The organism is Gordonia aurantiaca (assembly GCF_039939235.1).
GTDB lineage: Bacteria > Actinomycetota > Actinomycetes > Mycobacteriales > Mycobacteriaceae > Gordonia.
Window position 1 is genome coordinate 171,075 of the sequence record NZ_JBDUUF010000008.1, and the last position, 113,830, is coordinate 284,904.

A 113,830-nucleotide genomic window follows, 5' to 3' on the forward strand; every position below is an offset into this window, starting at 1 on the left:
CGGCAGCATGCGCGAGTTGCTCACCACCTGTGAACAACTCGCGATGACCGCGCTCGACGCCGCCCGCCCGCCGTGGGAGGGATACCTGATCGAGGGTCTTCCCGACGGGAAGGCCGCGTATTTCCTCAAGGCGCATCACGCCCTGACCGATGGCCTGGGCGCGATCATCGGGCTGGCGCAGCTGCATTCGCCGACCCGGGAGCACAACCCGAAGAAGCCTCAGCCGCCGAGCCCCGACCCGGTGAACATCACGCCGATCGACCTGCTGCGCCGCCAGATCGGGGAGGAGATCCGGCAGGTGCCACATCGCGTCGATCTCACCCTGAAAGGAATTCGCTCACTGCGGAACCCGCGGGAGGCGCTGAGCAGTGCCCTGCGCTACGGCCGATCGGTGCCCCGCGTGGCCGGGCTGGTCAGCCCACCCGGTTCTCCCCTGCTCGCGAACCGCAGCGTGTCGTGGCGGTTCTCCGCTTTCGAGGTCCCGTTCCCGGACCTGAAGGCGGCCGCGACCGCGGCCCGGTCGTCGGTGAACGACGTCTATCTCGCCGGATTGATCGGCGGATTCCGGTACTACCACGAGAAGATGAACTGTCCGGTCGAAGCGATCCCGGTGGCCATCCCCATCTCGGTGCGCCGTCCCGAGGACCCGGCCGGGGGCAACCGCATCGCCGTCGGGCGGCTGGCCGGCCCGGTCGGCATCGCCGACCCCTTCGAGCGGGTGCTCACCATCCGCGAACAGGTTCGGCAGGCACGGCACGAGCCCGCCGTCGACATCTTCAACACCCTCGGCTCGGTGATGGCGTGGCTGCCCGGCTCGGTGCTGATGCGGTTCAGCGGCGCGACGAGCATGAACGATCTCCAGGCGTCCAACGTCCCCGGCATCCCCTGGGACACCTACGTCGCCGGGGCGAAGGTGGAACGGATGTTCCCGTTCGGCCCGCTGCCCGGCTGCGCGATGATGGCGACGATGATCACCCACAACGGGATCGCCTGTCTCGGGATCAATTCCGACGGAGCAGCGGTGACCGAGCAGGAATTGTGGGCCGAATGCCTCATCGCCGGTTTCAACGAGGTGCTCGCGCTGGCGGCCGACGAGGATCGCCCGCCGGGACAGCTCACCCAGGTGATGTGAGGGTTCTGGGCATCCACCGGCGGACGTCGCTTCGACGCGGTGGCCCCGATCGAGGTCGCCGCGCCGACGTGACACGTGAGACCCGGGGCGGCCGGCGATCATGGTGAACGCGGTGATGCTCACCCTGATGTCGGGCTGCGGCATCATCGCGTCGCTCTGCGCGATCTCCGCCGCGTGGTTCTACCTGCGGCGCGGACGCGAACCGGCCGACGCCGATCGGCTGGCCCGACGATGGCTGATCGCGACGGCGGTATTCGGCTTCGGCCCGATCGGAGTGCGGTTCGTGTGGTTCCTGCTGCTCTGACGCGAATCGTCGGCGCGCGGAACCGACCGCGCCGGTGCCGGACCGGCACCAGTTGGCCGCCCGACGCGCCCGACGTGTCGCCCCTACCGGGGGCGAGCCGACCCTACCGGAAGTACGGTTCCTCCTGAATCCAGTGGAATCCCCTGCTGCGCAGTGTCATCGCGTCGTGGTCGAGGCGGTGGGCGGTCATCGCGGTCGCTGCCCCGTCCACGACACCCGTGAAGACGAGGGTGTCGGGGTCGATCCGCTCCACCCGGAGGTCTGCATCCGGGCAGAGGATGGTCATCCTGTCATCGCCGAGCCGGGCCTCCACGGGAATCAGCTCACCATTCATCATCTGGAGCGTGACGGCCCCGTTCGTATCGAACACCACGCGCTGCCAACGCTGTTCATCGGTCGTCAGTGGTGGAAGCGAGCGCCCGTCCACGCGATGGTCCCCGACCGACCAGATCCCGTACAGTGCCGGCTTCGGTGCACCATCGCCGTAGTCGTGGTAATCGGTCCAACTCCCGTATGCGGCACCGAACGCGACCCAGAGTCCCACGGCCGGCACCACCCACCTCGCGCGTCGATTCAGATCGGCGCGGACGAACAGCGGCGGCATGCGGAGCGGACGAGATGCGCGCCCGAAGACGAAGAGGTCCAACAGCCCTCTCGCGTACGGCGCGAGCAGGATCGCCGCGAAGATCACCAGATGCAGTGACAGGATCTTCACCGGAATGTCGAAGGTCAGGTTGAGGATCAGCACCTGGGTCATCGCGGCGAAACCGACGAGCGCCCCGAGAACCGCCGTCCGCGAGCAGAACAACAAGATCCCGCCGAGGACCTCGACGCCTCCGAGGACCATCTCGTAGACCGGGGAGGACCCGACCTGCATCCACAGCACCGACGCCGGGCTGAACTCGCCAAACGGTTCCAGGAGGGTGGCCAGAGGAGGCTGCGCCATCTGCACCGGGATGACCTTGGCGAAACCGTAGGCCAGCATCTGCCCGCCCAGCGCGAACCGCAGTCCCAGTAGGGTCCAGGCCCACAGCCGTGTGTGGTCGCGGCGGCGTCGGTCCACCGCCGACCAGACGACCGTCACGATCAGCGCCACCGTCACGATGAGGAACCAGAGCACCCAGAACGCGGTCTGGTCCCCGCTACCGGTGTTCCGCAGAACCGCGTCGACGCCGAAGACGGCCCGCCCGACCCACTCGATGACCGGGGAGAGCAACCCCAACTGCCACAGGGCCATCCGCTCCGGTAGCACGCTCGCCACCACACCGGCGTAGACGAAGGTGATCTGCGACAGGACCAGGCAGAACAGGGCCGAGTAGACGAACAGGAGGCGAAAGGCGATCCTGCGAAATGTATTCCATTCCCTCGGCGCGTCGTCCGTGGCGGTGGCCGGGGTGGAGACCGTCTCACTCGGCCCGGTGTCGATCGTAGTCATACCTCGACGCTAGGGAGAGGTCGCGCATCGTCACATCGGGGAGGAAACCGAGATCAACCCCCTTCCGCGGCTCCGCCCCTCAGGGATCGACTCGGGGTTACCACCGATGTCCGAGCGCCTCGTCCTCCACCAGTACCTCGGATGCGTGCAACGCCTGCCCGCACTCACTGCAGATCAGCCGCGGCTCGAAGCGCTGTCCACACTCCCGATGCGTGAACACGATGGCGGGGCCCTCCGGTGCGCGGAACCATCGTTGCCCCCAGGCGATCATGAGCACGACGACCGGGAAGAACGCCTCGCCCTTGTCGGTGAGCCGGTAGGCCACCCAGTCGGGTCGGGTCCGTACCGGCTCGGTGGTGATCACGCCGAGTTCGGTGAACCGGCGGAGCCGGTCGGCCACCATCGCCGGCGGGGCCCCGGTCCGTTCGGCGAGTTCACCGAATCTGGTGGCACCCAACAGCAATGCACCGAGCATCGCCGCCGACCACCGGTTGCCGAGCAACTCCATCGTGTGCGGCAGGAGTTGCGACGGTTTCACCACGCTCGACGACCTGCGGCGACCGATCGACGCGGGCACGCTGCGTGACCAGTCACCACTGGGGCCCAGACAGGCGGCTACGTCGCGCCGTGTGATCTCGCCGCCGCACGATCCGCAGACGAGGACAGGAGAGAAGTACCTCCCACATCCGCTGTGTCGCATACCCGGGAGCGGGGCGTCGGAAACGGGCGCCCAGGACGCCTCCCACGCCCACATGCCCAGCAGGATCGGCCAGACGGAGACACCGCGCCGGGTGAGCACGTATTCATGGCGCACGGGCCGCTCGGAGTATCGGACCTTCTCGAACAGACCCAGGTCGGTGAGCCGGGCGAGCCTGCCCGACAGCACCGAGTTGGAGATCGGGCCCTGTTCCATCCAGTCCCCGTAGCGGCGGCAGCCCGCGATCGCGTAGCGCAGAATCCACAGATTCCACTCGTCTCCGAGCGCGCCCAGCGTGACCGCGATCGCGTTGTCGCCTCCCGGCTCCAGCTCGGTGTACGTCGCGCGATGTGCCACGTCGGATCACTCTATCGGTGCCCCGCGGCGTCAACGCGTCACGCGGCTCCGACGACAAGACTCACGGTCGTGGTGGTGCTGCCGCCGATGTTCAGTGTCGCGGCACGGCGTGCGCCCTCGACCTGATATCCGCCCGCGGTCCCGGTGACCTGTTTGTGGCAGTCGAGCAGCATCCGGATTCCGGTGGCCCCCACCGGATGTCCGCCACCGAGGAGGCCGCCGCTGGGATTGACCGGGATGCGCCCGCCGATCTCCAGTTCTCCCGACTCGATCGCGCGCCAGCTCTCGCCGGGCGGGGTGATCCCGAAGTGGTCGATCGCCATGTACTCGCTCGCCGTGAAACAGTCGTGCGTCTCGATCAGGTCGAGATCGTCGACGTCGCCGACGCCGGCCCGGGCGAACGCGTCCTGAATCGCCCTGGTGACGTGGGGAAACATCAGGGCTTCGCCGGTGCTGCGCTCCAGCTTCTCCTCCAGGAGGAGCCCCGCCGTGCGATGGCCCCACCCCTCGATGCGTGAGATCGGCCGCTGTCGCAGCTCCGGATGCTCGGACAGGAACCGATCCGACACCAGCACCACGCCGGCACCGCCGTCGGTGAGGAGCCCGCAGTCGGCCTTGTGCAGACGACCCTCGACGATCGGGTTCGCCACCGGGTCGTCGGTGAACGACTCCGGACCGAAGTCCCACATGCGCGTCTGGGCGTTCGGATTGTTGCGTGCGTTCCGGATGTTCAGCTCGGCGATGCTCCAGAGATGGCGCGGATCGACGCCGTAGCGCTTGTCGTACTCCTCCGCGATCCGGCTGAACATGTAGGGCCAGATGTACTTCGCGTCCTGCCCTTCACGGCCGATCCAGGCCGCGCCCAACATGTTCTGGGTGCCGACGTCGCCGGGGACGTTCTTCTCCAGCTCGACGCCGAGGACGAGTGCGCAGCCGTATCGGCCCGACTCGAGGTCGGCCATGGCGGCGAGGACTGCCAGCGATCCCGACGCGCAGGCGCCTTCGTGGCGACCGGCCGGGACGCCCCACAGCTCGGGGACGGTCGACGCGGGCATCGCGCCGAGATGGCCCTGGCCGGTGTACACCTGCCCGAACGCATTGGCGACGTGGACGACACCGACCTCATCCGCCGAGACGCCGGCGGCCGCGAGTGTCGACGACGTGACCTCGGCGGTCAGGGTGCTCAGATCCCCGCCCTCCTTGGTGAGGTTTCGCGCGAAATCCGACTGATATCCGCCGATGATCCACACGGGTCCGGAATCCATGAGGCACCACTTTCCACAGCATCGTGACCGTTCTGGGTCCAACTACAGTTAACGGAGCATAGACGTCACGAGGGGTCGAATCCAGATCCCGCGATCCCTTGACAGGACGCGACCGAGGTAGTCACTCTGTTAATTGTAGATTCACGCAGTCGCGGCCGGACCCTGTTCGGGCGTGATCGCGGAAACCCGAGGAGAGGTGCACGAAGATCATGGATGTCGAGATCGTTGGCCGACTTCTGTCGACGCTGCCCGCCGACGACGACCATCCCTACCGCACCGGGCCGTGGCGTCCGCAGACCACCGAGTGGAAGGCCGACGACCTGACCGTCGTCGCGGGGGAGATACCCACCGACCTCGACGGTGTCTACCTGCGCAACACCGAGAACCCGCTGCATCCGGCGATCAAGAACTACCACCCGTTCGACGGCGACAGCATGATCCACGTCGTCGGCTTCCGCGACGGAAAAGCGTTCTACCGCAACCGGTTCGTGCGCACCGACGGCCTCCTCGCCGAGAACGAGGCCGGCCACGCCCTGTGGGCCGGGATGATGGAGATGCCCGACTGGGCGATCCGCGAGGACGGATGGGGCTCCCGGCGCCGGATGAAGGACGCATCGAGCACCGATGTCATCGTGCACCGCGGCACCGCCCTCACCAGTTTCTGGCAGTGCGGCGACCTCTACCGCCTCAACCCCTACACGGCCGAGACGCTGGGCAAGGAAGACTGGAACGGCAGGTTTCCGTATCACTGGGGCGTATCGGCGCACACCAAGGTCGACGAGGCGACCGGGGAGCTGCTGTTCTTCAACTACAGCAAGGAGGCGCCGTACATGAAGTACGGCGTCGTGGACGAGAACAACGACCTCGCCCACTACGTCGACATCCCGTTGCCCGGTCCGCGTCTTCCGCACGACATGGCGTTCACCGAGAACTACGCCATCCTCAACGACCTGCCGATGTTCTGGGATCCGACCGGCCTCGAGCACGGCATCCACGCACCTCGCTTCTTCCGCGACATCCCCTCGCGATTCGCGGTGATCCCCCGGCGCGGGCAGACGTCAGAGATCAAGTGGTTCGAGGCCGACCCGACCTACGTCCTGCACTTCGTCAACGCCTACGAGGACGGCGAAGAGATCGTCATGGACGGCTTCTATCAGGGCGAACCCGAACCGCAGCGCAAGGCGAAGACGTTCGAGGAGAAGGTGTTCTCCTACCTCGCGCTCGACAACCTGCAGACCCGGCTGCACCGTTGGCGCTTCAACCTGAGCACCGGTGTAGTGAAGGAAGAGCCGCTGAGCGAGCAGATCACCGAGTTCGGCATGATCAACGGCTCGCTGGGCGGCCGCCGCCACCGCTACGTCTACGCCGCGACGGGCAAGCCGGGCTGGTTCCTGTTCGACGGCCTGGTCAAGCACGATCTCGAGACCGGGCGTGAAGAGCAGGTCTCCTTCGGCGAGGGCGTGTACGGCAGCGAGACCTCGATGGCACCTCGCGTCGGCAGCACCTCGGAGGACGACGGATACCTGGTCACCCTGACCACGGACATGAACGAGGACGCGTCGTACTGCCTCGTCTTCGACGCCGCTCGCGTGTCCGACGGCCCGGTGTGCAAACTGCAGCTGCCGGAACGCATCTCGAGCGGCACCCACTCGACGTGGGCATCGGGTGAGGAGTTGCGCCGCTGGCGCGACGCCGAGGACCCGGCCGCCGCGGTCGGCCTCTGACCCGAGGCGTATCCCCTTGTCTCAGTTCACCTCAGACGTTCTGATCTACGACGCCGTACGCACACCCAAGGGCCGAGTACGACGCACCGGCGGCACCCTCGCCGACGTCCCCGCGTACGAGTTGTTGGCCACCCTCCTGCGTGCCCTCCGGGACCGCGGGATCGATCCCCGCCGTGTCGAGGACATGATCATCGGCACGAGCACGGCGGCCGGCGAACAGGGCGGTGACGTCGCGCGTGCGGCCGCGCTGTGGGCCGGGTGGCCGGACACCGTACCCGGCGGGGTGGTCTCCCGGTTGTGCTGCTCGGGTCTCGATGCGATCGGCACTGCCGCGGCGAAGATCGCGTCGGGGATGCACGACCTGGTCATCGCCGGTGGCGTCGAGTCGATGTCGCGGGTGCCGATGCTGTTCGACAAACCCGCCTTCGCGTTCGAAGGCGAACTGCAGAGGGCGACCGGGTACGTGACGATCGGCGTCGCAGCCGATCTCACCGCGGCGGATGCCGGTTTGACACGCACCGATCTCGACGCCTACGCGGTCCGCTCGCACCAGCGTTCTGCCGCCACACCGGCATCGTCATCGATCATCCCGATCACCTCCGGCGACGAGGTGTTGCTCCACCGCGACGAAGGTGCTCGCCCCACTGCCACGATGGATGACTTCGCCGGGCTGACAACGCTGTTCGCCGACGACCCGTCGTGGGAGCTGGTCGCCCGCCAGATCCCGGACTCGCGACGCCCCGAGGGCGGTCTCCACACGATCGGCACCGCACCCCAGATCGCCGACGGCGCATCGGCCGCCGTCCTCGGATCGGCGGCCGTGGCGGCGACCGTCGGGAAACGCCCGATCGGCCGCATTCTCTCCGCCACCCAGGCAGCCGTCCGTTCACCCCGACTGACGGCAGGCGTGGATGCCGCCCGGGATGCGCTCGAGCGAGCCGGCATCACCTCCGCCGAACTCGACGTCGTCGAGGCCAACGAATCGTTCGCGGTGTCACCGCTGCTGGTGGAACGAGAACTCGGGCTCGACCCCGAGCGCGTCAACCCGTGTGGCGGATCGGTGGCCACCGGACACCCGTTGGGTGCCGCCGGCGGCACGATCCTGGTGAATGCGCTCGACCACCTCGCGAGGATCGACGGAGAATTCGCACTGCTTGTCATCCCCGGCGGGTTGGGGTTGGGCGCTGCGGTTGTCGTGCAACGGGTCTGAGGGACCTACTCGTCTAGCGCAGTCGTTGCGGCAGCCGGGAGACCGGCGCGAAGAAGGTGTACTTGTCGTCGCCCGACGACAGGATCCCGACCACTCGGCCGTCGGCGTCGCGGACACCTGCACCACTGTCACCGCCCTGGGATCGCAGCGTGGTCTTCACCGAGTGGGTGGCCTGTTCCAGGAAGAAGTGCGGCGCGAGGGAGAAGCCGTGCGAGGTGATCAGCTCGGGCCGGGGATCGACGATCTGCCCGGTGCCGCGACCGGTCGTGATCCCGTACTTCGAGATCGGTTGTCCGGCTTGGAGAACAGCGTCGAAGTCCACCACATCCGGCTTCGTCGAGACACGCGGTGCGAGGGTGATGACGGCGATGTCGAGCTTGCGGGCGCTCTCGTTGGCGGTGATCTTTCCGATCGGAACCCCGGCCCGGTCGTACACCACCTGTCCGACCTTGCCGCAGTGGCCTGCGGTGAGCGCCTTCCTCTGGGAGACAACGGCTCCCAATGTGCAACTCGACGCGGTGATCAGCGTCTCCTCGACATTGATCTCCATGCCGGCCCGTACCTTCGGCACGGCGGCATCAGCGGTCACGGCAGGCGACGCGACCAGACCGGCGGTCGCAGTCAGGACTGCCAAGAGTCTCCAGCGCTTCATCGTGTATTCCCCCCGACAGATGAATGGTGAGTCGAACCGGTCAGTACTGCGGGCTCACCGGACCGCAGTTGGCCGGGAGCACAGCTGCCGTCCCGTGCGGCGGGACGACGGCGATCGACGGATAGGTCAAGCCGTTGGGGCACCGATGATTCCCGTACCCGATGCCCCAGGTGTCTCCGTGGTTGGTGCAGATCGCGCCCGCACAGGTGATCAACGGCGTGGCGGACGCGGTTCCGGCCCCGGCCACCGATGCGCCCGTCCCGATGGCGGCGGCGACCCCGACAGCGGCCAGGACGTGGATTGCCTTCTTGTGCATGTGTTCACCCGTTGAACGTGCAACCGACCCGGAATCACGGATTCGGATCAGTCGAGAGCCGCAGGATCGACCGTGACCGTCGGCGGAGTCATGGTGGGTCGCTTGCCACAGGTCGGCACGGATGGCTCCGAGGAACCGTTGCCCGCGGCGGCGAGGTCCGTGGCGCTCCATGCGTCGGCCCACGCCTTTCCGGCCGCGATCGCCGGTGGCGAGCACAACAGAGATCCCTCGGTGCCCGCACCGGCGGACGGTGCCGCCGCTGCCATCACGACCGCGACCCCGGCAGTGATCACACCGCTCACCGCGGCACTTCCACACAGAGCGCGCCTCGACACGATTCATCCCCCCGAACGATCAGCGCCGACGCCTCGCGTCGACGGTGATCACTTCAGCACAGGGTGAAGAATATTTGCAATCTTAAACCATCGATCTGTGACCGGAGACACAGATCGTTCGTCCGAACGGATCAACCCCGCGCCATGTCCACGAACCGGCTGAGATGCAGCTGGTGCGCGACGGTGATCGTCGCCGTGGGGCCGTTACGGTGCTTACCGACGATGATGTCGGCCTCGCCGGCACGTGGGTCGTCGCGCTCGATGGAGTCGGGACGGTGCAGCAGGATGACCATGTCGGCGTCTTGCTCCAGCGAACCCGACTCACGGAGATCCGACACCTGCGGCTTCTTGTCGGTGCGCTGCTCGGGCCCACGGTTCAGCTGGCTGATCGCGATCACCGGGATCTCGAGCTCCTTGGCCAGCAGCTTGAGCTGACGCGAGAACTCCGAGACCTCTTGCTGACGGGACTCGACCTTCTTGCCCGACGTCATCAGCTGCATGTAGTCCACCGCAAGGACTCTCAGGTCGTGCTTCTGCTTGAGGCGACGCGCCTTGGCGCGGATCTCCATCATCGTCAGGTTCGGCGAGTCGTCGATGAAGAACGGCGCGTCGGAGATCTCGCCCATGCGTCGGGCGAGTCGAGTCCAGTCGTCGTCGCTCATGGTGCCGGCACGCATGTCGGCGAGCTTGACCTTCGCCTCCGCCGACAGCAGGCGCATGACGATCTCGGTCTTGCTCATCTCGAGCGAGAACATGGCGGCGGTGAGGCCGTGGTGGATGGCCGCCGACCGCAGGAAGTCCATGGCCAGCGTCGAGTTGTGGGTGGGGACCATGGCCTCGCCGGCGAGGTACATGTGCTCGGGGTTGTCGACCTGCACGCACCGCACCGGCACCGAGTCGACCGGCCGCACCGCGACCACTCGGCGGACCCCGGCCTTGCGGCGGAGTTCCTTGTGCCGCACCGCTTTGTGATGGACGGTGAAGACGTCTTCGTCGGCGTCGACGCGCAGCCAGCCGGTCGCGGACCGCTTGTAGTTGAACCCGAGACCGGCGACCAGATCGGCGATCACGGCCGTCATGTGGCGGGTCGCGGCGGGAACGGTGATCCAACCGTCGTCGTCGACGGTGGCGCGGGCGTCGAGGATGCCGGCGAGCAGCGCGCGCCGCTGCGCGACCGAACCGCGCAGGTACTCGTACGGGATGCGGCCGCCGAGGTCGGCCATCAGCGTCATGACGTCGACAGGCCCTTCGGCGTCGATGCGCATCCCGATCTCGGGATCGTCGAATGCCATCCCGGCGAGTGCCGCCACGGTGTACGGGCCGTAGGCGAATCGCTTTCGGGGCAGGTCGAGTGGCTTGGTGTTGCGGATGACCGCGCAGCCCACGTGGGCGCGCAGGCCCCCGGTGGTGACGAGCTGACGCTCACCGTCGATCTCGGCGACCCACTGGTGCTCCTCGTCGGCGACGAGGACCGCGCCGTCGTTGAACTCGACCTCGTAGCACGGCCGGTCGGTCATCACCTCGGTGGCGGCGACCACCTTGGTGGGCCGGCCGTGCGCGTCGAGCAGTTCGTCTCCGACGGCGACCTTGCCCATGGTGGTCCAGCCGGTCGGAGTGGGCAGCGGTGTGTCGAGTGCGAGCGCCTTGCCGACGCCGGGTCGCGCGGCCACGATGATCATCTGGCCGGGATGCAGGCCGTTGGTCAGCTTGTCGAAGTCGGCGAAGCCGGTGGGCACACCGAGCGAGATGCCGCCGCGCGAGGCGATGGAGTCGATCTCGTCCATCGTCGGCTGCAGGAGTTCCTCGAGGGGCACGTAGTCCTCTGCCTGCCGGCGTTCGGTCACCTCGTAGACCTCGGCCTGGGCACGGTCGACGACCTCGGCGACGTCCTGACCGTCGCTGCCGGCGTAACCGTACTGGACGATGCGGGTGCCGGCCTCCACGAGGCGGCGCAGGATCGCCTTCTCGGCGACGATCTCGGCGTAGAAGCCGGCGTTGGCGGCGGTCGGCACCGTCGAGATGAGGGTGTGCAGGTACGGCGCGCCACCGACGCGCTTGAGCTCCCCGGCGCGTTCGAGTTCGGCGGCGACGGTCACCGCGTCGGCGGGTTCGCCCTTGCTGTACAGGTTGAGGATCGCCTCGAAGATGGCCTGGTGCGCAGGACGGTAGAAGTCCTGCGTGCGGATCTTCTCCACCACGTCGGCGATGGCGTCCTTGGACAGGAGCATGCCGCCGAGCACGGACTGTTCGGCGGCGAGATCCTGTGGGGGCTGGCGCCCGAAGTCCTCGGTGGGGAGGGCCTCGTCGCCTCGTCCTCGGCCCCTCTTGTCCCGGTCTCCGGCGGCGGGGCCGCGCCCGCGGTCATCCACAACAGCCACGCGTGTCTAACCTCTCGCAACGCTCGATCCATCCCCGGCCAAGGGATGGAGACGACCTCTGTGGTGTCGGCCCCGGCTGGCCGCCTCGCGAGTCCCCGGTGTCGACGTCATGCATGTCTGTCTCTTTCCTATCGGGGCGCACCGACAATCCCTGGGGAGTCGCGTGCGCCGAGACGGACGGAGACGCTGAGCCGTGACACTAGGGCGTCGGCCCCGACGACTCAAACCAACCTGTTGATGAATCTGGGGAAGACTTGTGGACGGGGTGTGAGTGAGCGGGGGAACGTTTGTGCAGCCCTTGTGGAAAACCTTGGGAATTCGGGTGTGACATGACCCGTTTTCCCAGTTCAGAAGCCTGAGGGATTTCCACAATCGACAAACTGAAAAGTCTTTGATGCGCATCGGCGCGTCGCGCCATCGGCGTGTTGCACCCTCCTGCGCAACCAGCTGTGGTGGATCATTGGGTGAACTCTTTGAGTGATTCGCATTACGGCTGGTCGAGGCGGCGCGACGCACTCTCGGGTCGCCCGACTTGTCGCCGGATCGCCGACGGGCGCCGCATCGGTGTGGTGCAATGTCGAACGTGTCGAGGTTGGGGTTGCAAAGCAGGGTCATCCGTCGGGCCGTCGGCGTGTTCGCCGCACTCGTGACGGCGGGAGGCATCGCCGTGGCAGCACCTGCCGCCGAGGCCACCCCGCCCGGACCGACGCTGCCCGTCGAGTTCGACCTGTCGCGGTATCAGCCGGTCGAGCCCACGATCTTCCGTTCACTGGCCTACGGCGACAACGGCCGGTCGTTCTTCACCACCGGCCGGTGGATGTGCCAGATCGGCCAGGCCTACCGTTACGTCGGCTGTAAGGGCCATCCCGCGACCGCTCCGCGCGGGGCGTCGGGCGCGGCCATCGCGGGCGACCAGCAGGGCCCGTGGTGGGTGATGCCGGACCAGACATACCACTGGGGATCCCGGACGGGTTTCCGGCCGCCGGTGCTCGGCGTCGGCAAGCGCGTCACGATCGCCGGGGTCACCTGTACCGTCCCGCGCCGCGACACGGTGGCCTGCCGCACCGGCGAACGGGCGCTGATCTTCACACCGGCGTGGCACAAGTTCTTCTTCCCGTCGTGGGACACGCTCGGCCCGGGCAACAACGCCGTCGCACACAGCCCGAACCCGGCGCCGCGATATCTTCCGCCGCGGTTGCAGTACTGGAACCAGCTCCCCGCCAATCCACCGGCGCCGAAGTAGGTGTGGGCTCTCAGAAGCCCGGGGTCGTAGGCGCAGCGGCCGGATGGCGCCGAACTGCGCGAGGCGCCGAGCGCGTACGCGGCCACACGAGTCGCATCCCCGTGTCGGACGACGGAAGATGCACTGCTGCAACGGGAGAAGAGTGCACGTCACCCCGACGGGATGGTTCCGAGGCCGTACCGGGCCGTGGCGAGCGGGAACATCTCACGACCCGACCAGACCCACCGGGCCGGCCGAACATAGTCGTCCGTCACCGTATCTCGCGGTGATGGACCGGACCGGGAATCCGCGCTTCGGATACAGCGTCTCGGATACGACGCTTCGGATACGACAGGGCCGGGTGGAATCTCTTCCACCCGGCCCTGATTCGTCTGATGCGGTGCGTCAGCTCGCGGCGACGACGTCCAGCTGCACGGTCGCGGAGACCTGCGGGTGCAGGTTCACGACAACCGGGTAGCTGCCGGTGGACTTGATGTGTCCCTTCGGCAGAACGACGTTGCGCTTGTCGACGACCGGGCCACCGGCCGACTTGATGGCACCGGCGACGTCCGCCGCGGTCACCGAGCCGAACAGCTTGCCCGAGTCGTGGGTCTTGACGTCCAGCGAGACCTTCTCCAGGCCCTCGATGGCCTGCTTGAGCTCGTTGGCGTGCTCGAGACCGCGGACCTCGCGGGCCTCCTGCGCACGGCGGATGCCCTCGACCTGCTTCTCGGCGCCGCGGGTGGCCTTGATGGCCAGGCCGCGGGGCAGCAGGTAGTTGCGGCCGTAGCCGTCCTTGACCACGACGATGTCGCCGGCCTCGCCGAGGTTCTCCACGGCGGCGGTGAGGATGAGCTTCATGTCAACTGATCCTTTCCGCTTATCGGCTGGTCGAGGTGAAGGGCAGCAGGGCCACCTCACGCGAGTTCTTCACGGCCACCGCGATGTCACGCTGGTGCTGCACGCAGTTGCCGGTGACGCGGCGCGAACGGATCTTGCCGCGGTCGGACAGGAAGCGACGCAGAAGCGCGGTGTCCTTGTAGTCGATGACGGCCTTCTTGTCCTTGCAGAAGCTGCACGCCTTGGTCTTGGTGACCTTCTCGACGCGAGGCTTCCGGCTGGCCTTTGCCTTTGCCATGTGTGTATTGCTCCAGTCTTGCTTTCGGGGTCAGCCACGTCCGTGCCCGAGCCCGGGAGTTTTCAGAATGGTGGTTCGTCGTCCCCGCCACCGAACGATCCGCCGGTGCTGGCAGGTGCGCTGCCCCACGGATCGTCGGCCACCGGCTGGCCGGAACCGGCACGGCCACCGCCGCCGCCCGCTCCGAATCCGCCGCCGCCACCGCCGCGCGAGGCCCGATTGACCTTGGCGGTGGCATAACGCAACGAGGGACCGATCTCGTCGACCTCGAGTTCCACGACCGTGCGACGTTCGCCTTCTTTGGTCTCGTAGGACCGCTGCTTGAGCCGTCCCTGCACGATGACCCGGGTTCCCTTGGTCAGGCTCTCGGTCACGTTCTCCGCGGCGTCGCGCCAGATGTTGCAGCGGAGGAACAGCGCTTCGCCGTCCTTCCACTCATTGGTCTGACGATCGAACGTACGCGGAGTGGAAGCCACCGTGAAGTTGGCAACCGCAGCTCCGGACGGCGTGAACCGGAGTTCCGGATCGGCGGTCAGATTGCCGATGACGGTGATGACCGTGTCGCCTGCCATGTGTGTTTCCCCTCGGGTCGTTGGTGGGCACTCGCTGATCGACATGCACCGGATTCGAGGTCAACCCTAGAACCCGGCACCGACGTCTTCAGACGTTCAAGAATCCCTGTGGACTACTTCCGCAGGACCTTGGTGCGCAGCACCGACTCGTTCAGCTTCAGCTGACGGTCGAGCTCGGTGACCGTGGCGGGCTCGGCGCTGATGTCGATGACCGCGTAGATGCCCTCGCTGTGCTTGGCGATCTCGTAAGCAAGGCGGCGCTTGCCCCAGATGTCGACGCCATCCACCTTGCCGCCATCCTGGCGAACAACGTTGAGGAAGGTATCGAGAGAGGGTGCGACGGTGCGCTCGTCCAGATTCGGATCGAGAATGACCATCAGTTCGTAGTGACGCATAAGACCACATCACCTCCTATGGGCTAGGTCGGCCACGGACTGTCCGTGGCAGGAGGGTCGCCTGCGTCGGCAACCTGTCAAAGATACATGACCAGGGCGTTTTCTCCGAAACGCCAGGTCACCGGCCCACACTCAGCGGTTGGTCACGACCTCGATCCGATAGTTGAGCTCCAGGGTCTCCACCCCGTGGCCGTGGAGGTGCATCTGCGTCTGCAGCCATCGGCCGTCCCCGCCGCGCGGATCCGGTACGACGGCGGTGGTCGCCCAGGTCGGTCCGATGCCGACCGCACCGACGTTCGCGCTGCTCACGTAGTGCCGGATGCCGACCTCCGTGTGCACCGACCGCGGCTCCTCGCGGTGGTCGAGGCTGTCGGGGACGAAGAAGGTCACCGGGGTGACGTCGGTGAGCCGGACCAGCCCGCGGAACGTCCGGTTGCGCTCGAGGGTGACGATCCCCTGGTAGTGGTGCACACGCACCGGCCGTTCGTGCCCGGCGACGGGCCCATGCGCGCCACCGGCGACGGGCCCATGCGCGCCACCGGCGACGACGGTCGCGTCGACGCTGTGCCGCGGCCCCGGCACGATGCCGGCCACGGTGAGCACGTTCATCGGCCCAGCGTAGTTCGGGGAACCGGAACCGACCACGGTTCTCGTGACGGGCACCGCTGCGACGACGCGCGGCGACGACCTACGCTGTTGGCCATGTCGGAGCCGCTGACCACCACGTCCCGGCGCATCAGTGTCCTGTCGGGCCGCGGCGAAACAGCGGTGATCGTGCTGGTGACGCTGCTGGCGACCGCCGTCACGATGTTCCTGGGCTATCAGGCGAAGGCGGCCTGTGGCGGCGCCCCGTTCGACGACCGGGGTCGCAGCGGCAACTGGCCGGCCGGTGACGGCGGCCTCATCCCCTGCTACTCGGACGTCATGTACCTGTGGCTGGGCCGCGACATCAACAACCACGTCTTCCCGTACATCCACGGCGGGATAGCCCCGGACGGCACGCTCTTCGGCGGTGTCGTCGAATACCCGGTGCTGTCCGGGCTGTTCATGTACCTCGGTGCGATCGGCGCGCACACCGACACCGAGTTCTTCACCCGGTCCGCACTGTTGCTGGCGCCGTTCGGATTCGCGATCACGGTCATGCTCGCGCTGCTGGTGCGATGGTGGGCGTTGCTGTGGGCGGCCACTCCCCCGCTGGTGCTGTACTCCTTCCACAACTGGGAGCTGCCGGTGGTCGCGACCGCGGTCGGCGCGATCGCGGTGATGGTGTGGGGAGGATCGGTGGATCCCGTCACCGGACGGCCACGACTCCCGCTGCGGAGCGCCGCGGTGATCGCCGCCGTCCTGCTCGCGATCGGGTTCTGTCTCAAGCTCTATCCGGGGATCTTCGTGCTGCCGTTGGCCGCCTACGTGCTGACCGGCGGCGTCGGAGGTGTTCGGAACGTCGCGCGACGCGGTCTGGACTGGGTCGGCGCGGCATGGGTGGCGGGCGCCGCCGTGGTCACCGTCGTCGCGATCCAGCTGCCGTTCATGGCGCTCGGCTTCGAGGGATGGAAAGCCGCGCTGTCGTTCCAGGGCCGCCGCAAGGCCGACGTCGACACCAACTCGATCTGGTACTGGGGGCTGCGGTATCTCACCGGGACCACCGACACCTACCACTCGGTGGTGGGGGTCCTCTCCCCGCTGCTGATCCTGGCGTCGTTCGCGGTCGCGATGTACCTCGGGTGGCGGCTGTATCAGCGCGACGGTGTCTTTCCCTGGATCGGTGTCAGCGGCGCGATGCTCGCGGGCTTCATGCTCTTCCACAAGGTGCACTCGCCGCAGTACACGTTGTGGCTGCTCCCCTTCTTCGTACTCATGCGGGTCCGCTGGCAGGTGATCGTGGCGTATCTGGTCACCGACGTCGCCCTGGACCTGACGATCTTCCGGCTCTTCCCGATCCGTGACGCCGGTGATCCGCTCCCCTGGTGGATTCTCACCGGTGTCGCGGGGTCGGTCTGGGTGCACGCCGCACTGCTGGCGTACCTGATCGCGACGTTCGCCAGTACCCCGCTGCGCGAACCGCCGGCATCGAGACCGCCGCGCGAGGACGGCACCCGTCCGGGTTCTGCGTCGCCCTCCGAACCGCACCTGTCGACCGCCGAGAGGGCCTGACATGAGCTCCTGGCTGGGCACCGGACCTCTGGTCGGGGAGCGGGTGACGTTGCGTCCCCTCGACCTCGACGACGCGCCGGCACTGGCCCGGGTGGTCGAGGACCCGGCGCGGTTCCGGTGGACGTCGGGCACACCCACCGACCTCGGGGCGGCCGAGCGCTTCATCACAACGGCCCTCGCCGACCCGGAGTCCCGGGTGGCGTTCGCGGTCGTCGACAACACCGACGGGCACCTCGTCGGGTCGACCAGTTTCTACGAGATCGACCGGGCCAACCTCAGCGCGTGCATCGGGTACACGTTCTACGCCGAACGCGTTCAGGGCACCACCGTCAATCCCACCGCCAAGTTCCTGCTCATGCGACACGCCTTCGAGGAGTGCGGGGCCGTCCGGCTGACCTGGCACACCCACGAACTCAACGCGCAGTCGCGGGCCGCGATCGAGAAGCTCGGCGCACGGTTCGAAGGGCTCCTGCGCAAGCACCGCCGCTTCGGCGACGGCTGGCGCACCACCGCCCTCTATGCCATGACCGATGACGAGTGGCCGGCCGCGAAAACAAAACTGCTACAGCGGATGTCCGCCTGATCCACCTTCTTTGCCCGGTGGTTCCGCAGTGTGATCCGGGTGGCCGTGGGTGCGTCGTTCCTCTTTCATCCGCGCCTCGTGCAGATGACGGATGCCCGCGGTGAGTTCATTGCGCACCCGGTCGGTGTGCACCCGGAACGGATGCCAATAGGTGTCGTCGAACTCCTCCATGACCTGGAAGGTCCACCGCCCGTCGAGCACGTTGCGCCCGACCATCTCGGTCTCGAGCGCGTCGGCGATCCCGGCGTGTCCGTCTTCACGCAGGGCGTCGACGGCCTCACCCAGCAGCAGGTCCGCGTGACCGATGAGCTGATGGAAGCTGTAGAGATGCCCGCGGGCACGTTCGACGTACTCGAGCGCCTCGCCCACCTTGCCGACCGCCTCGGCGGTGCTGTCCGGAATGTTCTCGCCAGGCTCACCCATGAACCGGCGATACCCACGGATGGGGTGGCCAAACCTCGATATGGCCGAGATCGCGCCGGCGGACCAGCACCTCGTCGGACCCGGGACCTATCCCGCCGGCCTCGCCCCTCGAGGGTCTGAGGTCTTCGGGAACGGGAAGGCGGATGGGGTTCATGGTCCTTTGGGCGCAGCAGGACACCGTCCGGTTCGGTCCGGTCCGCGACAGCACCGTGGGCTCGGGTTCGACGGTGCGGATCAGACCCCGAGGCCAGGTCCCGGACCGGCGGCCGGAACCGTCCCGGGGGCGTCGTGCGCCCGGTCGTCGAGCCTGCTGCGCCGCAACGAGATCCGGAGTCTGTCCGGGGCTCCGTCGAGCACACCGCCGGCGGGATCGTCGTACCGGCGGCCGTGATTGCCGCGCCGCACCGGATCGTCCTGCGGGTGCCAGACCTCCCAGATGATCACCGCGCAGAGCAGGATGACCAGGAGGCCACGGATCACCACCGCGGCGGTGAACCACTGCTCCGGAAGCCATCGACGATCCGCATCGAGGAACAGGCTCATGCGCGGGATCCAGATCAGGGCGTCGATCGTCATCCACGTCAGCAGCAGCCGGGTGTGCGGGACGGCGAGCACGGCCAGGGGAACCAGCCACAGCGAGTACTGCGGACTCCACACCTTGTTCACGAGGAGGAAGCCGGCCACTGCGAGGAACGCCAGCTGCGCCACCCGCGGCCGGTGCGGGGCACACACGCCGACGGCTGCGACACCCGCGAGGACCAGGACCGTCAGTCCCACCGACAGCGCGTTCAGGTGATTGATGTTCCATGTGAAACCGAGCGTGTCGGCGAGGATGCGATAGATCGTGTCGGCGTCGGCGGAGCGGTCGGCGTTGAAGCGGAAGAACTCCCACCAGCCGCTCGGGTACGGGATGAGGATCGGCAGGTTGACCAGCAGCCAGGCGATGACGGCCGCGGCGGCGGTCGCCCCGAACTCGCGGACCCGGCCGCTGCGCAGACACAGCGCACCGAGGACGATCAGCAGCAACGCCGGATACAGCTTGGCCGCTGCCCCGATGCCGATGCAGACCCCTGCGACCCAGGGACGCTGACGCGACCAGGCGAGCAATGCAACGGCCACCGCGGCGGTTGCGATGGCGTCGAAGTTGGTGAACGCGTGCACGAAGACCAACGGGGACAGCGCCGCAAGCCACACCGTCCAGATCCGGGTCCGCGCCGTCAGCGCCGTCGCCCAGATCGTGACGAGCCAGAACAACGTCAGGCCGAGCGCGACGACGGTGAAGAAGAGCACCACGTCGAGGGCGCCGGGCACGCCCCAGTTCTCGGTGGCCCACACCCACCCGCGGGTGATCTGTGCGGCGCCGTACATGAACATGCCGGTGAGCACCGGATACTCCATGTAACGCTTGATGGTCTCCCCGTTCGCATCCTCCTGGAACCAGAAGTCGCGGTACGGGAGGGCGCCGATGTTGAGCCGTTCGGCGCCGTACAGGCTGATGACGTCGCTGTAGCAGAGGTTGGTGAACTGCCGCTGGTCGTCCCAGTCGAGGCGTAGCGACGGCCCCGCGGGATCGGGGTTCGTGACCGGGGTCTGTTGCAGGCACCCCGCCTTGCCGAACCAGCCGAGCGCGAGCCCACACAGGGCGAGGGCGAACAGCACCCGCAGGGGTGTCAGGTGACGGCCACGACCGATGACGGCGTGCCGGCCGACGGGTCCACCCACGATCGAACTCGCCTCGCGCACGACGGGATCGGTACGCGTCGGCAGGACGCGTTCGACGTCGACGCGGTCGTCGGCCGCCGGCGAGGTGGGGCTGTCCCAGGCGGGATCGGCGTCGGCCGGAGTCGCGTGGTCAGCGGAACGGCGGTTCAGGGACGCCTCCGCCGCCGCCCTCGGCACCGGCACCGGTGCCTCCTGTGCCGCCACCGGCTCCACCGCCGGCGCCGCCGCCTGCACCACCGCCGCCGTTTCCGCCGCCACCGTTGTTTCCGGGGCCGTTTCCGCCGCCACCGTTTCCGCCGCCACCGTTGTTGCCGCCACCGTTGTTGCCGCCGCGCGGGGCACCCGGAATCGGGATGGTGACGCCCGGCGCGAGCGTCAGGTTGCCGTCGTTGCCCTGATCGGGGATGTCGAAGGTCGGCAACGACGGGGTCCGGTTCTGGGTCGACGGTGCATAGGTGGTCACCGGCGCCTCGTACGGGACACCGGCCTGGCCGCCGATCGCCTCGGGCTCGGGGAACTCTTTGATCTCCTTGCCCTCCAGGGCGGCGTCCATGGCCGCCTTCCAGATCGAAGCGGGCAGACCGGAGCCGTAGATCGAGGCTCCGTTGTAGTTCTTCAGCGCAGTGCCGTCATTGGTGCCGACCCAGACCGCGGTGGACAGCTGCGGCGTGTAACCGACCATCCAGGCGTCCTTGTTCTGGCCGGTGTCACCGAGCTGGACGGTGCCGGTCTTGGCGGCCGACGGCCGTGCCCCGAGATTCGGGTCGTACAGCGAATTGCCGTTGGAGTACGCCGCGATCGGCTCGAGCGCGGCGGTCACGTTGTCGGCGACCTTGGCCGGGAAGACCCGCTTGCCCTCGGGCTTGCGCTCGAAGAGCACCTGGCCCTCGGCGTCGACGACCTTCTGCACGAAGTAGGGCTCGTGGTAGACACCCGACGCGGCGAGCGTCGCGTAGGCCGAGGCCATGTCGATGACCCGGGACTGGTACTGGCCCAGGACGACACCGCCCTCGGGTTCGCCGTTCGGCTCCTGCAGGGTCTTCTCGATGTTGCCGAAGGACTCGGCCACACCCGCCCGGTGCGCCGCGTCGGCGACGTCGCGGGCGCCGTGCTCGAGATCCATCATCAGGCGGTAGTACACGGTGTTCAGCGACATCTTCATGGCCGTCGCGAGGTTGCACGACCCGCAGCTCTCGCCGTCGGAGTTCTCGACGGTGAGGCCGCCGGTCGCCTCGAACGGCGCCGAGCTGTACACCTTCGACAACGGGATGTCCTGCTCGAGGGCCGCGACGAGCGCGAACACCTTGAACGACGAACCGGTCTGCAGGCCGGCCTGCGCGAGATCCCAGCCCTCGGCGTCGTCTCCGCCGTAGTAGCCGCGCACCCCGCCGGTCTGCGGGTCGATGGACACCACCGACGCGATCAGGTCCTCCGGCTCGCCGTTGAGCTTGCCGTTGGGGCACTTGTAGATCTTGTTCTTCCGGCAGGCCGCCTGGACGACGGCGTTCTGCACCTGCGGATCGATCGTGGTGGTGATCTTGAGACCGCCGGTCTGGATCTGCCGCTCGGTGATGCCGATCGAGTTGAGCTCCTCGAGGACCCGGCGCTTGATCAGACCGTTGGGTCCGGGCGTGAAGCCGCTGTTCGACTCGCGCGGCTTGATGGTCTTGGGGAATGTCGCCTCGGCCGCCTGCTGCTTGGTGATGGCACCGGTCGCGACCATGCCGTCGAGCACGTACCGCCAGCGGGCCTCGGTGGCCTCGCGGTTGGTCTCGGGGTCGTAGTACGACGGCGCACGGATGACACCGGCGAGCAACGCGGCCTCTTCGAAGGTCAGCGGGTTCTTCTTGGCGCGCGCAGGATCGGTGATCGACTTGTTGAAGTACTTCTGCGTGGCCACCGCGATGCCGTAGGCGCCACGACCGAAGTAGATGGTGTTGAGATATGCCTCGAGGATCTTCTCCTTGGTCCAGCCGTGCCGCTCGTTCATCTTCGCGGCGATCGCGAGTTCCTTGAACTTGCGGGTGAAGCTGCGTTCGTCACCGACGATCGCGTTCTTCACGTACTGCTGGGTGATCGTCGAACCGCCGCCGGCGGAGGAGTTGCCGGTGATCTGGCCTATCACCGCGCGCGACAGGCCGCGCGGCGAGAAGCCGTTGTTGGTCCAGAACTCGCGGTCCTCGGCGGCGACGATCGCCTGGATCATCACCTCGGGGATCTCGTCGTAGGGCACCACCTGCCGGTTGCCATCGGGCTGCGCGACCTCGGCGATCGTCCGTCCCGAGGTGTCGACGATGGTCGCCTTTTGGGTGACCTCCGGTTCGGGGATGTCGGCGGTCATGTAGGTCCAGGCGAACGCGACGATCAGCACCAGCACGATCGCCGGCACGATGGCCCCGACAGCGCCCAGCGCCCAGGCGAACCGCTTCTGCCGCTGCGCCGACTCGGCGGCCGCCGAGTTCCGGCCGCGTCCGTTGCTTCTACCACCGCCGGGGCGTGCACCCGTCCCGCGCGGCGTGGGCGAAGAACCGCGTACCTCGCTCATCGTCCACCTTTCCTACCGCGCCCCCGATGCGTCGCACCGGGAGGCCGCGGCCACCTTCTCCAAAGCCTCTTGGCCGTTCCACTCTGACAGCACGCGCGGCACCGGCGGGAAAACCGCAGGTGGGCGCACTGCTACTTGGCCACTCGCCGCGAACGCCGAGTGGACCGCGGCGGCAGTCCGGCAACGTATGACTGCACCAGATGGTTCCAACTGCACGTACGGCACACCTCGACGACGTGCACCGAGAACTCCTCGGCAGTGGTCGCCAGCCGGGCGATCTCCTCGTTGGTGCGGGCCGAGCCGCTCACCTGGCCGAGACGTTCGCCGAACACCCAGGAGACGAGCGTGACCTGCTCCTTGCGGCAGATCGGGCACATCGTGTCGCTGGGCCGGCCATGGAATTTCGCCGCACGCAGAAGGTACGGACTCGCATCGCAGACGTCGGCGACGGCTGTCCGGCCGGAATGGACCGCGGACAACCGAGCACGCCGCTGGAGGGCGTAGTCGACGATCTGGCGTTGCACGGTTTCAAGCGTACGTGGTCACGGCTTTGTCGTCGGCGCGACGGGTCGGTCGGGCCGGGAGATCCGGGGTCGTGCCCGACCGCCGCATCGGGGCGGTACCTTCTCCGGCCGACCCTTCGTGGACACGGTTATATCGGTGCGATACATTGGCGAACACATCGGAGCGAGATGTCGAACCGTCAGAACGCCCCGAGACACCATCAGGACACGGACCGGAGGGGGTGACGCATGCTCGAGTTGGCGATTCTCGGCCTGCTCCTCGAATCCCCCATGCACGGATACGAGCTGCGCAAGCGGCTCACCGGTCTCCTCGGGGCCTTCCGTGCCTTCTCCTACGGTTCGCTGTATCCGACCCTGCGCCGGATGCAGGCCGACGGTCTGATCGTCGAAGCGGACGCCCCGTCGGGCGCCAAGGTTCGACGCGGTCGTCGCGTGTACCAACTCACCGATGCCGGTCGCGAGCGGTTCGCCGAACTCGTGGCCGACACCGGTCCGCAGAACTACACCGACGACGGATTCGGTGTTCATCTGGCGTTCTTCAGCCGAACCCCCGCGGTCGCGCGCATGCGCATCCTCGAGGGACGCCGTCGGCAGGTCGAGGAACGCCGAGAGGGGTTGCGGGAGATCCTGCGACGGTCCAACCGTTCGGTCGACCGCTACACCCGTCAGCTGCATCAGCTCAGCCTCGAGTCCAGTGAACGGGAGGTCCGCTGGCTCAACGAACTGATCGCAGCGGAGAGCTCCCGGCAGGAGAAGGGGACTTTCAGCCCGTTCGACTCCGACGACCTCACCCTTGACAGCACCGAGGGCGAGAACGTCGGAACCGAACTGTCACACGACGATCCGGCGTCGGACACCGACACCGGATCAGCCGATGACGATTTCGAAGAACCGAGCTCGACGCCGAGCCGGAATGGAAACGGCTCGGAACTGCCGAGCAAGTGAAAACACCGGTGGCGCAGCGAACGACTGCGATGCCGCGACAAGAAGGAGAGCCCGACCATGGGTGAGCCCAATAAGGTGCGCGTTGCCATTGTGGGCGTAGGAAACTGCGCTTCATCCTTGGTGCAAGGCGTGCAGTACTACAAGGACGCCGACGAGAACTCCACCGTGCCGGGTCTGATGCATGTGAAGTTCGGCCCGTACCACGTTCGCGACGTCGAGTTCGTCGCCGCGTTCGACGTCGACGCCAAGAAGGTCGGCTTCGATCTGTCCGACGCGATCTTCGCGAGCGAGAACAACACCATCAAGATCGCCGACGTGCCGCCGACCGGTGTCACCGTTCAGCGTGGCCACACCCTCGACGGTCTCGGCAAGTACTACCTCGAGACCATCACCGAGGCCGACGGCCAGGGTGTCGACGTCGTCCAGGCCCTGAAGGACGCCGAGGTCGACGTCCTCGTCAGCTACCTGCCGGTGGGCTCGGAGCAGGCCGACAAGTTCTACGCGCAGTGCGCGATCGACGCGGGCGTCGCCTTCGTCAACGCCCTGCCGGTCTTCATCGCCTCCGACCCCGAGTGGGCCCAGAAGTTCGTCGACGCCGGTGTCCCGATCGTCGGCGACGACATCAAGAGCCAGGTCGGCGCGACCATCACCCACCGCGTCATGGCCAAGCTGTTCGAGGATCGCGGTGTCACCCTGGACCGCACCTACCAGCTGAACGTCGGCGGCAACATGGACTTCAAGAACATGCTCGAGCGTGAGCGCCTGGAGTCCAAGAAGATCTCCAAGACCCAGGCCGTGACCTCGAACCTGACCGGCGCGCTCGCCGGCAAGGTCGAGGACAAGAACGTCCACATCGGCCCGTCGGACCACGTCGCGTGGCTCGACGACCGCAAGTGGGCCTACGTCCGCCTCGAGGGTCGCGCCTTCGGCGACGTGCCGCTGAACCTGGAGTACAAGCTCGAGGTCTGGGACTCCCCGAACTCGGCCGGCATCATCATCGACGCCATCCGCGCGGCGAAGATCGCCAAGGACCGCGGCATCGGCGGCCCGATCATCCCGGCGTCGGCCTACCTGATGAAGTCCCCGCCGAAGCAGCTCGCCGACGACGTCGCGCGCGCTCAGCTCGAGGAGTTCATCATCGGGGCCTGATCCTCGACATGACTGCCTGAACAGCATTCGAAACCCCGTCCGGTCGTACGACCGGGCGGGGTTTCGTCGTCTTCTCCCCCGTCATTTCCCGAATCCGCCGCCATCACCGGGATCTGTGGCCGAGAATGCTTGATCGACGAGGGTTTCTGCACGTCCGATCCCGTTCGAGAGCACATCGGAGGCGACATGCGCCGGAACAGCCACCGAATCCTCCTGTCCGCGGCGATCGCGGCCGTGCTGACCCTGCTGGGCACGAGCGGCGTCGGAACCGCCGCCGCCGCTCCGGAACCGACCCCGGCGGTGACCTTCGTCGCCGGGTGCGACGGCTCGAAGCACGTCCAACCACGGACACTCTCCTCGATCTTCTGCGCCGACGCCGGCGTCATCGTGAAGGACATCCGGTGGGTCGCCTGGACCGACGCCTTCGCCGCGGGCTACGGCACCGAGCACCGCAACCTCTGCATCCCGGACTGCGCCGCGGGCAGATACGCCGTCTATCCGGTGGCAATCTGGCTGTTCGCGCCGAAGAAGGGGGCGTTCACGCGGGTGTCGTTGTACTCGTCGGTGGTCAAGCCGCCGGAGACGTATCAGCTCACCGGGATGGTGCGCTGAGGACCGCCGGCGTCATCGAGAACCCGTGCGCCGCACCCGAGGTGTCCAGATGCCCGAGGTGTTCAGATGAAGGCCCTCGTAGCTGTTGAAGTGCGCATCGACCAGAGCCCTGAACCGAGTGAGGACCCGGGCGCCGTAGGCGATGTAGGCCTCGGTCCGCGCGATGGCCGCCGGGTCGTCGGACGGCATGGACACCGAGGTCAGGTAAAGGCCCACCCGATGATCGTCGGCGCCGCCCCAGCTGTGCGACCAGAGGACGAAACGGTTGTCGGGGTCGATCCGCGGCCGTAGGGCGCACCGCGGAGCCCTGGGATCGGGCTGGATTGCGTGGAGGTGGCCGGTGACGGTGTTGTCGTACTCGACCACGCGCACCACTCGGCGCAGCAGGTCGAAGTAGAACAGCGCCCGGTACTCATCCTCGGAGAGCAGGTGCACCGCCGCCTGCGGGTCGTAGCGGTTCTCCAGCCAGATGCCGAAGACCGCGTCGAGCGGGATCAGGTCGCCGAGCGGGTGAGCGGGGCAGGTGTGCAGGAGTTCCGTCAGATGCGTCCAGACGGCGACCTGCCATGGTGGCGGACATGATCGACGAGTGCGCTTTCTGTTGCCGGCTGTGATGCCGGATCCCGGCAGCGATCGGGGCGTTCGGTCTCCGAGGTGACACCCGGTCAGCTCACAGGCTTGCACACTCGCGGCGGATTCGGATCCGCCGACCGACCGACGAACCACGGACGCCCACACCGGCCCCCTCGACGCCCGCAGCCCGATGCCCACGGCCCATGCCCACAGACCGATGCCCACAGACCGGTGCCCACAGCCGGATCCACCTCGGCCGGATCCACCTCGGCCGGATCCACCTCGGCCGGATCCACCTCGGCCGGCCGGGACCCGACAGCGGGGTCTGCAGCGCGCTCCGCGCGGTTCCGGCGCGCAGAAATGTCGCCGCCGATCGCAGCCCCCGAACCCGAACCCGCAGGTCATCCGTCTGAAGCAGTGACCGTGACACCCCCGTCACATAGAGTGTTGTCGATCGCTGTCGAACGCGCGGTAATCCCGGCGAATCGGACGGCATCGCAGACCACGTACCAACAGAAAGGCGCAAAACCATGGGCGTGAGCCTGAGCAAGGGCGGAAATGTCTCGCTGACCAAGGAGGCACCGGGACTCACCGCCATCGCGGTCGGCCTCGGCTGGGACGTTCGCACGACCACCGGCGCGGACTTCGACCTCGATGCCAGCGCCATCGCGCTCGGGGCCAACAAGAAGGTCCTGTCCGACCAGCATTTCGTCTTCTTCAACAACCTGCGTTCGCCGGACGGCTCGATCGAGCACACCGGCGACAACCTGACCGGCGAGGGCGAGGGCGACGACGAGGTCATCAACGTCGACCTGGCGTCGGTTCCGCCGGAGATCGACACCATCGTCTTCCCGGTCTCGATCTACGACGCCGACGCCCGTGGCCAGTCGTTCGGCCAGGTGCGCAACGCGTTCATCCGCGTCGTGAACCGCGCCAACGGCTCGGAGATCGCACGCTACGACTTGTCCGAGGACGCCTCCACCGAGACCGCGATGGTCTTCGGAGAGGTCTACCGCCATGGCGCCGAGTGGAAGTTCCGCGCCGTCGGCCAGGGATATGCCTCCGGGCTCGCGGGTATCGCCCGTGACTTCGGCGTGAACGTCTGACACTCGCCGACACTGACTGAACGACAGCACGCTGCACGGATGCCGCACCCGTCGTCACGACGGGTGCGGCATCCGCGTGTCATCGATCTTCCCGACGACGCTGTCGGCCGGTCCATCTGCTCCTCCAGAAAGGCCACAATCACGTGGTAGCAAGAATTTTCGGCCTCTCGTTCGTCGTGACGATCGCGGCGCTCGTCGTCGCCTTCCTCTATGGCGGCGTCGAGGCGCTGATCCTCACCGCCATCCTCGGCGTCTTCGAGGTCACCCTGTCCTTCGACAACGCGGTCATCAACGCCACGGTCCTCCGCCGGATGAGTGACTTCTGGCAGAAGATCTTCCTGACGGTCGGCATCGTGATCGCCGTCTTCGGCATGCGCCTGGTCTTCCCCCTCGTCATCGTTTGGCTCGCATCGGGTCTCAACCCGGTGGAGGCGCTCGACCTCGCACTCAACCCGCCTCCGGGCGATGCCGCGTACTTCGCCGACGGCTCGCCGAGCTACGAGACGATCATCACCGACGCGCATCCGCAGATCGCGGCATTCGGCGGCATGTTCCTGCTGATGCTGTTCCTCGGCTTCCTCTTCGAGGAGAAGGAACTCACCTGGCTGACGTGGATCGAGCGGCCGCTCGAGCGCATCGGCAAGGTCGAGATGCTCGAGGTCGTCATCGCCATCGGTCTGCTGGTGCTCACCGCGACGTTCATCGCTCCGGACCACGAGCGGTCCACCGTGATGATCGCCGGTTCGCTCGGCATGATCACCTACATTCTGGTCAACGGCCTCGGCGAGTTCTTCAACGTCGAGATCGAAGACGAGGTCGAGGAACTCGAACACGCCTCCGAGAGCGAGCAGGCGGTCGAGAAGTCCAATGGTCGTTCCGGTCCGAGCGACCTGGTGAAGGCCACCGGCAAGGCGGGCTTCTTCCTGTTCCTCTACCTCGAGGTCCTCGACGCGTCGTTCTCCTTCGACGGCGTCATCGGCGCGTTCGCCATCACCGCGGACCCGATCCTCATCGCGCTGGGCCTCGGCCTGATCGGCGCGATGTTCGTCCGCTCGCTCACCGTGTACCTGGTACGCAAGGGCACGCTGTCGGAGTACGAATACCTCGAGCACGGCGCCCACTGGGCCATCGGCGCTCTCGCGCTGATCCTGCTGTACTCGATCGGCACCCACGTCCCCGAGATCATCACCGGCCTCATCGGCCTGGTGCTCATCGTCGCGGCGTTGCTGTCGAGCATCGTGCGGCGCAAGCGCCAAGCGGCGGCCGAGACCGCGAAGGTCTGACGGTTCGCGAGGTCTCGAAGGGCCGGCGGGTTTCCACCCGCCGGCCCTTTCTCGTGTGGTGCGAGCGAAGCGAGCCCTCCCGAAGCAGATGCTCCCGCAGGAGTGTTTCCCTCCCGCTTGTCTGCCGGCGCACACGGAAAGGAAACAGCCCCGCGGGAACGCACGACAGCTGCACCTGTGGCCCTAGCCCTGATGCTGCGTCAGTTGCTGGGTGATCTGCTGGTTGATCTGCTGCAGACCCGACGTCGACAGACCGGGCAGCTGCCCCTGGATGGTGCGAACCACCGTCGAGTCGTCGCGGACCTTCTCGCTCGACTGGACGAGAACGGTTCCGGAGCCGGTGAAGTCGAACTGGCGTTCCTCACCGGAGTTGATGCCCAGCCGCATCCCGGCCGCGGCGATGAAACTGTTCACCCATGCCTGGTCGTAGTGGTGGCTCGGCGACGGGCAGTCGGCCCACCCGACGAGGGCTTCGGGGTCCACCCGCACCGGCGGTTCGACGAACATCACGGGCCCGTTCGACGACGCCAGGAACTTGCCGGTTCCGATGATGGTGAGGAAGCCCGGCACGATGGACTGGTTGAGCGACAACTGCGGCTGGAACGCAAGGAGGTTCGCGGCCCGAATGGTGAGGTTGCCGTCCTCGAGGTCGTAGGCGTTGATGTCGTAGCCGCGGTCGCCGATGATCAGCTTTCCCTGGCCTTCGGCGACGACGTAGTCCCCGAGGTACAGCGGCGCCGAGAACTGCTGGGCCACCATCTGCAGCAGCTGTCCTTGCAGACCGTGCGTCAGCGCGGTGAACTGCATCTGCCCGTAGTAGGCGATCATCGCGCCCTTGGACATGAACCACGGCTGCGCGGGATTCAGGTCGATGCAGAACGAGTAGTTGTTGTCGGGAACGTTGTCGTCCGACGGCAGATTCATCGGACTCCACACGGTGTTGAGTTGGCTCACAGCTTCTCCTCCGATGCCTGCACGTACACGACTCCCAGGCCGGCGCATTCCAATTGCATTGCCTCGCCGCCGGTTCGGCCGACGTTGCGCCAGCTGACGGTCGATCTCAGAGTGGTGGTGACCTGGCCGGACGCGCCGACGAAGGCCTGCGGATCGACGGTCACCGGCGGCTTCTGCGGCGACACCTCGAGCTCGAAGACCCCACCGTGTCCGAGGATCACGACCTGTCCGGGACCGGAGAGTTGGGTGGTGAACATGCCCTGTCCGGTGACGACGCCCGCCGCCGCGGAACGCAGCGCGCCGAACAGGCCACCGCCGCCTCCGCCTCCGCCGCCTCCCTGCGAGGCCACCGAGACCACCGATGCCTGCAGGTTCGCGCCGTAGGCGAGGAGCCGCGAGGCCTCCACGCGGATGGTGCCGCCGACCTGGCCGAGATCGACGATGTGGACCTCGATACCGCGGTAGCCGTAGTGCACCTCGCCGTTGCCTTGCGCGATCATCGTCGACTCGTGTTCGCCGGCGAGCATGCGGCCGGCCATGCCTCCGATCGCCCCCATGCCCGGCATTCCGCCGCCCATCCCGCCGCCGGCGATCTGATGCGGCTGGAAGAGGACCTCGCCCTTGTAGAAGAGCATCGCGCCCTTGCGGGCGACCACGGGGCCGGTGCGGCCGATGTCGACGGAGACGACCTTGCTGTTGACCTTGGTGAACATCGATCTACCTCGCCCTCACCGCTCGGCCGGCTGGATCGACACGACGCCGGTACCGTCCCAGCGCAGCGAGAATGCCTCGCCGCTGCCCTGGCCGATCACCGACCGCCAGGACACGTCGGTCACGAACGACTGGCTCAATTGCCCACGCGCACAGACGAAGGCGTCCGGATCGACCACGAGCGGGTACTGCGGTGACACCTCGAGGTGGATGAGCGGCCCACCGTTGGAGATGAGCGCCACCTGTCCGTGCCCGGTGACCGTCGTCGTGAACAACCCCTGACCCGACGACGCACCGCGCAGGCCTGCGAAGGTGACGTTGGTCTGCAGGTTCCCGTTGAGCACCATCAGCTGCTCGGACTCGACCTGCAGCGTCTCGTTGTTCAGTTCGATGATCGTGGTCTCCGCGGCGTCGTGCGCGAAGTAGACGACACCGGTGCCCGACGCCTCCATGAGCGACAGGCCCTCACCGGTCGCCCGCTGTTTCAGGCCGGCGAGCACCCCGTCGCCTCCACCGAAGCCGGCCGACTTGAACGCGACCTGCCCCTCGTAGGCGACCATCGATCCGCTCAACGCACGAACCGCGGTGTTGTTCAGCCTCGCCTCGACCACACGTTTGGAGCGTTGTACCAATTGCATTCGACGTGCCTCTCTCGCCGGGGAGGTCGCCTCTCGACCGCCCCTCGTACGCCCGACGACGCACGTCCGCACACCCAACGTCCCGGCCTCCCCACCGCCACGAGGCGGCGGATGCGGCCACGGACGCGGATGAAATCAGCCGATAGCATCGGAGCGTGCCCGGAAACTTCGTACGTCGTTGGTTCGGCAACGATTCACGCACGAATTCCGCGCCGCCTGCATCCTCGGAACAAATGACATCGGCCTTCCTCGAGTCCGAGTCCGTCATCGCCGACATCGATCCGGCCGTCGGCGCCGCCGCCGCCCTCGACCCGCAGACCCCGTTGCGCGGGGCGTGGTCGACGCTGCGGGAGGAGCATGCGCGGGTGACCGCCGACTATCTCCGGCTGGCGTCGCCGACCGAGGGCGCGCGCATCCGTGAGCAGGACTTCGAGCGTGTCACGCAGGCGCTGCGCGGCGTCACCGCGTCGATGCGCCGCTTCGCCGACACCCACGACGACGCCCTCCGGCGCGCCCGCCGCGCGGTGCAGGCCGCTGCGGCCCAGGAGTACGAGGCCAGGGTCGCGGCGAACCGGGCGATGACCGCCCTCGAGAACGCCGGGCCGTCATTCGGTCGACTGCGGACGGTGACAGAGGCCACCGATGCGCTGAGCCGGGCGCTGCATCACTTCGAGCAGGCCACCGGGATCGGCGAGCGGCGTTCCGCATCGGCCGCGGTGATCACGGCGGCGACGGCCCTCGAGCGGGTGCTCGCCGAGGCCCCGAACTACGCCGAACGAGCCCGTCAGGTCATCCGGTCGGTGGATACTCGACGCAGCGCGATATCGACCCGCCGCGCCCAGGTGCCAGAGTTGCTCTCGGTCCTCCGACGCGAGTTCAGCGCGGACTGTTCGGCCGATCTCGAGCGCACCGAGGCGGTCGTCGACGAGCGACTCGCCCACGCCGACGACGCACTCGCGGCGGCGCGCGCGATGCTGGCCGACGCCCCCGACCAGGCGATCGAACGGGCCGACGCGGCTCGCGACGACCTCTCGGTGGCCGAGGATGCGGTCAACGCGGTGTTCGAGCGAGTGCGGGTGCTCCGCGAGGTGCGCTCGGACCCGCAGGAGGCCGAACGACAGGTCCGTTTCCGGCTGCGCGACGCGCAACTGTTCGCGGTGAACCACTCTCTGGTTGACGAATGGGGCTCTGTCCTCGATGCTCAGGCCGACCGGATCGAGCGTGCAAGGGGGGACCTCGATCGCGTCCACCCCGACTACTGGGGTTACCTCACCCAGTTGCGCGCAGTTGACGACCGGATCGCTGAGATCATCTCCCGGATGAGAGGACAGGTGACGGCACGATGACGATCACCGCACGAGACGACACCGGACTCGAACCCGGAACAATCCGACATTTCGACCACCTGGGACCCGGCGTCGTGGAGTCCCTGTTCTGCCGGGCACCGGAACCGATCGATCGGGCGTGGCCCGCACAGCGTTTGGCGATCGCCCTGGGCGCAACTCTCTACGTCCCCGCCACGCGTCCCGATCTCGCCGCCGTGATCCGCAAGCGGCGCGCCGAGGGCGTGATCTCGATGGTGATCGATCTCGAGGACGCCGTGGCCGACCACGAGGAGGCCGACGCCATCGGTCATGCGGTCGACGCACTCCGCGACATCGCCGCCGACCCCGGCCACCCGATGCTGCTGTTCGTCCGGCCGCGTTCGGCCGATCGCATCCTCACGATCGCCTCGGCACTCGACGACCCACGGGCTCTCACCGGTTTCGTGATCCCGAAGTTCAACTCCGCCAACGCCCACGACGCCCTCGACGCGGTGAGGCGGGCCAGCGCGCTGCTCGGACAACACCTCTGGGTGATGCCGGTGCTCGAGTCCGCGTCGGTGGTCCATCGCGAGACCCGCGACGAGGAACTCGCGGCGATCACCGCACATCTGGCCGCGTACCGCTCGAACGTGCTCGCCGTGCGGATCGGCGCGACCGACATCTGCGGGTTCTTCGGTATCCGTCGTGACCGCGATCTCACCATCTACGACGTCCGGGTCGCCGCCGACGTCATCGCCGGCATCGTCAACCATCTCGGCCGCTGCGACGAGTCGGGGTTCATCGTGACCGGCCCGGTGTGGGAGTACTTCGCCGACCATGAGCGGCTCTTCCAGCCGACGTTGCGCCACACTCCTTTCCGCGAGAACGACGCGGCGTACTTCCGCCAGCAACTGGTCAGCCGGGACATGGACGGGCTGTTGCGCGAGATCACCCTCGACCGCGCCAACGGGATCCACGGCAAGACCGTCATCCACCCGGCCCACGTCGCAGCGGTCCACGCGCTGTCGGCGGTCACCCACGAGGAGTATCACGATGCGCTCGACATTCTCGCCGCCGAGACGGGTGGGGTGCGGGCATCGTCGTATCGCAACAAGATGAACGAGTTGAAGCCACATCGCAACTGGGCGCTTCGCGTCATGGATCGCGCCGCCGCGTTCGGCGTCACCCGGCAGGGGGTCACCTTCGTCGACCTGCTGACCGCGCTCGCCGCCCCGGGCCCGGTGGCCCGGTGACCGACACCACCACCCCGGCCGAACGTGAACTCGACTGGGTCACCGAGCGTTTCGGTGTCGAGGTGACCCCCGACGGCGACGGGTACGCCGGCCACTCGCTGCGCGACCTCGTCGTGCTCGGGTTGCGCCGCAACCGCCGCCGCGCACACCTGCTCGTGTCGACGGTGCTCGGTAAGCACATCCCGACACCTCCGCGCCGGGTGCGCGGGGCCGCCGACGACCTGGGGACCGCGATCGTGGACCGCATCGGCGCCGCGGCCGCCCGTGACGCGGTCGTATTCGGGTTCGCCGAGACCGCCACCGGCCTCGGACACTGCGTGGCCGAGGCGATCTCCGCATCGCGCTATCTCCACTCCACCCGCCGGCACCTGCCCGGCGTGGTCGTATCGGGCACCTTCGAGGAAGGCCACTCGCACGCCACCACGCATCTGCTGCAGCCGAGCGATCCCGCATTCCTCGACGCCCGCACACCCGAGGAGACGCTGATCCTGGTCGACGACGAGATCTCCACCGGTATCACCGCACTCGGCGCTATCGAGACCATCGTCGCCACTCGACCCCGCACCCGCTTCGTCGTGGCGTCCCTGGTGGACATGCGCACCGCCGACCAACGGGCACACTGCGACAAGATCGCGGCCGAACTCGGCGTCGAGGTGGACCACGTCTCACTGGCCCAGGGATCGGTGTCCCTGCCGCCCGCGCTGCTCGACGACGTGTGGGAACTGCGGTCCGCCGATCTCAACCCGGTCGCCCCGGAACGCGGTGGGGTGACGACGATCGCGGTCGACTGGCCGATCTCCGTCCCCGACGGCGGGCGACACGGATTCCTCCGCGAGGACTCGGAGTCCTTCCACCGCGCGACCGACGCCGCGGCCGAGCTCGTCGCCGCGCGCCTCGACCCGGCCCGGCCCGTCGTCGTGATCGGTCACGAGGAACTCATGTACGCGCCGCTGTGCATCGCCGAGGCCATCGAGCGGCGCGGATTCACCACCGGGTATCAGACCACCACCCGGTCACCGGCCCAGGTCCACGACGTGCCCGGGTACCCGCTGCGCCGCGGATTCCGGTTCCGTTCACCCGAATCCGATCCCGACACGCCGCGCTATATCTACAACGTGGCGTCGGATGCCCTGCCGGATCCCCAGGTGGTGCTCGTCGTCGACACCCCGGCCGACACCGATGACCTGCGCGCGCAGGGCGGGCTGCTCGACGTCCTGACCGCCGCCGGGCACCCGGTCACCCTGGCGATCCTGCCCGCGACCCCGCAGCGGGTCATACCGGAACCCGATGGACAACAGGAGGTCTCGCGATGACCGGCCGCACCGAGGCACTGACCCCGCCGCTGCGGGGCCCCGGGTTCGGATCGTATGCACCCGATGAGGTCACGTGGTTGCTGAAGGACCTTTCCGACGTCGCCCTCGAAGGCGATCTCCGCGAGCGCGAGCGTCGAATCCAGTCCGGGCAGGCGCATTACGCCGAGTCGCTGCCGATCGAGTACCAGCCGGGCACCGAGTATCAGCGGCTGTTCCACGACACGCTGCGCTCATCGGCTCGGCGGCTCGCCGAGGCAGTCGGAGTCGTCGCGGAACTCATTCTCGCGGAACGTCATTCCTCGCCGACACTGGTGTCGCTCGCCCGCGCCGGCACGCCGGTGGGCATCCTCATCCGGCGCTGGATGGAGACGATGCACGGCATCGCTCCCCGGCATTACACGATCTCGATCGTGCGTGACCGCGGAATCGACACGGTCGCACTCGATCACATCGTCGACCGGCATCCCGCCGAGTCGATCGTCTTCGTCGACGGCTGGACCGGCAAGGGCGCCATCCAGCGCGAGCTCACCGCCGCCCTCACCGAATACGCACGACTCCCCGATCGCCCCCGCCTCGCCGACGAGCTCGCCGTGCTCGCCGACCCGGGATCGTGCACCACGCTGTACGGCACCCGCGACGACTTCCTCATCGCGTCCGCGTGCCTGAACTCCACCGTCTCGGGGCTGGTGTCGCGGACGGTCCTCAACGCCGACCACATCGGCCCGGGCGAGTTCCACGGCGCCAAGTGCTATCGGCACCTCGCCGGGTTCGACGTCTCCGGGGAGTTGCTCGACACGGTGAGCGCCGAATTCTCCGTCGTCGCCGACCGCGTCCGGGCGGCGCTGGCCGCGATGACGCCGGCGAGCCGGACCCCGACGTGGGCGGGCTGGAGGTCGGTGGAACAGATCCGGCTCGAGTACGGACTGTCGTCGGTCAACCTCGTCAAGCCCGGCGTCGGCGAGACCACGCGCGTCCTGCTGCGGCGGGTGCCGTGGCGGGTCCTGGTGCGCGCCGACGATCTGCCCGAGCATCGTCACATCCGACTCCTCGCGGCCGAACGCGACGTCCCGGTGGAGGTGTCACCCGGTCTCGCGTACTCATGCGTCGGGTTGATCAAGGAGGACGCATGAGCGACGGCGCCCCGGTCTCGCCCCACGGGAGCGGGGCGTCCACCGAGCGCGGGAGCGCCCAGATCACCACCGAGCGCGGGAGCGCCCAGATCACCACCGAGCGCGGGAGCGCCCTGATCGCCACCGACCTCGACCGCACGCTGATCTTCTCCGAGGCGGCGATGGGCGCCGAGCAGTTCGCGGACCTCGACGTCGTGTGCGTCGAGATCTACCGCGGTGGGCCGTTGTCGTACATGACGACCACCGGCGTCGAACTCCTCACCCGGCTCGCCGACGAGGTGCCGGTGGTTCCGACGACCACGCGAACGCCCGAGCAGTACCGGCGGATCGCGCTGCCCGCGCGGTTCCGGTACGCGGTCGCCAGCAACGGCGGACGCATCCTCGTCGACGGTGAGGACGACCCCGACTGGCGACGCGGCGTCGAACGCGAGGTGCGGGCGTCGGGAGCGGATCTCGACGAGGTGCTCTCGGCACTCCGCGGCCGCGTGGACGATTCGTGGGTGCGGTCGCTGCGGACCGCCGACGACCTGTTCTGCTACCTGGTCGTCGAACCGGATGGGCAGCCGGCGTCGTTCCTGTCCGACTGGCAGGAGTGGTGTTCCGCCCGCGGCTGGACCGCGTCGCAGCAGGGCCGCAAGATCTACGCGACCCCACGGTCGCTCACGAAGTCGTCGGCGGTGGCGGAGGTGCGTCGACGACTGATCGACGACGAGGTCCTCGCGGCGGACGCAGAGCTCTACGCCGCCGGCGACGGCCGGCTGGACGCCGACCTGCTGCGGTACGCCGACCACGCGATCAGGCCCCGCCACGGCGAACTCGAGGCCCTCGGCTGGACAGCGCCCGGACTAACGGTCACCGAGCAGACCGGCGCGCGTGCCGGTGTCGAGATCCTCGAGTGGTTCCGCGACCGGTGCCCGGTTCCGATCGCGCAGACCTGAGGCGCCGCGACGGTCAGGGCATCGGCGCCAGGACGTCGGTATGCCCGTGCCGCCTGCACCAGCTGACCAGGTAGCGCGCATGGAGTCCGCACCACCGGTAGACCGCTGCCTGCGTCATCGGCGAATCGATGGGCTGCTCGCCGCGCGCCTCGATGAGCGGTCCCAGGTAGTGGCTGGTGACCTTGTTGGCCGTGTTGGGCGAGACCTTCGCCGCCCGCGCCAGACTTGCACCGTCGGAGGCGTTGCCGGACGCGATCGCCCCGGCCAGTCGGCCCGCGGTGTGTCCGCGCTGTCCGGTCAGCAGCTTGTAGAGCGGCATGCGACGCGGCGCCGGGGCCCTGTCGGCGATCGTCTGTCCGAGGGCGGCGGCCCGCACCGCGTTCACCAGGGCGGTGAACCCCTCGGACTTCGAGATGACGCCGACCACCTCGTCGCGCAACCGCGCTTCGTCGAGGTGATCCTGCTCCATGCCGTGACCCTGGGTGGCGAGGATGACGGGGGCATGTCGGTCGTGCTTGTCGAGGACGTCGATCGCATCGAGGCCGTCGAACCGCCATTCCATCTCGGGCTTGTTCCAGATGAGGTCGGCGACGACCACGTCGAACCGGAAGTTGCCGGCGACATTGTGGATGAATTCGTCCTCGTCGGTGGCGACGGCGACGAGCGCGGGTTCGAGGGCGGACTGCAGCGGTGCTTGCACGACGTGGCCGAGCGGCGACGCGACCAGCACCCGTAGACGGTTCGGCACGAGCATGATTTTGCCTGAGTTGAGCCTTTCGTGCGCGATCGCGCACGCAATTCGGTCAAACAGGCGTAATAGAGGTCAATTCCTTATCAATCAGGTCGTAAAAATCGTGACTTGGCGGGACAAGTTCGCAACCCTAGAGAAAGCAGGTGTTTTGCAGGAGGCAACTCCGCCGGAAACGTCTGTTCTGATCGCGAGAAAGGTCGATCACGGCTTCGGGGCATGAGTCGATCGGCCCCATGGCGATGTCCGAGGCCGGTTTCATGACGAACCGTGTCGACAGGAGGACCGTATCGATGTCAGCGCCCCTCGATGAACTCCAACGCCCACATGAACCACCCGGCAGAACGGTACCGCCGCGTCTGACCTCGCTCACGCGGGCGGCCTCGACCGTGCCGACCACCGCGGCGTCGGCGCGGCGACTCGTTGCCATCGTGGCCGAAGGCGATCTCTACGACGCCGCGCTCGTGGCCCTCGTCGAGGGTTGCGGTTACAGCGCCGCCCTGGCCGAACCTGCGCAGCTCCCCTCTCTGCGCAACCCGGCCGTTCTGATCGTCCGGTCCACGGGAGTCCTCAACCTGGTCAGACGAGCGCCGCTGCTGCGGAGCACCCGCGTCATCTTCCTCGGCGACGGCCTCGTCGGGCGGGATCACATCCGGATCTCGCCTCGCGGGCACGGCGCCGAGGCCGCGCTCAAACAAACGCTGGCGAAGATCGCCGGCCCGCCCGAGCACGCGACCGCGGTCGCGCCCGCCAACCGGGTTCGGGTGACCGAGCGGGAACGCGAGATCCTGCAGACGTACACACTCGGTGCCACTCTCCGGGAGACCTCGCAGATCCATCGGATCGCGGAGAGCACGGTGCGGGAGCACTACCGGCGCGTGGTCCGACGCTACGAGGAGGCCGGTCGCCCGATCGGGAACAAGGCACAGTTGCTCCTCGAGTTCATGGCGGACGGGTGGGTGCGGCCCTGACCTATTGACACGTCCGCAAGGCTCCGGTCCCAGAGCCCGGTGGTGACCCGATACCCACGACTCGGCGTCGTGAACGGCGAAGACCAAGGTCATGCCGTCACCTCCCGCCTCCGGCGCCCGATCACCACCGCTGACGACAGCGGACGCACCCAGTCGGCCGCAGCTCTCGTCGTCGATCTGCTCATCGCCTACCAGGCCGTCGACGGTGGCCCGGCGCTTCACGACGACCATCGGCGATTGCCCGGGAGGTTGCAGCACACGCCCTTCGACCCGTGGACGGTCCGGGGATGCTCTTGATCCTCCTGATCGGCGTCCCGCCGTCGCCGGCCGCGCTCGCGGTCACGCTCTGCCGGTTCCTCCGCGGCGGGGCGTTCTCGGCAGGGTGCTCGGCGGAGCCTCGCTCGTCACGTGGATCGCCGTACAGTTGGCGGTGTTGCAGGTCTTCCTGCAGCCGTGATCGCGGTGCCCGGGGGCGGTCGAGATCTCGGCGCCCCTGCCCCGGCTCTGGCGTCGGGCAGTGTGGCACCGGAGCACGCAGCCCGTGTCACCGAGCCCTCTGACCCCTGCGACCGACCGGAGCATCGAATGGAGCACCGCTCGCTGACCCTCGCCGCCGGCCTGGCCGTCGTGGCGGCCGCCGCCGAGACGTACCGGTCGTTCGTACGGCCGTGGGTGATGACCTGGGGCGCCACGGTCGACGAGGTGACCGCGACGCTGCCCGGCGACGAGCACCTGCCCGACGCCGACGGCATCGCCACGCGGGCGATCACCATCGGCGCGCCGCCCGAGGCGATCTACCCGTGGATCGTGCAGATCGGTCCGTCGCCACGAGGCGGCGCGTACACCTACGACTGGGTGGAGGATCTCCTCGGGCTCGACATGCACAGCACTGACCGCATACTCGAGGACTTCCGGCAGCCGGAGGTCGGCGACACGATCGGCGATGCCCCGGACGCGCCGAAGATCGTGGTCGCAGAACCCAACCGGGCATTCGCCACCCTCAGCGGCGACGGCGACTGGCTGTGGTCGTTCACCTTGGTGCCCCACGGCGCCGACACCCGGCTCATCAGCCGCAACCGATTTCGGTTGCGGAGCCTCGGCAAGCGGCTGGGCATGATCCCGATGGAACCGGGTTCGCTGGTCATGGAACGCAAGATGCTCCGCGGGATCAAAGAGCGCGCAGAGCATCTCGCGCACAACCGCTGAGGAGCGCGCCGGAGACCACCCTCCACGGCAGACCGCCCGGTTCGTGGCACTCTGGGAGAGTGCTGTTGCCGACGTTGACCCCCACAGCCCCGGATGACCCCGAAGTCGTCCGCATCGGCGACGACCACCTGTCACGCGAGGATCTCGTTGGAGCCGCGACCGCCGTCGCCGAACGGATCGCGGGCGCCCGAACCGTCGCGGTGCTGGCACAACCCACGGTCGAGACGGTCCTCGCGGTCGTCGGCGGACTGATCGCCGGTGTGCCCGTCGTCCCGGTACCGCCCGATTCCGGTCCCCGCGAACTCGGACACATCCTGTCCGACTCCGGCGCCCAGGCCTGGCTGGGGCAGGCACCCTCGGAACCGACGCTGCCCGTCGTGCCGGTCCGGCGCTATGCGAAGTCGTGGCACCGTCACCCGGAAGCGCAGGCCGACTCGACCGCCCTGATCCTGTACACGTCGGGCACCACCGGACTCCCCAAGGGCGTGCCGATCAGCCGACAGGCGATCGCCGAGGGACTCGACGCCCTCGCCGACGCCTGGCTGTGGACCGCCGACGACACGCTCGCGCACGGCCTTCCGCTGTTCCACGTGCACGGTCTCATCCTCGGCGTGCTCGGGCCGCTGCGCCGCGGCGGCCGGTTGATCCACACCGTGAAGCCGACCGCACCCGGGTACGCCGCAGCCGCCGAGGCCGGTGCGTCGATGTACTTCGGGGTGCCGACCGTGTGGAGCCGCGTCGCCGACGATCCCGACGCGGCACGGGCGCTCTCGTCCGCCCGCATGCTGGTATCGGGCAGCGCACCGCTGCCCGTGCCGGTCTTCGCGCGGATCCGCGACCTGACCGGCCACGAGATCGTCGAGCGCTACGGCATGACCGAGACGCTCATCACCGTCAGCACCCGCGTCGACGGCGAACGTCGCCCCGGTTGGGTCGGATTGCCGCTGGCCGGCGTCGAGACCCGGCTCCGGGAGGGCGACGAGGACGTCCCCCACGACGGGGAGAGCGTCGGCGACCTCCACGTGCGGGGTCCGATGATGTCGTCGGGCTACCTCAACCGGCCCGAGGCCACCGCCGAATCCTGGCTCGAGGACGGCTTCTTCGCCACCGGCGACGTCGCGGTGATCGACCCGTCCGGCATGCACCGCATCGTCGGCCGACGCGCCACCGACCTCATCAAGTCCGGCGGATTCCGTATCGGTGCGGGCGAGATCGAGACGGTGCTGCTCGCCCACCCGGCGGTACGAGAGGTCGCGGTCATCGGTGTGCCCGACGACTACCTCGGCCAGCGGATCGTCGCATACGTGGTCGGTGACCGGGTCGCCGACACCGAGCTCATCGAGTTCGTCGCGGGTGAGCTGTCGAACCACAAGCGCCCGCGCGAGATCCGGTTCGTCGACGAGCTGCCGCGGAACGCGATGGGGAAGGTGCAGAAGAAGCTGCTGGGCTAGGCATCCGCGCCGCCGCCCGCGCCGAACAGCACCCCTGGGATCGATCCTCCCTCGACAGCCTCGCGATCGACACCGTGTCGCCGGCTTCGCTGATGAGGGTCGTTCTCAGGGGCGCTTTTTCAGGGGCGTGTCTCAGGGGCGCCGTCCGGCCGGGCTCAGTTCGCCCAGCCGCGCTCGCCGAGCCATTCGGTGATGATCCCGACCGCCTCCTTGAGCTTGGGGATCTGGTCGCGGCCCGAGTAGTAGTGCGTCGCACCGACGATCGTGTGCATCGTCTTGTCCGGATGGCCCACCGCGTCGTACAGCCGCTTGGTGTGGCTGGGTGTGCACGCGTTATCGGCCGAGTTGCCGATGACGAGCGTCGGTACCTCGAGATCCGCTGCGCAGCGCGGTCCGTCGCCGTTGGCGTCGTCATAGCTCCACTGCGACAACCAACTCCGCAGCGTCGAGAACCGGGCGAGACCGACCGGGCCCATGTTGACGATGCGCGGATCGCCGAGGTAACACCCGAGTTCGCGATCGCTGGGATCGACGGAGAGGTCCAGCCACCGTGGATCGGCCATGGTCCCGTGCACGATGAAGCCACGCTCCATCAGCGGTTCACCGCGACCGCGGAGGTCGGCCAGCTGCTCCTTCACCCACGCGGTGATGCGCCGGTTGCGGTCGATCTGCGCGGCGCGGTACCGCTCCAGGAACTCCGCGGTGTACGGGGGCTGATTCGGGTTCGCCGGGTTGTAGAGGTCGAGTTCGGGATCGCGCTTGTCCGGGTCGTTCTCGTCGAGGATCGACGGATCCATCCACTCGGTGAGCGTTCCGTGCCGCGACACGTGCGCGGCGAGCAGCATCATTCCGTCGGCGGCGGGCAGGTCGAGCCGGGTGAGGTCCGGCGGCTCCCCCGCCGGGGTCTCGGTGATCGTCGCGTGCTGCGCCTGCTGCTGATAGAACAACGACAACGCTCCGCCGCCGCTCCAGCCGGCCAGGATCACCTTCTCGTAGCCGAGCCGTTCCTTGGCGTCCTTCACGCACGCGCCGAGATCCTGGACGACCTTCTCCATGATCAACGCGCTGTCGACGCCGCGATACCGGCTGTTGCAGTAGATGACATGGTGGCCCGCCCGCGCGAGCGCGTTCGTCATCGGCAGATAGGCGCCGCCACCGATCGGGTGCATGAAGATGATGACGTTCTTCGACGGCACGCCGACGGGTTTGAGCAGGTAGCTCTCGAGCACGACGCTCTCGGTGACCCCGCCGTAGGTGTCCTTGTAGGCCGACGTGTCGTCGAAGACGACGAGGTATGGGATGCGTTCGTACTCGTGACGCGGCAGCGTGGCCGTCATGCGCGGGCTCCTTCCGGGACCTCGGCGGCCGCGGACCCCGCGCCGGAGGTCATGACGGGGGTCGGGATGAGACGACGACGGGTGTCGATCGCGATGACCTTCCATTCGACGCGGTCGAACTCGTCGAACTTGCGCCGCGACCGTTCGCGGGCCCGCTCGGGGATCCCGTGATGCAGACCCTGCGGCGCATGGGAGATGAAGCCGGGCGGCATGTCGACGCCGAACAGCTTGCCGCCGTGGAAGAACGCGATCTCGTCGAAATCGGTGTTGCGGTGGTACCACGGCAACCGCTCGGCGCCCTTGCGGCTCTCGGCCGGACGCGGCAGGAAATTCATCACGTAGACACCCGTCGCCTGCATGAACAGGTGCACGGTCGGTGGGAGGTGCACCGACTCGGACGTGATGACGTCGTAGTCGTCGAGGTTGAAGGTGAACGGGAACAGGTCACCTCGCCACCCCTCGACGTCGAGCGGATGGAACGGGTAGTACAGCGTGGTCTGTCCGTCGCGCTGCCGGAACCGGACCTCGTACTCGTCGCGCCCGTCGCCCTCGAAGACCTCGGCCTCCGGCACGACGACCAGCGAGGAGTCGAACGGGAAGAACCGTCCGAGGACACCCGCCTCGGGCACCCGGAACTCCTCCACCGCCTCGATGATCAGCAGCAGCGACCGGTTGTCGGGCACCTGACGGTAGGTACACCCCTTCGGGATGTAGAGGTAGTCGCCCGGGCGATAGGGCAGCCGGCCGAACTCGGTCTCGAAGTATCCGGTGCCCTCGTGCACGAAGAACAGCTCGTCGCCGTCGACGGGCCGGAACCAGAACGGTGCCGCCTCACCCCGCCGGCTCAGCGAGATGCGGCAGTCGTCGTTGTAGAACATCAGCAGCGGCTCACCCGCGGGGTCGATCTGGTCGGTCGGGGTGAGCTCGGTGACGAACTTGTCGACGCCGGTGTGGGTCCCGACGGCGCGGAACCGGGTCGGATCGTTGCGCCGGTAGAGGTGCGCGGTGCGTCCGGTGAATCCGTACCGGCCGAGCTCGTCGTCCTTGAGGTCCTCGACGTCTCGGTGGACCTGCCGCGGCGTGCGGCCCTTCCGGTGCTGGATGAACGATTCCATGGTTCCACTCCTGGCATGTGGTCGGGGAGGACGAACAGGCGATTCCCTGCGCGGACACCCTCCCCCCGGCGATTCCCGCGCGACTTTTCTGATGCTAGATTCAGGTTCAGATTATGACAAGGGCCACAATTGTCGGCATGCCTCACGCCCACCGGGTGCAGCAGCGTGATTCGATGAAGTGAACCGTCCCGCGGAAGGAGAGTGCGCGGTGCCGCCGACGAACAAGGGACGTCAAACGGAGGCCGCATTCCTCGAGGCAGCCCGACGCTGCTTCGCCGAGAAGGGCTATCTGAACACCAAGATCTCCGACATCGCCGCGGCCGCGGGCCGGTCGACCGGGTCGTTCTACAACTATTACGACAACAAGGATCAGCTGCTCGAGGCGCTTCTCGACCAGTTCAGCAACGAGGTCGTCGAGGCGTCGTTCGCGAGCCGGAACGCCGATCCCGAAGACGGTGTCCGGCAGGCCGTCACCGCGTACTGGACGACCTACAAGAAGTACCTGCCGGAGATCATCGGCCTGTTCCAGATGTCGATGCTCGACGACGACTTCCGGGAGCGCTGGCACGCCCAGCGCGCCGCCGGGATCAAGCAGGTGCTGGCCGGACTCCATGGCGCCGAGCGCGCCGGGCACGCGGTCGGCCTTCCCCTCGAACCGCTCGCGACGGTACTGGTGAACATGCTCGAATCCTCGTGCTGGTCGTGGCTCGCCGTCCGGGGCGGCGTCGCCGGGTCGATTCCCGACGACGAAACGGCCATCGAGATCCTCACCGCCGTCTGGTATCGCACGGTGTACGGATCGGGGACGAACCGCTGAACGCGGACCGGTTCTGGCCCTTGCAACTCCGGAGGCGGCTCGCGACAGTGGGTGCATGACGATCGACGTCCGTCCCGCCACCGTCTTCGAGGACATCGCGACGATGGTCGGCCCCAAGAAGCCGACCTCCAACGTCTGCTGGTGTCTCAGCTATCGGATACCGAGCAAGCAGAACCGGCAGCTGCAGCGCGAGCAGCGCGGCGAGTTCGTCAAACAGTTGTGCGACAGCGGGATCCCGCTCGGAGTTCTCGCGTACGACACAAGTGGGGAGACCGATGAGGTCGTGGGCTGGGCGGCGGTGTCACCCCGTGCAGACACGACGTTCGCCCGCAACCGCAAGATCCTGCACGTCGACGATCTCCCGGTGTGGTGCGTGTGGTGCATCCGGGTCCGGCCCGGTCACCGCAAGAAGGGCATCTCACATGCGCTGGTGGAGGGCGCGGTCGAGTTCGCACGGTCGAAGGGCGCGCCTGTCCTGGAGGCCTACCCCGTCGACAACCGTGGGCAGAAGGTCGATCTCACCATGGCGTATGTCGGAACCCGGGCGCTGTTCGAGAAGCACGGATTCGTCAAGGCCGCGGACACGACGTCGGTGCTGGACGGTTTCCCGCGGGTGCTGATGCGGAAGTCGCTGGGGTGAGCGCGGTTCTCACCGGTCACCCAGCAGCAGGCCCAACTCGCAACCCGGGACGTGAATCCAGCCCTCCCGCAGGGCCGTTTCCCGCTCTGGCGATGACGGCAGCATCGTCTGCCCCAACTCCGCGGCCCGCGCGATCAGCGCCGTGATGACAGCATCGAAGGCATCGTCGTCGGACCGCACCAGTTCTTCGCGCTCGCCGAGGACCAGCCAGGGCGCGGCCGAACCCAGGGCATCGACGAGGCCCGCGAGCACGGCCCGGTTCGCCGAGCGCTTGTAACCGCGCGAGGTCAACCCCCAACGTTTCAGTGCGCCCGCCGGGTACGCCTCCACCGCCCAGCCGTCGACGCGATCGTCGACGCCGAGGTCGGCGAGGAGACCGGCGCAGCGGAACGCGACGTGTGCGATCTGATCGGCCGACACACTGAGCGGACGGCCGAAGCCGTGCTCGGCGATCCACAGGTCGGTGCGCCGCAGCGCGAGAGGACGCCGACGGCTGATCTCGTCGAGACCACGACCCGCCGGCAATCCACCACGCTGATGGGCGACAACGAAATCCACGAAGTCGTCAGGCCAACCGAAGGGTGAGTCGATACCGATGCGCGTCGCGCCGACGACGAGGCGCCGGATCGTGGCGTCGTCGGCGCCGACGACCAGTTGGACGAGCTCGGCGCGGTCGTCCGACCAGTCGAGGACCGCGACCGCGGTCTTGTCCGGCGATGCGGACAGGTCGACACCGACCGTCCGCATCGCCGGGGACATCAGAGCTTGCCGTCGAGGAACTCGGCGTAGGCCGGCAGGTCGAGCTGGCCGTGGCCCGACAGACCGATGACGACGACCTGCTCCTTGTCGCTGTCGGCGACGTGTGCGGCACACGCGGCGATGGCGTGGGTCGACTCCGGCGCCGGGACTATGCCCTGGGTGCGGGCGAACGTCACGCCGGCGGCGAACGCGTCCTTCTGCGTGATCGCGGTCGCCTCAACCAGCCCCAGCTCCACGGTGTGGCTCAGCGCCGGCGCCATGCCGTGGTAGCGCAGGCCACCGGCGTGGATCGGGTCGGGAACGAAATCCATTCCGAGCGTGTGCATCTTGAGCAGCGGCGTCAGACCCGCGACATCACCGTGGTCGTAGCGGTACTCACCCTGGGTGATCGACGGGCAGGCGGCCGGCTCGGCGGCGACGATGCGCGGGTTGGAGCGGCCGCAGATCTTCTCGCGCAGGAACGGGAACGAGAGTCCCGCGAGGTTCGAACCTCCGCCGGCGCAACCGAAGACGACGTCCGCACCACCGGGTTCGACGGCGTTGAGCTGCTCGACGGCCTCCTGTCCGATGACGCTCTGGTGCAGCACCACGTGGTTGAGCACACTTCCGAGCGCGTAGCGGGTGTCCGGGTCGGAGGCCGCGACCTCGACCGCCTCGCTGACCGCCATGCCGAGGCTGCCCGTGGTGTTCGGGTCCTTGGCGAGCATCGCGCGGCCCGACTCGGTCAGGTCGGACGGACTCGGATGGATCGTGCCGCCGTAGGTGCGGATCAGGTGGCCGCGGTAGGGCTTCGAATCGTACGACGCGCGGACCTGCCACACCTCGACGTCGATGCCGAACTGTGCACCGGCGAAGGCGAGCGCACTACCCCACTGGCCCGCGCCGGTCTCGGTCGTCAGCTTGGTGACCCCGTCGACGCTGTTGTAGTACGCCTGCGCGACAGCCGAATTCGTCTTGTGGCTGCCCACGGGGCTGACGCCCTCGTACTTGACGTAGATGCGCGCCTTGGTGTTCAGCGCCTGCTCGAATTTGCGAGCGCGGATCAGCGGCGACGGCCGCCAGATCTTGTAGATCTCCCGGACCGGCTCCGGGATCTCGATGTACGGCTCGGCCGACACCTCCTGCGCGATGAGGCCGCTGGGGAACAGCGCGGCCAGATCGTCGGGACCCACCGGCTCCTTGGTGCCGGGATGCAGATGGGGCGGGATCGGGGTGTCGAGCTCGGCCGCGAGGTTGTACCAGTGCGTCGGCACCCCGACGGTCACCAGGTCGGGATTGGTGGCGTCTACTTGCGTCATGGGTTGACACTCTAATGCGCGACAGCCGGCACGTACCGCGCCCGCGGGATTCTCGGGTCGCGATTCGCCGAAGCCGGTACTCCTGCCGAGGGCGCCCGGTGGTCCCGTACTGCAGCGACATGCGCAGCCGGCCCGCGGCGACGAGATTGGCCAGATGGCGCCGGGCCGTCGGTGCCGCGTTCCCCACCTCCCGGGAGCTCGTTTCTGCTGGGGATGTGAGGACGACCACACTCCAGTGGTCACACCAGCAGTGTCGGGGCAGCCGGTCACGCTCGAGCGCATAAGAATCGTTTTGCGCTTTTCGCTCGCCCGGCGATCCGTAGCAAACAAGGGGATATGGCACCGCTTTTCGCTACGAAATCCCTAGTCGGGGAGCATCGGGGCGTCGTCGCCGTGGTCACGGCCGATGAGGACCGCACGGGTGACCGAATCACGTCCGAACCGGTCCCGCAGCCGGTCCATCGCGGCGTCGAGTTGTTCGGCCGCGATCTCCGTCCCGCTCGCCATGCGCCCCGCGCCGGTGCCGCTGTCGGTGTCGGTATCGAGCGGAAGCGTCAGCTGGACGCTGTGGTGGTCGTCGAGGTTGGTCAGCGACAACCCGATGAGCGTGCAGCCGCGTTCCCGGATGATCGGCATGGCGTCGGCGAGCAGACCCCGTGCCGACGCCATGACGACGTCGGTCCGGTCGGTCGATTCGGGCAGCGTGCGGGACCTGGTCGCGTGGGTGAAGTCGTCGAACCGGAGCCGGAGAACCACTGTGCGGCAGACCCTCTCCGCTCCTCGCAGGCGTTTGCCGAGACGTTCGGCGATGGCCACGACGGTCGCCTCGAGGTCGGCCTCCGACTTGGGCCGGCGCCCCAGGGCGCGTTGCGAACCGATGGAGCTGCGCCGCTTGCCGGTCTCGACGCGACGCGGGTCCTGCGCCAGCGACAGCGCGAACAGGTGCCGCCCCGCGCCGGAACCCACGATGGAGCACAGCGCCCGCTGACCGAGGGCGGCGAGGTCTCCCACGGTCTCGACCCCGGCGTCGTGGAGTCTGGACTCGGTGACGGGTCCGACGCCCCACAGACGGCGCACCGGAAGCGGATGCAGGAAGGACAGTTCGGCGCCCGGGGCGACGATCAGCAATCCGTCCGGTTTGCCCACCGCGCTGGCGACCTTGGCGAGGAACTTGCTGCGGGCGCCGCCGACGGTGATCGGCAGGCCGACCTCGTCGCGCACGCGGCGGCGGATCATCGCCGCGATGTCGTGCGGGGAGCCGCTGAGGCGCCCGAGGCCGCCCACGTCGAGGAACGCCTCGTCGACGGAGATCCCCTCGACCACGGGCGTCGTGTCGTGAAAGATGTCGAAGACCTCGCGGCTGGCCTCCATGTAGGCGTCGAATCGCGGCCGGACCACCACGGCGTCGGGACAGAGACGTCGTGCCTCGTGACCGGGCATCGGCGAGCGCACTCCCCTGGCCTTCGCCTCGTAGCTGGCCGCGAGCACGATGCCGCCGCCGACGAGGACCGGACGTCCCCGCAGTGTGGGATCGTCGCGCTGCTCGACGGAGGCGTAGAAGGAGTCGAGGTCGGCGTGCAGGATGGTCGCATCCTGACGTTCCCGCCGCTCGATCTTCATAGAACATATGTTCGCACGACTGCCCGACACCCAGAAACTGACAAAGATGCTTGACTTCAAGTGAACTTTAACTTGAACCCTGGTGTCCATGACCGAACAACCACCGCACATCGTCGTCATCATCGCCAGCGTTCGCGAGGGCCGCATCGGACCGGTCGTCGCCGACTGGTTCCTCGGCCGAGTCGGGGCGTCGGCCGACTTCGAGGTCCTCGACGTGGCCCGGCTCCCCGACCCGGACACGGCCGAGACGCTCTCCCGCGCCGACGGATTCGTCGTCGTGACGCCCGAGTACAACCACTCCTACCCCGGGCACCTCAAGGTTTTGATCGACGACCACGGGCCACAGTGGCGCCACAAGCCGGTCATGTTCGTCTCGTACGGAGGCGTCTCCGGCGGCCTTCGGGCCGTCGAGCACCTGCGGGCGGTGTTTGCCGAGCTCTCGGCGGTGGGAACGCGAAACGGTGTCGTCCTCCACGGTCCGTGGGATCGCATCGTCGACGGCCGACTCGTGCTCGACGAGGCCACCGCCGACTCGGCCCGCCTCGCGATGGACGAACTGCTGTGGTGGGCCGGGGTGCTGACCCCCGCCCGCGGCGCCGCAGATCGAGGAGTCGCCTGACATGGACACACTCGCGAAGAAGGTCGCCACCGTCCTCGCCCTCGGCACGCTGATGTCGATGCTGGACGTCACGGTCACGATCGTCGCCATCCCTCGCCTGGCGTCGACCTTCGACACCCCGCTCTCCACGGTCCAGTGGGTCACCACCGCGTACACGCTGGCCCTGGTCGCGGTCATGCCGACCTCGGCCTGGATGATCCGGCGATTCGGCGCGAAGCGCGTCTACATCACCGCGCTCGCCCTGTTCGTCGCAGGCTCGGCGCTCGCGGGTCTCGCATGGAACATCGAGAGCCTCATCGTCTTTCGCGGGGTGCAGGGCCTCGGCGCCGGATTCCTGCAGCCGGTGGGCATGACGATCGCGCTGAGCCTGGTCGACGAACGGAATCGCGGTCAGCTGATGGCGTGGTTGGGTCTGCCGTTGCTCATCGGCCCGGTGCTCGGCCCGACCGTCGGCGGGCTGCTCGTCGACAACGTCGGTTGGCGCTCGCTGTTCCTGATCAACGTGCCGATCGGCGCGGTCGCGATCACCGCGGCGACCAGGCTGTTCCCGTCGTCGGAGGGCACGCGGGCCGAGACCTTGGACTGGGTCTCGCTCGCCTGCCTGGCGCCGGGCGGCGCGTTGCTGGTCTACGGACTCTCGCAGGCCGGGGACGCGGGCGATCCGTTCGCCCCGAAGGTCCTCGTCCCCGCGGGCGTCGGACTCGTCCTGCTGGTCGCGTTCATCATCCGCACCCTGCGGTCGTCGCAGCCGCTACTCGACCTGCGATTGCTCCGAAAGCGTTCACTTGCAACCGGATCGGGTGCCATGCTGCTGATCGCGGGCGCGTACTTCGGGTCGATGATGGTCGGTCCGATCTACATTCAGGCCGTGCGCGGTGACAGCGCCACGACCGCCGGGACGATCATGATCGCCCAGGCGCTGACCACCGGCCTGGTGACTCAGGTCGCGAGCCGACTCGTCGACCGGACCGATCCGCGGCGCGTCGTCTGGTTCGGCGTCACGGCAACCATCGTCGCGATGTCGTCGATGACGCTCGTCCTCGACCACGACACCCCGTACGGCGTGCTGATCGCGATCGGCGTGGTCATGGGCATCGGGATCGGTTCGACCTTCATGCCACTGATGACCGCGGCACTGCGCGGCGTCGACGGCCCGGTCACCGGCTCGGCATCGACGATCCTCACGACCGGCAACCAGTTCGCGAGCGCGATCGGCGCGGCCCTGATCGCCGCGATCCTCACCGCACTCTTCAACTCCCGGTCGGCGGTGCTCGGCGGCCAGGGCATGACCGCCGCGCAGCGGCTCACGCCGGAGGAACGGGTCGCGGCGGCCCCCGACCTCGCGAGCGCGGTCGCCGACACCTATCTGGTGACCGTGAGCCTGCTGGTCGCGGGGATGCTCGTCGCGTTGTGGCTACCCCGGGTGGTGACGCCGGCGAAGGCACAGCAACCCGGCCGAGATGAAGACACGGGGGATGCCAGCGAGACTCCTCATATAGGCACTGCTCGATGAGAAACGCAGTTTGACAAGTGATAGGTATGCTGCCGTCATCTCCTTAGGAGCGCGACACCTGATGCGAGCACGCGCTTGTGGCGTTACACGTGCAGTAGTCACACTCACGTCGACGTCAGGTCGAAGTCATGGTTGGAGCGTGGCGTGCTGAACGCCGGCAAGTACGCCGTGGCGACTGCGATCTCGGATGCCAATGCAAGATAGGCCTGATCGATCAGTATTCTCGCCGCGACTTCAAACCCGCCCAGAAGACTCTGCCACCGCGTCCGGTCGCCGCCAGACGATCACGAGCTAGCTGAACACGGGAGAGCACCTCGTGCGCCACAGTCAGCTTCGGTGTACCGCCGACCTTCCACCGGAACTCATCCAGCTGGGCAGCGATATGGGGTCAAGTCCCAGGTAGTGGTGTAGCGCTCGGTGATCCTTCTCGGAGGTGAGTCCCCGATTGTGGTCTAACGCGGTCGCCGGCCTCGTCGTCGTAGGCGTGGAGCGGCCACCGCGTGATCCTTCGAGTGAACCTTCCACAGCACTCCCGAACGGAGCATCATGCGACAAGAAGGTAGGTATCTCCTACATCCCACCAGGCACTCCGTGGAACAACGGGCACATCGCGTCGTTCAACAACCGGCTACGGAAGGAATGCCTGAACCGCAACCACTGGACCAACCTGCTCGAAGCCCGCGTGGTCATCGAGGACTTCAAAGACGACCACAACCACCGACACCGGCACTCGGCGCTGGGCTACAAGACACCAGCCGAGTATGCTGCCCAATGCACCCACAAGCATCACCCCGTGGACGTGCTTCGTAACTGACACAATTGAGCAGGGCCTGTCTGCATACTGGGGGCCGACAGTGGTCAATGAGGCCTCTCCGGTGGCAGCTGCGGTTGCCTGTAGTGCTGTGGTGTCGGAGCCGAGCACGCGGGATGTCGTTCTGCTTGCCTGCTGGTCGCACGGATCGCTTCTCTTCGTCGTTTTCCGCTCACGAGTTCTGGCGAACCCCGACCAGCCCGTGGGCATTGTTTGCGACCTCAGACAGTTGCCGACTGAGGATGTGGAGGCTGCTGCCTATCACGTGCTGGCATTCGAAATGGTCGAACCGCACCACTACCCACTCGTCTTTTCGGAAAAGTCAGGTGCCATACGATGGCGTGCCGCACTCGAGACGGAGCTGGGCAGGGAGACGGTCGGCTTCTTAGAAACTGTTGGATCCGTGAGAGATCTAGGGGAGTTCATGAGTAAGTCGACTGTCATGAAAACGTCGATAGCAGTTTCCTTCGTTGCCTCCACAGTCTTGGCTGGGTGCGGCGGCTCGACAGATGCTGGCGAGGTCACTAACGGCGCCGCATCGCCTTCGTCGTCGCTACCGGCTCCGACGAAGTATGAGTATGTGGCCTCCGCGGTCGATGCCATGGTGGACGGTGCGCCGGTCCAGCTAAGGCCATTCCCGTTTTCTATCGGTGCCAAAGCGGTTGATGTACGGCTGTCTACGGCACTAGGTGACGGGTGCACCGAGAACGGCTCAGACGTCAAGGGCCAGTGGGTTGTCGTGCCGCGCGGTGGCTGCACCTTCGAGCGAAAGTACGAAACCGCTCGGCGTGCCGGTGCATCCGGCCTCGTAATCACCTCATCTGACCCGCTCCCAGATGGGCGCTGGCAGACTCCGCCGATCGATCTGACAACCATCCCCATGCTGGTGACCGACGACCAAGACTCCGTGCGGCGACTCGTGGACGGAGCTTCTGTAACCGTGAGTTTCGACGCTTCGGTCAAACAGACACCTGCTGAATGATGGGTAAATCCTCGCCGAGCACTACGGTTCAAAACCAGGTCATCGCTGCGGTAGAGCGGCATGAGGCAGCGCAATCAACGGGACGCGTCAGGACATCCTCGACACTCTGACCCCGGACTCGCCGCAACGGCAGAGCAATGAAGGTACCGACGAAGACCTCAACCTCAGTCGAGAGGCGATCAGCGCCGCCAGCTACCGGGTCGAGGCGACGAACATCCGCGATGTCAAGGTGTCCGACGGAGCGGCGTCGCCGTTCGCGGACCGGAAAACGACCCGAAACGACGACGGAAGACCGGCCACGATCATGGCGGACGAACTGCACTACGACCTGCGGCTCGTTGACGGGCAGTGGCTGGTGCACGACGTCGGCAGCAACGTCGCACGTCCGACACCCCCGCAGCGGTAGGAATACAAGCGATGGACTGGCACGCTCCGTGGCTGGGTGCCGTTGTCTCTGAAGACGGAGAACACTCAACCGTGGACGCGCTGGTCTCCGCGGCGCGGACGGTGGTGGCGTGTCCCCAGTAGATGAGGCCACCAGGTTCTAGAGTCTTTGTTGCCCCGACCTGGGGTTTGGAAGGACGGTGAACATCATGTCTGGACGGAAACGGCACTCCGCGGAGGGTCAAGTCCCAGGTAGTGGTGTAGCGCTCGGTGATCCTTCTCGATGGGTTAGGCGCTGAGTTCGAGGACGGGGTCGGTGCTCACCTCCGTCGCTGGATTGGTCACGGTGGTGAGTCGGCATCGGGCCAGGACTTCGAGGCCGAGGTAGCGGCGGCCTTCGGCCCATTCGTCGGTCTGCTCGGCCAGTACGGCGCCGACGAGGCGCACGATGGCCTGGTGGTTGGGGAAGATGCCGACGGCGTCGGTGCGGCGGCGGATCTCCTTGTTCAGCCGTTCGGAGGGGTTGTTGGACCAGATCTGGGTCCACACGTCCTTCGGGAAGGCGGTGAAGGCCAGGATGTCGGCGCGGGCGGTGTCGAGGTGTTCGGCCACCGCTGGGAGCTTGGCGGCCACGTAGTCCAGCAGGCGGTCGAACTGGGCGTGCACCGCGTTCGCGTCGGGCTGGTCGTAGACGCTGTGGAGCATGGCCTTGACCGCCGGCCACATGCTCTTGGGCGTGGTGCTCATGAGGTTCGCGGCGTAGTGGGTGCGGCACCGCTGCCAGGTCGCGCCGGGCAGGTTCGCCGCGATCGCCTCGACCAGGCCGGTGTGCGCGTCGGAGGTGACGAGCCGGACCCCGGCCAGGCCGCGGGCCACGAGGTCGGCGAAGAACTCGTTCCATGCCGCCCCGGTCTCGCTGGTGGCCACGCGCATGCCTAGGACTTCGCGGTGCCCGTCGCCGTTGACGCCCGTCGCGATCAGGACCACGGCGTTGACGACGCGCCCGTGCTCGCGGACCTTCATCGTCAGGGCGTCGGCGGCGACGAACGTGAAGGGTCTGGCCTCGTCGAGCGGGCGGTGGCGGAAGGCCTCGACCTGCTCGTCAAGGTCAGTCGCCATCCGGCTCACCTGCGACTTCGGCAGGGCGTTGATGCCCAACTGCTTGACCAGCTTGTCCATCCGCCGGGTGCTGACGCCGGCGAGGTAGCAGAAGGCGACCACGGTGATCAGCGCGGACTCGGCCCGCTTTGCGCCGCTCGAGCAGCCACTCCGGGAAGTACGTGCCGGGTGCGCAGCTTCGGGATCGCGACGTCGATCGTGCCGACCCGGGTGTCCAGGTCACGGTGCCGGTACCCGTTGCGCTGCGCAGTGCGGGACGTCGAGCGCTGGCCCCACTCGGCGCCCACGACGGCGTCGGCGTCGGCGGACAGCAGGGCGTTGATCACCGTCTGCAGCAGGCTGCGCATCAGGTCCGGAGACGCCTCGGCCAGGGCCTCGCCAAGCAGGCCGGCAGGGTCGACAATGTGAGGTGCGGTCATCGTGATGCTCCGTTCGAGAGTGCTGTGGAAGGTTCACTCGAAGGATCACGCGGTGGCCGCTCCACGTCTACGACGACGAGGCCGGCGACCGCGTTACACCACTATCGGGGACTCAACTCGATATGGACCGGATCAGCGGCAGATATCAGCTCACAGTACGATCAATTGCCCCATCGCGACCCAAGATGTCGTTATGCGTAGGACATCGATATGCGGCGCACGAAGCGCGGTATGGCTGACGAGTGAGCGCCTATTGCGCGCCGTCGAGAGGAAGGACTGATCATGCAAGGCTCGGGTCCTGGCAATCAGCACCGGAATCAGCCAACTCCGGCCAGCCGACACAGCATGGGCCCTACGACGTTCCCTCTCTGGGCACTCCACCCGTCATCCCTCAGTCTTCGCCCGGACGCACAAACGCCATCGTTCTGTCTATACTCGCGAGCGTCGCGTTGGTGTCGGTTTGCTTGGTCGTGGTCGTAGTCTTTGCGACCGACGGTAGAAGCGACAGCTCCGCACCCCAATATGGGTTCTCCGAGCAGGAGACTGGCTACCTTGAATACGTTCGCCGCAGTTCGAACCCGCAGTGGGGGACGTCCGTCGACGGGGCGGATGAAGAACTCCTCGCTGCAGGGTTCAAAGCATGTGACCAGTACAGCCAAGTCGATAACTCGAGGAGCGGCCTGGCCTTGTACCTGAGCGACGTGTACGAAATCGACTACCTTCAGGCTTTGCGTATCGCGAACGGCGCGAGGTTCTTCCTGTGCAGGGACCTCATCACGCGGCCATAACTCGTCGGGCCCGCCTTGGTGGTACCGGTGCGCCCGAGGGGCCACCGTTCGCCTCGGAGCAAGCCCGACTTTCACTTCGATTTCCCAGCACACCCCGTCGCTCACATCGGTTTCGTGTCGTGAGCAATGGGTGCGTTTCGTCGTCGGCGGGGCAACAGTCATCCTGGAGATGTGATGACCCCCACCTCGAACACCGTCGACGGAGTGCTGCGCCGCACTGCCGCGAGAGTCCCGAACCGCATCGCCCTCCACTTCGGCGATGAGGCCCTCACCTATCGGGAGCTCGACGACGCCGTGACCCGTGCCGCCGCGTATCTGTTGTCCCTCGGTCTCACCAAGGGCGACCGGGTGGCCGGCTACGGGACCAACTCCCACGCGTACGTCATCGGGTACCTCGCCGCGGCACGCGCCGGCCTCGTCCATGTGCCGATCAACTACGCCCTGCGCGCCGGCGAACTGAGCTACCTGCTCGAACAGTCCGGGGCCCGCGCCGTGCTCGTCGATCCCGCCCTCGCCGCGAACCTCGACGAGGTCATCGACGTCGTGCCGGCCGAGGTCGTGATCCCGCTGCGCGACGCCGACGACTCGCTGGTCGCCGTCGCCGGCACCGGCGACGTCCCGGAGCTCGCGACCGACGTCGACGACACCGACCTCGTACAGCTGCTCTACACCTCGGGCACGACCTCGAAACCCAAGGGCGCCATGATGACCCACCGCGCCCTGATCCACGAGTACACCTCGTCGATCATCGCGCTCGACCTCGACGCCGACGACAATCCGCTGATTTGCATGCCGCTGTACCACTCGGCGGGCATGCACGTGTTCATGCTCCCCCACCTCGCGGTCGGGGCCACGGTGCGGCTCATGCCGGCGCCGGACATCCCCGAGATCCTGCGCCTCGTCGAGGAGTTCCGGATCGGGTCGTTGTTCCTGGCGCCGACCGTGTGGGTGCCGCTGTCCACGCACCCCGATCTCGAGACGCGGGACCTGTCGTCGCTGCGCAAGGCCCAATACGGTGCGTCGATCATGCCGGTCACCGTCCTGCAGCGCCTGCGCGAGCGCTACCCGGACCTCGGTTTCTACAACTGCTTCGGCCAGTCCGAGATCGGACCGCTCGCGGCCGTCCTCCGACCCGAGGAGCACGACGCCCGCCCGGCATCGTGTGGACGTCCGGTGTTCTTCGTGGAGGCCCGGGTCGTCGACGCCGAGGGCAACGACGTCCCGGCGGGCGAGCCGGGCGAGATCCTGTACCGCTCACCGCAGTTGTGCCAGGGTTACTGGCAGAACCCGGAGGCCACCGAGGAGGCGTTCCGCGGCGGCTGGTTCCACTCCGGCGACCTGGTGACCCGCGACGAGGAGGGGTACATCACCGTCGTCGACCGCATCAAGGACGTCATCAACACCGGCGGCATCCTGGTCGCGTCGCGCGAGGTCGAGGATGCGATCTACACCCATGAGGCCGTCGCCGAGGTCGCCGTCATCGGCACCCCGGACGAGAAGTGGATCGAGGCGATCACCGCGGTGGTCGTGCTGCGTGACGGGGCGCAGGCCGACGAGGCCGAGATCATCGACCACGTCAAGCAGCGCCTGGCGCCGTTCAAGGTGCCCAAGCTGGTGAAATTCGTCGACGAGCTGCCCCGCAATCAGAGCGGCAAGCTGCTCAAGCGCGAACTGCGCGCATGACCCTCCGGCGAGATCGGGTTGCGTTTCCGCCGATGTGCGAGCGCAACCTGATCTCGTCCGGGTCGATCACCGCCGGAGGACCACTACCGTGGGGCCCATGACGGAGCGCACCAGCCCAGCAGACGACACCGCGACCGGCGGGGTCGACATGAAACCACGCAGTCGTGACGTCACCGACGGACTGGAACGGGCCGCCGCGCGCGGCATGCTCCGCGCGGTCGGCATGGGAGACGACGACTGGACGAAACCGCAGATCGGGGTCGGGTCGTCGTGGAACGAGATCACCCCCTGCAACCTGTCGCTGGATCGCCTCGCGAAGGCCGTCAAGGACGGCGTCCACGAGGCCGCCGGCTACCCGCTCGAGTTCGGCACGATCTCGGTGTCCGACGGCATCTCGATGGGCCATGAGGGCATGCACTTCTCGCTGGTCTCGCGCGAGGTGATCGCCGACAGCGTCGAGACCGTGATGAGCGCCGAACGGCTCGACGGTTCGGTCCTGCTGGCCGGGTGCGACAAGTCGCTGCCCGGGATGCTGATGGCCGCGGCCCGCCTCGACCTCGCGTCGGTGTTCCTCTACGCGGGCTCGACGCTGCCGGGATACGCGACCCTGTCGGACGGTTCGGAGCGGCAGGTCACCATCATCGATGCCTTCGAGGCGGTGGGTGCGTGTGCCCGTGGACTGATGAGCCGGGAAGACGTCGACACCATCGAGCGCGCCATCTGCCCCGGTGAGGGCGCCTGCGGCGGCATGTACACGGCGAACACGATGGCCAGCGCCGCCGAGGCGCTCGGGATGTCCCTGCCCGGCAGCGCCGCTCCCCCGGCCCCGGACAAGCGCCGCGACGGGTTCGCGCGGCGCAGCGGCATCGCCGTCGTCGAACTGCTGCGACGTGGGATCACCGCGCGCGACATCATGACCCGCGAGGCCTTCGAGAACGCGATCGCGGTGGTCATGGCGTTCGGCGGCTCCACCAACGCCGTGCTGCATCTCCTCGCGATCGCCAACGAGGCGGAGGTGGAACTGACGCTCGACGACTTCACCGAAGGGAAGTCTCGCGCCCGAGGGTGCGGTGGTGAAGTCGGCCGGCTTCGACTCGGATGTGTTCGAGGGTGTGGCACGGGTTTTCGACCGCGAGCGGGCAGCAATGGACGCCCTCGAGGACGGCACCATCGCCGCGGGCGACGTGGTGGTCATCCGTTACGAGGGCCCGAAGGGTGGGCCGGGGATGCGGGAGATGCTGGCCATCACCGGCGCCATCAAGGGTGCGGGCCTCGGCAAGGATGTGCTGCTGATGACCGATGGCCGGTTCTCCGGCGGCACCACCGGACTGTGTGTCGGACACATCGCGCCCGAAGCGGTCGACGGTGGACCGATCGCCTTGGTGCGCAACGGCGATCGCATCCGGCTCGACGTCGCGAACGGGCGATTGGACCTCCTCGTCGACGACGACGAACTGGCCGCACGGGCGCAGGAGTTCACGCCGCTGCCGCCGAGGTATACCCGCGGGGTTCTGGCCAAGTACGCGAAGCTGGTCACCTCGGCGTCACAGGGCGCGGTATGCCGATGACGCGGTGCCGCGTCGGAGTGCGGCCTTAGAGCCCCGGCAACCCGAGGTCGAGAGAACCGAAGTCCAGCGAGCCGTTCGACGTCCGGCATCCGGTGACGACCAGCTGCTGCGGATTCGGCAGCCGGTCGGCGGTCTGCGGGCCGGTCTTGATCCGGAAGAAGATCGTCTTGGTCCCGTTTTCCGACGGTGCCGGCGCCCCGGACACCGTGTTCAGATCGATCGTTCTCTCGGTGACGAAACCGTCGGGCTGCGCGTTCCGGTTGTACGCAACGCCGTTGCCCCAGCTCGGGACGCCGGGGGCGAGACCCGAGCTCAGCGGAGGGTCACCCACCCACCGGGCGATCGGCCACGGGACGCCCGCCACCTCGCGCCACGGCGGTTCCATGGTCGGCGGGATGCTCGTCGCGTCGACCATCTCCGGGTCGTTCTCCTGTTCGAACCACCAATCCGGTTGGAAATACGTGGAGTTCGTGTGATTGGTGACCTTGATGGTGGCGGTGCAGTCGCCGTTGGACACACCTTCGAGTTTCAGTCCACCGGTGTCGGCGAACGCCGCTCCCGCACCGGTCATCCCACCGGCGACGACGCCACCGGCAATCAGCGCCGCACCGAATGCGCGCATCGAATTCTTCGCCATGAGACCCCCGTCCGAGCGTGGAGACGTGATCGGGCGAATGCTCCGACCTGCGCCAACGTCACGGTAAGGCATGGACCCACCCCTTCGCGACGAGTTTCGGCGAATACATCGTGTGCGTTCGAGGATTCGGCTCCTCCTGGTGTCGAGGTCGTCTCGGTTCACTCACGACTGGGTCACCCGGAGTTCACTCTCGTTCACACGCGGTCACTCTCGTCCCATGCCCATCCCCCGCCACATAGCCCGACTTACGCTCGCCGTCGCCCTGTCGGCCACCGTGCTCACGGCGACCGGGACCGTCGCGGTCTCCGCCGCCGACGCACCGGCGGAATACGTGGCCCTCGGCGCATCCTTTTCCGCGGGAGTGGGAATCACGCCGACGTCGGCCGACTCACCGACGGGCTGTGGGCGCTCGTCGAAGAACTCCCCCCGACTGGTGGCCCGACAACAGGGCTACGCGCTCACGGACATGACCTGCGGCGGTGCGCAGACCCGCCACATGACCGAGAGCCAGACCTCCGGTCAACCACCACAGTTCGCCGGTTTGTCCGCCTCGACGGATCTGGTGACCCTGCAGCTCGGCTACAACGACGGCAACGTGTACTCGGGAAGTATCGCCGACTGCTCCCAAACAGGTTCTCTCAGCTCCCCACTCGCACCCTGTGAGGTGCGCACCGCCGGACGGTACTCGGCCGAGATCCTGCTGACCGGCCCCAAGATCGCCGGAGTGATGGCCGGCATCAAACAGCGTGCGCCGTCGGCCCGAATCCTTGTCGTCGGTTACCCCGCGGTGTATCCCGAGCAGGGGAATTGCCCAGGCCGCAATCCGTTCTCGGCCGAGGACACCGCGTTTCTCGACCGCCTCGAGGTCGACCTGAACCGGATGCTCGAAAGCCAGGCCCAGGACGCAGGCGCGGAGTTCGTGGACACGTACACGCGAAGCGTGGGGCATGACTCGTGCACGTCGCGATCGACGAGGTGGATGGAACCCTATTCGAACCCCGTCGGCGCGATACGACTTCATCCCAACGCGAAGGGGCATCGGCAGGTCGCGCATGCGGTCCTCGCCGCCCTGGACTGATCCGCCGGTCGCGGATCAGCGAGGCGCGCGACGCGCCCGGAACACGACATCGTGCGTGTGGTGTCCGCCACCGGTGGCCCTGCCCCGCGCGCGGGTCTCGTCGGTGACCACCTGCCAGGTCGCGTCGAGCAGGTCCGCGAAGTCCGCGGGCTGGACGAGGTCGGCCGGGTCGAAGCCGTGTGCGCGCACACCTTCGGGCGCATGGGCCACGACGAGCAGCGAGCCGCCCGGGCCGACCGCGTCGACGAGCTTGCGCGCGACGTCGCGGTTGCCGACCGGGATCGGAAAGTAGTGCAGCGCAACGAGCCCGAAGTCACTCCCGGGTACCGGGTCGTCGACGAGGTCGGCGCGCGCCCACGTGATCGGCAGGTCGCCGCTGAGCTCCCGGGCGCGGTCGATGGCCACCTGGGAGATGTCGACGGCCGTCACCTGCCAGCCACGCCGGGCCAGCCATCGCGCATCGGCGCCCTCACCGGAACCGACGTCGAGTGCCGTGCTCGGGGTCAGCCCGTCGGTCTCGACGACCAGCGCCGGATTGACGTCGGCTGTCCACAGCCGCTCGGCATTGCCATAGCGCTCATCCCATTCGGCCGCCCGGTTGTCGCCCACTCCGAAATTCATACCAGGTCACCCGCGGAGCCCGTGCGTAGCCGGTTCCTCCGGAGCGGGCGCCGACCAGATGGTGCCGGGGTGCGGGTCAGATCGCGCCTTCGGCCATCCGCGCGACGACCTCGGTGAGGACGTTGACGCCGGTGACCATGTCCTCGTCGGTGGTGTACTCGTGCTCGGCGTGGGAGACGCCGTCGACGCTGGGGATGAACAGCATCACCGTCGGCACATGGTCCTTCATGTTGGTCGAGTCGTGGCCCGCGCGCGTGCGGACCTTGAGGTGGGCGAGCCCCAGGTCGGCGAGGACGTCCTCGGCGAGTGCGACACCGGCCGACGGGTAGACGTGCCCCTTCCATCGGTGGGCGAACCGCTTCTCGATCTTGACATCGGCGGTGACCTCGACCTCGGCGAACACCCGCGACAGGTCCTGGTCCGCCCGTTCCAGCAACTCGTCCGACGACGACCGGAGGTCAAGGTGCATATGCACCTCGCGGGCGACGACAACCGGTGAGTTCGGGATGACATTCAGCTGGCCGCAGGAGGTATGCAGTTCGTCGCCGTACCGGTCGGCGATCTCGCGCAGCGCCACCACGATCCGGGCCGCGGCGTACAGCGCATCCTGCCGGTCCTCCATGGCGGTCGCACCGGTGTGGCCCTGCACGCCGACGACACCGATCTCGTACTTGTTCGCCGCCCAGGTCGACGGGACGATGCCCATCGTGAGGTCGGCCTTGTCGAGTTCGCGGCCCTGTTCGATGTGGATCTCGGCATACGACGCGACCTGGCGCTGCGCCGACGACGGATCGGTCAGCGCGAAGACGTCCTCCTCGCCGAGCATCCCGAGCTCCGAAAGTGCCTCGGCAACCGTGATTCCCGCCGGATCCCGGGTCGCGAGCGCGTCGTCCAGCGCGATCTTTCCGGTGAACACGCCGCTGCCCTGCATCGACGGCTTGAAGCGGGAGCCCTCCTCGTTGAACCAGTTCACGACGGCCAGGTTGTACACGGCGCCGCCGGAGACGGAGTAGTGCTCGCGCAGCCGTTCACAGGCATGGGCGGCGGCGAGCACGCCGTAGGCCCCGTCGAAACGGCCGCCGCGCGGTTGGCTGTCCATATGCGATCCGACCAGCACGTACGGTGCGCCCGGAACCAGCTCGACGAGGCCGAACTGGTTGCCGATCCGGTCGTAACGGACCGTGAAGCCGCGCCGGGTGAGCCAGTCCGCGAGCCATCGTCGCGACTGACCATCCTCGGCTGTGGCGGCCTGGCGCTCGACGCCGCCGGCCGGGGTGCGGCCGATCTCGGACAGGACGGCGAAGTCCTGGAGGAACGCGTCGTCGAGACGGGGATCTGTGGCGACGCGGGTGGTGGTCTGAGTGGTCATGACCTCGTGTCCTCTCGGTGGTCAGAGCCGGGCGAGCGGCGCGGGGTTGAGCTCGGGGATGATCTTGTCGCCGTAAGCGGCCAGCGTCTCGTCCTTGGCGTCGTGCTGCAGGTAGACGGCGAACTGGTCGACGCCGAGGGCGCGCAGTTCTTCCAGACGCGCGACGTGGTCCTTCCAGGTGCCGAGGATGCAGAAGCGGTCGACGATCTCGTCGGGCACGAAGTCGGTGTGGGTATTGCCTGCCCGACCGTGCTCGTTGTAGTCGTAGCCGCGTCGGGCGCGCACGTAGTCGGTGAGCGCCGCGGGGATCTCCGACCCGTCGCCGCCGTACCGCTCCACCAGGTCGGCGACATGATTGCCGACCATGCCACCGAACCAACGGCACTGGCTGCGTTGATGTTCGATGTCGTCGCCCACATATGCCGGTGCGGCGACGATGATCTCGATGAGGTCGGGGTCACGGCCGGCGTCCGCCGCCGCCTGGCGGACCCGCGAGACCGTCCACTCGACTATGGCCGGGTCGGCGAGCTGAAGGATGAAGCCGTCGGCGTGGCGGCCGATGATATCCAGTGCCTTCGGCCCGTATCCCGCGCCGTACACCGGGAGGACGGACCGCGAGGCCCACGGGAACTGCACCTTCACCCCGTTGACGTCGGCGGCACGGCCGTTGCCGAGTGCGGAGATCACCTCGATCGACTCACGGAACGTGGCGAGCGTCGACGGCTTGCCGGACAGCACGCGGACCGCGGAGTCGCCGCGACCTATGCCGCACACCGTGCGGTTGCCGAACATAGAGTTGAGGGTCGCGAAGGTCGATGCGGTGACCGTGACGTCGCGGGTCAGTGGGTTGGTGACCATCGGGCCGACCATGACGTTGCGGGTCGCGGCCAGGATCTGGCCGAAGACGACGTTGGGTTCCTGCCACAGGATGTGCGAGTCGAACGTCCACACATGGCTGAAACCCCGGTTCTCCGCTGCCACCGCGAGTTCGACCACGCGGGACGCGGGCGGGTCGTTCTGGAGGACGATACCGAAATCCATTGTGGTGTCTCCTAGATGAGGTTCTGCGACAGCTCGCGTTTGATGAAGCGGCCGTGCGACTTCTGGCCGACGTAGGAACCCTTGTCGACGACGGTGACGCCGCGTGAGATGACGCGGTCTATGGCGCCGTCGATCTCGAAGCCCTCCCACGCCGAGTGGTCCATGTTCATGTGGTGGGTCTTGCCGACCCCGATGCTGGTGTGGCCTTGCGGGTCGTAGATGACCACGTCCGCGTCGGCACCCGGCTGGATCACGCCCTTGCGCGGGTACATACCGAACATGCGCGCCGGTTCGGTGGCGCAGACCTCGACCCAGCGCTCCAGCGAGATCTTTCCGTCGACGACACCCTGGTAGATGAGGTCGATGCGGTGTTCCACCCCGCCGATGCCGTTGGGGATCCTGGAGAAGTCACCGCGGCCGAGCTCCTTCTGGTCGGCCATGCAGAACGGGCAGTGGTCGGTGGACACACCGGTGACGTCCTTGGTGCGGATGTACTTCCACAGTTCGTCCTGGTGCCCCTCCGCGCGGGACCGCAGCGGCGTGGAGCACACCCACTTGGCGCCTTCGAAACCCGGCGCGCCGAGGTGCTCCTCGAGGGACAGGTAGAGGTACTGCGGGCAGGTCTCGGCGAAGACGTTGGCGCCCCGGCCGCGGGCCTCGGCGATCTGTTCGAGGGCCTGCTTGGCGGACACGTGCACGATGTAGAGCGGTGTGCCGGCGACGTCGGCGAGCATGATCGCGCGATGCGTCGCCTCCTCCTCGAGTTGCCAGGGACGCGAGACGCCGTGGTAATAGGGGCTGGTCTCGCCGCGTTCGAGGTGCTGGGCGACGAGTTCGTCGATGGCGATGCCGTTCTCGGCGTGGATCATCATCAGCGATCCGAGTTCGGCCGACTGCTGCATCGCGCGCAGGATCTGACCGTCGGTCGAGTAGTACACACCCGGGTAGGCCATGAAGAGCTTGAAGCTGGTGACGCCCTCGCCGACGAGTTCGCGCATCGCCTTGATCGACTCGGCATCGACGTCGCCGATGATCTGGTGGAAGCCGTAGTCGATGGCACAGTTGCCGGCGGCCTTTCCGTGCCACTCCCACAGGGTGTCCTGCACGCGCTGGCCCGGGGTCTGGATGGCGAAGTCGACGATCGTCGTGGTTCCGCCGAGAGCGGCTGCGCGCGTTCCGGTCTCGAACGTGTCCGAGGCAGTGGTGCCGCCGAACGGCATCTCCATGTGGGTGTGCGCGTCGACGCCGCCGGGGATCACGTATTTGCCGGTGGCGTCGATGACCTCGTCGACCACGACGCGCAGGTCGGTCCCGAACGGTTGGGTTCCGGGCTCGATGAGGGCGGCGATCGTCTCGCCGCCGATGAGGACGTCGACCTGGGAGCGGCCGGTCGCCGACACCACCGTACCGCCGGTGATGAGGGTCGTCATGTCGTTCTCCTTGTCCGGGCATGTCGTCTCCGACATGCGGATGGGTGGGCGCGTCGGGACCGGGTGCGGGTGTGGGCCACGGGGATTCGGGTGATCCCGCACCCGGTCCGGCGTCTCACTCGCCGCCGGCGGCGGTGGTCTTCTTCTCGGCGCTCGTGCCCGTCTCGGTCGCCACCGGGATGTCGGCGGTTCCGGAGCCTGCGATCGAGGGTTCGATGGCCAGGTTCGCCTCCTCGGGATCCGGCTGCGGCGCGATGGTCTTGCGCCAGGTGCCGATCAGCTTCATCGCGTGGTAGACCACGACCGCCGCGATCGCGCCGAGCGCGATGCCGCCGAAGCTGAGATCGCCGATGGCCCAGGTGAAGTCCGCGATACCGATCACCAGGGCGATGGCCGCGGTGAACTGGTTGATGGGCTGGGAGAAGTCGACCTTGTTGATCACCCAGATGTGGACTCCGAGGATGCCGACGAGGCCATAGAGGGCGACGCAGGCACCACCGAGGACGCCGGGTGGGATCGACGCTATCGTCGCACCGACCTTGGGGCAGAGGCCCAACAGGATCGCGGCCAGGCCGGCGACCCAGTAGGCGGCCGTGGAATACACCTTGGTCGCCGCCATGACGCCGATGTTCTCCGCGTAGGTGGTGGTGGCGGTACCGCCGCCGGCACCGGCGATCGTGGTGGCCAGGCCATCGGAGATGAGCGCGCGGCCGATCATCGGGTCGGTGTCGATGCCGGTCATCGCACGGATCGACTTGACATGACCGATGTTCTCGACGACGAGGACCAGCACCACGGGGATGAACATCGGGAGGACCGAGAGGTGGAAGGTGGGGGTGGTGAAGTCGGGCAGACCGACCCAGCCCGCCTCCGCGATGCCGGACGTGTCGACCTCGTCACGCGCCAGGGCGATCAGGTAGCCGATGACGACCGCGGTGAAGACCGCCAACCGGCCGAGCATGCCACGGAAGAACACCAGGGAGGCGACCATCAGGACCAGCACGATGAACGCGGTGACCGGGGCCGCCACGAAGTTCGACTTCGCGGTGGGCGCGAGGTTGAAGCCGACCAGCGCCACGATCGAACCGGTGACCACCGGCGGCATCAACCTCTCGATCCAGCCGACGCCGACGAAGTGCACGATCGCGCCGATGATCATCACGAGGACGCCGAGGACCACGACACCGCCGAGCGCACCGCCCGGTCCGTGGGAGGCGGAGGCGGCCGTGACCGGGGCGATCACCGCGAAGCTCGAACCGAGGTAGCTCGGCAGCTGGTTCCGGGTGACGATCATGAACAGGATCGTGCCGACACCCGAGAACAGCAGTGTGGTGGCCGGCGGGAAACCGGTCAAGACCGGCACCAGGAACGTCGCGCCGAACATCGCGACGACGTGCTGCAGGCCGATGCCGATCGTGCCGGGCCACGACAACCGCTCGCGTGGCGCCACGACGGTCTTTCCGTCAACACGGGTCCATCCGAAGAATGACATGAGACTTCCTTAGTGGGTGGGGTTTCGGCATGTGCCGATGATCTGTTGCGGTCATCGACCCCCTTGTCGACGTCCTCTTGGAGTGTTCGCCCGGCGCGCGCCGCACGTGCGGCGCGCGCCGGAGATCAGTCGATGGTCAGATGGTTTAGCCGGAACGCGTTGCCCTCCGGGTCGAGCAACACCGACTGCCACGCTCCGTAATACGTACGGTTCGGTGACCGAACGCATTTCGCACCCGCCGCGACGGCGCGGTCGGTCATCACGTCGACCGCGGCGTCGTCGGCGAGTTCGAAGGTGAGGAAGGAGACGTTGCCGTCACGGCTGTGCGGCGGCGAGAGATTCAACAGCTCATACGCGTGGTGGGAGCTGAAACCCAGGATCGTGTCGCCGATCTTGAGGCCGCGGAAGTGCTCCGACCGCAGCGAGACCACCTCCTCGAGATCGAGGAGATCGGCGTAGAACCCGCTGAGGCCGACGATGTCGTCGGCCATCACGCTGGCGAAGGAGAGATACGGTGTCGTCGGTGCGGTCACAGGTCGAGTACCAACTTTCCTTGAGCCCGGCTCACGCACGGGATGAATCGTTTGCCCGCTTCTTTCGCACGCGGGGACAGCACGGTGTCGCGATGATCGATGGTGCCGGCGAGTACCTTCTGCACACAGGTCCCGCATTCACCGCGTAGACAGTTGAAGTCGATCTGCGGCAGGGCATCCTGCAGAACGGACAACGCTGTCCGATCCGGCGGCACCGTGAGCACGGTGCCGCTGTGCGCGAGTTCGATCTCGAAGGTCTCGCCGGCATCGGCGGCCGCGGGGGTCATCCGGCCGCCAGCTCGATGGTGCGCGCGAACTTGCTGGTCAGGTGGTCACCAGAGCTGATCGGCTCGTAGCGCGGCGTCGCCCCCTCCTTCAGACAGGTGGGCAGGCACTCGATCATCGCGTCGTAGTTCGGCTGGTGGAAGAACACCAGGCTCATGCGACGGGTGTTGCCGTTCGCGTCGGGGGCCGGCGGGCGGACCCGGTGACGGGTGGAGATCCACTCGTCATTCGTCCACTGCGCCATGAGATCCCCGATGTTCACGACGAACGCGCCCGGGATGACCGGCACCGGTTCCCAGTCGCCGTCCTGGGTGAAGACCTCCAGGCCGCCCGGCGCCTCCTCCTGGCGCACGATGGTCAGGCTGCCGTAGTCGGTGTGCGCGCCGGCGCGCATCTGCCCGGGCAGCGGCGGGGTGTCCATGTGCGGGTAGTTGATGGCGCGCAGCATCGAGATGTCGCGGTCGATCATCGACTCGAAGTAGTCCGGCGGCAGACCGAGCCCGCGCGCGAATCCGCTCATGATCAGGCGCGCAAGGGTGTTCATCTCGCGGTAGTACGCGGTCCAGGCGGCCTCCATGTCGCTGGGCCGTTCCGGCCAGACGTTCGGCAGGAAGTGCGGGCCGGACCGCTCCGGTGAGAAGTACGGATCCGAGCGATCCACGTCGACCGGGCCGATGTCGAACTTCTCGTGGAGGTCGCGCGGAGCGCCCTCGGAGTCACTGTAGGCCAGTGCCTGCTCACCGATCGACGAGTAGCCGCGCACGGCGTCCTTGCTCGGCTGCACCACGCGTCGCTTCTCCTCGTCGGGGAGGGCGAAGAATTCATCGGAGGTCCGGTACATCGCCTCGATGATCTTCTCCGGCACACCGTGGTTCGTGATCTGCATGAAGCCGATCTCACGGCCGGCGTGGTCGAACTGGCGCCCGACCTCGTTCTTGGCCTCGTCGTCGTCGCCGCGGAGGGCGGAGATGTCGATGAGTGGTACTACTGTCACGGGATTGCCTCCTCGAGACGGGGATCGTGGGTGACACGAACAAGTTTCGAGATCGGCGTGCCCGGGCGTAAGCCTCGGACTTCACGCGCATGCAGGTATTCGCCTGTGCACCATCCACATCGGAAACATTTCGGAAATATTCGATAACCGGTTGGTCATCGAATGCCGCGACGCCGTAACAAATCCCGGGGACCGGTCAGCGACCGGCGTGCCCGAAGGTGGTCTGGCGGACGTACTTCTCGACGAGGTGGTCCCCCGCCAGCAGGTCCGCCGTGCCGTCGGTTGTGCCCGTGGCGAAGGGGGGCAGCTCGCGGACGGCGGTGTCTGCGCTGGGGTGCTGATAGTAGGCGAATGCCAGCCGGGAGCGCTCGAAGCCGACCGAGCGAGGCGGGTTGCCGGTGCGGTGCACCGTGGCGGGCCACCGGTCGGCGGTCCACTCGGCGAGCAGATCGCCGACCATGACGACGAGACTTCCCGGCGAGGTGCTTACCTCGATCCACTCACCCTGCCGGTCGAAGACCTGCAGTCCACCGGGCGTGGACTCGGCGTTCACGACGGTGAACGCGCCGTAGTCGGTATGCGTACCGGCCCGGTACTGGTACGGCATGGGCGGCTCGATCTGGGGCGGGAAGTACAGGGCCCGCAGCATGCTGAGTTCGTCGGTGAACATCGGCGCGAAGAAGCCGGGGTCGAGGCCGAACCCCTCCGCGGCGAGTGACAGCAGGTCGGCGCCGAGCGCCCGCATGTGGCGGTAGTACTCCTCCCACAGCGGCCGGAACCGTTCCGGGGTCCCGGGCCACAGGTTGGGGAACGCAAGCGGGCCGTCGCCCGGCGTCTCCCCCTCGAGCGGCCCGATGTCCATCTTCTCCTTGAGGTCTCCGTGTGACTCCTCATCGAGCGAGTAGGCGATGCCCTCGGCGCCCACCCCCGACCACCCCCGCACCTGCTCCGGCGCGGGCTGCGCGACCGCGATCTTCTGCTCCGGCGACAGCGCGAAGAACTCGCGGGTGACCGCGAACAGTTCGCCGACCAGATCGGCCGGGATGCCGTGTTCGACGAGATGCACGTAGCCGGTGGTGGTCAGCCCGGCGTCGAGCACCTCGAATTGTCGTGCTCGCTGCTTCGGCACCGCCCCGCGGGCCTGGGACATGTCGATCGGCGGCAACGTCGTCATGCGATTACTGTGCACGATTGGTCACTATTTCGGCGTCCGAGGAGGTTCGTTCCATGGCGATCGGGGACGCACCGTCGCGCGCCGCGCATCCCGGGACACCGACGGTCACCGTTGCCGACGTCGCCCTCGCGACCGGCGTCGTGGTGGCCACCACCGGCGTGGACACCGACGCGACCGTGACGCGCTTCGTCGACCTCCGCGACAGCGACGACCTCGCCGAATGGTCGGCGCGCGACGAACCGGCGCCGGGAGAGAGCTTCGCGACGACGCTGATCGCGGTGCCGTGGCGCCCGCAGCGGCCGGATGGCCCGCTCCCCGCGCTCGACACGCTGCTGGCGCCGGTCCTCCGCCGTAAACCCGCGGCCGTCGTCGTCACTCCCGGACGGCCGGTCAACCCGCCGACGAAGGTGGTCGAGCTATTGGGATCCCAGGGAGTCGTCCTCCTGTGGGATCGGCACGCCGAAGCCTCGTTCGCACACGTCATCGAGCGCGCCGGGGGCACCCCGCGACGGGAGGACTGCTCGGCACCGGAGGCCCCCGGGCCCGCGACGAGGGATTCCGGGCTCGGCGGCCTCGCGACCGCCGTGCTCGCCGTAGCCGACGACGTCGCCGCGCTGGAGGCGGTGTTGACCGGGTTCGCCGGTGCGCCCGTTCGGATCCGGCTGTCGGGATCGCGGGGCCGCACCACGGAGGGGGTCACCGTCGCACTCGGTCAGGGCGCGTCGCTCACCGTCCTGGACATCGACGCGCTGAACGAACGACAACGCCTGATGGTCGACCTCGTCCGACCCCTGCTGGCGCTGCACACCCGGGCGCGCTGGGCATCGCCGGTCGACGAACGGATCGACGAGGCGACACGGGTCCTCAAGCAGATCCTCGGCGAGGACCTCGCGCAGCGCGAGCAGAGCATCCGGCGGAGCCGGCGACTGTCGCTGTTCCCCGACCGCCCGGTGGTGTTCGTGGCGATCGAGCCGTTCAACGTCTCGGTCGACCTACCCGGCCTTCAGCGGCTGCGGGAGGACGTGGCGCTCGTGGTCCGGCGCCACGATCCGCAGGCGGTGGCGGTGATCAAGGACGGCATGGTCGTCACCCCGGTCTCCATCGACGTCGACCTCGACGCGATGCTCCGGGCCGTCTGCCGTGCCGTGCACGTGCCGCTCGCCGCCGGCGCCGGCGATCCGGTCACCGAGCCACGCGGATACGCGGGTTCGTTCCGGCAGGCCGGCCGCGCGGTCGCGGTGGGCCGCCGCATCGGCGCGATCAACCGGATCACCCGGCACAGCGAACTGGGCGTGCTCGCCTTGCTGTATCAACTTCCCGAGCACGCCCGGCGGTCGTTCGTCGCGGACACCCTGCGGTCGGTGGCCGACAACACCCCGGAGAGCCTGGAGCAGCGGCGAATCCTGCGCGCGCTGCGGGCCACGGACTGCAATATCTCCGAGTCCGCTCGCCGTTTGTTCGTGCATCCGAACACGCTGCGGGCCAAGATCTCCCGGATTGAGTCCATAATCGGACCGATCGTCTCCGACCCGGAACGACGCCTCACCGTCTTCACCGCGCTGTCGATGTACTCGCTCGACTCGGGCATCGACGACTGACGACGGTCGACGTGGCACGGATTACGTTGCGGTGCCGGATGTTCCGTCTACGACGCAGGCGATCCGTTCGATCGCCTCGGTGAGCACGTCGGGCGCACACGCCACGTTGAGCCGGGCGAAACCCCTACCGGGCGCACCGAATGCCGGCCCATAGTGCAGGGCGACCTTGCCGCGGTCGAGGATCGCGAGTCCCGGGTTGTTGCCGAGACCGGTGTCGCGGAAGTCGAGCCACGCGAGGTACGACGCCTGCGGACGGGTGAATCCGACTGTCGGAAGATGCCGCGCAAGCAGTGCTTCGAGGAGATCGAAGCTCTCCCCGATCACCTCGAGCGTGGCGTCGAGCCACTCCTCACCGGCGGCGAACGCGGCCTCGGTGGCCGCGCGACCGAGAATGGAGGTGCGGTAGTGGACCTCCTCGGGCTGTCGCGCGACGATCGCCCGCGTGCGTTCCGATGTCGCGACCGTCAGGGCGCACTTGGCCCCGGCGAGGTTGAACGCCTTGCTGGCCGATTGCGCGGCGACGCCGACGTTCCGGGCGGTGTCGCCGACGGCGAGGAAAGGGACGAAGCGGACTCCCGGATGGACGAGCGGCGCGTGGATCTCGTCGCTGACGACGATCGCGCCGTGAGCAGCGGCGAGGTCGGCGAGACGGGCGAGGTCCGCGGCGTCGTGGACGAGTCCGACCGGATTGTGGGGACTGCACAGCAGGACCGCGCGGGCGCCCGCCTCCAATGCGGCCTCGATGCCGTCGAGATCCATGCGCCACCGCGGGACGTCGAGCAGGGGGACCTCGACGACGGTGCCACCCGCCTCGGGGATGAGATCGAAGAACGGCGGATACACCGGCGGCATCAGGATGACCCCGTCGCCGGGCGCGATCGCCGCGCGCAGGGTCTCGACGATGACGACGCCCACGTCGGTGGTGAGGGTGACATCGGCCGGATCGAGCTCCCAGTTCCAGCGACGCGCCGCGAAGTCCGCGAAAACCGTTCCCACCCGGCCGGAGTCGCCGGCGTAACCGACATCCGACGCGCGGACCCGGTCGATGATCGCCTCGGCGACCACGGGTGCGAGCTGATAGTCCATCTCCGCGATGAACAGGGGCAACACGTCGTCGGGATGGGTCGTCCACTTGGAGCTGGTGCGACGGCGGAGTTCGTCGAGGGGCGGCGCGGCCGGTCGGGGTGTCACGAGGTCAGTGTTACCACCCCTGACAAGGCCCGCTGCGCACTCCGGGGTCCACTCAGGGTTGGACAGCCCGATCCCATCGACGTCGACGTCCCGAAGAGGCAGACTGGTGCCCATGGCCTTTCCCATTCGCATCGGTGTCCAGATCCAGCCCCAGCATGCTCCCGAGTACGGCCTGATCCGGGATGCGGTCCGCCGCGCCGAGGACGTGGGTGTCGACATCGCCTTCAACTGGGATCACTTCTATCCCCTGTACGGCGATCCCGAGGGCGCCCACTTCGAGTGCTGGACCATGCTCGGAGCGTGGGCCGAACAGACCTCACGCGTGGAGATCGGCGCCCTGGTGACCTGCAACTCCTACCGCAATCCGGAGCTGCTCGCCGACATGGCCCGCACCGTCGACCACATCAGCGGAGGACGGCTGATCCTGGGCGTCGGCGCCGGCTGGTTCCAGAAGGACTACGACGAGTACGGATACGACTTCGGCACGGTCGGGTCGCGCCTGAACGACTTCGGGGCGGCGCTCCCGCGGATCAGGTCGCGGCTGGCCAAACTGAACCCCGCCCCCACCCGGCAGATCCCGATCCTCATCGGCGGCAGCGGCGAGAAGAAGACGCTGCGCTACATCGCCGAGCACGGCGACATCTGGCACGGCTTCAACGACGTGGAGTCCTACCGCCACAAGTCGAAGGTGCTCGCCGAGCACTGCGCCGCCGTGGGTCGCGACCCGGAGACCATCGAACGGTCGTCGGGTGTGCAGTTCTCCGGGGACGTCGACCAACTGCTGCGCGACGCGGAGGCGCTGGCCGACGAGGGCGTCTCGCTGCTGACGGTCGGCGTGACCGGGCCCGATTACGACCTGACGGGACTCGAGGCGCTCTGCCGCTGGCGCGACACCCGGAACTGAGCGTGCCGGACCGGATGCGAACCCGCGACGGCCATACACTCACCCGAATGCGGCGGCTGACTAGATTTGTGACCATGCATCGGGTACCGACCCCGTCGGGGGAGTCGACGCACGTTCTCGCACGCGACATCCGAGCGGGTCGCGGGGTCCTCGGCCCCCTGCTCGGCCTCCTACTCGGGTTTCTGATGTGCCTGGTCGGCCCGGGCGCCGCGGCCGCGGAACCGCCCGCCCGCCTGCCCGCCTATGTGGTCGACCCGGCCGAGGTGATCACGCCCGAACAGCGGGCGGAGCTCGAGGAGGCCATCGACAAGCTCTACAACGAGCACGACATCCAGCTGTGGGTCGTGTACGTGCGCACCTTCGACGGCTTCACGAGCGAGAAGTGGGCGGACCGGACCATCGCCCTGAGCGAGCTCGGGGATCACGACGCCCTGCTGGCCATCGCCACCGAGGACCGCGCCTACCGGTTGACCGCGCCGGACAGCATCGGCGGGCTCGAACCGTCGACCCTCGATGACGTCGCACGAAACGACGTCGTCCCCCAGCTCAAGGATGGCAACTGGGCCGGCGCAGGTCTCGCCGCGGCGAACGGGTTGTCCCGGGCGCTCGAACCCGGTAACACCGGCATCATCACGGCCGGCGTGGTCGGAGGTGCGGTGATCGTCGGCGGTGGCGGCGCCTACCTCTACACGCGTCGTCGCAAGCAGCGCCGCATCGCAGAGGGCGTCGAGACCCTGCGCGAACAGGAGCTGACCGTCGATCAGCTCGCCGAACAGCCGCTCGACGTCCTCGACCCGTGGTCGCGGGAGGTGCTGACCGATCTCGACAACGCGATCCGGACCAGCGAGGAAGAACTACGCCTGGCCCGCGACGAGTTCGGCCCGGTCGAGACCGCACCGTTCACCGAGGTCGTCGAACGGGCGAAACAGGCGCTTGCGCAATCGTTCACGATCCGTCAGCGGCTCGACGACGACATCCCGGAGACCGACGACGAGCGACGTTCGATGTTGCTGCAGATCATCACCTCGTGCACCGACGCCGACACCGCCCTGGACGACCAGGTCGAGTCGTTCGACGCCATGCGCAATCTGCTGATCGACGCCGGGACGCGGTTCGACTCGATCACCCGGCAGCTCATCGCGCTGCGGGCGCGCCTGGAACCGGCAGAGAAGAAGCTCGCCGACCTGATCGAGAAGCACGGCGAGCAGACGCTGCGCTCGATCCTGGACAACGTCGATCTCGCCAAGCAGCAGATCGACTTCGCCGAGGCGACCGCCGATCAGGGTCGCGCGGCCGTCGCCGCCCCGGTCGGCCAGCAGGGTCCTGCGGTCGCGGCGATCCGGTCGGCGGAGGGGTCGATCGAGCAGGCCACCACACTGCTCGACGCGATCGACCACGCCGACGCCAACATCGCGGTCGCGCGGTCCCGGATGCCGGCACTGATGGAGGAGGTCGACGCCGAGCTGACCGAGGCGGCATCGCTCACCGCCGACGGCGGACCTGCGCTGGCCACGGCGGTCGAGGCGGCACGAACCGCGCTCGAGGCCGCGCGCAGCGACTTCGAGACCGATCCGCTGGGCACGTTCACCGCGCTCGTGGACGCGGATGCCGACCTCGACGAGGCGCTCGCCGCCGCGCGCAGCACGGCCGCCGAACGCACCCGTCGCGCCCAGGTGCTGAACGCAGCGCTCGAGTCCGCGAACGCCAAGGTCACCGCGGCGTCGGACTTCATCGGTACCCGGCGTGGCGCCGTCCAGTCGACCGCGCGTACCCGACTGGCCGAGGCCCAGCGCCTGCTGGCGTCCGCGCAGCAGACCGCGGCGTCGGACCCGATCGCGGCGACGTCGACGGCCCGACAGGCCGGGGCACTCGCCGACCGGGCGTTGATGGCCGCCCAGGGCGACGTCGTGAGTTGGCAGCAGTCGCAGCAGCCGCGGTCGAGCGGCACATCCACGGCCGGCGCGGTACTCGGCGGCATCCTCGTCGACAGCTTCCTGCGCGGCACCATCAGCGGTGGTCGCAGCGGGTACCGCGGTGGCGGCCACCCCGGCGGCTTCGGCGGCGGATTCAGCTCCGGTGGACGCAGTCCGGGTTCATTCGGTGGCTCCGGGTCGTCGGGACGCATCGGGACCGGCGGCCGGTTCTGAGGTCGGACTCACGGCGACTCGGCCTCGTCGGCTCCCCCGATACCGACGATGACTCTTGTCCGGGGCGGCCTCGGATCGTTGTTCGGTAGGTATCGATCCGGCGCCGGCGCACCGGATTCGCACCCGTCGTTGGGTTTCCGTTCACCTCTGGGTACAGCGCGGTTCGCTTCGCACCCCTAACGTCTGTCGGGTGCGAATCCAGTTGCCGCTCTTCACCTCCGACGGCCGGGCCGGCCGGTCGTCCCGCGCTCATGTGACCTGCCGCTACAAGTGCGGCGACGCATGCCGGACCGTCCCCGGGAACTCCAGTGACAACGCATACTTCCGTGAAGTGGTGCGCTCGCAGGTGTCTCGTCGGAGCGTGCTCAAGTCCTCCGCCGGAACCGTGCTGGCGCTCGGGGCCATCACGGCATCGGCCGCGTGTGGGGACGGCGAGGCGTCGGAACTCGGATGGTCGTCGACCGCTCCCTCCCCCGGCGACGCGCTGCCCGGCATGAAGTTCACCGCCGTCACGCCGAACACCGAGGACGCCCTGGTCATCCCGGAGGGATACCGCCAGCAGGTCGTGATCCGCTGGGGCGATCCGGTGCTGCCGGGGGCACCCGAGTTCGATGTCGCGAATCAGACGCCCGAGGCGCAGGCCGGACAGTTCGGCTTCAACAACGACTTCGCCGGGCTCATCCCCGTCGACGGCGTGCCGGGCCATTTCTATCTGGTCGCCAACCTCGAATACCCCACCGAACCGTTCATGTTCACCGGGTACCGGGAGGGCGAACCCACCGAGCAGCAGGCGCGCATCGCCATGGCCGCGGTGGGCATCGCGGTCGTCGAAGTGGAGGCGGCGCGCGGCTCGGGTGCACTGAAACCGGTTGTCGGACCACGTAACCAGAGGCTCACCGCATCGAGTCCGTTCCGCCTGACCGGCCCGGCCGCCGGCAGCGAGTTCGTCAGGACCTCCGCCGACCCGGCCGGCACGACCGTCCTCGGAACGTTCGCCAACTGCTCCGGCGGCCTGACCCCGTGGGGCACGATGCTCTCCGGGGAGGAGAACTTCAACAACTACTTCGCCAACGCGAGCAAGGTGACCGACCAGAAGGCCGCCGAGCGCCTCGCCCGCTACTCCTTCGACGACGACAGCGACGAACACCACTGGGGCCGCTTCGACAAGCGTTTCGACCTGGCCGTCGAGCCCAACGAGGCCAACCGCTTCGGCTACATCGTCGAGGTCGATCCGCATGATCCGAAAGCAGTTCCGGTCAAACACAGTTCGCTGGGCCGCTGCAAGCACGAGTCGGCGAACATCCACGTCGTCGACAGCGGCCCCGACGAGGGCACCGTGGTCGCCTACAGCGGAGACGACGAAAAGTTCGAGTACATCTACAAATTCGTATCCAGCCGCCGGATCAAGAGCGGCCTGTCGAAGACCGCGCGGGAGCACAACCTGCGCATCCTCGACGAGGGTACGCTGTACGTCGCGACCTTCTACGGGGACTCCCCCGACGGCTCGGGCCGGCTTCCCGCGTCGGGTCGATTCGCCGGAAGGGGTTCGTGGAAGCCGCTGTTGACCACCGAAGCCGACGGCTCGGCGCGATCGCACGTGCCCGGGATGTCCCCCGCGGAGGTCGCGGTGTTCACGCGCCTCGCCGCCGACGCCGTCGGGGCCACCAAGATGGATCGGCCCGAGGACATCGAACCGAACCCGACGACCGGCAAGGTGTACTGCGCACTCACCAACAACAGCGACCGCGGCACCGACGGCAAGCCCGGCATCGACGCGGTGAACCCACGCACCGAGAACAAGAGCGGCCAGGTCATCGAGATCACCGACGACCACACCGGCACCGAGTTCACCTGGGAGTTGCTGCTGGTGTGCGGCGACCCGGCCGCCGCGGACACCTACTACGGCGGGTTCGACAAGACCCGGGTCAGCCCCATCTCGTGCCCCGACAACCTCGCTTTCGATCCGCACGGAAACCTCTGGATCTCCACCGACGGCAACGCGCTCGGCTCCAACGACGGGTTGTTCGCGGTCGCCGTCGAGGGCGACCGTCGCGGCGAGACCAAGCAGTTCCTGACCGTCCCGGTCGGCGCGGAGACGTGCGGACCGGTCATCTCCGGCGACCGCGTCCTCGTCGCGGTCCAGCACCCGGGTGAGCTCGACGACCACTCCGCCGACAACCCGGCCTCACACTGGCCCGACGGCGGGAACTCCCGACCCCGCCCCGCCGTCGTGGCCGTCTGGCGCGAGGACGGCAAGGCGATCGGCGTCTGAGCGCCCCGGCAGCGGCCGCCCGCGTCGTCAAAGTCGCGACTTCCTGCAGAAAAGCGCACCTTCCAGGGCGCGCATCTGGCGGGAAGTCGCGATTTTGCGTTGTGGTGGGGTCCTGTGTCGGCGATCTCACAGACGCACAGGTTTTACTTCGAGCTTCTAAGTATTAGAGTTTCTAAGCGTGTCCGACATCGATCCCGCGCAGCTCGCCTCAGCCCTCCGGCCTACGATCACGCGGCTCTACCTCTCCCTGCGACGTCGGACACCGGTCGTCGAACTGACGGCCGCGCAGACATCGGCGCTCAGCGTGCTCGCCGATCACGGCCCGATGCGCATGGGTGAACTCGCGGAGCGGGAATCCATCCGGATGCCCACCGCGACCTCGGTGGTCGACGGACTCACCAAGCACGACTTCGTCGAACGACGACCCGATCCCGGGGATCGTCGGGCCGTCCTGGTCGGTCTCACCGATCACGGCCGCGAGGTGGTCGAACGGATTCGCCTCAGCCGTGATGTGGCACTGACGGACGCGCTGGCGAGCCTGAGCGACGAGCATCTGCGGACGCTCGCGGCGGCGGCTCCCGCACTCCGAGCCCTTCGCGACGTACTCGACCAACGTCCGGCGCACCTCGCACAACCCGCGGAGTCCACCGCCGCGATCGAGCACTGACCGGACGTCGCGTCCCGGTCTGCCGCCCTGTCAAGACAGCCCCGACCCAGAGGACCTCTTTCCCATGACCGTCACCGACCGCACACCCGCGTCGGCCGCACCACAGGCCGCGCACGACGAGCCCTCCTCGATGCTCGCCATGTTCCGCCAGCAACCACGTGCCGTGTGGATCACCGCCTTCGCGGCCACCATCGCGTTCATGGGCATCGGCCTCGTCGACCCGATCCTGCACAGCATCGCCGAGGCGCTCAACGCTCCCGCGAACAAGCTCACCCTGCTGTTCGGCGTGTACGTCGGCGTCCAGTGTGTGGCGATGCTCGTGACCGGCTGGTCCGCGTACCGGTTCGGCCCGAAGCGCACCCTCACCGTCGGCCTCGCGTGCATCGTGCTCGCCGCCGGCGTCTCGGTGTTCGCGAGCAACATCGACCAGCTCATCGCGCTGCGTGTCCTGTGGGGTCTCGGCAACGCCCTGTTCCTGGCAACGGCTCTCGCGTTCATCGTCTCGTCGGCCAGGGGCAGCCGGCACGGCGCGATCATGATGTACGAGGCCGCGCTCGGAATCGGCCTCGCCGTCGGCCCCCTGCTCGGCGCGACCCTCGGTGAGTGGACCTGGCGCGCACCGTTCGGCGGCACCGCACTGCTGATGCTCATCGGCGCCATCCTGTGCGCGATCATGCTGCCCGCCGACGCCCCGCGCGCCACCCGCACCCCGGTGCGCATCGTCGACCCGCTCAAGGCGCTCGAGAACCGCACCCTGACCATCGCGGGCATCGGGTCGGCTTTCTACACGGGCGCGCTGTTCACGGTCATCGCCTGGGCTCCGATCGCCATGGGACTGCGCCCGATCCACGCCGGCATGATCTTCTTCGGCTGGGGTCTGCTGACCGCCGTCGCCGGGGTCTTCTTCGCCACTCCCCTGGCCCGGATGGTCGGCCAGAAGGGCGGCGTGCTCACCGCGATCACCGGCTACGGCATCGTCATGGCCCTCGCCGGCATCGGCACCCTCACCGACGAGGTGTGGCTGATCGGCCTCGCCGTCGTGCTGTCGGGTCTCCCGTCGGGCATCCTCAACACCCTGTTCACCGATCTCGCGATGGCGTCCGGCGGAACCGATACCCCGCGTTCGGTGTCCAGCGCCGGGTTCAGCTTCCTGCGGTGGGCAGGAGCCGCGGTCGCCGCGGTGCTGGTCTCCTACCTGGCCGAGTGGTTCGGCGAGGTCGCCCCGTGGTGGTTCGCCGTCGGCTACTGCGTCGTCGCGCTGGGTGCCGTCGCGCTGGTGAAGACCAAGAAGCACGTCGTCGCCGAGGACGCCGCACTGATCGGCGCCGAGGAGTACTGAGCTCTTCCGATGGCCGCTCTTCCGATGGCCGCTCTTCCGACAGGCCTTCCGCAGGCCGCACGCCGGTCGAAAAGCGATCGACGACGAGATCGCCCCGGGGACCCCTGATGGTCCCCCGGGCGTTTTCTCGATCTCGTTGTCAGACCGCGGAATCCGGGAAGGCGATGACCGAGAGGAACCGCACGGGCAGTTCGACCAGCTCGACCGGACCGTGCGCGCCCTCGCCGTCGAGCTGCAGGGCGTCGCCCGGGCGCATCCGGTAGACCGAGCGGCTGTGCGCGTAGTCCATCACGCCTTCGAGCATGTACAGGAATTCGGTACCGGCGTGCTGGAACAGCGGCTGGGTCACCGACTTCTCGGTGAGGGTCACGAGCAGACACTCGAGTCGCTTGTGTTCTCCGCGAAGAGAACCGAGCAACTCGTACTCGTGGCCCTCACGTGACCCCTCTCGGATGATCGCCGAACCCTCGCCCGACTTCACGAAGACGGCAGACCGCTCCATCTCCGCGCCGCGGAACAACGACGTCACCGACACGTCGAAGCCCCGGGCGAGACGGGCGAGGGTGCTCAGGCTGCAGGACGTCTGCGCGTTCTCGATCTTCGAGAGCATCGCCTTGGAGATGCCGACGCGAGCGGCCATGTCCCCCACCGACAGTCCCTGCTGACGTCGGAGCCGTCGCACGTTGTGCGCGATCGCGGTTTCCAGCTCCAGTTCCTCGACCGACTGGTCCACCGGGCGTTCCCGGGCGATACCAGACTGGTTCCGGATCAAATCGTCGTCGGTCACCTCGTCACCATAATGCGCGAGGCCGTTCACTGTCAGTTGACACACGTTCCGCGTCCTTCCCGTCGGTCACCGCCGCCCGTCACTGGACGCTCAGCGCATCTCCCCTGCCCCCACGTACGGGAACCTGGTCTTGAGCAGGTCGCCCTCGGCGAACCGCGTGAACCGGAAGTCCGACTCCGGGATACGCGGATCCGAGCTGCGCCCTTCGGTGACCAGGTCGGCCACGAGGCGCCCGACCGCCGGCGAGATCTTGAACCCGTGGCCGCTGAAACCGCAGGCGAGCACCAGACCGTCGAGCGGTCCGCGGGAGATGATCGGGTTCCAGTCCGGCGTGACGTCGTAACAGCCGGCGTAACTGGTGGTGATCGTCGGCTCGGTGAACCCGGGGAACCGGGTGCCGACCTTCTCGACCGTCAGGTCGATGAACTCCCCGGTGACCTGGTTGCTGTAGTTGTCCGGGTCCGCGATCTCGAGTTCCTTGAGATCGCTGTTGCCGAACAGGATCTCGCCGCGGACATCCGGGCGGACGTACTGCAGCGACACCAGGTCGGAGAACACCGGGACCTCACCGAGATCCTCACCCGGGTGGATCATCATGATCTGCTCGCGGTGCACCGAGATCGGGACGTCGACGCCGTGTCGGGCGAGGAACGGCTTGGTCCACACGCCCGTGGCGACGACGACGGTGTCGGCGGAGATCGTCGACCCGTCCGCTAGGCGGACGCCGGTGACCCGGTCCCCGTCGACGACGAGCTCGGTCACCGCGGTGCCCTGGCGGATCCTGATCCCGGTCGCGCGTGCCGCAGCAGCGAAGGCCTGCGCGGTCTGATAGGCGTCGCCATAACCGCCGCGCGCCTCCCACCCGAAGGCGGCGAAGGGCTCGAGGTCGGCGGCCGGCCACATCCGCGCGACCTCGGAGGCATCGATCTCCTCCGTCTGGACTCCCACCTCGCGCTGGGCCGCAAGGCTTTTGCGCATGTTCTCCGCATTCGCCTCACCGACACCCACCACATAACCGGTCTGACGGAAACCCATGTCGGTGCCGAAGATCTCCTCGGCCTTCTCGAAGACCTCGAGGCCGTAGGCCGCCATCGCCGCCAGCGAGCCCACCCCGTAGTGGCAGCGGACGATGCCCGACGACTTGCCGGTCATACCACCGCCGACGGTGTCGCGTTCGCAGACGACGACGTCGGTGACGCCGCGCTGACCGAGGGCCCACGCGGTGGCGGCGCCTTCCAGGCCACCGCCGACGATGACAACCGATGCGGTCGAATTCTGCTTGCTCACAGCCCACTCCCCGGAATCCAGCCGGTCCCGGCGAGCGGGACGCGGGCCATCGCGGCGGCCTCGATCGAGATCGCGACGAGGTCCTCCGGCTCCAGGTGCTGCAGGTGCGCCTTGCCGCAGGCGCGGGCGATGGTCTGGGCCTCCATCGTCATTACCCGCAGGAAGTTCGCGAGACGACGACCGGCGACCACCGGGTCGAGGCGCTTCGACAGCTCCGGGTCCTGGGTGCTGATGCCGGCCGGGTCGCGGCCGTCCTGGAAGTCGTCGTAGTAGCCGGCCGCCGAGCCGATGGCCTCGTACTCGTCGGCGTATCGAGGATCGTTGTCGCCCAGTGCGATGAGGGCCGCGGTGCCGATCGCGACCGCGTCGGCGCCGAGGGCCATCGCCTTGGCGACGTCAGCACCGTTGCGGATGCCGCCGGAGACGATCAACTGGACCTCGCGGTGCACACCGAGCTCCTGCAGCGCCTGGACGGCCTGTGGGATCGCGGCGAGCGTCGGGATGCCGACGTGTTCGATGAAGACCTCCTGCGTGGCGGCGGTGCCACCCTGCATGCCGTCGACCACGACGACATCGGCGCCGGAGTGCACCGCGAGCTTGACGTCGTAGTAGGTGCGGCTGGCACCGACCTTGACGTAGATCGGCTTCTCCCAGTCGGTGATCTCGCGCAGTTCGTTGATCTTGATGGCGAGGTCGTCGGGGCCGGTCCAGTCCGGGTGCCGGCAGGCGCTGCGCTGGTCGATGCCCTCGGGAAGGGTGCGCATCGCCGCGACGCGCTCGGAGATCTTCTGTCCCAGCAGCATTCCGCCGCCGCCGGGCTTGGCGCCCTGGCCCAGGACGACCTCGATGGCGTCGGCCTTGCGCAGGTCATCGGGGTTCATGCCGTAGCGGGAGGGCAGATACTGGTAGACCAGGTGCTTGGACTGACCGCGCTCCTCCGGGGTCATGCCGCCGTCACCGGTGGTGGTCGACGTGCCGACCTCCGACGCACCGCGTCCGAGCGCCTCCTTGGCCTGCGCCGAGAGAGCGCCGAAGCTCATTCCGGCGATGGTGACCGGAGTGGACAGGTGCAGCGGGTACTTCGCGTTGCGGGTGCCCAGCCAGACGTCGGTGTCGCACCGCTCGCGGTAGCCCTCGAGCGGGTAGCGCGACATCGAGGCGCCGAGGAACAGCAGGTCGTCGAAGTGGGGGAGCTTGCGCTTGGCGCCCCAGCCGCGGATGTCGTAGATACCGGTCTCGGCGGCGCGCTGGATGGCAGCGATGGTGGTGCGGTCGAAGGTGGCCGATTCGCGGAGTCCGCGCTGCTCGACGCTGAGGTTGTCGGTCATGGTGGTGTCTCTTTCCGTGAATGCTCGGTACGGGCCGGCGCGTGGGAGTGGCTGTGGCCCTTCGTGGCTCGTCGCGTGCGCGCGCAGCACCTCAGGGTGCGAGGTGGCCCGCTGGGCAGAAGCGGCTCAGTAGGCCGAAGCGTTGTCGACCTTGAAGTGGTAGAGCTCGCGGGCCGAGCCGTAGCGGGTGTAGGCGCTGAGGTCGTCGTCGCCGAAACCGGCGGCCTTGAGCAGGCCGGCCAGTTCCTCGAGGTGCTCTTCGCGCATCGGCTTGGCAATGCAGTCGGCGCCCAGGGAGGCGACCTCGCCGCGGACGTAGATGCGGGTCTCGTAGATCGAGTCGCCCAGGCCGTGGCCGGCGTCGCCGCGGATGACCAGGCGTCCGGCCTGCGCCATGAACGCGCTGTTGTGCCCGACGTTTCCGCCGACGACGATGTCGACGCCCTTCATCGAGATGCCGCAGCGCGCAGCCGCGTCGCCCTCGACGACGAGGAGTCCACCGTGGGCGGTGGCGCCCGCCGCCTGGGAGGCATTGCCCTTCACGATCACGCTGCCGCTCATCATGTTCTCGGCGACACCGGTGCCGGCGTTGCCGTTGATGACGACCTCGGCCTGCTGGTTCATGCCCGCTGCGTAGTAACCGACATGACCATTGATGGTGATCTTCACCGGGGCCTTGACGCCGGCGGCGACGGCGTGCGCGCCGGCGGGGTTGTCGATGACGACATCCCCGGAGATGTCGCCGTGGAGGGCCGAATTCACCTCTCGCAGAGGGGTGATCGCGAGGTCGAAGTAGTGGTTGGGGCTCATCGTCTCAGCTTTCGCCGTGTCGGTGCAGGTCGGGGCGGGGAAGGTCGGGGCGGGGGAGTGGTCGATGGTCAGCGCGTCCATGCGTAGACCACCTCCGGCTCCGGTTCCCAGATTCGCGCGTTCTCGACGCCGGGGAGCTTGGCCAGCGCGCGGTACTCACTGGCGATCGCGACCCAGTCGGCGGTCTCGGCGATGACCGCGGGCTTGCATGCGATGGCGTCACGGACGACGGCGAACGAGTCGTGGTTGGACACCACCAGCGTGTAGAAGCCGTCAAAGGTGGCGCACACCTCCTTCAAGGCGGTCTCGACGTCCTTTCCGGCGGCGAGCTGGTGGGCGACGAAACGTGCGCCGACCTCGGTGTCGTTCTCGCTGTCGAATTCGACGCCCTCGGCGCGCAGTTCGCGGCGGATGGTGGCGTGGTTGGAGAACGAGCCGTTGTGGACGAGGCACTGTTCCGGGCCGACCGCGTAGGGGTGCGCACCCGACGGGGTCACCGCCGACTCGGTCGCCATTCGGGTGTGGCCGACGCCCTGCCAACCGGAAGCGTGGGCCAGACCCCAGGATTCGGTGAGGTCGCGCGGGGCCCCGACACCCTTGAGGACGGTCAGGTCCGCGCCGAAGCCGGCCACCAGCGCGTCGGGGTAGGTGGCGCGTGCCGCGGCGAGCAGCTCCTCGGCCGGAACCGGGGCCGAGACGACCAGGGTGGTGTCGACGAGCTGCGCGGCCACCTCGACGCCGAGGGCCGCACCGAGGGTCGCCGAGACCTCGTCGGGCACGACGTCCAGTTCGAGCAGCGAGACACAGCCGTGGCCGGGCGGGGCCCATTCCGGGTTCCCGTAGACGGCGATGCCGGCCGAATCGGCGCCGCGGTCCTGCATCTCGCCGAGCATCTCGGCGAGCATCGCACCGAGTCGGGGGTGGAGTTCCGGATTACGGAGGTGCAACCCGACGATTCCGCACATGGTCGAATTCCTTTACATCGAAGGGGATCTGGTTGTTATTGCTCACGCGCCGGTGGCGCTTGATCGACCGCACCGGAGGCGCTTGATCGACCGCGCCGGAGGCGCTTGATCGATTCAGGTCAGAAGGCGGTCAGGTACTTGTCGACCTCCCAGGGGGAGACCGCCGAGTGCCAGCTGAAGAACTCCTCGCGCTTGAGGTTCGAGAAGTAGGTCGACACCGTCGCCTGGTCGGCCGGCCAGTCCTGCGGGACCGCGGCGTCGAGGGCGGCCTTGACGACCGGGTCGGACTCGAGGGCCTCGACCGCGTGCAGCAGGGTCAGAGGCAGTTCGGCGACGTGGCTCGGGGCCCCGCCGACCTCGCCCGGGTCCAGGCTCCGCTTGATGCCGTCGAGTCCGGCGCCGAGGAGTGCGGCCACCGCCAGGTACGGGTTGGCCGAGCCGTCGCCGCCGCGGAGCTCGACACGCTGGTCGTCGGGAACCCTGATGTAGTGGGTCCGGTCATTGCCGCCGTAGGTGGCCTTGCGGGGCGCCCACGACGCACCGGAGCGGGTGGCGGTGGCGCCGGTTCGCTTGTAGGAGTTGACCGTCGGGGCGATCACCGCCTGCAGGGCCGGCGCATGCTCGAGGATGCCGCCGATGAAGCCGTAGGCGGTCTCCGAGAGGCCGAGTCCGCGCCCGTCCTCACCGGCGCCGACCTGCGGGAAGACCGGCTCACCGCCCTTGGTCAGGGAGAGATGGAAGTGCAGGCCCGACCCGGTCCGGTCGGCGAACGGCTTGGGCATGAAGGTGGCGATCATGCCGTTCTCACCGGCGATGGCCGAGAGCAGGTAGCGCAGGGTGACGACGCGGTCCGCGGTGGTCAGGGCGTCGGCGTACTTGAAGTTCTGCTCGAACTGGCCGTTGCCGTCCTCGTGGTCGTTGGCGTAGTTGCTCCAGCCGAGCCGGTTCATCGCGGTGGACACCGCGGTGAGGTGGTCGTACATCCGGGTCAGACCGCGGACGTCGTAGCACGGCTGGTCCGAGTCGTCGGCGGCGTCGGCGGTGACCAGCGATCCGTCCTCGGCACGCTTGAGCAGGAAGTACTCGACCTCGGCGCCCACCCACGGCTCGAAGCCGGCGTCGGCGGTCTGGGCGATCAGGGTCTTGAGGATGTTTCGCGGAGCGAACGGCCACGGCTTGCCCTCGACGTGCGGGTCGCACTGGACGACCGCGAGGCCCTCCTTGATGAACGGGATCGGCAAGAAGGACTTCACGTCGGGGATCGCCATCAGGTCGGGATCCTTGGGCTCCTGACCGATGGCGCCGACCGCGTAACCGGCGAATCCGACTCCCTCGGTGGCGAGTTCGTCGACGGCCTCGACGGGGACCAGCTTTGCGCACGGCTTGCCGCGGAGGTCGACGAACATGGCGAGGATGAACTTGGTGCCGTTGGCCTCGCACAGCTCGGCGAGGGTGGCGCTCTCGGTGGTGTCGAAGGTGGTGGTCATGTTGCGCTCCGGGGTCGACTTCATGGTGTTGCCTGTCGGTATGTCCACTCGCGTGAACCTTTGTCTACCGTTAGTAGACCGAGTGGATGTTTCCGGCACGTTTCAGGACCGTGAGCGATCGGTGTCGTTTGCGGACTTGTTGTGACAGGACGGCGACGTCGCGACGGCGGATGCCCGATATGTACGAAAAGACCCGGGGGCCCGCCGTTTTCGGCGAACCCCCGGGTCGGTCGGGTGTTTCCTCTCGGTGTCCGATCAGACCTTGCTGGACGGTGACGGCGACGGCATCGACTTCTCCACCGACTCGGCCGCAGCGGCCGGCGACATGGAGGCCAGGCCGCCACCTGCGTGACCCGAGCTCGCGGCCGGGATCTCGTAGGCGGTCTCCGCGTGGATGGTGGTGTCGAGGCCGACCATCTCGGTCTCCTCGTCCACACGAAGGCCCATGATCTTGTCGATCACCTTCGCGATGATCCAGGTCATCACGAACGAGTAGGTGCAGGTGATCGCGATGCCGGCCAGCTCCCGCCAGATGATCTCGGGATCACCGCCGAAGAGCACGCCCTGGACGCCCGCCGGGGCGACGTCGCTCGCGAACAGGATGATGCAGAAGGTGCCGATGATGCCGCCGATGCCGTGGACCATGAAGGCGTCCAGGGTCTCGTCGACCTTGAGGCGGGCCTTGAAGCTCAGCAGGTAGGCGACGACGGCTGCGGCGAAGATACCGACGAGCAACGCGCCGATCGGGGTCATGCTGCTGGCCGCCGGGGTGATGCCAACCAGGCCCGCGACGACGCCGGTGATCAGGCCCAGCGAGGTTACGTGGCCTTCCCGCCACTTCTCGACGATCGCGAAGCCGATCATGCCGGCCGAACCCGCCAGCAACGTGTTCAGGATGACCGCCTGGGCCAGGAAGTTGGCGCCGAGCGCACAGCTGCCGTTGAAGCCGAACCATCCGAAGAACAGGATGCCGCCGCCGAGCATGGTCATCGGCACGTTGTGCGGGCGCTCCATGCGACGCTTGCGGGCACCGAGGACGACCGCCAGGGCGAGCGCCGCGACGCCGGAGTTCATGTGCACCGCGGTTCCACCCGCGTAGTCGACGATCTGCAGCTTGTTCAGGAGGAAGCCGCCCTTGTAGTCGTCGTCGACGTCGGCCGCGAAGACCCAGTGGGCGAGCGGGAAGTACACCACCAGCAGCCAGATCGGCGCGAAGACGAGCCAGGCCGAGAACTTCATGCGCCCGGCCGCGCCGCTGGCGACGATGGCGATGGTGATGGCCGCGAAGAGGATGAACCACGCCGCGAAGTACAGCGTCTGAGTGGCACCGGACTCGTCGTCGGTCAGCCAGTTCGTGAGGCCGATGAAGTCGGTCGGGTCACCGATGAGGCCCCAGCCGCCCACCGACGGTCCGGACACGAGTCCGTATCCGACGAGGACATAGAGCACCGCGGTGATGGCGAGGGTCGACATGACCATCGACATGATGTTCAGCACGTTCTTCGAACCGACCATGCCGCCGTAGAAGAAGGCGAGGCCGGGGAACATCAACAGGACGAAGACGAATGCCGCAAGCATCCACGCCAGGTCGGCATTTGTCGCGAGTATCGGTTCCATGGGCGATCTTTCGGGTCGGAGACTTTGAGAGGTCCGGGGTTGGTTGCTCCAAGCAGCTCACGGGCGTCATTGACCGCGTAGATATGCGACGACGCTGTCGCGATAGTCGAGGAATCCCTTGTAGGCGGCGATGTCCTCACCGAGTGTCTCGATGACGGTTGCCAACTGGTTGGCCCACTCGGGTATGCGCTTCACATCCTCCAGCGAGGCCATGAATGTGCGGATATTGAACGTCACGGCACCCGACATCGGCAACCGGACGAAGTGTTCCAGCTCGATTCGCAGGCGTGCCCTGGCGAAATCGCCGTCGGCCACCATGCCCGGGACGTCGCCGGCCCACTCCGGCAACTCTTCCAGACTCACGTCGAGTTTGTGCGAATCAGACGCCGACAGAGTCCAGTTCACCCTGCGGTACACCTGATCCGCCGGTAGCCTACGCAGAAATTGTTCGGCGCGGGCGACGATGCCCTCCCGAAGCATGCGCGGAACCGGGGCGTGGATCTCGTACATGTCCATGCCGACGTCGAAGGAGACCGACCACGCCGCGGCGAAGGTGACCACGCCGGCATCGAAGTAGAGACGTCCGTCACGTTCGGTGACGAGCAGGAGATCGTCGGGCACCTCACGCGCGAGGAACTCCATCGGACCGTACGGCAGGGTGCTCGGATCGCCCAGGACGAACTCCTGGTCGGTGCCGAGAAGATCGTTGCGCCAATGAAACCGGCCGTCGCCGTGCTCCGTGATATGCATCACCTCGGGGTAGGAGACGTCCAGGTCCCGCAGGTAGTAGAGCAGCAGATCCCAGCACGCGATCTCCATGCCCGGCTTGATCCGCACCCGCGACGGGTCGTGGTCGAGGATGCGCCGGCGCTCGGCCATGATCGCCGGGTACTCGGCGCCGCCGAGATCGACGAGATGCCTTCCCCATTCACCGCCACGGGTGCGGCGCGGGACACGCGCGGGCTCGACGTTGACGCTGTAGGTGAACTCCTCGTGGCCGTCGGGGAAGGGCCAGGGCAGATTGCTCAGGTGATCCACCGGTCGGCTGAGGAAGAGTTCGGCGGGCGTGGTCGGCAGGGCTTCGGTCGTCACAGGTCCACCTCGATGTTCTGGCCGCGGGAGACACAGCAGAGCATGGCGTCACCGAGCTCCCTCTCCTCGTCGGTGAGGACGAGGTCGCGGTGCTCGATGGTGCCGCTGCGCACGGGAATTCGGCATTCGCCGCACACGCCCTGCCGGCACAGGTTCGAGACCTCGACACCGTTGTCGAGAAGTCGTTGCAGAAGCGACACCCCGGAGGGCACGTCGATCGTCGCGCCCGTGGAGGCGAGGGTCACGGTGAACGGTTCGCCCGGGTCCTGTTCGGGAGCGGAGAACCGTTCGAGATGCACGCGTGCCGACGGCCAGCCGGCCTCGGCCGCGAGTTCGGTGTAGGTCTCCAGCATCGGCGCCGGACCACACGCGTACGCATGGGTGCCGAGCGGTTGGCACCGAAACCGCTCGCGGAGCAGCTCGGCGGTCTCCTCGACGCCGGACACCTCGTGCAACTCGATGTTCGGCTGTTCGGCCAGGGCCCGCAGATCGTCGAGATGCGCCGCGGCACCGGGCCGGTACGAGTAGACGATGTCGGCGCGCCGGCCCTCACGGGCCAGCGCCCTGGCGTGTGACAGCACCGGCGTGACGCCGATACCGCCGGCGACGAGCAGGGCACCGCGCTGGTTGAGGACCGGGCCGAACATCGACCGCGGGCCCTCGATCTCGAGCACGGTTCCCTCGGACACGTTGTCGTGCAACCAGTCCGAACCGCCACCGGCGCCGCGTCGGAGTACGGAGATCCCGTACGTGTCAGGGAACATGCCGTCATCGACCAGCGAGTACGCGTTGCGGTGCTCACCGGCGGTCACGATGAGGTGGCTGCCCGGCTGGTAGGGCGTCAGCACCTGCGGCGCGTTGTCGACCGGTGCGAACCGGAAATGCCTGATCTCGTCGGTGAGACGTTCCACCCGGACGACGCGCATGGGTCGTGGCGCGGTGGTGTAGCCGGGATGCAGGTGCGCGGGAGTCGTTGCGGCAGCGGTCATTCATCACCTCCTGTGGCCGACGCCAGATAACTTCCCATCGTCGGCGAATGGTGCTCGTGGATCTCCAGGTCGCGCGCGCAGCCCGGGCACGTGACCACGCCACCGGGCACCCCTTCGACGCGGAAGGTGTCGCGGCAGTGCGCGCAGTACATCGGGAGATCGCGGAAGTCGGTGACGTAGGAGGCGAGCTCGTCGGCGACCGCGCCCGCCTCGCGGGCGAGGGCGAGTGCGGTCATGACGTCGTACTGCCCGCCGGTGACCATGACCCGGGTGCCGATCACCGCGTCGTCGAGGGCGGCGAGCAACGCGGCGCGGTCCTCGTCGTCGGTGAGCGTGTCGAGCACGAGCAACCGCGTGGCTCCGGCCGCCTCGGCCGCCGACACCCACGTGCGCGAGACGTGCGCGGTCTCGGGCCCGCGGCCGATGGCGACGACCAGGAAGGCCGCGCCGGTGGTGTCGACCGGTGGGGGAGTGCCGGGCCATTCGGGCATGCCCGGTCCCGACGGCACCCCGGCCGGCGGCGCCGCCTTGCGCAGGTACTCCGCAGCACGGTCGCGGTACTTGATGATGCCCTTGTACTCGGCCATGTCGGCCGGCAGCTCGGCGAACACCTCGGCCGCGCGACGACGCCAGGGTTCCACTGTCGCAAGCTGTTCCAGCGGCAGCATGTAGGTGCGGATCAGGAACATGATCGCACCCGAGTCGGGGAGCCGGATGAGGTGTTGGACCTCGACGCGCAGGTGGACCCGACGGCCGAACTCGTCGTCGTCGACGCGCTGGATGGCCTCCCGGTCGGGACCCCACTCGTGGTAGATCTCGGTCGAAACGTCGAGACGGCGGTCGATGGTCAACGTCCAATTGGTGCGCCGGTACGGCTGGTGCGGTTGGAGCCGCTTGAGGAACTCGTGGGCGCGGGTGATGACGCCCTCCTTGCGGATCCGCGGGACCGGGCCGTGGATCTCCAGGAAGCTCATCCCGACGTCGAAGCCGAAGCTCCAGTCGGCGGCGAACGTGACGACGCCGGCGTCGACGAACAGTTGGTCGTTGCGCTGGTCGAGGAGGGCGATGTCCTCCTGGACCTGCGAGGCGATGAAACGCAGCGGCTCGTCGGGCAGGGTCGAGGCGTCTGCGTACCGGAAGCGCTGTTCGATGCCGAGAAGGTCGTTGCGCCACAGCCATTCGTCTCCGCCGAGGTGTTCGAGACGCATCTGGTCGGGGTAAACGGCGTCGAGCTCACGCATCAGGGTGAGCATGGCGTCCCAGGCGGCCGGGATCATGTGCGGCAGGACCGCATGCCGGCTCGGGTCGGCGGCGAGGATCACCGCGCGCTGGTCGAGCTCGGAGCGGTACTCCGAGTCGATGTCGACCACCGCGGTGCCCCACTGCCCGGCCGGGGTGATGACCGGCTGTTCGGCGGGCTCGACGTTGGTGCTGTAGCGGTAACGGTCCTCGGGGAAGGGGAACGGGAAGCCGGTGACCAGATCGGTCGCGGTCGGCGTCGTCCCGGTGGTGTTCTCGAGCGTGGTCACAGGGGAACCTCCAGGGTGCAACCTTCGGGGGCGCGGGAGACGCACGGCATGATGGCGTCGCCGGCGTCCTTCTCCTCGGCGCTGAGGTAGAGGTCGCGGTGTATGGGTGATCCGCCGGCGAGCGGAATGCGGCATTCACCGCAGACGCCCTGACGGCACAGGTTGGGGATCTCGATGCCCTCGGCCTCGAGTGCTTCGAGCATGCTGGTGCCGGACGGGACATCGATCACGCGGCCGGATGCGGTGAGCTCGACCCGGAACGGATCGCCGGCGTCGAGTGCGTCGATGCCGAAGCGCTCGAAGTGGATTCGCGAGTCCGGCCAGCCCGCCTCGTGCGCGGCGCCGATGACCGCGTCGATCATCCCGGCCGGACCGCAGACGTAGAGATGGGTGCCGATCGGCTGCTCACGGAGGGCCTCGCCGAGCCGACCGACGAACACGTCCTGGTCGGTGAAGAGCTCGGCGCGCTCGCCGGCGAGCTCACGGACGTCCGGCAGATGCGCCCCGGCGTTCTCCCGGAACGCGTACAGGATCTGGACGTCGCGTCCCCACCGTGCGGCCGCACGGAGATGGGACACCATCGGCGTGATCCCGATGCCACCGGCGATGAGCAGGTGCTTGCGTGCTCGGGCAATGGGCGCGAACGCACTTCGCGGAAGACCGACGGTGAGGGTGTCGCCGACGTCGAGTTCCTCGTGCAGCCAGCGCGATCCACCGTTGCCGTCCTCCACCTTGAGCACCGAGATCGAGTAGTGCGTGGGGTGGGTGCCGTCGCCGGTGAGGCTGTAGGCGTTGGTGTGGGGGCCGGCCTGCACCACCAGATGGCTGCCCGGGACGAATGCCGGTAGCGCCCGTCCGTCGGGGGCGGCCAGCGTGATGCCGCGGATCCCGTCGGCGAGGGTGTCGACCGCGGTGACGACCAGATCCAGCGTCGTCGCACGATCCGTGCGGGGAGAGCCGGATGCAGTGTCGACGACCGGATCGGGTTCGGCGACCGAAGTACTCATGATTCGACCTCCTGACCTGCCGGTGGGGGCGGAGCCGTCTCGGCGTCGACCTGGAAGCCCAGGTATTGACCGGTCCGCCGGGACACGTGGTGATAGACGAGCAGGTCGCGCCGGCAACCGGCGCACGGCACGACGTCGTCCACCTGCGCCTGCACGCGGTTCACCGCACGGCAGTGGACGCAGAAGACGTCGATCGTTCCGGCCTCGTCGGAAGGTGTTGCGAGGACGTCGATCTCGTCGTCTTCGAGGCCGGACGCGAGCGCGATCGCCCGAAGCTGCAGCGCCGCACCGGCATCGGCGGCGATCCAGACCCGGGTCCCGACCGTCGCATCGGACAGCGCCCCGGCGAGGCGGTCGCCCGCGGAATCGACGTCACCGTGGATTCGCGTGATGGGGCGCGGCGCGAGCTCGGACTCCCAGCGGGCCAGGACCTCGCCGACGTCCCCGACGCCGACCAGCAGGTAGGACCTGCCGGTCGGCGCGGGTGTCGTCGTCGCGGCCAGATCGCCGGGGCGCGCCCACGCCGGCACGCTCGAGTATGCGATCTGCGACATGGCGCCGTCGGCTCAGAGGAGCGAGGCGTCGCGCAGCCCCGTGTAGAAGGCGAGCGCGTAGTCGGGGGTGCTGAAGTAGATCTTCGAGCCCTTCGGGAAGAAGATCGCGTCCTTGGCCTTCGCGACCAGCTTCTGACCGGTTTCCTTGTTCTCCAGGAGGAACTCGCCCTCGAGGACGACCTTCATCTCGTCGTACTCGTACTCGTAGTACAGCGGCTCGTCGGTGTGGCGGAGCTCGAAGTACCCGGAGCTCATCGGACTGCCCTCGGGGTTCTCATAGACGTCGCCGATGAAGCCCTCGGTGCCCGGGTACTCCTCTTCGGACATCCTGGGCAGGTCTTTCCAGGCCCCGCTGGTCACCCGGAACTCCAGAGCCTTGGCACTCTCGATCGTCACGATGGTCCTCCCATGTCTGTCTAGGGGCGTACGCGCGGTGCGCGTGACGTTGTGCGGCGTCCGGAGCCTCCGTCGGGGTATCGCACCCTGGATCGGTGTGACTCATCTGAGTGGACGCCGTCCCCTGTTATGAAACAAGCGGTCTGTTTCAGGAATGTGACGGCTTTGTAATGGAGTGCTACACGGGGTATCTGGTCACAGAAAGTGGCGTCGGGGCCACAGTGTCGTCCGTCCGGGGGAATCACAGCCACGTCTCAATTTCGTCGGCCGATCCAGACAATCCGGTCACTATCGTGGCGGCATGTCCGCGTGGCCACACGGGGGCTTCCCTGTCGGTCGGGGACCAGGCCCTCGGAGAGGACACGATGAAACCCAGTAAGTACGCCCTGCCCGTCATCGCCGCCCTGAGTCTCGCGCTCACCCTGTTCGGCGCAGGAAGCGCGACCGCCGCGTGGAGCGTCGAACCCGGCAGGTTCCCGCACACCCAGGCACTCACGGACGGCAAGCTGACCGTCACGGTGACCAACACGACCGATATCCCCGCCGGCTGCGCATTGTCGGTCTATCGCGCCGCGGACGCCTCCGCCGTGGCGAACATGACGAGGGTGATGAACGAGTTCTACGCCGGCCAGGCCACGAGCGCCGACCTCCTCGCGGCCCGTGCCCTCATCGCACAGGGGCAGTACACCGACCTGACGATGAACTCCATGATGGCCGGCGGCACGTCACATCAGTTCACCTGGAATTCCAGGCGGACCGACACGAGTTACACCGTCCTTCAGAACTGCACCGCGAATGACGAGGCGGGGACCGTGATATGGGGCGTCTCCTCATACGTCGTCAGCGGCAGTGGCGCGAGGGGCAGCGGGGGCACCGGAAGTCTGGGATCGCTGTTCGGATGATCGGACACCGACATCCGCTCGCCGACTCCGTTCTCGCTCGCCGACTCCCTTCTCGCTCACGGAATCCGGGCGGGCGAGAACGGGCTTCGTAGAACCTGCGAGAACCGCGTAACCGCGGTGCCACAGCCACTCCAGCGGACCCCGTTCGAAGCGGTTCAACCAGGCACGGGACATGACCATCATCAGTGCCGAGATCCCCAGGTAGAGCACAACCGTCGCGGGAACCACGGTCTCGGCGTCGAGGCGCCCGGCCAGGCCGAGCCCCCACCCATAACAGATCGCGCCGGCGAGCATGTTCTGGAACACGTAACAGCTCAACGCCATTCGCCCGATGGGTGTCAAGGCGCGACCCCACCTGCCGGGTGTCCGGCCGTGGGCATGGACGCCGGCGATCCACGCCAGCAACCCGAGTGACACCACAGGGGCGATCCCGTAGCGGCCCAGCATCAGCCCCGCGTCGCCACCGGTGAGTCCGACGACGAGGTCGAGCGGCAGTGCGATCCCGAGTCCGGCGATCATCAGCCGCCGCCGGAGCGTCGCCCCACGCGGTTCGAGGACACCGGCTCGCAGAAGCGCGGCGCCGGCGAGAAAGAGTGCGATCGACATCGGGAGGATGAAGATCACCTCGGCGCGGAACAGCAGCAGGTGCTCGGCACGAAAGGCGACGAGATCCCAGAAGCTGCCATCGGCGTAGGGGTTGGGCTGCAGGGGTTCTCCTTTCGTCTTCGGCGCCGAAGCGAGGGCGAGGGTCACCATGGCCAGCAGGGTTAGGTGCGTGGCGACGGCGATCCCGAGCGCGACATGTTGCCGTCCGATCCGCATCGACAAGAGATAGGCCACGATGACGCCGGTGACCGCGTAACCCATGAGGACGTCGAACTCGGTGAAGAGGAAGTAGTTGACGAGACCGTCGACGAACAGGAGCGCACACCGGACGTAGTAGCGACCGGGCCACGGTTGTCCCCGTCGGATGGCCGACCGCTGCTGAATGGCCAGGCCGATCCCGAACATGATCGTGAGCAGGCCGAGGAACTTGCCCTGCGCGAGTTGTTGGAGGACGGCCTGGACCGGTTCCCACGCGCCCGATGCCCGGTTCGAACCCTGGATGTACCCGACGAGGCCGTCGACGTTCGTGAAGATCCAGATGTTGGTCGCGAGGGTGCCGAGGATCGCGAGCCCGCGCAGGACGTCGAGCGAGGCATACCGGATGGACATGTGCGGTCTCCGATGTTTGGTGACACGACTGTGCTAATACGTGATGGCGCCAAGGTAGCACAGCTGTACTAGCATGAGTCAATGCCCAAGCTCATCGACCATGCCGAACGCCGCGCGGAGATCGCCGAGGCCCTGTGGCGAATCGTGCTGCGCGAAGGAGTGTCCGGGGTGTCCGTGCGCGAGGTGGCGGCCGAGGCAGGTATCTCCGTCGGGTCGTTGCGGCACGTGTTCGCGGACAAGGCCGAGCTGCTCGAGTTCTCGATGCGTCTGATCTTCGACCGGGTGGGGGAGCGGGTCGGCGCCCACGGACACATCCGCAACCCGTTGCGGCGGGCGGAGGCCGCCCTGTCCGAGGTGATGCCGTTCGACGACAACCGACGCGTCGAGATGCACGTGAACCTCGCGCTGCTCACCGAGTCGGTCGCACATCCCGGGCTCGCCGAGGCGGCGCGTGATGCGTACGAAGGGCTGCGACTGCTGTGCCTGGCGGTGCTCACCGACCTGCGCGAGCATGGCCTCGTCGACGACCGGGTGAACCTGGACGACGAGGCCGTGAAACTCCACGCCCTGCTCGACGGGATGGCGATGCACATGCTCGTCGACGAGCGACATGCCCCGACGGCGAGTCGGGTGCTGAAGGAGTATCTGGCCGGGCTGGCGCCGGACGGCTGATCGGGGTTTCGCTCATCGACCCGTTCCGCTCGGGGAATCCGCGCGAGAGGCAACGGAATCGGCGGGCGCGACGGTCGGGTCACCGGGTGCGCGGCCGGTCCGGGTAGCCGAGAAGCCTCGCCCAGTACTCGTCCGGGAGTTCGTGGCCGGCCCGGAGCACCCGGGCGAGGCCGGCGGCCATGAAGACCCCGAGGAGCCCCAGCCACAGGCCGGCGAGGGAGATCGCGACGACGGCGATGGTCCGGGCCATCGGCCACGGGTCCAGGACGAGAAGGAGCGGGGCGAAGAAGAATCCGGCGGCGACGAACCAGAACGAGAGTTCCTTGTCGCACCTCATCACCACACTCAGCCAGCGAGGAGTCGGGGTGCGCGGGGTCGTGGTCGGGAGAGTGGCCATCGGGAACCTCCTGGGGGAGCCTGACGTACCTCCAGGGTCCGCCGGTTGCGCACGGAAGACCACTACCTCGCAGGTAGTACCGGAACGATCCCCGTCGCCGGGCGAGGAGGACCGGTGGAGAAACGGCTACCGGAATGACTCGGCGGCCGTCTCGATCCGTCGGCGCAGGCCGATCCAGTACCCGGGGTCGTCGGAACGCGCTTCTCCCGGCAGACGCCCGACCGTGCCGTCGATGAGTTCCCGCACGATGTCGGCATGTCCGGCGTGGCGGGAGGTCTCGGCGACCATGTGGACGAGGATCTGGTGCAGGGTGACCCTCCGGCGATCGGGCGGCCACGGCGCCACCTGGCCGACGGTGCCGAGGTCCAGAGCGCAGATCGTCTCGTCGGCATGGTCGCAGGCCCGACGATAGAGCCCGAGGATCTCCTCACGCGTCTCTTCGGGCCGGGCCCACATGTCCACGTCGGGAACGTCGCTCGACAGCCAGGCAGGCGGATCGGGGAAGGGTCGTCCGAACACCGCCCCGAAGTAGCCGATCTCGCAACCGGACAGATGCTTGACGAGACCGAGCAGGTTGGTGCCGTGGGGTGTCAAGGGCCGCCGAACGTCGTACTCGGACAGCCCGTCGAGCTTCCACCGCAACGCTTCTCGTGCTTCGGAGAGGTAACGGTGCAGGGTCTGTTTGGCGCTCACGGATCCTCCATCGGCGAGGCGCGGTCGGTGATCCCTCGACCACCGTACTCCGCGCGCCCTACGACAGCGCGGCTTCGGATCAGTCGAGCCAGTCGAGCACCGCGGCGGCGGTCCAGCTCTGCTGCATGCTGCCGAGCGGCTCGCCGGTGAAGGGCTCGTAGTACTCGGCGAACGAGCCGTCGGTGGCCTGGCGCAGACCCTCCTCACGCAGCCGCGCGGACCGCTCGGGCCAGCCGCGACGTGCGAATGCCCAACTGAACAGCCAGGTCATGACCGGCCACACCGGACCCCGCCAGTACTCGCGCGGGCGGAAGTCCACCGAGATCGGCGACGTCGACGGCGGGACCGCGTACCGGAGGTCGGGGTGACCGCAGAAGCGCGGACCGTCGAACAGACGGAGCAGGGCGCGTTCCCGGTCGCGGGGCAGGCCGCCGGAGATGAGCGGTGCGAACGCCGCGATGGTCTCGGTGTTGATCCACTGGTCGGCGCGCAGGTCGAAATCCCTTGCCGTGCCGTTGCGGTCGTTGGTCGCGGCCACGACGCCGGCGCGGAACCGCTCCGCCCACGAGCGCAGGTCGCGAACATCGGCGAGCGGCTTGGAGTAGTCCTCGCCGATCTCGGCGAGGACGTCGCAGGCGACGGCGAAGATCGCGCTCACGAAGACGTCCTCCACCGCGAAACACATGACCTCGGACAGCAGTTCGTCGTCGTAGTTGGCGCGCTTCATCTGTTCGACGAGCCAGATGTAGCGGTCGTACTCGAGGTCGGTGGGTCGCATCGACAGATCCGCGACGTGGTCGAGATCGGCGCGCTGATATGGCGGGAGGTCCTCGCCCGGAACCACATTCGCGTAAGCGGAATCCCATCGCGGCGAGTTGTCCATGCCGGATTCCCAGCCGTGGTAGATGGTGATCCGGCCGCGGCCCCGCGGATCCCGGGCGTGGGCGAGCCAGCGATGCCACCGCATGAGCGAACCCCAACGGCGGTCGATGAACTCGTTGGCCACCGCGCGGGTCGTGCGGCCATGGCGTCGCGAATGTTCGAGAATGCGCTGCACCGCGATCGCGTGGACCGGCGGCTGGGTGATGCCGGAGGTGTCCGGGAAGTCCGGGGCGGCCTCGGCCAGGCGCGCACATTCCCAGCGCGACGGACCGGGGAAGTAGCCGTCCCGGCCGTTCGCGAACACGATGTGCGGGATCATCCCGTTGCGCCACTGCGCCGACAGCAGCGTGTCCATCTCGATGACCGCACGCTCGACGGACAGCGGCGCCAATCCGACGGTCACGAACGCGGCGTCCCAGCTCCACATGTGGGGGTACAGCTTGGGCGCCGCACTGGTCATCGTGCCCAGGTCGTTGCCGCGCAGCAGGTAAGCGGCACGCGCCGACAGCTGCGTTGGGGTGAATCCGTACCTGGCCACGCCGAAGATTCTGCCCCGGGCCGCCCGGGTCTGCTCAACGAGGTGCCCGAGACCTTCCGGGTCCGCGCCGCGGCACTGCTCGGGCGGGTCGGCAGGACGGATCCGCCGACCCGCACCAGTAGGGTTGGTGACGTGCCCACCGCGTTGATCACCGGGGCGAGCCGGGGCCTCGGCGCCGAGATCGCCCGCCAGCTCGCACCCACACACGACCTGCTCTTGGGCGGGCGTCCGTCACCCGAACTCGACAGCCTCGCGATGGAACTCGACGGCGCGAGCACCTTCGCCGTCGAGCTGACCGACTACGACGAGGTCGCCGCCGCGGTCGAGTCCATCAGCGCGCTCGACGTCCTGGTCCACAACGCGGGCGTCGGCAGCAGTCTGGAGCGCATCGCCGACACCCCGGTCGAGGAGTGGCACCACGTCCTCGAGGTGAACCTCGTGGCCGTCGCCGAACTGACCCGGCTGTTGCTGCCGGCGCTGCGGTCGGCGGAGGGCCACGTCGTGTTCATCAACTCGGGGTCGGGACGCACGTCGAAGCCCCGCTGGGCGCCGTACGCCGCCAGCAAGTTCGGCTTGCGGGCGCTCGCCGACGCGCTGCGCGCCGAGGAGCCGACGCTGCGGGTCACGTCGATCTACCCGGGGCGTATCGACACCGACATGCAGCGCGAACTGGTCGCGATCGAGGGTCGGGACTACGACGCATCGCAGTTCCTGCGGCCGGAGTCGGTCGCGGCCGCGGTCGTGCACGCGATCGAGACCCCGGAGGACGCACACCCGCAGGACATCGTGTTGCGGCCGACCGGACGGGGATAGCGGGGCCGCCCCCCGGGCGCGACGTCAGAGTTGCTTCAGGTCTTCCGGCCGCCACACTGCGCGCATCGACTTCACCTTGCCGTTCTCGTCGAAGACCATGATGTCGACCGGGGTGATCTCGAAGGCGAGCCCGGAGGTCTTGGTGACCAGGGTGAACTCGAAGACCGCGGTGTCGCCGGCGGTCTTCTTCCACTTGAGTGTGGCGCTGCGCTCGTCCATGCCGGTGATCGTCGAGTAGAACTCGACGAGCTGTTCACGGGTGTTGCGGATGTCGGCGCCGATCGGGTCCTCGACCGTCGCGTCCGGCGCGTAGAGATCGGCGATCTGCTCGGCCGTTCCCGAGGTGAGCAGCTGGATGTAGGAGTCCACCGCCGCGTCGATCTTGTCGACGAGGCTCGCTTGTTCCACGGTCATGAGTCCTCCAGAAATTAGAACGTGTTCTATTTCCGGACGGTAGCACGAGCGGATGACGGCCGGAGGCGGTTCCCCGGCGAAGACCCGTGCCGCCGGGCAGCGACCGTCGGCGCTCCCGCGGCTCGGTCGCAGCGGGCGCCACGGTCGGCGGCGCGCGGTCGTCCACAGCAGATCCGCTGATCAAATGGTTTGCCGGCAGGTTGTCCACAAGGGGGCCGTCGACACGGGAGACCGGCCGGTTGTTTTGGTACGTTCGGCCGCACAGAGTCCCGGCGTCGACGCCCCGACGTCGTGCCCAGGTCCACTGACGCGGAAAGGCCGGTATCCGTGACGATGTCCGAGTCACCGCAGGACCCGGTGTCCGCCGAACCGGGACCCGCAACGCGGGGGCTGCCGCCCGAGGAGTCCGATGAGTGGACGCCCGTTGCCCGTTCCCGGGGAGTCGTCCGGTGACCCCCGTCCTCGCCGCACCCCTGGACCCCGGCAACGACGAGGCCCGTCGGTGGGCCCGGGACGAGTTGTCCGACAGGGAGTATCAGCCGCCCGAACCGTCGTGGTGGGAGAGATTCAGCGAGCGCGTGTGGGAGTGGGTCGCCGACAACGTCCTCGATCTCTTCGGCGAATCGGACACCCTCCGCGCGATCGTCCTCGTGGTGGCCGTCCTCCTGGTGATCGGCCTGGCATTCGTGGTCCTGCGCCACGTCCGGCGCGCCCCACGCATTCCCGCAGCGGACTCGGCGAAGAGCACCGAGGTCGTCGTCACGGGCGCGCCGCAGACCGCGAAGGAGCTTCGCGCCGACGCCGAGCGGCTCCACGCGGCCGGCGATCACGACGCGGCCGTGATCGCCGCGGTCCGTGCCCTCGCACGACGCGCCGTCGAGCGCTCGTTGCTCGCCGACGAGCCGTCACTGACCGCCCACGAGGTGGCGTCGGAGCTGGCCGACCGATTCGTCGGACACCGTGTGGAGTTGCTCGACGCCGCGGATCTGTTCGATGCGATCGCCTACGGCAACCGTCACGCGTCGGCCGAGTCGGCGCGCGCGGTCATCGACCTCGAGCGAACCGTCGGATCGGCGTCGCCGACCGAGCCCGCCCCTGCACGTCCCCGCCGTCTGGCGGTGCCCCGATGACGGCCACCTCGCCGGCGCCGGCCACACCGATCACGCCCTCGCGTCCGACACGCGGGACGCCCTGGTGGGTCTGGGTACTCGTCACGGTGTTCGGAGTGCTCGCGATCGGCGTCGTGGTGGTGCTCGCGGGGACCGCGCTCACCGGCGTCGGGAACGGTCCGGGACCAGGGGTGACCCACGACCCGGACAATCCGCGTCCCAACGGCTCCCGAGCGCTTGCACGGATCATCGACGACCACGGTGGCGAGGTGCGGATCGTGCGCGGTCTCGACGAGCTCACCGATGCGCCGCGGCCGGGTTCCGGGACCACCGTCGTCGTCTCGTCGGTGGATTCGCTGAACGAGGGCACCGCGGATCAGCTCCTGGAACGGGTCGCCGACGCCGATCGGGTGGTCCTGATCGCCCCGCAGCAGGTGGCGCTGGAGCTGCTGCATCTACCGGTGGACCTCGACCACACCGACGCCTCGTACTCCGCCGTCACCGCGCGGTGCCAGACCGAGGACATCGATCCGACCGATACCATCACGGGCGGCGGAACGGGCTATCGCACCACGGAATCCGGAGCGCAGGAGTGCTTCACCACGGACGCGACGTCGAACGTGCTGATCATGCCGCGCACCGCCGACCGACCCGAGATCGTGCTCGCCAGTGGCGAGATGTTCACCAACGGCAACCTCACCGACCACGACGACGCCGGGGTCGCGGTGCGGTTGGTCGGTGGTTCCGGTGAGGTGCTCTGGTACGTCCCCTTCGTGACCGATCAGGTCCGGGGCGAGGACGAGCCGTCCGCCATCCCACGTGCACTCGGTCCGCTGATCGTGCTGGCCGTATTCGCGGTCCTGGCGCTGATGCTGTGGCGGGGACGGCGGTTCGGGGCGCTGGTCACCGAACCGTTGCCCGCGGTGGTGAAGGCGATCGAGACGACGCGCGCCCGGGGACGCATGTATCAGAAGGCCCGCGCCGACGCCCGGGCCGCGGCCGCGCTCCGCATCCACGCGCTGACATCGCTGGCGTCCTACCTCGGCCTTCCCTACGACGCCGGACGCGCCACCGATCTGCTGGCCGATCCGGACTGGGAACTGTGGATCGCACCGGGCGACCCGCCGGATCCGGCGGTCGACGCGATCATCACCACCGTGGTGTCGGTGACCGGGCGGAGCCCCGACCGGGTCCGCGCGCTGCTCGCCGGCCCACTGCCGGCCACGGCCACCGATCTCATGATCTTCACCAGCGAACTGACCGCCCTCGAGAAGGAAGTCCGACACACGCCATGACAGTCGATCCGAATCAGCACCTCGGCACCGGTCCGTTCGAGAAGCCGCCGTACAGCGCGCACGCGCAGGACATCCCTGCCGCGGCACACTACCCGCAGACCGGACCCGGGCCGTCGTCGAACCGGGCGAGGGACGCGCTCACCGCGGTGCGGGCCGAGGTCGCCAAGGCCGTTGTCGGGCAGGATCCTGCGGTCGCAGGCATCCTGATCGCACTGCTGTGCCGTGGTCACATCCTGCTCGAGGGTGTGCCCGGCGTCGCCAAGACCCTGCTCGTCCGGTCGGTCGCGGCCGCGCTCGACGTCGACACCAAGCGGGTGCAGTTCACCCCGGACCTGATGCCGGGTGACGTCACCGGCTCGCTCGTGTTCTCTTCGGCAAGTTCGGAGTTCACGTTCCGGGAGGGGCCGGTGTTCACGAACCTGCTGCTCGCCGACGAGATCAACCGCACCCCGCCCAAGACGCAGGCGTCGCTCCTGGAGGCGATGGAGGAGCGGCAGGTGACCGTCGACGGCGTGGGCCGACCGTTGCCGTCCCCGTTCCTGGTCGCCGCCACCCAGAATCCCGTCGAGTACGAGGGCACCTATCCGCTGCCGGAGGCGCAGCTCGACCGGTTCCTCCTGAAGGTGACCCTGCCCCTGCCTCCGCGCGAGGACGAGATCACCGTGCTGACCCGGCATGCGGCGGGCTTCGATCCGCGGGACCTGCAGGCCGCTGGATTGCGTGCGGTGGCGTCGGCGGCCGACGTCGAGGCCGGGATCGAGCAGGTCCGGCGGGTCGCGGTGGCGCCGCAGGTGGCCGCGTACATCGTCGACATCGCACGGGCGACCCGGTTCTCGCCGTCGCTGTCGCTGGGTGTCAGTCCGCGTGGCGCGACCGCTCTGCTCGCCACCAGCCGGGCATGGGCATGGCTCAACGGTCGCGACTTCGTGACGCCGGATGACGTCCAGGCGCTGGCACGATCGACGCTGGCCCACCGGTTGTCGCTGCGTCCCGAGGCGGAACTCGAGGGCGTGTCGGTGGGATCGGTGCTCGACGCCGCGGTCAAGTCGGTCCCCGTTCCGCGCTGATGTTCCTCACCGGCCGGTTCCTGATCCTGGTGCTGCTGGGCGCGGTGCCGATCCTGGTGTGGCCGAACTACGCCGTCCCACTGCTCTGGGTGCTGTTCTGCATCGCGCTGATGTGCCTGGACCTCGCACTGGCCGGAACCACCAGGTCCCTCCGCATGGTCCGCTCGACGCCCGGTCCGGTGCGGCTGGGGGAGAGCACCACCTGTTCGATCGCGGTGACCAACACCGGTACCGGGACGTTTCGCGGAGTCCTGCGCGACAGCTGGCAACCGTCGGCCGGCGCGCATGCCACCACCCACCGGATCGCCGTTCGCAGGGGCGAGACCCGTACGGTCACAACCACACTCACGCCGACGCGCCGGGGTGACCGGCTGGCGGCGAAGGTGACCATCCGCCGCCTCGGACCGCTCGGCCTCGCAGGACGTCAGCGCAGCGTCTTGCTGCCCGGGCGGGTGCGGGCGCTGCCACCGTTCGGGTCGCGGCGGCTGCTCCCGTCACGGCTGGCGCATCTGCGGCAACTCGACGGACGGTCGGCGGTCCGGATCCGCGGTCAGGGCACCGAATTCGATTCGCTGCGTGACCATGTCGAGGGTGACGACGTGCGGAGCATCGACTGGCGGGCCACCGCGCGCCGGCGGTCGGTCGTGGTGCGGACCTGGCAGCCCGAAAAGGACCGGCACATCGTGATCGTGCTCGACACCTCGCGCACGTCGGCGGGGCGTGTCGGCGACGTCCCACGTCTCGACGCCGCGATGGACGCGGCACTGCTGCTGGCGTCGCTTGCGTCGCATGCCGGTGACCGGGTCGACCTCATCGCCGGGGATCGGCGTGTACACCGCCGCGTCGTGGGTGTGGGCCGCACCCAGCTGCTCAACAGCATGGTGACCGCGATGGCCGACCTGGAACCCGCTCTGCTCGAGGCGGATTGGCCGCTCCTCGGCGCCGAGGTCGCCAAGCTCAGCCGTCAGCGCGCGCTGCTGGTGCTGCTGACGCCACTCGAACCGGCTGCGGTCGAGGAGTCGCTGCTGCCGCCGCTGTCGGTGCTGGCCCAGCGCTACAAGGTGGTGATCGGCTCGGTGGCGGACCCGGCGCTCGAGGAGATGGTCGCCGACCGCAGCGATCCGGAGTCCGTCTACGACGCGGCGGCCGCCGCCCGGAGCATCACCCTGCGCAACCGCACGTCGATCGCGCTCGGCCGCCTCGGCGTCGACGTGGTCGACGCCCCGCCGGAGAAACTGCCGGCACGACTGGCCGATCACTATCTGCTGTTGAAATCGCGGGGGCTGCTGTAGAAGTCGGCGCGGTGAGAGAACCGGGTCCGGTTCAGGACTTGGACTTCACCGCCCGGTAGCCGAGGAAACCCACGTAGGCCGCCAGGCCGAGGACCCCGATCCGCCGGGTGCGCGGCGACACCAGGGCCACACCGATCGCGGTCTCGCAGGCGCCGTTCCGGTGGGTCCACGTCGTGGTGTCCTCGGGGAACACCGGTGCGGTGATCGGCGCAAACGCCTCCGGCTTGATGAAGTGCGCGACGCCGACCGCGGCGGTTCCGGCTCCGATCAGCGAGATCGCGTCCAGGGACTTGTCCTGCTTGGTCATTCTGTGTTCCTCTCGGGTGGGAGTGGCGTCGTCGACACGGCTCGTCGTACGCCGACGGTCATCGGGTCACCGGCGCGACGAATCCCCGCTCGAACTCGTCGAGGTCACCGGTCTCGCCGGACTCGTGGGCGCGCCGTCCGGCGACGAATACGTAGGTCATGAACAGTCCCCAGGCGATCACGCCGATGCCGATGCGCGCCCACGTCGGCAGGGGGGAGGGCGTCACGAACGCCTCGATCACGCCGCAGATGAGCAGCACGACGACGAGTCCCAGCGCGACACCGATCGCGGCGCGTCCTTCTTCGCCGAGAGCAGCTGCGCGCGTCCGGTTCCCGGGTGACACCCAGGACCAGAAGATGCGTAGCCCGACCCCGGCGGCGACGAAGAGGCAGGTGAGTTCGAGCATGCCGTGGGGGAGCAGGAGTCCGAAGAACAGGTCACCACGGCCGTGCCTGATCATGATCGAACCGACGACGACGAGATTGAGCACGTTGGTGTACAGCATCCAGATCACCGGGAAGCCGAAGACCCCGACCACGATGCAGAGCGCGGCGAGCCAGAAGTTGTTGGTCCACACCCGCGCCGCGAACGACGTCGCCTCGTGTTCGCTGTAGTAGTTCGCGAAGTCGTTGGTGACGAGACGCTCGATCTCCTGCGGCGAGGCGAAGGAGTTCTCGAGCCGCGGGTGTTCGAGGACCCACCAGGTCATCACGACGGCGGCCGGCAGCGATGCGCCCATCACCGACAACCACCACCAACGCATCCGGTACAGGGCGGCGGGGAACGACACCGCGAAGAAGTGCGTCACCGTCGACAACGCGTTGACCCGGGTGCCCGCGGCACGGCCTCGGGCCCGGGCCAGCAGCGTCGACAGGTAGGCGACGAGCGTGGCGTCGGGGGCGCTCGAGCGGATCACCGACAGGTGCGTCGCCACCCGCTGATAGGTGTCGATGAGTTCGTCGGCCTCGGCACCGGTGATGCGACGGCGACGCGAGAGGTCGTCCAGACGTTCCCACGTCGCCCGGTGGGCGGACACGTACGCGTCGAGATCCACGGAGCCAGCCTATCCGTGTTGCGCACGGGTCCGGCGACGGTCATTCAGAGGATCGCCCGGCTGTGGACACGCTCGACGGCCACCCCGATTCCCGTCGTATGGTGAGGCGTGTCGTTCGGACCGCCTCCCACCCGACCGCCGGGGCCGCCTGCCGGGCCGTTGATGCCGCTGGGGCCCGGCAATGTCGCCTGGGGCGCCGGGTCGTCGGCCACCGTCGGTGTGGGGAGAGACGACCTCGTCTCCGGGGAGGCCGTCGCACTCGCTTTGCCGCCCGCAGGCCTCGGCTATCGCATCCTGTCCGGGATGATCGACGTCGCGCTCGGCATCATCCTGTGGCTGTTCCTGTGGTGGCTGTCGTACAAGGTGGCCTTCGACGTCGGCGCCGCGTGGCGCGGGACCATCGACACCCTGCTCCCGATCGCGAGCGTGGTCGCGTTGCCGGCGATCACCGAGACGCTGACCGGCGGCAAGACCATCGGACATCTGGCCCTCGGTCTGCGCACCGTGCGAGACGACGCCGGTCCCATCGGGTTTCGGCATGCACTGACCCGCGCACTGGTCGGCTTCGTGGAAATGTATTCGTGCCTGGGCATCCCGGCCCTCATCAGCGCCGCGATCTCGCGGAAGAGCAAGCGGATCGGCGACCTTCTCGCCGGGACCTACGTCATCCGCGACCGGCACCGCATCACCGAACAGCATCCGATCGAGATGCCCGCGGGCCTCGCGTCGTGGGCGGCCTCCGCCGACATGGCGTCGCTGCCGGACGGGTTGGCCGTCGTGATCCGTCAGTTCCTCAACCGCCGTCACGGCATGAAACCCGAACCGCGCGCACATGCGGCGCTGCGACTGATCTTCTCCGCGGCGCCGTACGTGGCACCGGCCCCACCACCCGGGGCATCCCACGAGGACGTGCTGTGCGCGATCATGGCCGAGCGTCGCCGCCGCGACACCGAGCGACTCGAGCGTGAGGCACGACTCCGGGAGCGACTGTTGCGCTGACGAGCGGGAGCGTCGAGAGGCTGCTCTGCTGCACGGACGCGGGCGTCCTGACGAGCACGGACGCGGGCGTCCTGACGAGCACGGACGCGGGCGTCCTGCCGAGCACCGTCGCGGGCGTCCTGCCGAGCACCGTCGCGGGCGTCCTGCCGAGCACCGTCGCGGGCGTCCGAGCACCCACCGGTGCGGTGGTGGCGGCCCCGATCGCGTCGTCGAACGGGCGGTCGGCGCGGATGTTTCCCGTGAAACGGTTCGCGAACCGGTCGTCGCGCCGTGGGCCGCGGCCGCTCGGGCACACCTCGCCACCGTGGCGGCCGCTCGGGTCCGAACCACTCCGGACCCACGGTGCGCGTGATCGACAACGACGGTTCATCGGGGCCCGTGGCGACCGAGCCGAGCGGCGCGTAGGCCGTCGCGGCGACTGCTCGGACAGGTGTGAGGTCCGGGGAACCGAGGGACCGTACGGTTGCCTACTTCAGGTCGGTGCTGGACTTGCCGAGCACGCGGCGCGCGATGATCAGCTGTTGGATCTGCTGCGTGCCCTCGAAGATGTCGAGGATCTTGGCGTCGCGGGCCCACTTCTCCAGCAGGGTGGTCTCCGAGAAACCCACCGTCGCACCGATTTCCACCGCCTTGTTGGTGAGATCGTTGACCATGCGACCCGCCTTGGCCTTGGACATCGACGCCTCGGTGGAGTTCGGCTGCTTGTTGTCGGCCATCCAGGCGGCGCGCAGGGTGAGCAACCAGGAAGCCTCCCAGTCGGATTCGAGGCGGATGAACTCGGCGACCGTGGCGTGCTGCGAGGCAGCCGGGCGGTCGTAGTCGATCTCGTGGCCGGCCTCTTCGATCATCCGGCGGAGCTCCTCGAGCGCGGCACGACCGAGACCGATCGCCATCGCGGCGACGACGGGACGCGTGTTGTCGAAGGTCTGCATGACCCCGCCGAACGCCTTCTTGGTGTCGATCTCCGGGGAGCCGAGCAGGTTCTCCGCGGGGACGCGGGCGTTCTCGAAGCGGATCACCGCGGTGTCGGACGCCTTGATGCCGAGCTTCTTCTCCAGGCGGACGACCGTGACGCCCTCGGTGTCCATCGGCACGACGAAGCTCTTGATGGCGGCGCGACCGAGGCTCTTGTCGAGCGTCGCCCACACGACGACATGGTCGGCGCGGGAACCGGCGGTGACGAAGATCTTCTCGCCGTTGATGACGTAGTCGTCGCCGTCGCGGGTCGCGGTGGTGGAGACGGCGGCGGAGTCGGACCCGAAGCTCGGCTCGGTGATGGCCATCGCGGCCCACACGTCCTTGAACTTCTCGAGCTGATCCGGGGTGGCCACGGCGGCGATGGCCGCGTTGCCGAGGCCCTGGCCCGGGACGGAGAGCAGCAGGCCCACGTCGCCCCAGCTCATCTCCAGCGCGGACAGCAGGCCGCGCATGTTCGCGCCGTTCTTCGACGGTGCGTCGTCCTTCGACTCGGCATCGGCGGACTTCTCACCGCCCTGCCCCTGCTTGGCGAGCTTGGCCAGCTCGTCGAGCTCGACCGGGTACTCGTGCTCGGCCTTGTCGTACTTGCGCGAGATGGGCCGGAAGATGTGCTCGGCAGCGAGGTGGGTGCGCTCGACCGTCGAATCGAACTTCTTCGGGAGCTCCAGGTTGATCGCCATGGCGCTACCTTACTGCGCGGTAAGATAGTTGCCAAGTCCCTTGTCGTCACGAGGTGGGGAATAGCCTGGAATCGTGGTGTACGACGAGGAGCTCGCGTTCCGGATCCGCGCTCTTCTCGCAGCGGAGAGCCGGGTCGACGAGGTGCCCATGTTCGGCGGCCTGGCGTTCCTCATCAACGGCAACATGGCCGTCGCGGTGAGCAGCAAGGGCGGGATCATGGTGCGCGTGCCACCCGAGGAGACCAACGCGTTGCTCGAGTACCCGCACACCGCGCCGATGCACATGTCGGCCCGGGAGACGCTGGGGTGGCTGCGGGTTTTCGACGAGGGCGTCGCCACCGACCGGCAACTCAAGAGGTGGGTGACGATCGGCGCGGACTATGCGCGGAAGCTACCACCGAAGTAGGGGTGCCGCGCCGCGGCAGCACCTCGGTGCAGCGGTGCACGGTTCACCGAACTCCGCTCGCGCTGCCCACATCCCGTGGAGCACGTACGAAACAGATGGGGCACCTTGATCCGCACACCGGATCAAGGTGCCCCGTCGTTCGCTTGGTTGCGGGCGAGTTCGCCTGTCAGGGAACGACGTTCACCAGTCGTCCGGGGACCACGATGACCTTGCGAGGCGCTGCGCCGTCGAGGATCGCGGCGATCTTCTCGTCGGCCAGCGCAGCGGCGCGCAGGGCGTCCTCGTCGGCGTCGGCCGCGACGGTGATGCGGCTGCGGACCTTACCCTTGACCTGAACCGGGATCTCGATCGACTCCTCGACCAGCCACGCCTCGTCGGCCTCCGGGAAGGCGGTGCGCACGACGAGGGTGTCGTGGCCCAGCCGGTGCCACAACTCCTCGGCGATGTGCGGCGCCAGCGGGGCCAGCATGATCACCAGCGACTCGACGGCCTCCCGCGGGGCGCCGGTCTTCTCGAAGTTCTTGGTGAGGTGGTTGGTGAGCACGGTCAGCTTGGCGACCGCGGTGTTGTTCCGCAGGGCCTCGTAGTCCTCGCGGACACCGGCGATCGTCTTGTGCAGCAACCGCTTGGTCTCGTCGTCGGGCTCGGCATCGGTGACACGCAGCGCACCGGTCTCCTCGTCGACGACGAGTCGCCAGATGCGCTGCAGGAATCGCTGCGAGCCGACGACGTCCTTGGTCGCCCACGGACGCGACTGGTCCAGCGGACCCATGAACATCTCGTACACGCGCAGGGTGTCGGCGCCGTAGTCGCGGCAGATGTCGTCGGGCGCAACCGAATTCTTCAGCGACTTGCCCATCTTGCCGTACTCCTGGCGGACCTCCTCGCCGTTGTAGAAGAACTTGCCGTCCTTCTCGACGACCTCCTCGGCCGGCACGTAGATGCCGCGCGAGTCGGTGTAGGCGTACGCCTGGATCATGCCCTGGTTGAACAGCTTCCGGTACGGCTCGCGGCTGGAGACGTAGCCGAGGTCGAACAAGACCTTGTGCCAGAAGCGCGAGTACAGCAGGTGCAGCACCGCGTGCTCGACACCGCCGATGTACAGGTCCAGGCCACCCGGGTCGTTCGGACCGTGCAGCTGCGGCCGCGGGCCCATCCAGTAGGCCTCGTTCTCCTTGGCGCAGAACGTCTCGTCGTTGGTGGGATCGATGTAGCGCAGCTGATACCACGAGCTGCCCGCCCACTGCGGCATGACGTTCGCGTCGCGGGTGTAGGTCTTCGGACCGTCGCCGAGATCGAGCTCGACGGTCATCCAGTCGGTGGCCTTGGCCAGCGGCGGCGACGGCTCGCTGTCGGCGTCGTCGGGGTCGAAGGACACCGGCGCGTAGTCGTCGACCTCCGGAAGCTCAACGGGCAGCATCGATTCGGGAAGGGCGTGCGGCCGGCCGTCCTCGTCGTAGACGATCGGGAAGGGCTCGCCCCAGTAACGCTGGCGGGCGAACAGCCAGTCGCGCAGCTTGTACTGGATCTTGCCGGTGCCGACGCCGTCGGCCTCGAGGCGTTCGACGATGGCCTTCTTGGCGTCCTCGACGTTCAGGCCGTTCAGGAAGTCGGAGTTGACCAGCGGGCCGTCGCCGACGTAGGCCTCGGCCTGCACGTCGGTGTCGGACCCGATGACCTCGCGGATCGGCAGCCCGAAGACGATCGCGAACTCGTGGTCGCGGGTGTCATGGGCCGGAACGGCCATGATGGCGCCGGTGCCGTACCCCATCAGCACGTAGTCGGCGACGAAGACCGGGACCCGCTCGCCGTTGACCGGGTTGGTCGCGTAGGAGCCGGTGAAGACACCCGTCTTCTCCTTGTTCTCCTGGCGCTCGAGGTCCGACTTCGCGGCGATCGAGGCGCGGTAGGCGGCGATGGCCGACGCCGGGTCGCCCTGCCCGAAGGTCCAGCGCTCGTCGGTGCCCTCCGGCCAGGCATCGGTGGTCAGCTGGTCGACCAGCGGGTGCTCGGGTGCCAGCACCATGTAGGTGGCGCCGAAGAGGGTGTCGGGGCGCGTCGTGAAGACCTCGATATCGCCGACGCCGGGTGCGTTGAACCGGACCTGCGCACCGCGCGAGCGGCCGATCCAGTTGCGCTGCATGGTCTTGACCTTCTCCGGCCAGTCCAGCAGGTCGAGGTCGTCGAGCAGACGATCGGAGTAGGCGGTGATCCGCATCATCCACTGGCGCAGGTGCTTGCGGAAGACCGGGAAGTTGCCGCGATCGCTGCGGCCGTCGGCGGTGACCTCCTCGTTGGCCAGCACGGTGCCCAGACCCGGGCACCAGTTGACCAGCGAGTCGCTCAGGTAGACCAGACGATGGTCGTCGAGGATCTTGTTGCGCTCGGCCTGCGACAAATCGGCCCATGACCTGCCGGCGTACTCACCGGGCAGCTCGCGCGCGCCCGACGCGAACTCGTCGACCAGCTCGGAGATGCGACGGGCCTTCTTCTGCTCCGGGTCGAACCAGGCGTTGTAGATCTGCAGGAAGATCCACTGCGTCCACCGGTAGAACTCGACGTCGGTGGTGGCCACGCGGCGACGCTCGTCGTGCCCGAGGCCCAGGCGCCGGATCTGACCCAGGTAGCGCTCGATGTTCTTCTCGGTGGTGGTGCGCGGATGCGTGCCCGTCTGCACCGCGTACTGCTCGGCGGGCAGGCCGAAGGAGTCGAAGCCCATCGTGTGCAGCACGTTCTTGCCGGTCATCCGCTGGAAGCGCGCGTAGACGTCGCTGGCGATGAAGCCCAGCGGGTGGCCGACGTGCAGGCCGGCACCCGACGGGTAGGGGAACATGTCCTGCACGAAGAGCTTGTCGGGTGCGTCGGCCGACGCACCGCCGTAGGGACTCAGGTCACCGGCGAGGGGTCCGACGGGGTTGGGCGCCTCATAGGCGCGCTCCTCGGACCAGACCTTCTGCCAGCGATGCTCGAGCTCACCCGCGACCTCCGCGGTGTAGCGATGAGCGGTGGCCCCCGCGGAGCCGTTGGTGCTGGTGGTGTCGACTGAAGTCACCCGACCAGGGTAAATCCTGAGCCCGATGGTCCTGAAATCCGCCTCGTCGGCAGCACCGACCGGCGCCGTCGCCGCGGCGCCGCCGGTCGGGCGGATTCGGTCCGTCCACCCGTCGGTCGTATGCTCGTGGACGTGAACGCCCTGTCCATCGTCGTCGCCGTACTGCTCCTCGCGCTGGCCGGGCTCTTCGCCGTCGTGGGTGTGCGAGGCCTGCGCGGGACCCTCCCGCGCAACCGGTGGCTGGGTGTCCGCGCCGACGAAACGATGCGCTCGGAGGAGGCGTTCCGCGTCGCCAACCGCGTCGCCGCGCCCGGCACGGTGGGGGCGAGCGCGATCCTGGTGCTCGGCGCCATCGCCACCCTCGCCGTGGACAGCGGCTGGTCGGTCCTGTTCGGGGTCGCCGCCCTGATCGTCGCCCTCGTCATCGTGGGCCTGGTCAGCGGACTCGCCGTGCGCGCGGCCGCAACCGTGCCCGCCGAGGACGCCGGCTGCTCCTGCTGCTCGGGTCACGCCGACGCCGGCGCCGCCCCGCACGACCACTCGGGCGAGAGGTCCGGCTCGGACCCGGCCGCCGACTGCGGGACCAGCAGCTGCGGCGCATGCTCGCTGAAGGGCATCTGCTCCAGCGAGAACGCGCAGGCCTGATCGGCCGTATGCGCACCCTCAAGAACCTGCTCGACCGTTCCCCGATCGACGGCTTCATCCTTGCGATCGTCGCCGCCGTCGTGGTGGCCGCGTTCCTGCCCATCCGGGGCTCGGTGGCCGAGGCCTTCGACTGGGTGGTCGTGGTCGCGATCGGCGCCCTGTTCTTCCTCTACGGGACGCGGCTGCAGCCGCGCGAGGCGCTCGACGGCCTCAAGCACTGGCGCCTGCACCTGCTGATCCTCGCGTTCACCTTCGTCGCGTTCCCGATCATCGGCCTGGCGCTCAAACCCGTCGCCGAGCCCCTGATCGGTGACGACCTGTACGCCGGGCTGCTGTTCCTGTGCCTGGTGCCGTCGACGGTGCAGTCCTCGATCGCGTTCACCTCGATCGCCAGGGGCAACATCGCCGGCGCCATCGTCAGCGCCTCGGCGTCGAACATCCTGGGCGTGTTCCTGACGCCGCTGCTGGTGGTCGCGCTGATGGCCAACACCGGCGACGCCCACATCGACGCGTCGTCGATCCTCGAGATCGTCGGGCAGATCCTCGTCCCGTTCATCGTCGGGCAGCTCGTGCGCCCGTGGGTCGGGCCGTTCTTCGCCCGGCACGCCAAGATCACCAAGCTCGCCGACCGCGGCACCATCGTGCTCGTCGTCTACGTCGCGTTCAGCGAGGGCGTCGACCACGGCATCTGGTCCAGCGTCGACGCCGCGCAGATGATCTGGGTCGCGATGATCTCGCTCCTGCTCGTCGCGTTCATGCTCGTGCTGACCGGCTGGGTGCCCAAGCGCCTCGGCTTCGACCGCGCCGACACCATCGCCATCCAGTTCTGCGGCACCAAGAAGAGCCTCGCCACCGGTTTGCCGATGGCCACCGTGCTGTTCGCCGGGTCGACCGTCGGCCTCATCGTGCTGCCGCTGATGATCTTCCACCAGATCCAGCTCATCATCTGCTCATGGCTGG

Annotated in this window: 104 protein-coding genes and 4 pseudogenes (2 of these 108 only partly in view); 47 read left to right on the forward strand and 61 right to left on the reverse strand. The window is 68.0% G+C overall.

Annotated elements, in window-relative coordinates:
- Together ABFT43_RS16400 and ABFT43_RS16405 are read left to right on the forward strand one after the other, a co-directional pair.
- On the forward strand, positions 1-1,132 hold the 3' portion of the coding sequence (locus ABFT43_RS16400; protein WP_347961384.1) for a wax ester/triacylglycerol synthase domain-containing protein. It extends 323 nt beyond the left edge of the window; the window shows 1,132 of its 1,455 coding nt (coding positions 324-1,455); its start codon lies off the left edge, out of view; its stop codon occupies positions 1,130-1,132.
- Positions 1,133-1,247: 115 nt separating this feature from the next.
- A complete protein-coding gene (locus ABFT43_RS16405; RefSeq protein ID WP_347961497.1) occupies positions 1,248-1,436 on the forward strand; it encodes a hypothetical protein in 189 nt (62 codons plus the stop codon).
- 103 nt (positions 1,437-1,539) lie between these two features.
- Here the strand turns inward: ABFT43_RS16405 and ABFT43_RS16410 are convergent, their stop codons facing one another.
- From ABFT43_RS16410 to ABFT43_RS16420, 3 genes are all read right to left on the reverse strand, one after another.
- On the reverse strand, positions 1,540-2,871 hold the full coding sequence (locus ABFT43_RS16410) for a DoxX family protein (RefSeq protein WP_347961385.1): 1,332 nt from the start codon (positions 2,869-2,871) through the stop codon (positions 1,540-1,542).
- Positions 2,872-2,968: 97 nt separating this feature from the next.
- Complete coding sequence (locus ABFT43_RS16415) at positions 2,969-3,925, reverse strand: winged helix-turn-helix transcriptional regulator (protein WP_347961386.1); 957 nt, start codon at positions 3,923-3,925, stop codon at positions 2,969-2,971.
- Between the two features lie 38 nt (positions 3,926-3,963).
- Positions 3,964-5,190 (reverse strand): acetyl-CoA acetyltransferase, encoded by a 1,227-nt coding sequence (locus ABFT43_RS16420; RefSeq protein WP_347961387.1) that lies wholly within the window; start codon positions 5,188-5,190, stop codon positions 3,964-3,966.
- A gap of 209 nt (positions 5,191-5,399) precedes the next feature.
- On the opposite strand from ABFT43_RS16420, the gene ABFT43_RS16425 reads away from it, so the two are divergent.
- Together ABFT43_RS16425 and ABFT43_RS16430 are read left to right on the forward strand one after the other, a co-directional pair.
- Positions 5,400-6,914 (forward strand): carotenoid oxygenase family protein, encoded by a 1,515-nt coding sequence (locus ABFT43_RS16425; protein WP_347961388.1) that lies wholly within the window; start codon positions 5,400-5,402, stop codon positions 6,912-6,914.
- Between the two features lie 16 nt (positions 6,915-6,930).
- Complete coding sequence (locus ABFT43_RS16430; protein WP_347961389.1) at positions 6,931-8,124, forward strand: thiolase family protein; 1,194 nt, start codon at positions 6,931-6,933, stop codon at positions 8,122-8,124.
- A gap of 13 nt (positions 8,125-8,137) precedes the next feature.
- Here the strand turns inward: ABFT43_RS16430 and ABFT43_RS16435 are convergent, their stop codons facing one another.
- From ABFT43_RS16435 to dnaB, 4 genes are all read right to left on the reverse strand, one after another.
- Complete coding sequence (locus ABFT43_RS16435) at positions 8,138-8,758, reverse strand: trypsin-like serine protease (protein WP_347961390.1); 621 nt, start codon at positions 8,756-8,758, stop codon at positions 8,138-8,140.
- A gap of 58 nt (positions 8,759-8,816) precedes the next feature.
- Positions 8,817-9,092, reverse strand: coding sequence for a hypothetical protein (locus tag ABFT43_RS16440; protein WP_347961391.1), 276 nt, complete (start codon positions 9,090-9,092; stop codon positions 8,817-8,819).
- A 47-nt stretch (positions 9,093-9,139) separates the two neighbouring features.
- A complete protein-coding gene (locus ABFT43_RS16445; protein ID WP_347961392.1) occupies positions 9,140-9,394 on the reverse strand; it encodes a hypothetical protein in 255 nt (84 codons plus the stop codon).
- Between the two features lie 164 nt (positions 9,395-9,558).
- The gene (gene dnaB / locus ABFT43_RS16450; protein WP_347961393.1) at positions 9,559-11,805 is read right to left on the reverse strand and encodes a replicative DNA helicase; all 2,247 of its coding nucleotides are present in this window, start codon (positions 11,803-11,805) and stop codon (positions 9,559-9,561) included.
- A 574-nt stretch (positions 11,806-12,379) separates the two neighbouring features.
- Between dnaB and ABFT43_RS16455 the strand changes: the two genes are divergently transcribed.
- Complete coding sequence (locus ABFT43_RS16455) at positions 12,380-13,048, forward strand: hypothetical protein (protein ID WP_347961394.1); 669 nt, start codon at positions 12,380-12,382, stop codon at positions 13,046-13,048.
- A 384-nt stretch (positions 13,049-13,432) separates the two neighbouring features.
- On the opposite strand, the gene rplI is transcribed toward ABFT43_RS16455, so the two are convergent.
- The 5 genes from rplI to ABFT43_RS16480 form a co-directional block, all read right to left on the reverse strand.
- Entirely contained in the window at positions 13,433-13,888 is a 456-nt protein-coding gene (gene rplI / locus ABFT43_RS16460) for a 50S ribosomal protein L9 (RefSeq protein WP_347961395.1), read from the reverse strand.
- A 19-nt stretch (positions 13,889-13,907) separates the two neighbouring features.
- Positions 13,908-14,165: a 30S ribosomal protein S18 gene (gene rpsR / locus ABFT43_RS16465; protein WP_006901165.1), complete on the reverse strand. Its 258-nt coding sequence runs from the start codon at positions 14,163-14,165 to the stop codon at positions 13,908-13,910.
- Between the two features lie 62 nt (positions 14,166-14,227).
- Positions 14,228-14,737, reverse strand: a complete 510-nt coding sequence (locus tag ABFT43_RS16470; protein WP_347961396.1) for a single-stranded DNA-binding protein — start codon at positions 14,735-14,737, stop codon at positions 14,228-14,230.
- A 113-nt stretch (positions 14,738-14,850) separates the two neighbouring features.
- Positions 14,851-15,132: a 30S ribosomal protein S6 gene (gene rpsF / locus ABFT43_RS16475; RefSeq protein ID WP_347961397.1), complete on the reverse strand. Its 282-nt coding sequence runs from the start codon at positions 15,130-15,132 to the stop codon at positions 14,851-14,853.
- A 132-nt stretch (positions 15,133-15,264) separates the two neighbouring features.
- A complete protein-coding gene (locus tag ABFT43_RS16480; protein WP_347961398.1) occupies positions 15,265-15,741 on the reverse strand; it encodes a hypothetical protein in 477 nt (158 codons plus the stop codon).
- A 93-nt stretch (positions 15,742-15,834) separates the two neighbouring features.
- Between ABFT43_RS16480 and ABFT43_RS16485 the strand changes: the two genes are divergently transcribed.
- Both ABFT43_RS16485 and ABFT43_RS16490 read left to right on the forward strand, forming a co-directional pair.
- Positions 15,835-17,286 carry a hypothetical protein gene (locus ABFT43_RS16485; protein ID WP_347961399.1) on the forward strand — a complete coding sequence of 484 codons (1,452 nt, stop codon included), beginning with the start codon at positions 15,835-15,837 and terminating at the stop codon, positions 17,284-17,286.
- 1 nt (position 17,287) lies between these two features.
- A complete protein-coding gene (locus ABFT43_RS16490; protein WP_347961400.1) occupies positions 17,288-17,869 on the forward strand; it encodes a GNAT family N-acetyltransferase in 582 nt (193 codons plus the stop codon).
- Here the strand turns inward: ABFT43_RS16490 and ABFT43_RS16495 are convergent.
- The 4 genes from ABFT43_RS16495 to ABFT43_RS16510 form a co-directional block, all read right to left on the reverse strand.
- Positions 17,849-18,292, reverse strand: coding sequence for a hypothetical protein (locus ABFT43_RS16495; RefSeq protein WP_347961401.1), 444 nt, complete (start codon positions 18,290-18,292; stop codon positions 17,849-17,851). The two genes, ABFT43_RS16490 and ABFT43_RS16495, sit on opposite strands and share 21 nt — an antisense overlap.
- Before the next feature lie 234 nt (positions 18,293-18,526).
- Positions 18,527-20,197, reverse strand: coding sequence for a glycosyltransferase family 87 protein (locus tag ABFT43_RS16500; protein WP_457590167.1), 1,671 nt, complete (start codon positions 20,195-20,197; stop codon positions 18,527-18,529).
- The gene (locus ABFT43_RS16505; protein WP_347961402.1) at positions 20,145-22,559 is read right to left on the reverse strand and encodes a transglycosylase domain-containing protein; all 2,415 of its coding nucleotides are present in this window, start codon (positions 22,557-22,559) and stop codon (positions 20,145-20,147) included. Before ABFT43_RS16505 ends, ABFT43_RS16500 begins: the two co-directional genes overlap by 53 nt.
- 131 nt (positions 22,560-22,690) lie before the next feature.
- Entirely contained in the window at positions 22,691-23,083 is a 393-nt protein-coding gene (locus ABFT43_RS16510; RefSeq protein ID WP_347961403.1) for a DUF5318 family protein, read from the reverse strand.
- Positions 23,084-23,311: 228 nt separating this feature from the next.
- Here ABFT43_RS16510 and ABFT43_RS16515 point away from each other — a divergent pair, with 228 nt between their 5' ends.
- From ABFT43_RS16515 to ABFT43_RS16525, 3 genes are all read left to right on the forward strand, one after another.
- Positions 23,312-24,028, forward strand: coding sequence for a PadR family transcriptional regulator (locus ABFT43_RS16515; RefSeq protein ID WP_347961404.1), 717 nt, complete (start codon positions 23,312-23,314; stop codon positions 24,026-24,028).
- Between the two features lie 57 nt (positions 24,029-24,085).
- Complete coding sequence (locus tag ABFT43_RS16520; protein ID WP_347961405.1) at positions 24,086-25,177, forward strand: inositol-3-phosphate synthase; 1,092 nt, start codon at positions 24,086-24,088, stop codon at positions 25,175-25,177.
- A gap of 186 nt (positions 25,178-25,363) precedes the next feature.
- Entirely contained in the window at positions 25,364-25,789 is a 426-nt protein-coding gene (locus ABFT43_RS16525; RefSeq protein WP_347961406.1) for a hypothetical protein, read from the forward strand.
- 12 nt (positions 25,790-25,801) lie between these two features.
- Here ABFT43_RS16525 and ABFT43_RS16530 read toward each other — a convergent pair whose 3' ends face one another.
- Complete coding sequence (locus ABFT43_RS16530; RefSeq protein ID WP_347961407.1) at positions 25,802-26,473, reverse strand: hypothetical protein; 672 nt, start codon at positions 26,471-26,473, stop codon at positions 25,802-25,804.
- Positions 26,474-26,892: 419 nt separating this feature from the next.
- Here ABFT43_RS16530 and ABFT43_RS16535 point away from each other — a divergent pair, with 419 nt between their 5' ends.
- Together ABFT43_RS16535 and ABFT43_RS16540 are read left to right on the forward strand one after the other, a co-directional pair.
- Positions 26,893-27,468 carry a TerD family protein gene (locus ABFT43_RS16535; RefSeq protein ID WP_347961408.1) on the forward strand — a complete coding sequence of 192 codons (576 nt, stop codon included), beginning with the start codon at positions 26,893-26,895 and terminating at the stop codon, positions 27,466-27,468.
- A 143-nt stretch (positions 27,469-27,611) separates the two neighbouring features.
- Positions 27,612-28,751, forward strand: coding sequence for a DUF475 domain-containing protein (locus ABFT43_RS16540; RefSeq protein WP_347961409.1), 1,140 nt, complete (start codon positions 27,612-27,614; stop codon positions 28,749-28,751).
- Between the two features lie 183 nt (positions 28,752-28,934).
- On the opposite strand, the gene ABFT43_RS16545 is transcribed toward ABFT43_RS16540, so the two are convergent.
- Genes ABFT43_RS16545 through ABFT43_RS16555 form a run of 3 tightly spaced genes read right to left on the reverse strand, consistent with a single transcriptional unit; the run spans position 28,935 to position 31,054 of the window.
- Complete coding sequence (locus ABFT43_RS16545) at positions 28,935-29,705, reverse strand: AIM24 family protein (protein ID WP_109237977.1); 771 nt, start codon at positions 29,703-29,705, stop codon at positions 28,935-28,937.
- On the reverse strand, positions 29,702-30,418 hold the full coding sequence (locus tag ABFT43_RS16550) for an AIM24 family protein (RefSeq protein ID WP_347961410.1): 717 nt from the start codon (positions 30,416-30,418) through the stop codon (positions 29,702-29,704). The genes ABFT43_RS16545 and ABFT43_RS16550 overlap by 4 nt, the downstream gene beginning before the upstream one ends.
- A gap of 15 nt (positions 30,419-30,433) precedes the next feature.
- Positions 30,434-31,054, reverse strand: coding sequence for an AIM24 family protein (locus ABFT43_RS16555; protein WP_006901148.1), 621 nt, complete (start codon positions 31,052-31,054; stop codon positions 30,434-30,436).
- Between the two features lie 233 nt (positions 31,055-31,287).
- On the opposite strand from ABFT43_RS16555, the gene ABFT43_RS16560 reads away from it, so the two are divergent.
- The 5 genes from ABFT43_RS16560 to ABFT43_RS16580 all read left to right on the forward strand — a co-directional run bounded on the left by ABFT43_RS16560 (position 31,288) and on the right by ABFT43_RS16580 (position 36,992).
- A complete protein-coding gene (locus ABFT43_RS16560; protein WP_347961411.1) occupies positions 31,288-32,400 on the forward strand; it encodes a hypothetical protein in 1,113 nt (370 codons plus the stop codon).
- Positions 32,397-33,611, forward strand: a complete 1,215-nt coding sequence (locus ABFT43_RS16565) for an HpcH/HpaI aldolase/citrate lyase family protein (protein ID WP_347961412.1) — start codon at positions 32,397-32,399, stop codon at positions 33,609-33,611. The genes ABFT43_RS16560 and ABFT43_RS16565 overlap by 4 nt, the downstream gene beginning before the upstream one ends.
- The gene (locus ABFT43_RS16570) at positions 33,608-34,924 is read left to right on the forward strand and encodes a phosphoribosyltransferase family protein (RefSeq protein ID WP_347961413.1); all 1,317 of its coding nucleotides are present in this window, start codon (positions 33,608-33,610) and stop codon (positions 34,922-34,924) included. The genes ABFT43_RS16565 and ABFT43_RS16570 overlap by 4 nt, the downstream gene beginning before the upstream one ends.
- On the forward strand, positions 34,921-36,054 hold the full coding sequence (locus ABFT43_RS16575) for a cysteine protease StiP family protein (RefSeq protein ID WP_347961414.1): 1,134 nt from the start codon (positions 34,921-34,923) through the stop codon (positions 36,052-36,054). Before ABFT43_RS16570 ends, ABFT43_RS16575 begins: the two co-directional genes overlap by 4 nt.
- Before the next feature lie 161 nt (positions 36,055-36,215).
- Positions 36,216-36,992, forward strand: coding sequence for an HAD family hydrolase (locus tag ABFT43_RS16580; RefSeq protein WP_347961499.1), 777 nt, complete (start codon positions 36,216-36,218; stop codon positions 36,990-36,992).
- A gap of 13 nt (positions 36,993-37,005) precedes the next feature.
- Here the strand turns inward: ABFT43_RS16580 and ABFT43_RS16585 are convergent, their stop codons facing one another.
- Entirely contained in the window at positions 37,006-37,746 is a 741-nt protein-coding gene (locus ABFT43_RS16585) for an MSMEG_1198 family transcriptional regulator (protein ID WP_347961415.1), read from the reverse strand.
- Between the two features lie 287 nt (positions 37,747-38,033).
- On the opposite strand from ABFT43_RS16585, the gene ABFT43_RS16590 reads away from it, so the two are divergent.
- The 4 genes from ABFT43_RS16590 to ABFT43_RS16605 all read left to right on the forward strand — a co-directional run bounded on the left by ABFT43_RS16590 (position 38,034) and on the right by ABFT43_RS16605 (position 41,368).
- Positions 38,034-38,711: a helix-turn-helix transcriptional regulator gene (locus tag ABFT43_RS16590; RefSeq protein WP_347961416.1), complete on the forward strand. Its 678-nt coding sequence runs from the start codon at positions 38,034-38,036 to the stop codon at positions 38,709-38,711.
- Between the two features lie 42 nt (positions 38,712-38,753).
- The gene (locus ABFT43_RS16595; RefSeq protein ID WP_347961417.1) at positions 38,754-39,008 is read left to right on the forward strand and encodes a hypothetical protein; all 255 of its coding nucleotides are present in this window, start codon (positions 38,754-38,756) and stop codon (positions 39,006-39,008) included.
- Positions 39,009-39,296: 288 nt separating this feature from the next.
- A complete protein-coding gene (locus ABFT43_RS16600) occupies positions 39,297-39,917 on the forward strand; it encodes an SRPBCC family protein (RefSeq protein WP_347961418.1) in 621 nt (206 codons plus the stop codon).
- Positions 39,918-39,976: 59 nt separating this feature from the next.
- Entirely contained in the window at positions 39,977-41,368 is a 1,392-nt protein-coding gene (locus tag ABFT43_RS16605; RefSeq protein WP_347961419.1) for an acyl-CoA synthetase, read from the forward strand.
- Positions 41,369-41,523: 155 nt separating this feature from the next.
- Here the strand turns inward: ABFT43_RS16605 and ABFT43_RS16610 are convergent, their stop codons facing one another.
- On the reverse strand, positions 41,524-42,705 hold the full coding sequence (locus tag ABFT43_RS16610; protein ID WP_347961420.1) for an alpha/beta fold hydrolase: 1,182 nt from the start codon (positions 42,703-42,705) through the stop codon (positions 41,524-41,526).
- A complete protein-coding gene (locus tag ABFT43_RS16615) occupies positions 42,702-43,820 on the reverse strand; it encodes a homogentisate 1,2-dioxygenase (RefSeq protein ID WP_347961421.1) in 1,119 nt (372 codons plus the stop codon). The genes ABFT43_RS16610 and ABFT43_RS16615 overlap by 4 nt, the downstream gene beginning before the upstream one ends.
- 208 nt (positions 43,821-44,028) lie before the next feature.
- On the opposite strand from ABFT43_RS16615, the gene ABFT43_RS16620 reads away from it, so the two are divergent.
- Positions 44,029-44,637 (forward strand): TetR/AcrR family transcriptional regulator, encoded by a 609-nt coding sequence (locus tag ABFT43_RS16620; protein ID WP_347961422.1) that lies wholly within the window; start codon positions 44,029-44,031, stop codon positions 44,635-44,637.
- A gap of 55 nt (positions 44,638-44,692) precedes the next feature.
- Positions 44,693-45,277, forward strand: a complete 585-nt coding sequence (locus ABFT43_RS16625; protein ID WP_347961423.1) for a GNAT family N-acetyltransferase — start codon at positions 44,693-44,695, stop codon at positions 45,275-45,277.
- Between the two features lie 9 nt (positions 45,278-45,286).
- On the opposite strand, the gene ABFT43_RS16630 is transcribed toward ABFT43_RS16625, so the two are convergent.
- The 4 genes and pseudogenes from ABFT43_RS16630 to dinB form a co-directional block, all read right to left on the reverse strand.
- Positions 45,287-46,024: a DUF429 domain-containing protein gene (locus ABFT43_RS16630; protein ID WP_347961424.1), complete on the reverse strand. Its 738-nt coding sequence runs from the start codon at positions 46,022-46,024 to the stop codon at positions 45,287-45,289.
- Positions 46,025-46,035: 11 nt separating this feature from the next.
- Positions 46,036-47,334, reverse strand: coding sequence for a TrpB-like pyridoxal phosphate-dependent enzyme (locus ABFT43_RS16635; protein ID WP_347961425.1), 1,299 nt, complete (start codon positions 47,332-47,334; stop codon positions 46,036-46,038).
- A 70-nt stretch (positions 47,335-47,404) separates the two neighbouring features.
- Positions 47,405-47,542: pseudogene (locus ABFT43_RS16640) on the reverse strand (response regulator); the annotation flags it as partial.
- Positions 47,543-47,697: 155 nt separating this feature from the next.
- Entirely contained in the window at positions 47,698-48,954 is a 1,257-nt protein-coding gene (gene dinB, locus ABFT43_RS16645; RefSeq protein WP_347961426.1) for a DNA polymerase IV, read from the reverse strand.
- Positions 48,955-49,036: 82 nt separating this feature from the next.
- Here dinB and ABFT43_RS16650 point away from each other — a divergent pair, with 82 nt between their 5' ends.
- From ABFT43_RS16650 to ABFT43_RS16665, 4 genes and pseudogenes are all read left to right on the forward strand, one after another.
- Positions 49,037-49,573, forward strand: a complete 537-nt coding sequence (locus ABFT43_RS16650) for an NADPH-dependent FMN reductase (RefSeq protein ID WP_457590168.1) — start codon at positions 49,037-49,039, stop codon at positions 49,571-49,573.
- A gap of 1 nt (position 49,574) precedes the next feature.
- Positions 49,575-51,086, forward strand: coding sequence for a DHA2 family efflux MFS transporter permease subunit (locus tag ABFT43_RS16655; protein WP_347961428.1), 1,512 nt, complete (start codon positions 49,575-49,577; stop codon positions 51,084-51,086).
- A gap of 556 nt (positions 51,087-51,642) precedes the next feature.
- Positions 51,643-51,900, forward strand: a pseudogene (locus ABFT43_RS16660) (integrase core domain-containing protein); the annotation flags it as partial.
- A gap of 61 nt (positions 51,901-51,961) precedes the next feature.
- Positions 51,962-52,879 carry a PA domain-containing protein gene (locus tag ABFT43_RS16665; RefSeq protein WP_347961429.1) on the forward strand — a complete coding sequence of 306 codons (918 nt, stop codon included), beginning with the start codon at positions 51,962-51,964 and terminating at the stop codon, positions 52,877-52,879.
- A gap of 672 nt (positions 52,880-53,551) precedes the next feature.
- Here ABFT43_RS16665 and ABFT43_RS16670 read toward each other — a convergent pair.
- Positions 53,552-54,801: pseudogene (locus ABFT43_RS16670) on the reverse strand (IS256 family transposase).
- A 962-nt stretch (positions 54,802-55,763) separates the two neighbouring features.
- Here ABFT43_RS16670 and ABFT43_RS16675 point away from each other — a divergent pair.
- Positions 55,764-57,272 carry an acyl-CoA synthetase gene (locus ABFT43_RS16675; protein WP_347961430.1) on the forward strand — a complete coding sequence of 503 codons (1,509 nt, stop codon included), beginning with the start codon at positions 55,764-55,766 and terminating at the stop codon, positions 57,270-57,272.
- A 97-nt stretch (positions 57,273-57,369) separates the two neighbouring features.
- Positions 57,370-58,840, forward strand: a pseudogene (locus tag ABFT43_RS16680) (dihydroxy-acid dehydratase domain-containing protein).
- 25 nt (positions 58,841-58,865) lie between these two features.
- Here the strand turns inward: ABFT43_RS16680 and ABFT43_RS16685 are convergent.
- Positions 58,866-59,462 (reverse strand): hypothetical protein, encoded by a 597-nt coding sequence (locus tag ABFT43_RS16685; protein WP_347961500.1) that lies wholly within the window; start codon positions 59,460-59,462, stop codon positions 58,866-58,868.
- A 232-nt stretch (positions 59,463-59,694) separates the two neighbouring features.
- Here ABFT43_RS16685 and ABFT43_RS16690 point away from each other — a divergent pair, with 232 nt between their 5' ends.
- Entirely contained in the window at positions 59,695-60,555 is an 861-nt protein-coding gene (locus tag ABFT43_RS16690; RefSeq protein WP_347961431.1) for an SGNH/GDSL hydrolase family protein, read from the forward strand.
- A 15-nt stretch (positions 60,556-60,570) separates the two neighbouring features.
- On the opposite strand, the gene ABFT43_RS16695 is transcribed toward ABFT43_RS16690, so the two are convergent.
- The 9 genes from ABFT43_RS16695 to ABFT43_RS16735 form a co-directional block, all read right to left on the reverse strand.
- Positions 60,571-61,176: a class I SAM-dependent methyltransferase gene (locus ABFT43_RS16695; protein ID WP_347961432.1), complete on the reverse strand. Its 606-nt coding sequence runs from the start codon at positions 61,174-61,176 to the stop codon at positions 60,571-60,573.
- A 76-nt stretch (positions 61,177-61,252) separates the two neighbouring features.
- The gene (locus ABFT43_RS16700) at positions 61,253-62,545 is read right to left on the reverse strand and encodes a M20 family metallo-hydrolase (protein WP_347961433.1); all 1,293 of its coding nucleotides are present in this window, start codon (positions 62,543-62,545) and stop codon (positions 61,253-61,255) included.
- Between the two features lie 21 nt (positions 62,546-62,566).
- On the reverse strand, positions 62,567-63,586 hold the full coding sequence (locus tag ABFT43_RS16705; RefSeq protein ID WP_347961434.1) for a TIGR03842 family LLM class F420-dependent oxidoreductase: 1,020 nt from the start codon (positions 63,584-63,586) through the stop codon (positions 62,567-62,569).
- A gap of 11 nt (positions 63,587-63,597) precedes the next feature.
- The gene (hydA, locus tag ABFT43_RS16710) at positions 63,598-65,016 is read right to left on the reverse strand and encodes a dihydropyrimidinase (protein WP_347961435.1); all 1,419 of its coding nucleotides are present in this window, start codon (positions 65,014-65,016) and stop codon (positions 63,598-63,600) included.
- A 115-nt stretch (positions 65,017-65,131) separates the two neighbouring features.
- Positions 65,132-66,508 (reverse strand): uracil-xanthine permease family protein, encoded by a 1,377-nt coding sequence (locus ABFT43_RS16715; RefSeq protein ID WP_347961436.1) that lies wholly within the window; start codon positions 66,506-66,508, stop codon positions 65,132-65,134.
- A 125-nt stretch (positions 66,509-66,633) separates the two neighbouring features.
- The gene (locus ABFT43_RS16720; RefSeq protein ID WP_347961437.1) at positions 66,634-67,041 is read right to left on the reverse strand and encodes a VOC family protein; all 408 of its coding nucleotides are present in this window, start codon (positions 67,039-67,041) and stop codon (positions 66,634-66,636) included.
- On the reverse strand, positions 67,038-67,328 hold the full coding sequence (locus ABFT43_RS16725; protein ID WP_347961438.1) for a 2Fe-2S iron-sulfur cluster-binding protein: 291 nt from the start codon (positions 67,326-67,328) through the stop codon (positions 67,038-67,040). Before ABFT43_RS16725 ends, ABFT43_RS16720 begins: the two co-directional genes overlap by 4 nt.
- Positions 67,325-68,320, reverse strand: coding sequence for an isopenicillin N synthase family dioxygenase (locus ABFT43_RS16730; RefSeq protein WP_347961439.1), 996 nt, complete (start codon positions 68,318-68,320; stop codon positions 67,325-67,327). The genes ABFT43_RS16725 and ABFT43_RS16730 overlap by 4 nt, the downstream gene beginning before the upstream one ends.
- 196 nt (positions 68,321-68,516) lie before the next feature.
- Positions 68,517-69,494 carry an isopenicillin N synthase family dioxygenase gene (locus ABFT43_RS16735; RefSeq protein ID WP_347961440.1) on the reverse strand — a complete coding sequence of 326 codons (978 nt, stop codon included), beginning with the start codon at positions 69,492-69,494 and terminating at the stop codon, positions 68,517-68,519.
- 53 nt (positions 69,495-69,547) lie between these two features.
- On the opposite strand from ABFT43_RS16735, the gene ABFT43_RS16740 reads away from it, so the two are divergent.
- The gene (locus tag ABFT43_RS16740) at positions 69,548-71,092 is read left to right on the forward strand and encodes a PucR family transcriptional regulator (protein WP_347961441.1); all 1,545 of its coding nucleotides are present in this window, start codon (positions 69,548-69,550) and stop codon (positions 71,090-71,092) included.
- A 21-nt stretch (positions 71,093-71,113) separates the two neighbouring features.
- Here ABFT43_RS16740 and ABFT43_RS16745 read toward each other — a convergent pair whose 3' ends face one another.
- Positions 71,114-72,283, reverse strand: coding sequence for a MalY/PatB family protein (locus ABFT43_RS16745; protein ID WP_347961442.1), 1,170 nt, complete (start codon positions 72,281-72,283; stop codon positions 71,114-71,116).
- A 112-nt stretch (positions 72,284-72,395) separates the two neighbouring features.
- Between ABFT43_RS16745 and ABFT43_RS16750 the strand changes: the two genes are divergently transcribed.
- From ABFT43_RS16750 to ABFT43_RS16770, 5 genes are all read left to right on the forward strand, one after another.
- Positions 72,396-73,187: an LLM class F420-dependent oxidoreductase gene (locus tag ABFT43_RS16750; protein WP_347961443.1), complete on the forward strand. Its 792-nt coding sequence runs from the start codon at positions 72,396-72,398 to the stop codon at positions 73,185-73,187.
- Positions 73,188-73,261: 74 nt separating this feature from the next.
- Positions 73,262-75,334 (forward strand): TPM domain-containing protein, encoded by a 2,073-nt coding sequence (locus tag ABFT43_RS16755; protein ID WP_457590169.1) that lies wholly within the window; start codon positions 73,262-73,264, stop codon positions 75,332-75,334.
- A 190-nt stretch (positions 75,335-75,524) separates the two neighbouring features.
- Positions 75,525-77,606, forward strand: a complete 2,082-nt coding sequence (locus ABFT43_RS16760; protein WP_347961444.1) for a PhoX family protein — start codon at positions 75,525-75,527, stop codon at positions 77,604-77,606.
- Positions 77,607-77,784: 178 nt separating this feature from the next.
- Positions 77,785-78,273 (forward strand): MarR family winged helix-turn-helix transcriptional regulator, encoded by a 489-nt coding sequence (locus ABFT43_RS16765; protein WP_006901120.1) that lies wholly within the window; start codon positions 77,785-77,787, stop codon positions 78,271-78,273.
- Positions 78,274-78,337: 64 nt separating this feature from the next.
- On the forward strand, positions 78,338-79,612 hold the full coding sequence (locus tag ABFT43_RS16770; protein WP_347961445.1) for an MFS transporter: 1,275 nt from the start codon (positions 78,338-78,340) through the stop codon (positions 79,610-79,612).
- 139 nt (positions 79,613-79,751) lie between these two features.
- Here the strand turns inward: ABFT43_RS16770 and ABFT43_RS16775 are convergent, their stop codons facing one another.
- The 13 genes from ABFT43_RS16775 to ABFT43_RS16835 form a co-directional block, all read right to left on the reverse strand.
- The gene (locus tag ABFT43_RS16775; RefSeq protein ID WP_347961446.1) at positions 79,752-80,444 is read right to left on the reverse strand and encodes a helix-turn-helix domain-containing protein; all 693 of its coding nucleotides are present in this window, start codon (positions 80,442-80,444) and stop codon (positions 79,752-79,754) included.
- 45 nt (positions 80,445-80,489) lie between these two features.
- A complete protein-coding gene (locus ABFT43_RS16780) occupies positions 80,490-81,686 on the reverse strand; it encodes an NAD(P)/FAD-dependent oxidoreductase (protein WP_347961447.1) in 1,197 nt (398 codons plus the stop codon).
- Entirely contained in the window at positions 81,683-83,014 is a 1,332-nt protein-coding gene (locus tag ABFT43_RS16785) for an FMN-binding glutamate synthase family protein (protein ID WP_347961448.1), read from the reverse strand. Before ABFT43_RS16785 ends, ABFT43_RS16780 begins: the two co-directional genes overlap by 4 nt.
- Positions 83,015-83,140: 126 nt before the next feature.
- Complete coding sequence (locus ABFT43_RS16790; protein WP_347961449.1) at positions 83,141-83,905, reverse strand: GltB/FmdC/FwdC-like GXGXG domain-containing protein; 765 nt, start codon at positions 83,903-83,905, stop codon at positions 83,141-83,143.
- Positions 83,893-84,789 (reverse strand): class II glutamine amidotransferase domain-containing protein, encoded by an 897-nt coding sequence (locus tag ABFT43_RS16795; RefSeq protein WP_347961450.1) that lies wholly within the window; start codon positions 84,787-84,789, stop codon positions 83,893-83,895. Before ABFT43_RS16795 ends, ABFT43_RS16790 begins: the two co-directional genes overlap by 13 nt.
- A gap of 119 nt (positions 84,790-84,908) precedes the next feature.
- Positions 84,909-86,276, reverse strand: coding sequence for a type III glutamate--ammonia ligase (gene glnT / locus ABFT43_RS16800; RefSeq protein WP_347961502.1), 1,368 nt, complete (start codon positions 86,274-86,276; stop codon positions 84,909-84,911).
- A gap of 255 nt (positions 86,277-86,531) precedes the next feature.
- Positions 86,532-87,893 carry an ammonium transporter gene (locus ABFT43_RS16805; protein ID WP_347961451.1) on the reverse strand — a complete coding sequence of 454 codons (1,362 nt, stop codon included), beginning with the start codon at positions 87,891-87,893 and terminating at the stop codon, positions 86,532-86,534.
- Between the two features lie 66 nt (positions 87,894-87,959).
- Positions 87,960-88,985 (reverse strand): heme-dependent oxidative N-demethylase family protein, encoded by a 1,026-nt coding sequence (locus ABFT43_RS16810; protein ID WP_347961452.1) that lies wholly within the window; start codon positions 88,983-88,985, stop codon positions 87,960-87,962.
- Positions 88,982-89,974 (reverse strand): PDR/VanB family oxidoreductase, encoded by a 993-nt coding sequence (locus ABFT43_RS16815; RefSeq protein WP_347961453.1) that lies wholly within the window; start codon positions 89,972-89,974, stop codon positions 88,982-88,984. Before ABFT43_RS16815 ends, ABFT43_RS16810 begins: the two co-directional genes overlap by 4 nt.
- On the reverse strand, positions 89,971-91,503 hold the full coding sequence (locus ABFT43_RS16820) for a DUF3445 domain-containing protein (protein WP_347961454.1): 1,533 nt from the start codon (positions 91,501-91,503) through the stop codon (positions 89,971-89,973). The genes ABFT43_RS16815 and ABFT43_RS16820 overlap by 4 nt, the downstream gene beginning before the upstream one ends.
- Positions 91,500-92,510 carry a PDR/VanB family oxidoreductase gene (locus ABFT43_RS16825; protein WP_347961455.1) on the reverse strand — a complete coding sequence of 337 codons (1,011 nt, stop codon included), beginning with the start codon at positions 92,508-92,510 and terminating at the stop codon, positions 91,500-91,502. The genes ABFT43_RS16820 and ABFT43_RS16825 overlap by 4 nt, the downstream gene beginning before the upstream one ends.
- The gene (locus tag ABFT43_RS16830; protein WP_347961456.1) at positions 92,507-93,064 is read right to left on the reverse strand and encodes a dimethylamine monooxygenase subunit DmmA family protein; all 558 of its coding nucleotides are present in this window, start codon (positions 93,062-93,064) and stop codon (positions 92,507-92,509) included. Before ABFT43_RS16830 ends, ABFT43_RS16825 begins: the two co-directional genes overlap by 4 nt.
- Positions 93,065-93,076: 12 nt before the next feature.
- Positions 93,077-93,460, reverse strand: a complete 384-nt coding sequence (locus tag ABFT43_RS16835) for an ethanolamine utilization protein (RefSeq protein ID WP_347961457.1) — start codon at positions 93,458-93,460, stop codon at positions 93,077-93,079.
- 365 nt (positions 93,461-93,825) lie between these two features.
- Between ABFT43_RS16835 and ABFT43_RS16840 the strand changes: the two genes are divergently transcribed.
- Positions 93,826-94,362 carry a hypothetical protein gene (locus ABFT43_RS16840; RefSeq protein ID WP_347961458.1) on the forward strand — a complete coding sequence of 179 codons (537 nt, stop codon included), beginning with the start codon at positions 93,826-93,828 and terminating at the stop codon, positions 94,360-94,362.
- On the opposite strand, the gene ABFT43_RS16845 is transcribed toward ABFT43_RS16840, so the two are convergent.
- On the reverse strand, positions 94,291-95,577 hold the full coding sequence (locus tag ABFT43_RS16845) for a DUF418 domain-containing protein (RefSeq protein WP_347961459.1): 1,287 nt from the start codon (positions 95,575-95,577) through the stop codon (positions 94,291-94,293). The genes ABFT43_RS16840 and ABFT43_RS16845 overlap by 72 nt on opposite strands.
- Before the next feature lie 81 nt (positions 95,578-95,658).
- Here ABFT43_RS16845 and ABFT43_RS16850 point away from each other — a divergent pair, with 81 nt between their 5' ends.
- Complete coding sequence (locus ABFT43_RS16850) at positions 95,659-96,249, forward strand: TetR/AcrR family transcriptional regulator (RefSeq protein ID WP_347961460.1); 591 nt, start codon at positions 95,659-95,661, stop codon at positions 96,247-96,249.
- A 79-nt stretch (positions 96,250-96,328) separates the two neighbouring features.
- On the opposite strand, the gene ABFT43_RS16855 is transcribed toward ABFT43_RS16850, so the two are convergent.
- The 3 genes from ABFT43_RS16855 to ggh form a co-directional block, all read right to left on the reverse strand.
- Entirely contained in the window at positions 96,329-96,646 is a 318-nt protein-coding gene (locus ABFT43_RS16855; RefSeq protein ID WP_347961461.1) for a hypothetical protein, read from the reverse strand.
- A 126-nt stretch (positions 96,647-96,772) separates the two neighbouring features.
- Positions 96,773-97,339 carry a DinB family protein gene (locus ABFT43_RS16860; RefSeq protein ID WP_347961462.1) on the reverse strand — a complete coding sequence of 189 codons (567 nt, stop codon included), beginning with the start codon at positions 97,337-97,339 and terminating at the stop codon, positions 96,773-96,775.
- Between the two features lie 79 nt (positions 97,340-97,418).
- Positions 97,419-98,759, reverse strand: coding sequence for a glucosylglycerate hydrolase (gene ggh / locus ABFT43_RS16865; RefSeq protein ID WP_347961463.1), 1,341 nt, complete (start codon positions 98,757-98,759; stop codon positions 97,419-97,421).
- Between the two features lie 132 nt (positions 98,760-98,891).
- Here ggh and ABFT43_RS16870 point away from each other — a divergent pair, with 132 nt between their 5' ends.
- Complete coding sequence (locus ABFT43_RS16870) at positions 98,892-99,572, forward strand: SDR family oxidoreductase (RefSeq protein WP_347961464.1); 681 nt, start codon at positions 98,892-98,894, stop codon at positions 99,570-99,572.
- A 24-nt stretch (positions 99,573-99,596) separates the two neighbouring features.
- On the opposite strand, the gene ABFT43_RS16875 is transcribed toward ABFT43_RS16870, so the two are convergent.
- Positions 99,597-99,986 (reverse strand): nuclear transport factor 2 family protein, encoded by a 390-nt coding sequence (locus ABFT43_RS16875; protein WP_347961465.1) that lies wholly within the window; start codon positions 99,984-99,986, stop codon positions 99,597-99,599.
- 449 nt (positions 99,987-100,435) lie between these two features.
- Between ABFT43_RS16875 and ABFT43_RS16880 the strand changes: the two genes are divergently transcribed.
- The 4 genes from ABFT43_RS16880 to ABFT43_RS16895 are packed head-to-tail and all read left to right on the forward strand — an operon-like array spanning position 100,436 to position 104,749.
- On the forward strand, positions 100,436-101,116 hold the full coding sequence (locus ABFT43_RS16880) for a DUF4129 domain-containing protein (RefSeq protein ID WP_347961466.1): 681 nt from the start codon (positions 100,436-100,438) through the stop codon (positions 101,114-101,116).
- Positions 101,113-102,390: a DUF4350 domain-containing protein gene (locus ABFT43_RS16885; protein ID WP_347961467.1), complete on the forward strand. Its 1,278-nt coding sequence runs from the start codon at positions 101,113-101,115 to the stop codon at positions 102,388-102,390. Before ABFT43_RS16880 ends, ABFT43_RS16885 begins: the two co-directional genes overlap by 4 nt.
- Positions 102,387-103,457 carry an AAA family ATPase gene (locus tag ABFT43_RS16890; protein WP_347961468.1) on the forward strand — a complete coding sequence of 357 codons (1,071 nt, stop codon included), beginning with the start codon at positions 102,387-102,389 and terminating at the stop codon, positions 103,455-103,457. The genes ABFT43_RS16885 and ABFT43_RS16890 overlap by 4 nt, the downstream gene beginning before the upstream one ends.
- Complete coding sequence (locus tag ABFT43_RS16895) at positions 103,457-104,749, forward strand: DUF58 domain-containing protein (protein WP_347961469.1); 1,293 nt, start codon at positions 103,457-103,459, stop codon at positions 104,747-104,749. The genes ABFT43_RS16890 and ABFT43_RS16895 overlap by 1 nt, the downstream gene beginning before the upstream one ends.
- A 31-nt stretch (positions 104,750-104,780) precedes the next feature.
- Here the strand turns inward: ABFT43_RS16895 and ABFT43_RS16900 are convergent, their stop codons facing one another.
- Both ABFT43_RS16900 and ABFT43_RS16905 read right to left on the reverse strand, forming a co-directional pair.
- Positions 104,781-105,056, reverse strand: coding sequence for a hypothetical protein (locus ABFT43_RS16900; protein ID WP_347961470.1), 276 nt, complete (start codon positions 105,054-105,056; stop codon positions 104,781-104,783).
- 58 nt (positions 105,057-105,114) lie between these two features.
- Positions 105,115-106,110, reverse strand: coding sequence for a stage II sporulation protein M (locus ABFT43_RS16905; RefSeq protein ID WP_347961471.1), 996 nt, complete (start codon positions 106,108-106,110; stop codon positions 105,115-105,117).
- 162 nt (positions 106,111-106,272) lie between these two features.
- Between ABFT43_RS16905 and ABFT43_RS16910 the strand changes: the two genes are divergently transcribed.
- Complete coding sequence (locus ABFT43_RS16910; RefSeq protein ID WP_347961472.1) at positions 106,273-107,109, forward strand: RDD family protein; 837 nt, start codon at positions 106,273-106,275, stop codon at positions 107,107-107,109.
- A 467-nt stretch (positions 107,110-107,576) separates the two neighbouring features.
- Here the strand turns inward: ABFT43_RS16910 and ABFT43_RS16915 are convergent, their stop codons facing one another.
- Positions 107,577-108,767, reverse strand: coding sequence for an acyl-CoA dehydrogenase family protein (locus ABFT43_RS16915; protein WP_347961473.1), 1,191 nt, complete (start codon positions 108,765-108,767; stop codon positions 107,577-107,579).
- A gap of 73 nt (positions 108,768-108,840) precedes the next feature.
- On the opposite strand from ABFT43_RS16915, the gene ABFT43_RS16920 reads away from it, so the two are divergent.
- Positions 108,841-109,173 carry a TfoX/Sxy family protein gene (locus ABFT43_RS16920; protein WP_347961474.1) on the forward strand — a complete coding sequence of 111 codons (333 nt, stop codon included), beginning with the start codon at positions 108,841-108,843 and terminating at the stop codon, positions 109,171-109,173.
- 166 nt (positions 109,174-109,339) lie between these two features.
- Here the strand turns inward: ABFT43_RS16920 and leuS are convergent, their stop codons facing one another.
- The gene (gene leuS / locus ABFT43_RS16925) at positions 109,340-112,225 is read right to left on the reverse strand and encodes a leucine--tRNA ligase (protein ID WP_347961475.1); all 2,886 of its coding nucleotides are present in this window, start codon (positions 112,223-112,225) and stop codon (positions 109,340-109,342) included.
- A 120-nt stretch (positions 112,226-112,345) separates the two neighbouring features.
- Here leuS and ABFT43_RS16930 point away from each other — a divergent pair, with 120 nt between their 5' ends.
- Positions 112,346-112,870 carry an SdpI family protein gene (locus tag ABFT43_RS16930; protein ID WP_347961476.1) on the forward strand — a complete coding sequence of 175 codons (525 nt, stop codon included), beginning with the start codon at positions 112,346-112,348 and terminating at the stop codon, positions 112,868-112,870.
- An 8-nt stretch (positions 112,871-112,878) separates the two neighbouring features.
- A protein-coding gene (locus tag ABFT43_RS16935) for a bile acid:sodium symporter family protein (RefSeq protein WP_347961503.1) crosses the window boundary here: on the forward strand, positions 112,879-113,830 show its 5' portion. It continues 44 nt past the right edge of the window; 952 of the gene's 996 nt are visible here — the first part of the coding sequence; it begins with the start codon at positions 112,879-112,881; the stop codon falls past the right edge of the window.

Excerpts from the sequence above, each read along its gene's own strand:
- ABFT43_RS16405 (WP_347961497.1), top strand. The coding sequence starts at position 1,248 with ATGCTCACCCTGATGTCGGGCTGCGGCATCATCGCGTCGCTCTGCGCG.
- ABFT43_RS16410 (WP_347961385.1), bottom strand. The coding sequence starts at position 2,871 with ATGACTACGATCGACACCGGGCCGAGTGAGACGGTCTCCACCCCGGCC.
- ABFT43_RS16420 (WP_347961387.1), bottom strand. The coding sequence starts at position 5,190 with ATGGATTCCGGACCCGTGTGGATCATCGGCGGATATCAGTCGGATTTC.
- ABFT43_RS16425 (WP_347961388.1), top strand. The coding sequence starts at position 5,400 with ATGGATGTCGAGATCGTTGGCCGACTTCTGTCGACGCTGCCCGCCGAC.
- ABFT43_RS16440 (WP_347961391.1), bottom strand. The coding sequence starts at position 9,092 with ATGCACAAGAAGGCAATCCACGTCCTGGCCGCTGTCGGGGTCGCCGCC.
- ABFT43_RS16455 (WP_347961394.1), top strand. The coding sequence starts at position 12,380 with ATGTCGAACGTGTCGAGGTTGGGGTTGCAAAGCAGGGTCATCCGTCGG.
- rplI (WP_347961395.1), bottom strand. The coding sequence starts at position 13,888 with ATGAAGCTCATCCTCACCGCCGCCGTGGAGAACCTCGGCGAGGCCGGC.
- rpsR (WP_006901165.1), bottom strand. The coding sequence starts at position 14,165 with ATGGCAAAGGCAAAGGCCAGCCGGAAGCCTCGCGTCGAGAAGGTCACC.
- ABFT43_RS16470 (WP_347961396.1), bottom strand. The coding sequence starts at position 14,737 with ATGGCAGGCGACACGGTCATCACCGTCATCGGCAATCTGACCGCCGAT.
- rpsF (WP_347961397.1), bottom strand. The coding sequence starts at position 15,132 with ATGCGTCACTACGAACTGATGGTCATTCTCGATCCGAATCTGGACGAG.
- ABFT43_RS16480 (WP_347961398.1), bottom strand. The coding sequence starts at position 15,741 with ATGAACGTGCTCACCGTGGCCGGCATCGTGCCGGGGCCGCGGCACAGC.
- ABFT43_RS16485 (WP_347961399.1), top strand. The coding sequence starts at position 15,835 with ATGTCGGAGCCGCTGACCACCACGTCCCGGCGCATCAGTGTCCTGTCG.
- ABFT43_RS16490 (WP_347961400.1), top strand. The coding sequence starts at position 17,288 with ATGAGCTCCTGGCTGGGCACCGGACCTCTGGTCGGGGAGCGGGTGACG.
- ABFT43_RS16495 (WP_347961401.1), bottom strand. The coding sequence starts at position 18,292 with ATGGGTGAGCCTGGCGAGAACATTCCGGACAGCACCGCCGAGGCGGTC.
- ABFT43_RS16505 (WP_347961402.1), bottom strand. The coding sequence starts at position 22,559 with ATGAGCGAGGTACGCGGTTCTTCGCCCACGCCGCGCGGGACGGGTGCA.
- ABFT43_RS16515 (WP_347961404.1), top strand. The coding sequence starts at position 23,312 with ATGCTCGAGTTGGCGATTCTCGGCCTGCTCCTCGAATCCCCCATGCAC.
- ABFT43_RS16520 (WP_347961405.1), top strand. The coding sequence starts at position 24,086 with ATGGGTGAGCCCAATAAGGTGCGCGTTGCCATTGTGGGCGTAGGAAAC.
- ABFT43_RS16525 (WP_347961406.1), top strand. The coding sequence starts at position 25,364 with ATGCGCCGGAACAGCCACCGAATCCTCCTGTCCGCGGCGATCGCGGCC.
- ABFT43_RS16535 (WP_347961408.1), top strand. The coding sequence starts at position 26,893 with ATGGGCGTGAGCCTGAGCAAGGGCGGAAATGTCTCGCTGACCAAGGAG.
- ABFT43_RS16550 (WP_347961410.1), bottom strand. The coding sequence starts at position 30,418 with ATGTTCACCAAGGTCAACAGCAAGGTCGTCTCCGTCGACATCGGCCGC.
- ABFT43_RS16555 (WP_006901148.1), bottom strand. The coding sequence starts at position 31,054 with ATGCAATTGGTACAACGCTCCAAACGTGTGGTCGAGGCGAGGCTGAAC.
- ABFT43_RS16560 (WP_347961411.1), top strand. The coding sequence starts at position 31,288 with ATGACATCGGCCTTCCTCGAGTCCGAGTCCGTCATCGCCGACATCGAT.
- ABFT43_RS16565 (WP_347961412.1), top strand. The coding sequence starts at position 32,397 with ATGACGATCACCGCACGAGACGACACCGGACTCGAACCCGGAACAATC.
- ABFT43_RS16575 (WP_347961414.1), top strand. The coding sequence starts at position 34,921 with ATGACCGGCCGCACCGAGGCACTGACCCCGCCGCTGCGGGGCCCCGGG.
- ABFT43_RS16580 (WP_347961499.1), top strand. The coding sequence starts at position 36,216 with ATGGGCGCCGAGCAGTTCGCGGACCTCGACGTCGTGTGCGTCGAGATC.
- ABFT43_RS16585 (WP_347961415.1), bottom strand. The coding sequence starts at position 37,746 with ATGCTCGTGCCGAACCGTCTACGGGTGCTGGTCGCGTCGCCGCTCGGC.
- ABFT43_RS16590 (WP_347961416.1), top strand. The coding sequence starts at position 38,034 with ATGTCAGCGCCCCTCGATGAACTCCAACGCCCACATGAACCACCCGGC.
- ABFT43_RS16600 (WP_347961418.1), top strand. The coding sequence starts at position 39,297 with ATGGAGCACCGCTCGCTGACCCTCGCCGCCGGCCTGGCCGTCGTGGCG.
- ABFT43_RS16610 (WP_347961420.1), bottom strand. The coding sequence starts at position 42,705 with ATGACGGCCACGCTGCCGCGTCACGAGTACGAACGCATCCCATACCTC.
- ABFT43_RS16615 (WP_347961421.1), bottom strand. The coding sequence starts at position 43,820 with ATGGAATCGTTCATCCAGCACCGGAAGGGCCGCACGCCGCGGCAGGTC.
- ABFT43_RS16625 (WP_347961423.1), top strand. The coding sequence starts at position 44,693 with ATGACGATCGACGTCCGTCCCGCCACCGTCTTCGAGGACATCGCGACG.
- ABFT43_RS16630 (WP_347961424.1), bottom strand. The coding sequence starts at position 46,024 with ATGCGGACGGTCGGTGTCGACCTGTCCGCATCGCCGGACAAGACCGCG.
- ABFT43_RS16635 (WP_347961425.1), bottom strand. The coding sequence starts at position 47,334 with ATGACGCAAGTAGACGCCACCAATCCCGACCTGGTGACCGTCGGGGTG.
- dinB (WP_347961426.1), bottom strand. The coding sequence starts at position 48,954 with ATGAAGATCGAGCGGCGGGAACGTCAGGATGCGACCATCCTGCACGCC.
- ABFT43_RS16655 (WP_347961428.1), top strand. The coding sequence starts at position 49,575 with ATGGACACACTCGCGAAGAAGGTCGCCACCGTCCTCGCCCTCGGCACG.
- ABFT43_RS16675 (WP_347961430.1), top strand. The coding sequence starts at position 55,764 with ATGACCCCCACCTCGAACACCGTCGACGGAGTGCTGCGCCGCACTGCC.
- ABFT43_RS16685 (WP_347961500.1), bottom strand. The coding sequence starts at position 59,462 with ATGCGCGCATTCGGTGCGGCGCTGATTGCCGGTGGCGTCGTCGCCGGT.
- ABFT43_RS16690 (WP_347961431.1), top strand. The coding sequence starts at position 59,695 with ATGCCCATCCCCCGCCACATAGCCCGACTTACGCTCGCCGTCGCCCTG.
- ABFT43_RS16695 (WP_347961432.1), bottom strand. The coding sequence starts at position 61,176 with ATGAATTTCGGAGTGGGCGACAACCGGGCGGCCGAATGGGATGAGCGC.
- ABFT43_RS16700 (WP_347961433.1), bottom strand. The coding sequence starts at position 62,545 with ATGACCACTCAGACCACCACCCGCGTCGCCACAGATCCCCGTCTCGAC.
- ABFT43_RS16705 (WP_347961434.1), bottom strand. The coding sequence starts at position 63,586 with ATGGATTTCGGTATCGTCCTCCAGAACGACCCGCCCGCGTCCCGCGTG.
- hydA (WP_347961435.1), bottom strand. The coding sequence starts at position 65,016 with ATGACGACCCTCATCACCGGCGGTACGGTGGTGTCGGCGACCGGCCGC.
- ABFT43_RS16715 (WP_347961436.1), bottom strand. The coding sequence starts at position 66,508 with ATGTCATTCTTCGGATGGACCCGTGTTGACGGAAAGACCGTCGTGGCG.
- ABFT43_RS16725 (WP_347961438.1), bottom strand. The coding sequence starts at position 67,328 with ATGACCCCCGCGGCCGCCGATGCCGGCGAGACCTTCGAGATCGAACTC.
- ABFT43_RS16735 (WP_347961440.1), bottom strand. The coding sequence starts at position 69,494 with ATGACGACGTTGCCGCCGATCGACATGTCCCAGGCCCGCGGGGCGGTG.
- ABFT43_RS16740 (WP_347961441.1), top strand. The coding sequence starts at position 69,548 with ATGGCGATCGGGGACGCACCGTCGCGCGCCGCGCATCCCGGGACACCG.
- ABFT43_RS16750 (WP_347961443.1), top strand. The coding sequence starts at position 72,396 with ATGGCCTTTCCCATTCGCATCGGTGTCCAGATCCAGCCCCAGCATGCT.
- ABFT43_RS16755 (WP_457590169.1), top strand. The coding sequence starts at position 73,262 with ATGCATCGGGTACCGACCCCGTCGGGGGAGTCGACGCACGTTCTCGCA.
- ABFT43_RS16770 (WP_347961445.1), top strand. The coding sequence starts at position 78,338 with ATGACCGTCACCGACCGCACACCCGCGTCGGCCGCACCACAGGCCGCG.
- ABFT43_RS16785 (WP_347961448.1), bottom strand. The coding sequence starts at position 83,014 with ATGACCGACAACCTCAGCGTCGAGCAGCGCGGACTCCGCGAATCGGCC.
- ABFT43_RS16790 (WP_347961449.1), bottom strand. The coding sequence starts at position 83,905 with ATGGACGCGCTGACCATCGACCACTCCCCCGCCCCGACCTTCCCCGCC.
- ABFT43_RS16795 (WP_347961450.1), bottom strand. The coding sequence starts at position 84,789 with ATGTGCGGAATCGTCGGGTTGCACCTCCGTAATCCGGAACTCCACCCC.
- glnT (WP_347961502.1), bottom strand. The coding sequence starts at position 86,276 with ATGACCACCACCTTCGACACCACCGAGAGCGCCACCCTCGCCGAGCTG.
- ABFT43_RS16805 (WP_347961451.1), bottom strand. The coding sequence starts at position 87,893 with ATGGAACCGATACTCGCGACAAATGCCGACCTGGCGTGGATGCTTGCG.
- ABFT43_RS16815 (WP_347961453.1), bottom strand. The coding sequence starts at position 89,974 with ATGACCGCTGCCGCAACGACTCCCGCGCACCTGCATCCCGGCTACACC.
- ABFT43_RS16825 (WP_347961455.1), bottom strand. The coding sequence starts at position 92,510 with ATGAGTACTTCGGTCGCCGAACCCGATCCGGTCGTCGACACTGCATCC.
- ABFT43_RS16830 (WP_347961456.1), bottom strand. The coding sequence starts at position 93,064 with ATGTCGCAGATCGCATACTCGAGCGTGCCGGCGTGGGCGCGCCCCGGC.
- ABFT43_RS16840 (WP_347961458.1), top strand. The coding sequence starts at position 93,826 with ATGAAACCCAGTAAGTACGCCCTGCCCGTCATCGCCGCCCTGAGTCTC.
- ABFT43_RS16845 (WP_347961459.1), bottom strand. The coding sequence starts at position 95,577 with ATGTCCATCCGGTATGCCTCGCTCGACGTCCTGCGCGGGCTCGCGATC.
- ABFT43_RS16850 (WP_347961460.1), top strand. The coding sequence starts at position 95,659 with ATGCCCAAGCTCATCGACCATGCCGAACGCCGCGCGGAGATCGCCGAG.
- ABFT43_RS16855 (WP_347961461.1), bottom strand. The coding sequence starts at position 96,646 with ATGGCCACTCTCCCGACCACGACCCCGCGCACCCCGACTCCTCGCTGG.
- ABFT43_RS16875 (WP_347961465.1), bottom strand. The coding sequence starts at position 99,986 with ATGACCGTGGAACAAGCGAGCCTCGTCGACAAGATCGACGCGGCGGTG.
- ABFT43_RS16885 (WP_347961467.1), top strand. The coding sequence starts at position 101,113 with ATGACGGCCACCTCGCCGGCGCCGGCCACACCGATCACGCCCTCGCGT.
- ABFT43_RS16890 (WP_347961468.1), top strand. The coding sequence starts at position 102,387 with ATGACAGTCGATCCGAATCAGCACCTCGGCACCGGTCCGTTCGAGAAG.
- ABFT43_RS16895 (WP_347961469.1), top strand. The coding sequence starts at position 103,457 with ATGTTCCTCACCGGCCGGTTCCTGATCCTGGTGCTGCTGGGCGCGGTG.
- ABFT43_RS16900 (WP_347961470.1), bottom strand. The coding sequence starts at position 105,056 with ATGACCAAGCAGGACAAGTCCCTGGACGCGATCTCGCTGATCGGAGCC.
- ABFT43_RS16910 (WP_347961472.1), top strand. The coding sequence starts at position 106,273 with ATGCCGCTGGGGCCCGGCAATGTCGCCTGGGGCGCCGGGTCGTCGGCC.
- ABFT43_RS16915 (WP_347961473.1), bottom strand. The coding sequence starts at position 108,767 with ATGGCGATCAACCTGGAGCTCCCGAAGAAGTTCGATTCGACGGTCGAG.
- ABFT43_RS16930 (WP_347961476.1), top strand. The coding sequence starts at position 112,346 with ATGCTCGTGGACGTGAACGCCCTGTCCATCGTCGTCGCCGTACTGCTC.